The organism is Streptomyces sp. NPDC020192 (assembly GCF_044388685.1).
Taxonomy (GTDB): Bacteria; Actinomycetota; Actinomycetes; order Streptomycetales; family Streptomycetaceae; genus Streptomyces.
On record NZ_JBIRXG010000020.1, the window covers coordinates 1 to 110,271 of the forward strand.

General features: G+C 72.1%; 110 protein-coding genes and 6 pseudogenes (1 of these 116 only partly in view). 68 read left to right on the forward strand and 48 right to left on the reverse strand.

All coding sequences use genetic code 11. The features are described from left to right. Positions 1-420: ATP-binding cassette domain-containing protein (locus tag ACH47Z_RS32100; protein ID WP_399079966.1), on the forward strand; the 420-nt coding region annotated here is incomplete at its 5' end. 170 nt (positions 421-590) lie between these two features. Then, entirely contained in the window at positions 591-1,073 is a 483-nt protein-coding gene (locus tag ACH47Z_RS32105) for a carboxymuconolactone decarboxylase family protein (protein WP_399079968.1), read from the forward strand. Here ACH47Z_RS32105 and ACH47Z_RS32110 read toward each other — a convergent pair. Beyond that, positions 1,039-1,989, reverse strand: a complete 951-nt coding sequence (locus ACH47Z_RS32110; protein WP_399079970.1) for a LysR family transcriptional regulator — start codon at positions 1,987-1,989, stop codon at positions 1,039-1,041. The two genes, ACH47Z_RS32105 and ACH47Z_RS32110, sit on opposite strands and share 35 nt — an antisense overlap. Before the next feature lie 120 nt (positions 1,990-2,109). On the opposite strand from ACH47Z_RS32110, the gene ACH47Z_RS32115 reads away from it, so the two are divergent. Next, a complete protein-coding gene (locus ACH47Z_RS32115; protein ID WP_399079972.1) occupies positions 2,110-2,499 on the forward strand; it encodes a RidA family protein in 390 nt (129 codons plus the stop codon). Positions 2,500-2,520: 21 nt separating this feature from the next. Here the strand turns inward: ACH47Z_RS32115 and ACH47Z_RS32120 are convergent, their stop codons facing one another. From ACH47Z_RS32120 to ACH47Z_RS32170, 11 genes are all read right to left on the reverse strand, one after another. Beyond that, a complete protein-coding gene (locus ACH47Z_RS32120; protein WP_399079974.1) occupies positions 2,521-3,075 on the reverse strand; it encodes a universal stress protein in 555 nt (184 codons plus the stop codon). An 80-nt stretch (positions 3,076-3,155) separates the two neighbouring features. Further along, entirely contained in the window at positions 3,156-4,382 is a 1,227-nt protein-coding gene (locus tag ACH47Z_RS32125) for a hypothetical protein (RefSeq protein WP_399079976.1), read from the reverse strand. Positions 4,383-4,573: 191 nt separating this feature from the next. Continuing rightward, entirely contained in the window at positions 4,574-5,005 is a 432-nt protein-coding gene (locus ACH47Z_RS32130; protein WP_399079978.1) for a hypothetical protein, read from the reverse strand. Positions 5,006-5,175: 170 nt separating this feature from the next. Next, positions 5,176-6,057 (reverse strand): DMT family transporter, encoded by an 882-nt coding sequence (locus ACH47Z_RS32135; RefSeq protein ID WP_399079980.1) that lies wholly within the window; start codon positions 6,055-6,057, stop codon positions 5,176-5,178. Positions 6,058-6,193: 136 nt separating this feature from the next. Next, positions 6,194-7,945, reverse strand: coding sequence for a carbohydrate binding domain-containing protein (locus tag ACH47Z_RS32140; RefSeq protein ID WP_399079982.1), 1,752 nt, complete (start codon positions 7,943-7,945; stop codon positions 6,194-6,196). A 190-nt stretch (positions 7,946-8,135) separates the two neighbouring features. Next, the gene (locus tag ACH47Z_RS32145; RefSeq protein ID WP_399079984.1) at positions 8,136-8,417 is read right to left on the reverse strand and encodes a hypothetical protein; all 282 of its coding nucleotides are present in this window, start codon (positions 8,415-8,417) and stop codon (positions 8,136-8,138) included. A gap of 53 nt (positions 8,418-8,470) precedes the next feature. Then, the gene (locus tag ACH47Z_RS32150) at positions 8,471-9,136 is read right to left on the reverse strand and encodes a maleylpyruvate isomerase N-terminal domain-containing protein (protein ID WP_399079985.1); all 666 of its coding nucleotides are present in this window, start codon (positions 9,134-9,136) and stop codon (positions 8,471-8,473) included. Positions 9,137-9,176: 40 nt separating this feature from the next. Further along, positions 9,177-9,992 (reverse strand): ABC transporter permease, encoded by an 816-nt coding sequence (locus tag ACH47Z_RS32155; RefSeq protein ID WP_399079987.1) that lies wholly within the window; start codon positions 9,990-9,992, stop codon positions 9,177-9,179. Positions 9,993-10,004: 12 nt separating this feature from the next. Continuing rightward, positions 10,005-10,898 carry an ABC transporter permease gene (locus ACH47Z_RS32160; protein WP_399079989.1) on the reverse strand — a complete coding sequence of 298 codons (894 nt, stop codon included), beginning with the start codon at positions 10,896-10,898 and terminating at the stop codon, positions 10,005-10,007. A gap of 3 nt (positions 10,899-10,901) precedes the next feature. Then, a complete protein-coding gene (locus tag ACH47Z_RS32165) occupies positions 10,902-12,098 on the reverse strand; it encodes an ABC transporter substrate-binding protein (protein WP_399079991.1) in 1,197 nt (398 codons plus the stop codon). 31 nt (positions 12,099-12,129) lie between these two features. Continuing rightward, positions 12,130-13,161 (reverse strand): ABC transporter ATP-binding protein, encoded by a 1,032-nt coding sequence (locus ACH47Z_RS32170; protein WP_399079993.1) that lies wholly within the window; start codon positions 13,159-13,161, stop codon positions 12,130-12,132. A gap of 119 nt (positions 13,162-13,280) precedes the next feature. On the opposite strand from ACH47Z_RS32170, the gene ACH47Z_RS32175 reads away from it, so the two are divergent. Further along, positions 13,281-14,021, forward strand: coding sequence for a FadR/GntR family transcriptional regulator (locus ACH47Z_RS32175; protein ID WP_399079995.1), 741 nt, complete (start codon positions 13,281-13,283; stop codon positions 14,019-14,021). Between the two features lie 36 nt (positions 14,022-14,057). Next, positions 14,058-14,819 carry a cache domain-containing protein gene (locus ACH47Z_RS32180; RefSeq protein WP_399079997.1) on the forward strand — a complete coding sequence of 254 codons (762 nt, stop codon included), beginning with the start codon at positions 14,058-14,060 and terminating at the stop codon, positions 14,817-14,819. Between the two features lie 13 nt (positions 14,820-14,832). On the opposite strand, the gene ACH47Z_RS32185 is transcribed toward ACH47Z_RS32180, so the two are convergent. Together ACH47Z_RS32185 and ACH47Z_RS32190 are read right to left on the reverse strand one after the other, a co-directional pair. After that, positions 14,833-15,645, reverse strand: a complete 813-nt coding sequence (locus ACH47Z_RS32185; protein ID WP_399079999.1) for a thioesterase family protein — start codon at positions 15,643-15,645, stop codon at positions 14,833-14,835. Between the two features lie 181 nt (positions 15,646-15,826). After that, positions 15,827-16,477 (reverse strand): FMN-dependent NADH-azoreductase, encoded by a 651-nt coding sequence (locus ACH47Z_RS32190; RefSeq protein ID WP_399080001.1) that lies wholly within the window; start codon positions 16,475-16,477, stop codon positions 15,827-15,829. Between the two features lie 131 nt (positions 16,478-16,608). Between ACH47Z_RS32190 and ACH47Z_RS32195 the strand changes: the two genes are divergently transcribed. From ACH47Z_RS32195 to ACH47Z_RS32205, 3 genes are all read left to right on the forward strand, one after another. Further along, positions 16,609-17,001, forward strand: a complete 393-nt coding sequence (locus ACH47Z_RS32195) for a winged helix-turn-helix transcriptional regulator (protein ID WP_399080003.1) — start codon at positions 16,609-16,611, stop codon at positions 16,999-17,001. A 24-nt stretch (positions 17,002-17,025) separates the two neighbouring features. After that, complete coding sequence (locus ACH47Z_RS32200) at positions 17,026-17,442, forward strand: nuclear transport factor 2 family protein (protein WP_399080005.1); 417 nt, start codon at positions 17,026-17,028, stop codon at positions 17,440-17,442. A gap of 180 nt (positions 17,443-17,622) precedes the next feature. After that, positions 17,623-18,015 carry a S41 family peptidase gene (locus ACH47Z_RS32205; protein ID WP_399080007.1) on the forward strand — a complete coding sequence of 131 codons (393 nt, stop codon included), beginning with the start codon at positions 17,623-17,625 and terminating at the stop codon, positions 18,013-18,015. A 6-nt stretch (positions 18,016-18,021) separates the two neighbouring features. On the opposite strand, the gene ACH47Z_RS32210 is transcribed toward ACH47Z_RS32205, so the two are convergent. Both ACH47Z_RS32210 and ACH47Z_RS32215 read right to left on the reverse strand, forming a co-directional pair. After that, positions 18,022-19,500, reverse strand: coding sequence for a glutamate--cysteine ligase (locus ACH47Z_RS32210; RefSeq protein WP_399080010.1), 1,479 nt, complete (start codon positions 19,498-19,500; stop codon positions 18,022-18,024). A 329-nt stretch (positions 19,501-19,829) separates the two neighbouring features. Next, positions 19,830-20,630: an SAM-dependent methyltransferase gene (locus tag ACH47Z_RS32215; RefSeq protein WP_399080012.1), complete on the reverse strand. Its 801-nt coding sequence runs from the start codon at positions 20,628-20,630 to the stop codon at positions 19,830-19,832. Positions 20,631-21,046: 416 nt separating this feature from the next. Between ACH47Z_RS32215 and ACH47Z_RS32220 the strand changes: the two genes are divergently transcribed. The 7 genes from ACH47Z_RS32220 (at position 21,047) to ACH47Z_RS32250 (ending at position 26,034) form a co-directional block, all read left to right on the forward strand. Next, entirely contained in the window at positions 21,047-21,751 is a 705-nt protein-coding gene (locus tag ACH47Z_RS32220; RefSeq protein WP_399080014.1) for an SDR family oxidoreductase, read from the forward strand. Positions 21,752-21,880: 129 nt separating this feature from the next. Then, the gene (locus tag ACH47Z_RS32225; protein ID WP_399080016.1) at positions 21,881-22,120 is read left to right on the forward strand and encodes a hypothetical protein; all 240 of its coding nucleotides are present in this window, start codon (positions 21,881-21,883) and stop codon (positions 22,118-22,120) included. Between the two features lie 119 nt (positions 22,121-22,239). Next, complete coding sequence (locus ACH47Z_RS32230) at positions 22,240-23,226, forward strand: aldo/keto reductase (protein WP_399080018.1); 987 nt, start codon at positions 22,240-22,242, stop codon at positions 23,224-23,226. Between the two features lie 125 nt (positions 23,227-23,351). Further along, positions 23,352-23,993, forward strand: coding sequence for a transcriptional regulator (locus tag ACH47Z_RS32235; RefSeq protein WP_399080328.1), 642 nt, complete (start codon positions 23,352-23,354; stop codon positions 23,991-23,993). Between the two features lie 43 nt (positions 23,994-24,036). After that, positions 24,037-25,008, forward strand: a complete 972-nt coding sequence (locus ACH47Z_RS32240; RefSeq protein ID WP_399080020.1) for a threo-3-hydroxy-L-aspartate ammonia-lyase — start codon at positions 24,037-24,039, stop codon at positions 25,006-25,008. A gap of 55 nt (positions 25,009-25,063) precedes the next feature. Then, positions 25,064-25,753, forward strand: coding sequence for a DUF6882 domain-containing protein (locus ACH47Z_RS32245; protein ID WP_399080022.1), 690 nt, complete (start codon positions 25,064-25,066; stop codon positions 25,751-25,753). Between the two features lie 125 nt (positions 25,754-25,878). After that, positions 25,879-26,034 (forward strand): hypothetical protein, encoded by a 156-nt coding sequence (locus ACH47Z_RS32250; RefSeq protein WP_399080024.1) that lies wholly within the window; start codon positions 25,879-25,881, stop codon positions 26,032-26,034. Here the strand turns inward: ACH47Z_RS32250 and ACH47Z_RS32255 are convergent. Then, positions 26,025-26,810, reverse strand: a complete 786-nt coding sequence (locus tag ACH47Z_RS32255; protein ID WP_399080027.1) for an SDR family NAD(P)-dependent oxidoreductase — start codon at positions 26,808-26,810, stop codon at positions 26,025-26,027. The two genes, ACH47Z_RS32250 and ACH47Z_RS32255, sit on opposite strands and share 10 nt — an antisense overlap. Before the next feature lie 159 nt (positions 26,811-26,969). Here ACH47Z_RS32255 and ACH47Z_RS32260 point away from each other — a divergent pair, with 159 nt between their 5' ends. Both ACH47Z_RS32260 and ACH47Z_RS32265 read left to right on the forward strand, forming a co-directional pair. Further along, on the forward strand, positions 26,970-27,626 hold the full coding sequence (locus ACH47Z_RS32260; protein ID WP_399080029.1) for a TetR family transcriptional regulator: 657 nt from the start codon (positions 26,970-26,972) through the stop codon (positions 27,624-27,626). 120 nt (positions 27,627-27,746) lie between these two features. Further along, positions 27,747-29,198 carry a WGR domain-containing protein gene (locus ACH47Z_RS32265; RefSeq protein WP_399080032.1) on the forward strand — a complete coding sequence of 484 codons (1,452 nt, stop codon included), beginning with the start codon at positions 27,747-27,749 and terminating at the stop codon, positions 29,196-29,198. A gap of 116 nt (positions 29,199-29,314) precedes the next feature. Here ACH47Z_RS32265 and ACH47Z_RS32270 read toward each other — a convergent pair whose 3' ends face one another. Further along, complete coding sequence (locus ACH47Z_RS32270; protein WP_399080034.1) at positions 29,315-30,898, reverse strand: glycerol-3-phosphate dehydrogenase/oxidase; 1,584 nt, start codon at positions 30,896-30,898, stop codon at positions 29,315-29,317. Continuing rightward, complete coding sequence (locus ACH47Z_RS32275; protein ID WP_399080036.1) at positions 30,895-31,494, reverse strand: TetR/AcrR family transcriptional regulator; 600 nt, start codon at positions 31,492-31,494, stop codon at positions 30,895-30,897. Before ACH47Z_RS32275 ends, ACH47Z_RS32270 begins: the two co-directional genes overlap by 4 nt. Before the next feature lie 138 nt (positions 31,495-31,632). On the opposite strand from ACH47Z_RS32275, the gene ACH47Z_RS32280 reads away from it, so the two are divergent. The 3 genes from ACH47Z_RS32280 to ACH47Z_RS32290 all read left to right on the forward strand — a co-directional run bounded on the left by ACH47Z_RS32280 (position 31,633) and on the right by ACH47Z_RS32290 (position 34,598). Further along, positions 31,633-33,228, forward strand: coding sequence for an FAD-binding oxidoreductase (locus tag ACH47Z_RS32280; protein ID WP_399080039.1), 1,596 nt, complete (start codon positions 31,633-31,635; stop codon positions 33,226-33,228). Positions 33,229-33,261: 33 nt separating this feature from the next. Then, complete coding sequence (locus tag ACH47Z_RS32285) at positions 33,262-34,143, forward strand: diacylglycerol kinase family protein (protein WP_399080041.1); 882 nt, start codon at positions 33,262-33,264, stop codon at positions 34,141-34,143. Between the two features lie 92 nt (positions 34,144-34,235). Further along, positions 34,236-34,598 carry an NUDIX domain-containing protein gene (locus ACH47Z_RS32290; RefSeq protein ID WP_399080043.1) on the forward strand — a complete coding sequence of 121 codons (363 nt, stop codon included), beginning with the start codon at positions 34,236-34,238 and terminating at the stop codon, positions 34,596-34,598. A 10-nt stretch (positions 34,599-34,608) separates the two neighbouring features. Here the strand turns inward: ACH47Z_RS32290 and ACH47Z_RS32295 are convergent, their stop codons facing one another. Both ACH47Z_RS32295 and ACH47Z_RS32300 read right to left on the reverse strand, forming a co-directional pair. Beyond that, complete coding sequence (locus tag ACH47Z_RS32295; protein ID WP_399080046.1) at positions 34,609-34,980, reverse strand: thioesterase family protein; 372 nt, start codon at positions 34,978-34,980, stop codon at positions 34,609-34,611. Positions 34,981-35,009: 29 nt separating this feature from the next. Beyond that, on the reverse strand, positions 35,010-36,203 hold the full coding sequence (locus tag ACH47Z_RS32300) for a molybdopterin molybdotransferase MoeA (RefSeq protein WP_399080048.1): 1,194 nt from the start codon (positions 36,201-36,203) through the stop codon (positions 35,010-35,012). Positions 36,204-36,352: 149 nt separating this feature from the next. Here ACH47Z_RS32300 and ACH47Z_RS32305 point away from each other — a divergent pair, with 149 nt between their 5' ends. Continuing rightward, the gene (locus tag ACH47Z_RS32305) at positions 36,353-38,656 is read left to right on the forward strand and encodes an FdhF/YdeP family oxidoreductase (protein WP_399080050.1); all 2,304 of its coding nucleotides are present in this window, start codon (positions 36,353-36,355) and stop codon (positions 38,654-38,656) included. Continuing rightward, on the forward strand, positions 38,644-39,480 hold the full coding sequence (fdhD, locus tag ACH47Z_RS32310; RefSeq protein ID WP_399080052.1) for a formate dehydrogenase accessory sulfurtransferase FdhD: 837 nt from the start codon (positions 38,644-38,646) through the stop codon (positions 39,478-39,480). Before ACH47Z_RS32305 ends, fdhD begins: the two co-directional genes overlap by 13 nt. Before the next feature lie 16 nt (positions 39,481-39,496). On the opposite strand, the gene ACH47Z_RS32315 is transcribed toward fdhD, so the two are convergent. Beyond that, on the reverse strand, positions 39,497-40,423 hold the full coding sequence (locus tag ACH47Z_RS32315; protein ID WP_399080054.1) for a LysR family transcriptional regulator: 927 nt from the start codon (positions 40,421-40,423) through the stop codon (positions 39,497-39,499). A gap of 194 nt (positions 40,424-40,617) precedes the next feature. Here ACH47Z_RS32315 and ACH47Z_RS32320 point away from each other — a divergent pair, with 194 nt between their 5' ends. Both ACH47Z_RS32320 and ACH47Z_RS32325 read left to right on the forward strand, forming a co-directional pair. After that, positions 40,618-43,128, forward strand: coding sequence for an ATP-dependent Clp protease ATP-binding subunit (locus ACH47Z_RS32320; RefSeq protein WP_399080056.1), 2,511 nt, complete (start codon positions 40,618-40,620; stop codon positions 43,126-43,128). A 13-nt stretch (positions 43,129-43,141) separates the two neighbouring features. After that, positions 43,142-43,414: a hypothetical protein gene (locus ACH47Z_RS32325; RefSeq protein WP_399080058.1), complete on the forward strand. Its 273-nt coding sequence runs from the start codon at positions 43,142-43,144 to the stop codon at positions 43,412-43,414. Here ACH47Z_RS32325 and ACH47Z_RS32330 read toward each other — a convergent pair whose 3' ends face one another. Beyond that, positions 43,415-43,888 (reverse strand): GreA/GreB family elongation factor, encoded by a 474-nt coding sequence (locus ACH47Z_RS32330; protein ID WP_399080060.1) that lies wholly within the window; start codon positions 43,886-43,888, stop codon positions 43,415-43,417. 299 nt (positions 43,889-44,187) lie between these two features. On the opposite strand from ACH47Z_RS32330, the gene ACH47Z_RS32335 reads away from it, so the two are divergent. Continuing rightward, positions 44,188-45,480, forward strand: coding sequence for a phytoene desaturase family protein (locus ACH47Z_RS32335; protein ID WP_399080062.1), 1,293 nt, complete (start codon positions 44,188-44,190; stop codon positions 45,478-45,480). A 186-nt stretch (positions 45,481-45,666) separates the two neighbouring features. Here the strand turns inward: ACH47Z_RS32335 and ACH47Z_RS32340 are convergent. After that, a pseudogene (locus ACH47Z_RS32340) lies at positions 45,667-46,709 on the reverse strand (histidine kinase); the annotation flags it as partial. 29 nt (positions 46,710-46,738) lie between these two features. Between ACH47Z_RS32340 and ACH47Z_RS32345 the strand changes: the two are divergent. Beyond that, positions 46,739-47,104, forward strand: a complete 366-nt coding sequence (locus ACH47Z_RS32345; RefSeq protein WP_399080064.1) for a hypothetical protein — start codon at positions 46,739-46,741, stop codon at positions 47,102-47,104. A 17-nt stretch (positions 47,105-47,121) separates the two neighbouring features. On the opposite strand, the gene ACH47Z_RS32350 is transcribed toward ACH47Z_RS32345, so the two are convergent. The 3 genes from ACH47Z_RS32350 to ACH47Z_RS32360 all read right to left on the reverse strand — a co-directional run bounded on the left by ACH47Z_RS32350 (position 47,122) and on the right by ACH47Z_RS32360 (position 49,001). Next, positions 47,122-47,721, reverse strand: coding sequence for a YdeI family protein (locus tag ACH47Z_RS32350; protein WP_399080066.1), 600 nt, complete (start codon positions 47,719-47,721; stop codon positions 47,122-47,124). A 168-nt stretch (positions 47,722-47,889) separates the two neighbouring features. Next, positions 47,890-48,639, reverse strand: coding sequence for an SDR family oxidoreductase (locus tag ACH47Z_RS32355; RefSeq protein ID WP_399080069.1), 750 nt, complete (start codon positions 48,637-48,639; stop codon positions 47,890-47,892). 179 nt (positions 48,640-48,818) lie between these two features. Continuing rightward, complete coding sequence (locus ACH47Z_RS32360; protein ID WP_399080072.1) at positions 48,819-49,001, reverse strand: hypothetical protein; 183 nt, start codon at positions 48,999-49,001, stop codon at positions 48,819-48,821. A 145-nt stretch (positions 49,002-49,146) separates the two neighbouring features. Between ACH47Z_RS32360 and ACH47Z_RS32365 the strand changes: the two genes are divergently transcribed. Together ACH47Z_RS32365 and ACH47Z_RS32370 are read left to right on the forward strand one after the other, a co-directional pair. Further along, entirely contained in the window at positions 49,147-50,448 is a 1,302-nt protein-coding gene (locus tag ACH47Z_RS32365; RefSeq protein ID WP_399080075.1) for a hypothetical protein, read from the forward strand. Between the two features lie 119 nt (positions 50,449-50,567). Further along, a complete protein-coding gene (locus ACH47Z_RS32370) occupies positions 50,568-51,023 on the forward strand; it encodes a hypothetical protein (RefSeq protein ID WP_399080079.1) in 456 nt (151 codons plus the stop codon). Positions 51,024-51,317: 294 nt separating this feature from the next. Here ACH47Z_RS32370 and ACH47Z_RS32375 read toward each other — a convergent pair whose 3' ends face one another. Both ACH47Z_RS32375 and ACH47Z_RS32380 read right to left on the reverse strand, forming a co-directional pair. Then, positions 51,318-52,289 carry an alpha/beta hydrolase gene (locus ACH47Z_RS32375; RefSeq protein ID WP_399080081.1) on the reverse strand — a complete coding sequence of 324 codons (972 nt, stop codon included), beginning with the start codon at positions 52,287-52,289 and terminating at the stop codon, positions 51,318-51,320. Positions 52,290-52,958: 669 nt separating this feature from the next. Beyond that, positions 52,959-53,555 carry a CGNR zinc finger domain-containing protein gene (locus ACH47Z_RS32380; protein WP_399080083.1) on the reverse strand — a complete coding sequence of 199 codons (597 nt, stop codon included), beginning with the start codon at positions 53,553-53,555 and terminating at the stop codon, positions 52,959-52,961. Between the two features lie 38 nt (positions 53,556-53,593). Between ACH47Z_RS32380 and ACH47Z_RS32385 the strand changes: the two genes are divergently transcribed. After that, a complete protein-coding gene (locus ACH47Z_RS32385) occupies positions 53,594-54,802 on the forward strand; it encodes an MFS transporter (RefSeq protein ID WP_399080085.1) in 1,209 nt (402 codons plus the stop codon). A 177-nt stretch (positions 54,803-54,979) separates the two neighbouring features. Continuing rightward, positions 54,980-55,417, forward strand: a complete 438-nt coding sequence (locus ACH47Z_RS32390; protein WP_399080087.1) for an AraC family transcriptional regulator — start codon at positions 54,980-54,982, stop codon at positions 55,415-55,417. Here ACH47Z_RS32390 and ACH47Z_RS32395 read toward each other — a convergent pair. Then, positions 55,345-56,040 carry a hypothetical protein gene (locus ACH47Z_RS32395; RefSeq protein ID WP_399080089.1) on the reverse strand — a complete coding sequence of 232 codons (696 nt, stop codon included), beginning with the start codon at positions 56,038-56,040 and terminating at the stop codon, positions 55,345-55,347. The two genes, ACH47Z_RS32390 and ACH47Z_RS32395, sit on opposite strands and share 73 nt — an antisense overlap. Before the next feature lie 221 nt (positions 56,041-56,261). Here ACH47Z_RS32395 and ACH47Z_RS32400 point away from each other — a divergent pair, with 221 nt between their 5' ends. From ACH47Z_RS32400 to ACH47Z_RS32410, 3 genes and pseudogenes are all read left to right on the forward strand, one after another. Then, positions 56,262-57,104 (forward strand): alpha/beta fold hydrolase, encoded by an 843-nt coding sequence (locus ACH47Z_RS32400; protein ID WP_399080091.1) that lies wholly within the window; start codon positions 56,262-56,264, stop codon positions 57,102-57,104. A gap of 10 nt (positions 57,105-57,114) precedes the next feature. Continuing rightward, a pseudogene (locus ACH47Z_RS32405) lies at positions 57,115-57,575 on the forward strand (GNAT family N-acetyltransferase). Positions 57,576-57,745: 170 nt separating this feature from the next. Beyond that, positions 57,746-58,441 (forward strand): annotated as a pseudogene (locus ACH47Z_RS32410) (5-methyltetrahydropteroyltriglutamate--homocysteine methyltransferase); the annotation flags it as partial. A gap of 134 nt (positions 58,442-58,575) precedes the next feature. Here ACH47Z_RS32410 and ACH47Z_RS32415 read toward each other — a convergent pair. Further along, a complete protein-coding gene (locus ACH47Z_RS32415) occupies positions 58,576-59,265 on the reverse strand; it encodes a class I SAM-dependent methyltransferase (RefSeq protein WP_399080093.1) in 690 nt (229 codons plus the stop codon). A 66-nt stretch (positions 59,266-59,331) separates the two neighbouring features. Continuing rightward, positions 59,332-60,048, reverse strand: a complete 717-nt coding sequence (locus ACH47Z_RS32420; protein ID WP_399080095.1) for a DUF2993 domain-containing protein — start codon at positions 60,046-60,048, stop codon at positions 59,332-59,334. 351 nt (positions 60,049-60,399) lie between these two features. Here ACH47Z_RS32420 and ACH47Z_RS32425 point away from each other — a divergent pair, with 351 nt between their 5' ends. The 4 genes from ACH47Z_RS32425 to ACH47Z_RS32440 all read left to right on the forward strand — a co-directional run bounded on the left by ACH47Z_RS32425 (position 60,400) and on the right by ACH47Z_RS32440 (position 65,666). Beyond that, a complete protein-coding gene (locus ACH47Z_RS32425; RefSeq protein WP_399080097.1) occupies positions 60,400-61,284 on the forward strand; it encodes a thiopeptide-type bacteriocin biosynthesis protein in 885 nt (294 codons plus the stop codon). Position 61,285: 1 nt separating this feature from the next. Continuing rightward, positions 61,286-64,099: a lantibiotic dehydratase gene (locus ACH47Z_RS32430; protein ID WP_399080099.1), complete on the forward strand. Its 2,814-nt coding sequence runs from the start codon at positions 61,286-61,288 to the stop codon at positions 64,097-64,099. Beyond that, positions 64,053-64,223, forward strand: a complete 171-nt coding sequence (locus ACH47Z_RS32435; protein ID WP_399080101.1) for a hypothetical protein — start codon at positions 64,053-64,055, stop codon at positions 64,221-64,223. Before ACH47Z_RS32430 ends, ACH47Z_RS32435 begins: the two co-directional genes overlap by 47 nt. Positions 64,224-64,451: 228 nt before the next feature. Next, positions 64,452-65,666, forward strand: a complete 1,215-nt coding sequence (locus tag ACH47Z_RS32440; RefSeq protein ID WP_399080103.1) for a lanthionine synthetase LanC family protein — start codon at positions 64,452-64,454, stop codon at positions 65,664-65,666. 21 nt (positions 65,667-65,687) lie between these two features. On the opposite strand, the gene ACH47Z_RS32445 is transcribed toward ACH47Z_RS32440, so the two are convergent. Further along, on the reverse strand, positions 65,688-66,839 hold the full coding sequence (locus tag ACH47Z_RS32445; RefSeq protein WP_399080105.1) for an erythromycin esterase family protein: 1,152 nt from the start codon (positions 66,837-66,839) through the stop codon (positions 65,688-65,690). 93 nt (positions 66,840-66,932) lie between these two features. Between ACH47Z_RS32445 and ACH47Z_RS32450 the strand changes: the two genes are divergently transcribed. Further along, positions 66,933-67,652, forward strand: a complete 720-nt coding sequence (locus ACH47Z_RS32450) for a MerR family DNA-binding transcriptional regulator (RefSeq protein ID WP_399080107.1) — start codon at positions 66,933-66,935, stop codon at positions 67,650-67,652. A 54-nt stretch (positions 67,653-67,706) separates the two neighbouring features. Then, a complete protein-coding gene (locus ACH47Z_RS32455) occupies positions 67,707-68,726 on the forward strand; it encodes a hypothetical protein (RefSeq protein WP_399080110.1) in 1,020 nt (339 codons plus the stop codon). A gap of 68 nt (positions 68,727-68,794) precedes the next feature. On the opposite strand, the gene ACH47Z_RS32460 is transcribed toward ACH47Z_RS32455, so the two are convergent. The 3 genes from ACH47Z_RS32460 to ACH47Z_RS32470 form a co-directional block, all read right to left on the reverse strand. Then, on the reverse strand, positions 68,795-69,520 hold the full coding sequence (locus ACH47Z_RS32460; RefSeq protein ID WP_399080112.1) for a DUF4232 domain-containing protein: 726 nt from the start codon (positions 69,518-69,520) through the stop codon (positions 68,795-68,797). 105 nt (positions 69,521-69,625) lie between these two features. Then, positions 69,626-72,277 carry a BTAD domain-containing putative transcriptional regulator gene (locus tag ACH47Z_RS32465; protein ID WP_399080114.1) on the reverse strand — a complete coding sequence of 884 codons (2,652 nt, stop codon included), beginning with the start codon at positions 72,275-72,277 and terminating at the stop codon, positions 69,626-69,628. A 169-nt stretch (positions 72,278-72,446) separates the two neighbouring features. Next, positions 72,447-73,361, reverse strand: coding sequence for an SDR family oxidoreductase (locus tag ACH47Z_RS32470; protein WP_399080331.1), 915 nt, complete (start codon positions 73,359-73,361; stop codon positions 72,447-72,449). A gap of 84 nt (positions 73,362-73,445) precedes the next feature. Here ACH47Z_RS32470 and ACH47Z_RS32475 point away from each other — a divergent pair, with 84 nt between their 5' ends. The 7 genes from ACH47Z_RS32475 to gap all read left to right on the forward strand — a co-directional run bounded on the left by ACH47Z_RS32475 (position 73,446) and on the right by gap (position 80,902). Continuing rightward, positions 73,446-74,039: a TetR/AcrR family transcriptional regulator gene (locus ACH47Z_RS32475; protein ID WP_399080115.1), complete on the forward strand. Its 594-nt coding sequence runs from the start codon at positions 73,446-73,448 to the stop codon at positions 74,037-74,039. 213 nt (positions 74,040-74,252) lie between these two features. Beyond that, positions 74,253-75,911 carry a penicillin-binding transpeptidase domain-containing protein gene (locus tag ACH47Z_RS32480; RefSeq protein WP_399080117.1) on the forward strand — a complete coding sequence of 553 codons (1,659 nt, stop codon included), beginning with the start codon at positions 74,253-74,255 and terminating at the stop codon, positions 75,909-75,911. A gap of 71 nt (positions 75,912-75,982) precedes the next feature. Next, positions 75,983-76,120, forward strand: coding sequence for a hypothetical protein (locus tag ACH47Z_RS32485; protein WP_399080119.1), 138 nt, complete (start codon positions 75,983-75,985; stop codon positions 76,118-76,120). Between the two features lie 79 nt (positions 76,121-76,199). Beyond that, on the forward strand, positions 76,200-77,117 hold the full coding sequence (locus ACH47Z_RS32490; RefSeq protein ID WP_399080121.1) for a TIGR03564 family F420-dependent LLM class oxidoreductase: 918 nt from the start codon (positions 76,200-76,202) through the stop codon (positions 77,115-77,117). 52 nt (positions 77,118-77,169) lie between these two features. Beyond that, complete coding sequence (argG, locus tag ACH47Z_RS32495) at positions 77,170-78,621, forward strand: argininosuccinate synthase (RefSeq protein ID WP_399080123.1); 1,452 nt, start codon at positions 77,170-77,172, stop codon at positions 78,619-78,621. Positions 78,622-78,800: 179 nt separating this feature from the next. Continuing rightward, positions 78,801-79,757, forward strand: coding sequence for a GlxA family transcriptional regulator (locus tag ACH47Z_RS32500; RefSeq protein ID WP_399080125.1), 957 nt, complete (start codon positions 78,801-78,803; stop codon positions 79,755-79,757). 146 nt (positions 79,758-79,903) lie between these two features. Beyond that, the gene (gap, locus tag ACH47Z_RS32505; protein WP_399080127.1) at positions 79,904-80,902 is read left to right on the forward strand and encodes a type I glyceraldehyde-3-phosphate dehydrogenase; all 999 of its coding nucleotides are present in this window, start codon (positions 79,904-79,906) and stop codon (positions 80,900-80,902) included. An 18-nt stretch (positions 80,903-80,920) separates the two neighbouring features. On the opposite strand, the gene ACH47Z_RS32510 is transcribed toward gap, so the two are convergent. Further along, positions 80,921-81,715, reverse strand: a complete 795-nt coding sequence (locus ACH47Z_RS32510; RefSeq protein WP_399080130.1) for a TSUP family transporter — start codon at positions 81,713-81,715, stop codon at positions 80,921-80,923. Positions 81,716-81,809: 94 nt separating this feature from the next. Between ACH47Z_RS32510 and ACH47Z_RS32515 the strand changes: the two genes are divergently transcribed. Together ACH47Z_RS32515 and ACH47Z_RS32520 are read left to right on the forward strand one after the other, a co-directional pair. Next, positions 81,810-82,607 (forward strand): AraC family transcriptional regulator, encoded by a 798-nt coding sequence (locus tag ACH47Z_RS32515; protein WP_399080132.1) that lies wholly within the window; start codon positions 81,810-81,812, stop codon positions 82,605-82,607. A gap of 218 nt (positions 82,608-82,825) precedes the next feature. Further along, positions 82,826-82,951 carry a hypothetical protein gene (locus ACH47Z_RS32520; RefSeq protein ID WP_399080134.1) on the forward strand — a complete coding sequence of 42 codons (126 nt, stop codon included), beginning with the start codon at positions 82,826-82,828 and terminating at the stop codon, positions 82,949-82,951. A 149-nt stretch (positions 82,952-83,100) separates the two neighbouring features. On the opposite strand, the gene ACH47Z_RS32525 is transcribed toward ACH47Z_RS32520, so the two are convergent. From ACH47Z_RS32525 to ACH47Z_RS32535, 3 genes are all read right to left on the reverse strand, one after another. Next, the gene (locus tag ACH47Z_RS32525) at positions 83,101-84,177 is read right to left on the reverse strand and encodes a fatty acid desaturase family protein (RefSeq protein ID WP_399080136.1); all 1,077 of its coding nucleotides are present in this window, start codon (positions 84,175-84,177) and stop codon (positions 83,101-83,103) included. 106 nt (positions 84,178-84,283) lie between these two features. Beyond that, a complete protein-coding gene (locus ACH47Z_RS32530; protein ID WP_399080138.1) occupies positions 84,284-84,943 on the reverse strand; it encodes a response regulator in 660 nt (219 codons plus the stop codon). Further along, the gene (locus ACH47Z_RS32535; protein WP_399080140.1) at positions 84,940-86,172 is read right to left on the reverse strand and encodes a sensor histidine kinase; all 1,233 of its coding nucleotides are present in this window, start codon (positions 86,170-86,172) and stop codon (positions 84,940-84,942) included. Before ACH47Z_RS32535 ends, ACH47Z_RS32530 begins: the two co-directional genes overlap by 4 nt. Positions 86,173-86,303: 131 nt before the next feature. On the opposite strand from ACH47Z_RS32535, the gene ACH47Z_RS32540 reads away from it, so the two are divergent. Together ACH47Z_RS32540 and ACH47Z_RS32545 are read left to right on the forward strand one after the other, a co-directional pair. Continuing rightward, positions 86,304-87,224 carry an ABC transporter ATP-binding protein gene (locus ACH47Z_RS32540; RefSeq protein ID WP_399080142.1) on the forward strand — a complete coding sequence of 307 codons (921 nt, stop codon included), beginning with the start codon at positions 86,304-86,306 and terminating at the stop codon, positions 87,222-87,224. Further along, a complete protein-coding gene (locus ACH47Z_RS32545) occupies positions 87,221-88,066 on the forward strand; it encodes an ABC transporter permease (RefSeq protein WP_399080144.1) in 846 nt (281 codons plus the stop codon). Before ACH47Z_RS32540 ends, ACH47Z_RS32545 begins: the two co-directional genes overlap by 4 nt. 31 nt (positions 88,067-88,097) lie before the next feature. Here the strand turns inward: ACH47Z_RS32545 and ACH47Z_RS32550 are convergent, their stop codons facing one another. From ACH47Z_RS32550 to ACH47Z_RS32560, 3 genes are all read right to left on the reverse strand, one after another. After that, positions 88,098-88,754, reverse strand: coding sequence for a hypothetical protein (locus tag ACH47Z_RS32550; protein WP_399080146.1), 657 nt, complete (start codon positions 88,752-88,754; stop codon positions 88,098-88,100). A gap of 126 nt (positions 88,755-88,880) precedes the next feature. Further along, on the reverse strand, positions 88,881-89,438 hold the full coding sequence (locus ACH47Z_RS32555; protein ID WP_399080148.1) for a YciI family protein: 558 nt from the start codon (positions 89,436-89,438) through the stop codon (positions 88,881-88,883). A gap of 55 nt (positions 89,439-89,493) precedes the next feature. Further along, on the reverse strand, positions 89,494-90,696 hold the full coding sequence (locus tag ACH47Z_RS32560) for an SMI1/KNR4 family protein (RefSeq protein ID WP_399080150.1): 1,203 nt from the start codon (positions 90,694-90,696) through the stop codon (positions 89,494-89,496). 271 nt (positions 90,697-90,967) lie between these two features. Here ACH47Z_RS32560 and ACH47Z_RS32565 point away from each other — a divergent pair, with 271 nt between their 5' ends. From ACH47Z_RS32565 to ACH47Z_RS32580, 4 genes are all read left to right on the forward strand, one after another. Then, the gene (locus ACH47Z_RS32565) at positions 90,968-91,861 is read left to right on the forward strand and encodes a polysaccharide deacetylase family protein (RefSeq protein WP_399080152.1); all 894 of its coding nucleotides are present in this window, start codon (positions 90,968-90,970) and stop codon (positions 91,859-91,861) included. Positions 91,862-91,958: 97 nt separating this feature from the next. Continuing rightward, positions 91,959-93,410 (forward strand): purine-cytosine permease family protein, encoded by a 1,452-nt coding sequence (locus ACH47Z_RS32570; RefSeq protein WP_399080155.1) that lies wholly within the window; start codon positions 91,959-91,961, stop codon positions 93,408-93,410. Between the two features lie 313 nt (positions 93,411-93,723). Then, positions 93,724-94,395, forward strand: coding sequence for an acetate uptake transporter (locus tag ACH47Z_RS32575; protein WP_399080157.1), 672 nt, complete (start codon positions 93,724-93,726; stop codon positions 94,393-94,395). An 89-nt stretch (positions 94,396-94,484) separates the two neighbouring features. Beyond that, positions 94,485-95,222 carry a hypothetical protein gene (locus ACH47Z_RS32580; RefSeq protein WP_399080159.1) on the forward strand — a complete coding sequence of 246 codons (738 nt, stop codon included), beginning with the start codon at positions 94,485-94,487 and terminating at the stop codon, positions 95,220-95,222. A 156-nt stretch (positions 95,223-95,378) separates the two neighbouring features. Here ACH47Z_RS32580 and ACH47Z_RS32585 read toward each other — a convergent pair whose 3' ends face one another. Continuing rightward, positions 95,379-95,813, reverse strand: coding sequence for a nuclear transport factor 2 family protein (locus ACH47Z_RS32585; protein ID WP_399080160.1), 435 nt, complete (start codon positions 95,811-95,813; stop codon positions 95,379-95,381). Between the two features lie 87 nt (positions 95,814-95,900). Between ACH47Z_RS32585 and ACH47Z_RS32590 the strand changes: the two genes are divergently transcribed. Further along, entirely contained in the window at positions 95,901-96,482 is a 582-nt protein-coding gene (locus ACH47Z_RS32590; protein ID WP_399080162.1) for a TetR/AcrR family transcriptional regulator, read from the forward strand. A gap of 33 nt (positions 96,483-96,515) precedes the next feature. Here ACH47Z_RS32590 and ACH47Z_RS32595 read toward each other — a convergent pair whose 3' ends face one another. Next, positions 96,516-96,845, reverse strand: a complete 330-nt coding sequence (locus tag ACH47Z_RS32595) for a TfoX/Sxy family protein (RefSeq protein ID WP_399080164.1) — start codon at positions 96,843-96,845, stop codon at positions 96,516-96,518. A 99-nt stretch (positions 96,846-96,944) separates the two neighbouring features. After that, the gene (locus ACH47Z_RS32600) at positions 96,945-97,529 is read right to left on the reverse strand and encodes a TetR/AcrR family transcriptional regulator (RefSeq protein WP_399080166.1); all 585 of its coding nucleotides are present in this window, start codon (positions 97,527-97,529) and stop codon (positions 96,945-96,947) included. Between the two features lie 144 nt (positions 97,530-97,673). Here ACH47Z_RS32600 and ACH47Z_RS32605 point away from each other — a divergent pair, with 144 nt between their 5' ends. Genes ACH47Z_RS32605 through ACH47Z_RS32615 form a run of 3 tightly spaced genes read left to right on the forward strand, consistent with a single transcriptional unit; the run spans position 97,674 to position 99,889 of the window. Beyond that, entirely contained in the window at positions 97,674-98,105 is a 432-nt protein-coding gene (locus ACH47Z_RS32605) for a 4-oxalocrotonate tautomerase family protein (RefSeq protein WP_399080168.1), read from the forward strand. After that, entirely contained in the window at positions 98,098-99,135 is a 1,038-nt protein-coding gene (locus ACH47Z_RS32610) for a zinc-binding dehydrogenase (RefSeq protein ID WP_399080170.1), read from the forward strand. The genes ACH47Z_RS32605 and ACH47Z_RS32610 overlap by 8 nt, the downstream gene beginning before the upstream one ends. Positions 99,136-99,175: 40 nt before the next feature. Then, a complete protein-coding gene (locus ACH47Z_RS32615) occupies positions 99,176-99,889 on the forward strand; it encodes a PaaI family thioesterase (RefSeq protein ID WP_399080172.1) in 714 nt (237 codons plus the stop codon). Between the two features lie 143 nt (positions 99,890-100,032). Here the strand turns inward: ACH47Z_RS32615 and ACH47Z_RS32620 are convergent. Then, positions 100,033-100,386, reverse strand: a pseudogene (locus ACH47Z_RS32620) (ankyrin repeat domain-containing protein); the annotation flags it as partial. Between the two features lie 497 nt (positions 100,387-100,883). Next, a pseudogene (locus ACH47Z_RS32625) lies at positions 100,884-101,064 on the reverse strand (hypothetical protein); the annotation flags it as partial. Between the two features lie 172 nt (positions 101,065-101,236). On the opposite strand from ACH47Z_RS32625, the gene ACH47Z_RS32630 reads away from it, so the two are divergent. The 10 genes and pseudogenes from ACH47Z_RS32630 to ACH47Z_RS32675 all read left to right on the forward strand — a co-directional run. After that, positions 101,237-101,581: an ArsR/SmtB family transcription factor gene (locus ACH47Z_RS32630; protein ID WP_399080174.1), complete on the forward strand. Its 345-nt coding sequence runs from the start codon at positions 101,237-101,239 to the stop codon at positions 101,579-101,581. Positions 101,582-101,812: 231 nt separating this feature from the next. After that, positions 101,813-104,017 carry an MMPL family transporter gene (locus ACH47Z_RS32635; RefSeq protein WP_399080176.1) on the forward strand — a complete coding sequence of 735 codons (2,205 nt, stop codon included), beginning with the start codon at positions 101,813-101,815 and terminating at the stop codon, positions 104,015-104,017. An 81-nt stretch (positions 104,018-104,098) separates the two neighbouring features. Continuing rightward, on the forward strand, positions 104,099-105,322 hold the full coding sequence (locus ACH47Z_RS32640) for a sensor histidine kinase (RefSeq protein WP_399080333.1): 1,224 nt from the start codon (positions 104,099-104,101) through the stop codon (positions 105,320-105,322). Then, on the forward strand, positions 105,319-106,002 hold the full coding sequence (locus tag ACH47Z_RS32645; protein WP_399080177.1) for a response regulator: 684 nt from the start codon (positions 105,319-105,321) through the stop codon (positions 106,000-106,002). The genes ACH47Z_RS32640 and ACH47Z_RS32645 overlap by 4 nt, the downstream gene beginning before the upstream one ends. Before the next feature lie 98 nt (positions 106,003-106,100). Continuing rightward, positions 106,101-106,448, forward strand: a complete 348-nt coding sequence (locus ACH47Z_RS32650; RefSeq protein WP_399080179.1) for a DUF1330 domain-containing protein — start codon at positions 106,101-106,103, stop codon at positions 106,446-106,448. A gap of 262 nt (positions 106,449-106,710) precedes the next feature. Next, positions 106,711-106,917: pseudogene (locus ACH47Z_RS32655) on the forward strand (helix-turn-helix domain-containing protein); the annotation flags it as partial. A 56-nt stretch (positions 106,918-106,973) separates the two neighbouring features. Then, complete coding sequence (locus ACH47Z_RS32660; protein WP_399080335.1) at positions 106,974-107,384, forward strand: AlkA N-terminal domain-containing protein; 411 nt, start codon at positions 106,974-106,976, stop codon at positions 107,382-107,384. Next, positions 107,365-108,219 carry an isocitrate lyase/phosphoenolpyruvate mutase family protein gene (locus tag ACH47Z_RS32665; RefSeq protein ID WP_399080181.1) on the forward strand — a complete coding sequence of 285 codons (855 nt, stop codon included), beginning with the start codon at positions 107,365-107,367 and terminating at the stop codon, positions 108,217-108,219. Before ACH47Z_RS32660 ends, ACH47Z_RS32665 begins: the two co-directional genes overlap by 20 nt. A gap of 147 nt (positions 108,220-108,366) precedes the next feature. Further along, positions 108,367-110,031, forward strand: coding sequence for an alkaline phosphatase family protein (locus ACH47Z_RS32670; protein WP_399080183.1), 1,665 nt, complete (start codon positions 108,367-108,369; stop codon positions 110,029-110,031). 126 nt (positions 110,032-110,157) lie between these two features. Further along, positions 110,158-110,271: the start of a lamin tail domain-containing protein gene (locus ACH47Z_RS32675; protein ID WP_399080184.1), read on the forward strand. The gene runs 321 nt beyond the window's last position; only the first 114 of its 435 coding nucleotides appear in the window; its start codon is at positions 110,158-110,160; its stop codon lies beyond the right edge, outside the window.

The following is a 110,271-nucleotide window of genomic DNA, read 5'->3' on the forward strand; positions in this document are numbered from 1 at the left end:
ACCAAGGGGCCCTGGCCGCTGCGGCGGCTGGACATCGCGCAGATGAAGGAGACGGCCGACCAGGAGCTGCGGAACATGGGCATCGTCCTGGACGATCTCGAGCAGCCCATCGGGACCCTGTCCGGCGGTCAGCGCCAGTGCGTGGCCATCGCCCGTGCCGTCCACTTCGGCGCGCGTGTGCTGATCCTGGACGAGCCGACCGCCGCCCTGGGGGTCAAGCAGTCGGGTGTGGTGCTGAAGTACATCGCCGCCGCGCGTGACCGGGGTCTGGGCGTCATCTTCATCACCCACAACCCCCATCACGCCTACATGGCCGGCGGTGCCGAACTCGCCGCGCTCAAGCACGAACTGGCCCAGGTACGCGGCGTCGACACCGAGGGACTCCCCGAGGAGAGCGACCTCACCGTCTCGCCTTCCTGACGAGGGTGAACGCGCGGGCCGACCGACCCAGCCGGGCGAGGAGAACCGCTCCTCGCCCGGCTGTTCTCCATGATAGTTTAATAGGAAACAAGTGTGGTGTGAGTACAGCCCCAAGCCGGTTCCGCGCACTCCTGGCAAGATGTGGGCCACCGAACCCGGAGGAGTCCAGGTTGACCAGTGACGTCCAGGCCGGCGCCACCCGGCGGATCTTCATCGACAAGCAGAGCCCCAAGCCGTATCACGCGCTGGTGCAGACCTCCGAGGCGGTTCGGGCGGCGGCCGCCGACGCCGGCCTGGACCGCACCCTCGTGGAGCTGGTCAACCTCCGTGTCTCGCAGATCAACGGCTGCGCCTACTGCCTGCACGTGCACACCCGGGCCGCGCTGCGGGCGGGCGACACGCCGGAGCGCCTCGGTGTGCTCCCTGCCTGGCGGGAGACCGAGCTGTTCACGCCCGCCGAACGGGCCGCGCTGGCGCTCGCCGAGGCGACCACCGCCGCCGCCGACACCGGCGCGCAGGACGCGGCCTACGCGGCGGCGCGGGACGTGTTCACCGACGACCAGATCGCGGCGGTGATCTGGGTGGCCGTCACCATCAACGCCTTCAACCGGGTCTCGATCATGAGCGGTCATCCGGTGCGGCCGGAGCGCTGACCGGGCCCGGGAGGGGCCTGGGGGCGCCCTGATCGATCGTCGCCAGCAACTGGGTGACCAGGGGATTGGCGTCGCCCTCGCGCCATGCGACCGCGACCCGGGTGCGGGCGGTGCCGGGCTCGATCCGGCGGAACGCGACACCCTTGAGCCGGATACGGCGGATGCTCGCCGGCGCCACCGACACCCCCAGCCCGGTCTCCACCAGCGCGCACACCGTCTGCCACTCCACCGCGTGCTGTGCGATCCGGGGCGTGAACCCCGCCGTCTCGCACAGGCCGGTGATCCGGTCGTACAGCTGCGGGCCCACCGCTCGCGGCAGCAGTACGAACGGTTCGCCGGCCAACCGGCCGAGCGGCACGGTCCGTTGGGCGGCCAGCGGGTGCGCGGCCGGCAGGACGGCCACGAACGGCTCGCTGAGGACGGTCCGGAAGCCCAGCTCGGACGGGCCGGCCGGCGGTTCGCGCAGCAGGCCGATGTCGATCGTCCGGTCGCGCAGGGCGTCGAGCTGTGGTGCCGTCGTCATCTCGTGGATGTCGAGGTGCGCCTGAGGGAAGCGCTGCCGGAAGTCACGCAGCAGGCCCGGCAGCACGGTCAGCGCCAGGGAGGCGGCGAAACCGATCCGCAGCCGCCCGGCCCGCCCGCTGCCGACGGCCCGCGCCGTGGCCAGCCCGTCGGCGAGCCCGGCCAGCGCCCGCCGGGCGGCCGGCAGCAGGGCACGGCCGGCCGGGGTGAGCGCGACCCGGCCCGGGGCGCGGTCGAACAGCGGATACCCGACCTTCTCCTCCAGCCGGCGGATCTGCTGGCTCAACGGGGGTTGGGCGACGCCCAGGCGGGCGGCCGCGTGGCCGAAGTGCAGTTCCTCGGCGAGCACGACGAACGCGTGCAGCTGCGGCAGGGGCAGTTCGGGGCGGTCCATGTGTCCAGAGATATCAGGAGGTGTCAGCCGGTCCGTGTCTCCCGCGATATCGACCGCGATATCGACCCATGCCACTGACTGTATTAGACGTATCGGTCCTGGTCACCTAGCGTTCGGCGCATGACAGAGCGACGCGCGATCCTCAGCGGCTCGACCTTCGAGGAGCAGATCGGTTACGCCCGTGCCGTGGTCGACGGCGACTGGGTGCATGTGTCCGGGACCACCGGATTCGATTACACGACGATGACGATCCCGGACGACGTGGTGGCCCAGGCCGAGCAGTGCCTGCGCAACATCGAGGCCGCGCTCGCCGAGGCGCAGTGCACCTTCGCCGACGTGGTGCGCGTGCGCTATCTGCTGCCCGACCGCGCGGACTTCGAGCCCTGCTGGCCGGTGCTGCGGCGCTGCTTCGGCGAGATCCGGCCGGCCGCGACCATGCTGGAGTGCGGCCTCTCCGACCCCCGTATGAAGATCGAGATCGAGGTGTACGCCCGCCGCCGCACCGGCTGACCCCATGCGGCGGCCGGCCGGTCACCGGTGCGCGGGTGTACGGCGACGGCGCCGTTCCACGAGGTCACCGCGCCGCAGCAGCCGCGCCTCGTGCGGGAGCAGCCGGGGACCGGCCACCACCAGCACCTCGCACTCGGCCCGCGCCAGGATGTGCCGCTGTACCGGCCTGCGGTGCAGCAGCCGGGAGACGGGGCCCCGTGGCCGGGCCGCGCCGATGACCAGCAGGTCGTCCGGGCGGGACGCGATCGAGCACAGCACCGGTCCGGCCGGGCCCCGGACCACGCGCCGTACGATCCGCAGATCCGCCGGCGGCCCGCCGAGTGCCAGCTCGAAGGCACGGTCCAGCCGCTGCCGCGCCTCGTCCGCCCACATATGGGTCCAGGCCGGCTCGGGCCGGCGCCGGGCGAGCGCCTCGCCCTCCGGTGGTTCCCAGGCCCGGACGGCCACCAGCCTGCGGCCGCTTCTGCGGGCCCCCACGATGCCCCGGCGCAGCGCGGCCGGCCCGGCGAGCGAGTCGCTCACCCCGACGACGACGTCCGCGGTCCGCCCGCCATCTGTCGATCCGTGTGGTGCCATGCCGCCCACGCCAGGAAGGCCAATCCCGCCTGGGCAAAGTCCAATCAAGGGAAAGTGGCCTTGTCCGGAGGGGGCAGTGGTCACGCAGCGCCGGGGGAGCGCTCGGCCGGGCGCAGGAACGCGGTCCAGCCGCCGTCCGGCTTCTCGCCGACCTGGAGGCGGCGCAGCCGCGCGAGCAGCGCCGGGTCCTGGGCGTCGAGCCAGTCGACGAACTGCCGGAAGGAGACCAGCCGCACGTCCTCCCGGCCGGCGATCTGCTTGAGGGCCTCCTCGGCCGCGTCCATGTAGATGCCGCCGTTCCACACCTCGAAGTGGTTGCCGATGAACAACGGTGCCCGGTTGGTCTCGTACGCCCGCTGAAACCCGGCCAGGTACGCCTGGGTCGCCTGGGCGCGCCAGTAGGGGTAGTTGTACGACGGTGCCCTCGTCGTGTTCTTGGACTGGTTCGCGAGCATGTTGTAGTCCATGGACAGCACCTCGAACGTGCGGCCCGGGAAGGGGATGCTCTGCAGCGGCAGGTCCCAGACGCCGTTCCGTTTCCGCGGCCAGCGTTGCAGCCCGCCCGGTGAGGACGCGTCGTAGCGCCAGCCCAGTTCCCGCGCGACCGGCAGCAGGTTCGCCTGCCCGAGCAGGCACGGGGTGCGGCCGCCCACCAGCTCCTTGTCGTAGTCGAAGGGGAGCGGCGGAGCGCCGTGCCAACCGGTGTGCGTACGCCAGGACGTGACGAACGACCGGGCCTGCTCGATCTCCGAACGCCACTGCGCCGGGGTCCAGTTGGCGACCGAACCGGGCCCGGTGCAGAAGTGGCCGTTGAAGTGCGTGCCGATCTCGTGGCCGTCGAGCCAGGCCTGACGCACGTACGTCAGCGTCTCCTTGACATGGTGGTCGGTGAGGTAGCCGATGTCGGAGGCGCCGGCGGGGTTGTTCGGCGGGCGGTACAGCCGCTTCTTGTCCTCCGGCAGCAGATAGAGGCCGGACAGGAAGAACGTCATGTGTGCGCCGTGGTCCTGGGCGAGTTGCAGGAAGCGCGGGAACAGACCGGTGCCCACCTCGCCGGCGCCGTCCCAGGAGAACACCACGAACTGCGGCGGGGTCTCGCCGGGTTCCAGGGCTTCGGGCGGGGGCGGCTGATAGGGCTGCCGTCCGGTGTACGACGTCGAGCCGTCCCCGATCAGCCGGGCCGCCCCCGGCGCCGGTGCCCCCTCGTGCTCGCCCTTGCCCCCGCACCCGGCCAACGAGGCGGCGGCCACTCCGATCCCGGCACCGATCCCGAGACGCGCCACGTCCCGGCGGCTGATTCCACTCATCGCCATCCCAACCCGCGCCCTGCCCTGACGCGTTGTGCGCCCCCTCAGGTGAGACTCCGGACATCACGCACCCTAGGGCGGATAAGCGGATAAGCATGCCTATCGGATCGGCGTGGCGTGCAAAGGGGCCGCCGAGCGGGACGTGGCGTCACCTGGATGGTCCAGCAGATGGCCTTGTCCCGCCCGGCGGTTCAGATGCCCATCGAGGCGATCTCGATCTGTGTGCGGTAGTTGTTGGCGGCCGTGACGACACAGGCGCGGTAGGTGCGGTTGTCCCTCACGACGAGGAAGTAGTCGCGGAGGTTCTTCCAGTAGCTGAGCAGGTAGCCGATCCCGGGGAGGAACCCGGGCGGGCGCGGGACGAGCGCGAAGGCCTCGCTGCACTTGAGGATCTCTCCGGTGGCGGTCGACAGGACGTCGGCCACGTCGGAGTTCATGTTCCACCCGGCGGCCAGCTCCGGCGTCCAGATCGAACCGGCCACCTCCCTGAGGTGCTCCTGCTCCTCCGGGGTGGGATCGCTGAGCACGCCCGCGGCGACCGGTGTCGCGGTACCGGGCGCGTGCGTGCTCGCCGCGACTGCGGTGGGTCCGGCCGCGACCGCCGCGATCACCACCGTGGTCATCGTGACGGCTGCCCGCAGTCGCGTGCGTCTCCCGCGTAACGCCATCATGCGTCTCCCTCCAGAAGGCCTGCCCCGTCCGCTCGGCCGGGGCAGGCCGAACGTGTCATGGGCGGACCAACCTGGTCAACAGCGACATCCGGCCAGGCGGAACGCTCGTACCGGAAGTCTCGTCACGTCTCCGCGTGCCGCCGCTCCGCCGCGACCGGCACCGCGGTGATGTGCTGGACGGCCCGGCTGAGGACCACCACGCCCGCGACGATCAGCAGCGCGCCGGCGGCCTCCGGTACGAGCCACCAGCCCGTGCGGATGCGCTCCCCGAACAAGGTCATGCCGAGCGCGAGGCTCACCATCGCGTCGCCGATCGTGAGCGCCGGCTGGGCGGCGACCAGCGGACCGGCCTGGAGCGCGTTCTCCAGCAGGATCACCGCGGCGACTCCGGCGAGCGCGAAGCCGTACGTCTGCCAGGACCGCAGGAAGGCGCCGAAGCCGTGGTCGGCGAAGGTGCCGCTGGCCGACTTCAGCAGGGCGGCGGTCAGGGCGTTGCCGGTCGCGGAGGCGGCCGCGAGCAGCGCGGCACGCCGGGCCGGCGCGTGGCCCCGGCCGGACAGCAGGACGGCCGCGGCCATGCCGCCCAGGCACAGGCACAGGGCCGGGATCCAGCGGGTGAGCGGCGCCTGGTCGGTGGCGCCGTGCGGGGCGGCCGCCATGAGGAGGACCGCGAGGCCCGCCACGCAGCCGGCCACGCCCCACCAGCCCGAGCGCGGCATCCGCTTGTGCATCAGCGGGGCGGCGATGAGCAGTGCGAACGGCAGTTCCAGGATGAACAGGGGCTGGACCAGCGCGAGCGGGCCATTGACCAGGGCCAGGCTCTGGAACAGCGCGGCGCCGACCACACCGCACATGCCGATCATCCAGAAGGGCCGCCGCGCCAGCTCCGCGACCAGCCGGATCCCGCTGTGGCTGGACGTGGACGCCGCCTTGCGCTGGAAGGCGGTGCCCATGGCGTTGCTCGCCGCTCCCGTGACGGCGAACGCCGCGGCCAGTTCGATCACGACCGTCTCCTGCCTGCGGGACGTCTCCCGAAGGAGCCTCGCGTCCCTTCAGCGTACGGAAGGCACCGCCCGTGTGCCGGGCGCACCGCGGCCCCGCCCGGCGGGGACCGGGCGGGGCCTGTGGAGGAGCGGGTGGTCAGCCGAGGGTCAGGTCGTCGGCGTACACCGAGCCCTGTCCGTACCAGCCGTGGACGTACACCGTGACCGTGCCCGAGGAGCCGGTGGTGAACGGCACCGTCAGCTTCGACCACGACGTGGCCGAGGCCCAGGTGTCGGCCGTCGCGCCCCCGCTGACGCCCAGGTAGGCGTACGGTCCCTGCACCCAGCCGCTGAGCGTGTACGCGGTGTCGGGCTTCAGGGCCAGGGTCTGTGTGCACTGGCCGGTCCGGGAGGCCGACGGTGTGGTCTTCAGGGCGTGGGAGCCGCCGTGCACCGGCGAGGAGACCACCGTCGTCCCGCTGTCGCACGTCCATGGTGTGAGCGAGCCGGTCTCGAAGTCGCCGTTGGTGAGGACGGTCGTGCCGCCGCCGGATCCGTTCACCGTCAGGGTGAACGTGGAGCTGTGCCGGACCGGGCCGGCCGTGCCGGTGACGGTCAGGGGGTAGGTGCCGGGTGCCGTCGAGGCGCTGGTCCGCACGGTGAGGGTGGAGGTGCCGCCCGCGGTGACGGAGGTGGGGCTGAGGGAGGCGGTCACTCCGCTCGGCGCGCCGCTCACGGCCAGGTCGACGCTCTGGGCGCTGCCGGAGGTCACCGACGTCCTCACGGCCGCCGTCGTCGTGCCGCCGGGGGCGACCGCGGCGGTACCGGGGGACAGGGAGACGCTGAAGTCGTTGGCGGGCGGTGTCGTCGTACCGCCGGTGAAGGGCTCGAAGGTGTGGCTGAAGTACCAGGTGTCCTGGGCGATGCCGGAGCAGGTGTCGGAGGCGCTGCCGCCGGGGCAGCCGCCGTTGTCGCGCTGGAGGGCCCAGAAGGAGAGGGTGTTGATGCCCTTGGCGACCGCCCAGTCGTACACGCTCGTCGCGTCGGCGGTGGTGAAGGTCTCCGCCGGGCCGTAGTCGTCCACGCCGGGCATCTCGGTGACGCCGATCGTGTTCCAGAGTTGACTGTCCGACAGGTTCGGGTACAGCGAGGCGAGTTGGTCGTGCAGTCCGCTCGCGGCCGTCTGGGTGTCGGTCGCCATGTGGTGGGTGGCGCCGTCGTAGTAGTCGAACGTCATGATGTTGACGACGTCCACCTTGGCGCCCGCGTTCTTCGCGCTGCGCAGCACGGCGAGCCCGCTGTCGGCGAGTCCGGTCGTCGTGGTCGGGAGGGTGTACGAGAACGGCACCGAGCGCCGGTTCGCGGCCGCCCAGTCCTGCACCTTCTTGATGGCCTGGTTGCGGCGGTCGATGCCCGCGGTGTCGGTGAGCGAGTTGTCCTCGACGTCCATGTCGAGCCGCGAGACGTCGTACGTCGTGATGATCTTCTCGTAGGCGGCGGCTATGGAGTCGACGTTCGTGCAGCTGTCGGCGATCTCGGTGCCGCCGTTGTCGGCCGCGTAGCCGCCGAGGGAGGGGATCACGTCGCCGCCGCGCGAGCGGATGGTGGAGAAGTCGGAGCCGAAGACGGAGGAGTCGACCGGCCTGCCGGTGTCGCCGTTCCAGTACGGGGTGCAGGAGCCCTTCTTGTCGGCCTGGAGGAACGCCATGGTCAGGTACTTGGCGCCGGAGGCCTGGGAGAGTGCGGCGGGGCTGTCGCCGCTGTAGGCCTCGAAGTAGGGCGCGAAGACGTGTGCGGGCAGCGGAGTCGCCGCCTGGGCCGTGCCGGTGGCACTCAGGGCGAGCCCCGCGGACGCGGCCAAAGTGGCCACGCCGGTGAGCAGGGCGCGTATGGATCTCGGACGTGTCATCGGGTACTCCCGGATAGCGAACGACAGGCGATCGAGCGGGGTCGAGCAGCCCGGCCGGGCTATTGGTCTAGGCCATGATTGGTCTGGACCAAACCCCGGTCAAGGTGTGGGAGCCGCCTTTTGCGTGTTCATGAAGGAGTCAATCGTCCGGATCCGTACGAATATTGACGGGCTGTTACGTCAGCGGTTCTCAGCTGGCCCGGGTGCCGCCGCCGCGCCGGACGCGGCCCAGCAGATCCCGGTGATAGGCGGCGAGTTGCCCGGCGGGCACGGGGGCCGGGCTGCCGCTGAGGGTGTACCAGGTGTCGCTTCCGGGCTGCTGGACGGCGACCCGCGCACTGTGACCGTCGGACAGGAGGATCGTGGCGATGGTCAGCTCGCCGGTGACGACCCCGATCTCCTCGGTCAGCGCGCCGCCGGGGCCCGCGGTGACACGGTCGACGTAACTGTTGATGCTGGGTGGGTTGTTCATGCCCGCAGGTTTCCATCAACCCGCCCGGCCCGCCCCGCACCGCGCAGGTGGTGTCAGCCGAACAGCGGGAACCGGTCCGCCGCCGCGCCCAGGGCGGCGCGCTCGGCCTCGGTGAGCGGAGCCCGGCCGGTGCCGACGCGCGCGTAGTGCGCGTCGCTCCATGCCGGGAGCGCGGGCCGGCCGAGCAGAGCGTCCAGGGTGGCGCGCACCGCGGCCAGCCCCTCGGATGACGGTCCCGGGGCGAGCGGGAGGCCGGCCGTCATGTCCAGGTGGTGGACGGTCGCCTCCACCGCGAGGGTGGTCATCAGGTCCCCGGCCGTCAGCACATGTCCCTGGGTGGCGACAGGCCGGGCGGGATCGGTCGCCTCCGCCGCGTGCACGGCCGCCGCCAGCGTCTCCAGATACAGGCCGCGCAACTGGCCGAAGTCCAGGAACATGGTCGCGCTCACCCGCACCCAGCGCCGGCCGTTCGCCGCCCCGGTGGTGTTCGGCGCCCAGTCCTGCCAGTACGTCACCGCGTCCCGGTCCACCGGCTCGGACGCGGGCGTGTGCAGGGCGACCAGGGCGCGCTGGGCATCACCGAGGCAGTGGAAGACGAGATCGCGGACCGCCCAGCCGGTACAGCCGCTCGGCAGCCACGACTCCGCGTCGCCCAGGTCCGCGACCACCGTCGAGGCGGCCTCGTACGCCGCGCGCAGCACCCGTGCCGGTGTGTTCATGCGTCCCCCTGTTCATCCGCCGTACCGGCCGTCCAGGGTGTCACACCCGGCTCGACGTCGCCGTGTCCCCGGACAGGCGCTGGGCGACGTAGATCGGGATCACCGACAGCAGGACGAGCACGGCCGCCACCACGTTGACCACCGGGGCCTGCTGAGGCCGGGTCATGTTGTCGAAGATCCAGATGGGCAGGGTCTCGATGCCCGGCCCCGCCGTGAACGTGGTGACCACGATCTCGTCGAAGGACAGGGCGAAGGCGAGCAGGCCGCCCGCCAGCAGCGCGGAGCGGACCAACGGGAAGGTCACGTCGGCGAAGGCGCGGAACGTGGTCGCGCCGAGGTCCATGGCCGCCTCCTCGTACGACGCGGCCGTACGGCGCAGCCGGGCGACCACGTTGTTGAAGACCACCACGATGCAGAACGTGGCGTGGCCGATCACGACGGTGAACAGCCCGAGGCCCACGCCCAGCGGCAAAAGGACCGTGCCGAAGGCCGAGTTGAGGGCGATGCCCGTGACGATGCCGGGCAGCGCGATCGGCAGGACCACGATGAACGAGACCGTGTCACGGCCGAAGAAGCGGTGCCGCGCCACGGCGAACGCGATGAGCGTGCCCAGCACGAGCGCGATCGCCGTGGCACCCAGGCCCGCCTTCACCGAGACCCACAGCGCCTGCCGCGCACCGGAGTTGTGCGCGGCCACCGACCACCAGTGCCCGGTCAGCCCCGGCGGCGGCCAGCTCGCACTGCGGTCCGGGTTCAGGGAGTTGACGAGGACGAGCAGCAGCGGCACGTAGATCACCGCGAAACCGAGCCCGGCGCCGGCGCGCAGGCCGATGCGCGCGGTACGGCTGAGATGCATGGCGCTCCCCTCCTACAGGCTGTTCAGGGCGCCCGTACGGCGGATCGCCAGCAGGTACAGGACGATCACGACGACGGGGACCGTGCCGAGCGCGGCGGCCATGGGCAGGTTGAGTTCGATGTTGGAGTACACGAGATTGCCGATCAACTGCGTCTTGCCGCCGACGATCTGCACGGTGATGTAGTCGCCGAGGCTGAGCGAGAAGGTGAACACCGAGCCGGCCGCGACCGATGGCAGCACCATCGGCAGCACCACCGAGCGGAAGGTCCGCCCGGCCCGCGCCCCGAGGTCGGCCGAGGCGTCGAGCAGGCTCGCCGGAAGCTGTTCGAGAGCCGTGTGGATCGGCAGGATCATGTACGGCAGCCACAGGTACGTCAGTGTGAGGACCGTGGCGGGCAGGCCGAAGCCGGGACCGCTCAGGCCGAACGGCGCGAGCATCCAGTCGGCGAGACCGCCCTGGGACAGGATGAGCCGCCAGGCGTACACCTTGACCAGGTAACTCGCCCACAGCGGAGTGAGGATGGCCACCACGAGCAGCGGCCGCCACCGCGGCTTCGCCACCCGCGCGGTGTAGAAGGCGACCGGGAAGGCGATCAGTGCGCACAGCACGGTCACCGCGAGCGCCACGCCGACACTGCGCAGGATCACCTCGCGGAAGACGGGCGTGGTGAACAGCTCGTGGAAGTTGTCCGTCGACCAGACCTTCACGACCTGCGAGGTGAAGGAGTTCGTCGTCCAGAACGCGGAGGCGAACAGCACCGCCAGCGAGCCGAGGTACAGGACGGCCAGCCACAGCAGCGGGGCGGTGAGCAGCAGGGTCAGCCGCAGCCGGGGTCTGCGGTGCAGGCTCCCGGCGAGCCGCCGGACGGTGTCCCGGCCGGCGGCGGTCGTCGCGTCGCTCGCCATGGCTCAGCCCTTGATCTCGGTCCAGGCCTGCACCCACTTCGCGTACGGCACGCACGTCACGTCCTTGCGGCCGTCGAGGCACTGCTCGATGGGGGTGTTCCAGAAGGCGATCTTCTTCCAGTAGGTCTCGTCGGCGGCGTGGTAGACCGCGCAGAAGTTCTTGTCGCTGGTCTCGGCGCACGCCTTGGAGTTGGCCGGGGCCTCGCCGAAGTACTCGGCGACCTGGGCGTTCACCTTCGGCGAGACGATCCAGTCGAGCCACTTGTAGGCGCAGTCGGGGTGCTTGGCCTTGCTGTACACCATCCACGTGTCGGACCAGCCGGTCGAACCCTCCTTCGGCACCAGCGCCTTGACCTTCGCGCCCTCGGAGGCGGCGAGGTTCGCGATGACCTGCCAGGTGGTCCCGACCACCGAGTCACCGCTCTTGAAGGCGGAGACCTCCTTCAGATAGTCGCTCCAGTACTCGCCGACGTCCTTGTTCTGCTGCCTGAGCAGGGCCACGGCCGCGTCGAACTGCTTCTGGTCCAGCGCGTACGGGTCCTGGATCCTCAACTCGGGCTTGGTGGCCTTGAGATACAGGGCCGCGTCGGCGATGTAGATCGGCGAGTCGTACGCGGTGACGTGCCCCTTGTACCGCGCGGCGCCGTCGAAGACGGCCGACCACGAGGTGGGCGCCGGCCTGACCTTCTCGGTGTTGTACATCAGCAGGTTGGCACCCCGGCCGTGCGGGATGCCGTACATCTGCCCCTTCACCGAGTTCCAGGCGCCGTTCTTCAACCCGGGGAAGATGTCCTGGTAGTTGGGGACCAGGTCGGTGTTGACGGGGGCCGCGTCGCCCGAGGCGATCAGGCGCAGGGAGGCGTCGCCGGAGGCGGAGACGGCGTCGTACTCGCCGGTCTTCATCAGCTTGACCATCTCGTCCGAGCTGGCGGCGACCTTGGAGTGGACCTGGCAGCCGGTCCGCTTCTCGAAGGCGTGGACCCAGTCGGCCTTGGGGTCGTTGGAGCCGTCCTCGACGTAACCGGCCCAGGCGATCAGGTTCACCTGGCCCTCCGGAGCGCCGAGTTTCGTCGGGGCCTTCAGGGCGGGCGGGTTGAGTCCCGTGGCGGACGAGCCGCCGGAGCCGGAGGAGTCGCAGGCGGCGGCGAGCAGCAGCGCGGCGGCCACGGCGGCGGCCCGGGGGATGCGGTTGAGACGCACGGCGTTCTCCAGGGGGAGCGGCGGGCAGAGGTCAGGAAGGAAGGGGGACGGCGTGCCGGCGGTGCCAGGTCAGGCGCACCCGGGTGCCGCGGTAGGCGGCGACGTCCGCGGAGGAGGTCTCGAGGTTCTGCTGGAGCGCGGTGAGCCGGCCGCCGCCGTCGAGATCGACCGTGATGCGGGTGGCGTCGCCGAGATAGACGACGTCGGCGACGGTGCCGGTGGCGACGGCGTGGTCCGGCTCGTCGGCCTCGGCGGACTCCTTCAGCACGCGGATCTTCTCCGGCCGGATGTTGTACGTGCCCGGCGTGCCGGTGATCCGGTGCGCCGCCTCCCCGTCGAGCAGGTTCGAGGTGCCGACGAAGGAGGCCACGAAGGAAGTGGCCGGACGTTCGTAGATCTCGGCGGGGGTGCCGACCTGGGCGATGCGGCCCTGGTCGAACACGGCGATGCGGTCGCTCATGGTCAGGGCCTCCTCCTGGTCGTGGGTGACGAAGACGAAGGTGATGCCGACCTCCCGCTGGATCGCCTTGAGTTCGGTCTGCATCTGCTCGCGCAGCTTCAGGTCCAGGGCGCCCAGAGGTTCGTCCAGGAGCAGCACCCGGGGCCGGCCGACCAGCGCGCGGGCCAGGGCGACGCGCTGGCGCTGGCCGCCGGAGAGCTGGGCCGGGCGCCGCTGGCCGTAGCCCTCCAGGCGAACCTCGGCGAGGGCCTTGCGGGCGCGCACGAGGCGTTCGGCCTTGGGCACCTTGCGGACCTTCAGGCCGTAGGCGACGTTCTGCTCGACCGTCATGTGCGGGAACAGGGCGTAGTCCTGGAACACGGTGTGCACGTCCCGCTCGAACGGGGCGAGGCCGGTGACCTCCTGCCCGGCCAGTTCGATCCGGCCCCGGTCCGGGGTCTCGAACCCGGCGACGAGCCTGAGGACCGTCGTCTTGCCGGACCCGGAGGGGCCGAGCATGGAGAAGAACTCCCCGTCCCGGATCTCCAGGTCGACCCCGGCCACGGCGGTCGTCTCGCCGAACGACTTCCGCAGGTCCTGCAGCCGGATCGCAATTCCCTCCATACGGGAACCTTTCTGGCGCGCTGTACGTTGGCCGATGGAGCGTAAAGATATGAAGTCATAGTTCATCGCTCAAGAGCCCCTTAGGGTAAAGCTTGAGTCAGCGCACAAGGTGGGTGGCCGTGAAGCAGGACGAGATCGAGGGCGCCGCCCGCAAGGCCGTCCTCAGCCCGGTGGACAGCCGGGCCCGGGTCGACGCGGTCGTGCGCCGCATCGGCGACGCCATAGAGCTGGGCCTCTTCGCCGACGGCGAACAACTCCCCGGCGAGGTCGAGCTGGCCGGACAGCTCGGCGTCTCCACCGTCACCCTGCGCGAGGCCCTCATGGCCCTGCGGCAACGGGGGTTGGTCACCACCCGCCGGGGCCGTGGTGGCGGCAGCTTCGTCTCCGTGCCCGAAGTCCCCGCCGAGGACCGGCTGAGGGCACGGCTGCGCGGCTGGAGCACCGAGGAACTGCGCGACCTCGGCGACCACTGGGCCGCGCTCTCCGGTGCCGCCGCCCGCCTCGCCGCCCAGCGCACCGAACCCGACGAGCTGGGCCAACTGCTCCGTACCGCCAAGGAGTTGGCCCAGGCCGAGGACGCGGCGGCGCGCGGCAGGCTGTACGGCCGCTTCCATGTCGAACTCGCGGCCGCCGCCCAGTCCGCCCGGCTCACCCGCGAACAGGTCGCCCTCCAGAGCGAGATCGGCGCCCTGCTCTGCCTCGTCCTCGCCGACGACGCGTTTCGTGAAGAAGTTGCGGACCGCCATCGCGCCGTGATCTCCGCCGTGCAGGATGGGGCCCACGAAACGGCCGGCACGCTGGCCGAGCGGTGCGTCAGGGAGCCTGTGGCGCGGCTCGTCGCCGTACGCCTCGCCCTCTGACCGCGCCGCGTCCGGTTCCGTCCGCTGGAGGACACCATGGGCTGGAGCCCCCCGCTCGCCACCGTGGACACGGACCCGGAGACCTGGGTGGCCACACAGGCCGGCGGCGCGCTGGAGGCCGTCTTCGAGACGGTCACCGCGATCCGCGCCGAGGCGACGGCCCTGCTCCACCGGGTGGCCGCACAGGGCCGCCAGCCGGCCAGCGCGGACCTCGCCGCCCTGCGCCCCGGACTGCACCGGCACCTGACGAGCGAGGACCTGGTCTCCGGCGCCGGTTTCGTCGCGGCCCCCGGCCTGCTCGACGACGTACCCGCCTGGCTGGAGTGGTGGCAGTCGGGCGCCGATGGCGCGATACGGCCGCTGCTGCTCGACCTCGATCCGGCGCGGTCGCCGTACTCCGACTACACCCACTGGGACTGGTTCGCGCTGCCCCGCCACACCGGGCACCGGGCCGTGGCCGGACCGTACGTCGACTATCTCTGCTCCGACGAGTACAGCCTCACCCTGTCCGAACCCGTCCTGTTCCAGGGGCACTTCGCCGGAGTGGCCGCCGCCGACGTGTACCTACGGCACTTCGAGGCCGCCGTCCTGCCACTGCTGCGGCGCCTGCCGCGCCCCGCCCGTCTGGTCAACGCCCGCGGCCGCGTCGCCGCCTCCGCCGACCCCGGCCACCTGGCCGGCTCCCTCACCAGGGGCCCGGACTTCGGCGAACTCCTCACCGCGGGCCGGCCTGCCGCACACGAGGGCATGCGCCTGGTGCCGTGCGGGGGCGTGCCGCTGGTGCTGGTGATGGGCTGAGGAGGTCCCTTCGCTATGCCCCGGGCACCGTCCGCTGGGGCCCGTTCGGCAGTGGCCGTACCGTGAGGGTCTGCTGGGCCCGGCCGACCGGGCCGTGGAGGTCGTGCAGGACCGTGCTGGTGAGGCCCTGGCCGGTGGGGCCGAAGACGACCGTGGTGTCCATGCCGGCCCAGCGGCCCTCCGGCCGGCGGTGGAGGTGGACCGTCAGATCGACGTTGGGGAACATCCACTCGGTCGGCGGGCGGCGTACGGCGATGCCGTTGGCGGTGTCGATGAGGGCGGCGTAGGAAGCGAGCGGGCTGCTCGGCTCGTCGGCGACGAGGTCGAGGTGCGTGGAGATCCAGGCCGTGGTGCGGCCGGGTTGCGGAGGAGTGACCGGCCGGAAGTCGATGGACGCGCAGTGGCCGCCGGGCCAGACGGAGGTCAGCGACTGCGAGGCGATCTCGTCCGGCGGAGTGAGGGGCGCGCCCGCGCCGCCGGCCACCGCGCCGGTGTCGACCTCGGTGAGCAGCCAGGCGCGGGCCCGTACGGCCGTTCGGCCCGCGATGTCCACGACCGCTTCGAGAAGTTCGATGGTGCGGCCGGGCCGGACCGACTCCACGCGGATCTCGCACTCGTCCAGGGCGAGCCGTCCCAGGATGTCGAAGCTGATCCGGGACAGCAGCAGTCCGTCCCGCGGCCGCTCGGCGCGGTATCCGTCGATCGCGTGGACGACGAGTCCGGCGAGCGGGCTGAAGTGCATCTCGTCGGGATCCCAGGCGCCGCTCGCGTGCGCGGTGGGCTTGTAGCGGTGCCGGTCGATGCGTTCGAAGTAGCTGGCGGACAACGGGTGTTTCTCCTCGGCGTGGCCAGGGGCAGGTAGGTGCACCGTACATCCTGCTCGTGGCGGGTTCACGGGCCGGGCTTGATCGTCTCCATGCCTTCGAGAGGCCGGTACGGTCTTCGGGCACTGACCCACGCCGACCCGGGTGCTGCCCTGCGGCGGCACCCGGGTCGGTCGGGACGGCTCAGGCGGCCAGGCGTGCCGCGAGCTGCTTGGCCTTGGTGGCAGCCTGCTCCAGGGCGCGCTCGCGGGAGGCCTCGTACAGCGGGACCAGCTCGGCCATCGCCGGGTTCTGCGGGGCCATGGTCAGCTCCGGGACGATGAAGTCGACGTCCAGGCCGAGGCCGCCGCCGAGGACGGCCCCGAGGTAGTTGCGCACGTACTCGAAGGCCTCGCGCGGGGTGCCCGGCTCGTACGACCCGCCCCGGCTGGCGACGACGGTCACCGGGGTGCCCCCGGCGGACTTGGTCTCGCCCGAGGTGCGGCCCATGAGGATCACGCTGTCCAGCCAGGTCTTGAGGGTCGAGGGGATCGAGTAGTTGTACATGGGGGCGCCGATCAGCACCGCGTCCGCCTGCTCCAGCTCCTCGATCAGCCGGACGCGCTCGGCGAAGGCCTCGGCCTGCTCGGGCGTGTGCGTCGCCGGGTCGACGAAGCCGGCGATGTGCGCGGCGGCGGTGATGTGCGGGACGGGCTGTGCGTTCAGGTCGCGGTAGACGACCGTGCCGTCCGGGTGCTGCTCCTCCCAGTGCGCGCGGAAGGCGGCCGTCACGGCCCGCGAGGCCGAGGCCTCGGCCGGGAACACGGACGAGTCGATGTGCAGCAAGGTGGCCATGGGGACTCCGTAAGGCGGAAAGGGGCAGCCCGACGCCGCAGCAGCGCGGGCTGAAGTTTCGTACTTAACTATGGATAGCATAGGGGCTTACTTTTTTTCACCCCCCTACGTCGGGGTAGTACCCTGATCACATGGCGGTGGACCGGAATCACGACAGTGAGACGTGCAAGCGGGTGGACGACGGCATCACCCGTGTCTTCCAGTTGCTGGGCAAGCGCTGGAGCGGACCGATCGTGGCCGTCCTGGTGGCACAGCCCGCGCACTTCGCCGACCTGCGCCGGGCCGTGCCCGGCATCAGCGAACGCATGCTGTCCGACCGGCTCGCCGAACTCGGCGCGGCCGGTCTCGTCGTGCGCGAGGTCGACGAGGGCCCGCCGCTGCGCGTGTCCTACCGGCTGACCGAGGCCGGGGCCGCCCTGGAGCCCGCGCTCCGGGAGCTGGCGGAGTGGGCGAAGGTCCATCTCCCGGACGCGCCGGAGTGTCCCGGGGCGGAGCGGGAGCGAGCGGTCGGGACATCGGCGTAGCGACCGGCCGGAGAGGGGACGTACATGACGCTGACGCTTGAAGAGCGGCTCGCCATCGGCGAGTTGATCGCGCTGCACGGTCACTTCGTGGACGACGGTGAACTCGACCGTATGGACGAGCTGTTCACCCCGGACGTCGTCTACGACCTGACCGACTTCGGCCAGGACCCGCTCGTGGGGCTCACCGCCTTCCGGGAAGCGTCGCTGGCACTCGGGGACGGCAATCCCGTCGCCCATCACGTCACCAACGTCGTCGTGCACGAGACGGCGGACGGCCAGGTGCGCGCCCGTTCCAAGGGGCTGGGGATCAGGGCGGACGGCACCTGCGGCTCCGTCACCTACGACGACACCCTCGTCCGCACCCCCGACGGCTGGCGGATCAGCCACCGGACGCTGACCGCGCGACGCGTCCCCCTGAACGGCGTGCACCGCCCCGAGTGAGACGGGTGCGGGGCCTGTCACTGTGCCGACGCACCGGGACCCCGGATGGTGCGGGAGGGGACGGAACGGGGACGGTGGTGTCCTGCACGCCGGACGCGACCGGTACCGGTCGCTGGTCCACCGGGACCGAGATGCCGAGCCAGGAACTCGACGACAGGGTCGAGGAGTTCACCGTCGCCCGTGATCTCAGGGACTCGCCGGGAACGCGCCGCACACCGCCGAACAGGCGGAACTCGACCGGGCGTCGAACACCGTGCTCACCCCGGGGCGGACCGAGCGGCTCAAGGGCTCGTCATCGCCCTGCGTGTCAACGGCGGCGGATCCGACAGCCTCGACATCCGCATCGCCCAGCGGCTGACCGACACGCCGTACGTCGCCTACGCCGACCCCACCCGGCACACCCGCCCCGAGCCCGTGCCCGTCGTCCCCGCCGACGCGCCCCGCTACAGCGGCCCGGTCGCCGTCCTCACCGGCGGCTCCGGCGTCAGCGCGGGCCTGCCGAACGAGGAGTTCGCGAAGCACCGCGACTGGGCCTTCGACACGGCGGTCAACCTGCTCGGCGGCCACGACTGAAGGGGATCAGTCCACCGGCCAGGTGTGCGCCGGGGCGTTGAGATGCATGTAGTCGATGTACAGCTGGGTCATCCGGCGCAGCGCCTCATGGCGGCCGGTGCGCGTGGTGGCTTCGAGATGGTGGAACACCTCCTTCTGCCACACCGCGCCGTTGCGTGCCGTCACACAGCGCTGCTCGATGATGCCGAGCAGCGGCTCGCGCCACGCCTCGTCCATGCCGGAGAGCGAGAGGCCCCGGTGGGCGAGCGGCAGCAGCCGCCGCAACACCAGTTCCGGCACCGGGACTTCGCCCATGCCGGGCCAGTACAGCAGGGCCTCGATGCCGTGCCGGGCGGCGGTGTGCAGATTGTCCTCGGCCGCCGCGAACGACATCCGCGACCACACCGGCCGGTCCTCCTCGACCAGGGCCCGGGTGAGGCCGTAGTAGAAGGCGCCGTTGGCGAGCGTGTCGGCGACGGTCGGGCCGGCGGGCAGCACCCGGTTCTCCACGCGGATGTGCGGCACGTCGTGCGAGACGGCGTAGACGGGACGGTTCCAGCGGTAGATCGTGCCGTTGTGCAGGGTGAGTTCGCCGAGGTCGGGGATGTCACCGCGGTCCAGGGTGTCGGTCGGGTCCTGGTCGTCGCACAGCGGGAGGAGGGCCGGGAAGTAGCGCAGGTTCTCCTCGAACAGGTCGAAGACGCTGTTGATCCACCGCTCCCCGAACCACACCCGGGGCCGTACGCCCTGCACCTTGATCTCCTCCGGGCGGGTGTCGGTGGCCTGCTCGAACAGCGGGATGCGGGTCTCGTGCCACAGCTCCTTGCCGAACAGGAACGGTGAGTTCGCCGCCAGCCCGACCTGGACCCCGGCGATCGCCTGCGCCGCGTTCCAGTAGGGGGCGAACTCCTCCGGGGAGACCTGGAGATGGAACTGGGTGCTGGTGCACGCGGCCTCCGGGGTGATCGTGTCCGCGTACGTCCGCAGGCGGTCGACGCCGTCCACCTCGATACGCAGGTCCTCGCCGCGGGCCGCGAAGATCTGGTCGTTGAGCAGCCGGTAGCGGGGGTTCTCCGACAGGGACTCCTCGCCGATGTCCTTCTGCCGCAGCGTGGGCAGGATCCCGATCATGATCAGCCGGGCGCCGACGGACCGGGCCCGCTCGTCGGCGTGGTTCAGCGCGGCCCGGATCTCGCCCTCCCACGCGTCGGGACCGCCCGCCGTCAGCCGCCGGGGCGGGACGTTGATCTCCAGGTTGAACCGGCCCAGTTCGGTGGACCAGGCGGGGTCGGAGATGGCCTCCAGCACGTCGCTGTTGCGCATCGCGGGCTCGGCCTTGTCTCCGACGAGGTTCAGCTCTATCTCCAGGCCGACCTGGGGCCGCTCTGACTCGAACCGTTCCTCGCGCAGCATCTGCGCCAGCGCGTCGAGGCACGCGTGCATCTTGATCCGGTACCGGCGGCGGTCCTCGCGGGTGAAGACGAGCGCCGGGACATCGCGCCCCATCGGCCCTCCAGGAGTCCCCTCGTCGGACACCTCTCCACCCAGCGTCGCACCATCAGGGGAGGGCCACCAAGCGAGCGAAGCCCGCCGGTGCCGGCGGGCGTGCACAGTGTGTGATCGAGTCGGACGCGGTCGGTGAGTGGGGGAGTTGCCGTCGAAGGACGAGCCGCTGCGGTGTGGTTCCACCGGTGCCGGACCGTGATGGCGTCCCGGCTGCCGCCGGCGAACCACGGCTGACGCTCCCGGGCACGGGTGACGGGGAGCGTGGCCGGCGGCCTGGACGCCGGGATTCACGGCCGTGCGGCAGCACACGCACCCGTGCCTGCGCGGGCTCAGGCGGTCTTGCGGGCGACTGCGCCGTAGAAGCCGATCTCCTCGGAGCCGTCCGGCGGGGTGGTGTCCGGGCGCCAGAACGGGACCTGGGTCAGGCCGGGTTCGACCAGGTCGAACCCGGCGAAGAACCGTTCGACCCCGTCGCGGGAGCGCAGGTTCATGGTGGCGGTCGCGCTGTTGTACACGGCCTCGGCCTCGCTGCGGTCGTCGGCGAAGTCGCCCGTCGCGTGCGAGAGCACCAGGAAGCTGCCCGCCGGGAGCGCGTCGCGCAGGGTGGCCACGATCCGCTCGGGCTCGTCCGCGTCCCGGATGAAGTGGAGGATGGCGACGAGGAACAGGGCCACCGGCCGGCCGAAGTCGATGACCTTGCGGACCTCGGGATGATCCACGATGGACTGCGGATCGCGCAGGTCGGCGAGGACGATGCTGGTCGTGCCCGACCGGCTGAGCAGCGCGTCGCCGTGCGCCTTCACGATCGGATCGTTGTCGACGTAGGCGACGCGCACGTCCGGAGCCAGCTTCTGGGCGATCTCGTGCACGTTCGGCGAGGTGGGCAGCCCGGTGCCGATGTCGAGGATCTGGCGGACACCGCTGTCGATGACGTAGCGGACCGCACGCTGGAGAAAGGCGCGGTTGGCCCGTACGGAGATCCACACCTCGGGCGCGAGGGCGGCGAGTTGTTCGCCCGCCTGGCGGTCCACCTCGTAGTTGTCCTTGCCGCCCAGGAGGTAGTCGTAGATCCGCGCGGGATGGGGCTTGCTGGTGTCGATGTGCACGGCCCGGCCGCCGTCCTGAGTCACGCTGTGCTCCTCTCCATGACCGTCACGGCCTCGGTTCCGTCAACGGTTGGCCAAAGCTTGCCACATCAACTTCCGTGCCGGTGACCACAGTTCCCTTGCCCGGAACGCCGCCCACATCTGGCTGCGCGGCAAGGCGGCGGAGTCCGATGGGGCGGGGAACTACCCGAGCGCATGGATTCACCGCTCCCCGCCCCCCGGTGGGTCGGCCCGCCTTGTCACGGACACGGAGGGACGACTCGGAGACCGGCCGGACGAAGCATCGACTCACCGATCTTGTTCAGACCTTCCGCCGCCGGCCGCGCCGAGGCGAGCGGAGGCGGGCCGGCCGGGTGACGTGACCTGAGACCTCCGCTTGAACTTGGAAACCGATCGGTTTACCGTGAAGGAAACCGATCGGTTCCCCTCTGGAGATGAACATGACTGCGATCAAGGACTCCGTCGCCCTGGTCACCGGCGGCAGCCGCGGCCTGGGCAGGGCGCTGGTGGAGGAGCTGTACGCGCGCGGCGCGGCGAAGGTGTACGCCACGGCCCGCGACCCGCGTACCGTGACGCACCCGGACGCCGTGCCGCTCGCCCTGGAGGTCACCGACCCGGCATCCGTCGCGGCCGCGGCCGCGCAGGCGCAGGACGTCACCCTCCTGATCAACAACGCCGGTGTCTCGCTCGGCGCGCAATCCTTCCTCGATGCCGACATCGACGTCGTACGGCGGGAGTTCGAGGCCAACTTCTACGGCCCGCTGCAGGTCACCCGGGCCTTCGTGCCGGTGATCGAGCGCAACGGCGGCGGCCACCTCCTCAACGTCCACTCCGTGCTCTCCTGGCTCGGGGTGGCAGGCTCCTACAGTGCCACCAAGGCCGCGCTGTGGTCCCAGACCAACTCCCTGCGCCTGGAGCTGCGTTCACGCGGCATCGGGGTGACCGGACTGCACGTCGCCTACATCGACACCGACATGACCGCGGCCGTCGACGCCCCCAAGTCCACCCCGCAGGCCGTCGCCGCCCTCGCCCTCGACGGCGTCGAGTCCGGCGCGTACGAGGTGCTCGCTGACGACGTCACCCGGAACGTGAAGGCGGGGCTCTCCGGAGACCTGGCCGCGCTGTATCCGCAGCTGGCCGAGTAGCGAGCCGAGTAGCGAGCCGCGCGGCCGGTGCCGGTGCCCGCGCGGTACGCCGCCGCTCAGGACGCAGAGCACCTCCTCGGCGGCCGGGTGCGGCCGTCCGGACCGGGCTCTCCGACGAAGAGGCTGTCCATGTCCACCGGACCGTCTGGTACTGCACCGTCGGCGAGGTCGTCGTCCGCACCACGGCCGCACGGCGGCTGGGCGGCCGACGCCACGCCGATGCACCGCGACACCGTCTTCGACGCCCTCGACCCGCGGCAGTCGTCCGGCCTCGCCGCCCTGGCCGATCGGCCGACCCTCGCCGCGCAGGACACCTGCCGGCAGGGGCTGTGGGTGCTTGTCTCCGGGCTGCTCGCGGGAAACCGCTGATCCCGTCGCCGTACGCGCCCCGATACGATCATGATCGTGCTCACGGAGCAGGCCCGCCCCGTCCTCGGACACGCGCCCCGGCGCGCCGGCGGGACCACACCGACGAGGGGAAGCGAACCATGGAGTACGTCAAGCTCGGCACGAGCGGCCTGGAGGTCTCGCGTCTGGCGCTGGGCTGTATGAGCTACGGCGCCCCCGACCGGGGTCCGCACCCGTGGACCCTGCCCGAGGATGCGGCTCGCCCGCTCATCCGCCAGGCGCTGGACGCGGGGGTCACCTTCTTCGACACCGCCAACAGCTACTCCGCCGGCACCAGCGAGGAGATCGTCGGCAAGGCGCTCGGGGAGATGATCCGGCGCGAGGACGTCGTGATCGCCACCAAGGTGTTCTTCGCCGTGGCGGACGGCGCGGCGCGCAGCGAGCGCCCCAACCGGTCGGGGCTGTCCCGCAAGGCGATCATGACCGAGATCGACCACAGCCTGCGCCGCCTCGGCACCGACTACGTCGACCTCTACCAGATCCACCGCTTCGACCCCCACACCCCGGTCGAGGAGACGATGGAGGCGCTGCACGACGTCGTCAGGGCGGGCAAGGCCCGCTACATCGGGGCGAGTTCGATGTACACGTGGCAGTTCGCCAAGCTGCAGCACACCGCCGAGCTGGCGGGCTGGACGACGTTCGTCAGCATGCAGAACCACTACAACCTGCTCTACCGCGAGGAGGAGCGGGAGATGCTGCCGCTCTGCGCCGACCAGGGCGTCGGCGTGATCCCGTGGAGCCCGCTCGCCCGCGGCCGGCTCACCCGCGACTGGGACGAGAGCAGCGCGCGCGGCGAGACGGACGCCTACGGCCGCACCCTCTACCAGCCGGACGACAAGCGCATCGTCGACGCCGTCGCGGCGATCGCCGAGCGCCGCGGTGTCCCACGGGCCCAGGTGGCCCTGGCCTGGGTCGCCTCCCGCCCCGGTGTCACCGCCCCCATCGTCGGCGCCACCAAGCCGCACCACCTCCAGGACGCGCTCGCCGCGCTCGACCTCCGGCTCACCGACGAAGAGGTCCGAGAGCTGGAACAGCCGTACACACCCCGCGGCGTCAGCGGCCACTGAGTAATCCGGCCGCCCTGGCCGCCCTCGCACCGACGCCCGTCCGCCCGGTACCTGGACAGACGGGCGTCGTTGTTTTTAGACTACCTGTATAGGATTGGAAAAATAGTCCAAGTTCAGATGGGGAGCTGGTGAGCGAGGTGGAGACAGGCTCGGACGAGCATCTCATCCGGGAAGCCGAGAAGATCGCCCTCGCCCTGGGCCGGATGTTCCCGGGGCTGTGCGAGGTGGTGCTGCACGATCTGCGCGACCCCCGGCATGCGATCCGGGTGATCGAGAACAATCTGTCAGGACGTCAGATAGGCGACTCCACCACGGAGTTGGGGCTGGCCCGGATCGCCGACCCGGAGTACCCCGGCGTCATCCAGAACTACCCCAACCGCTTCCCGGACGGCCGCCCCGCGAAGAGCACCTCCATCGGTATCAAGAACGCCGCGGGGGAGTACGTCGCGGCCCTGTGTCTGAACCTCGACATCTCCGTCCTGTCACCCGTGACACTCGCCCTGTCCAACCTCGTCGCCACCGACACCACGCACGGCGACCGCCCGCTGGAGACCCTGCGCGACCGCACCGCCCGCGAACTCCGCGAGGCGGTGGAGACACTGTCCGCCCAGCGCGGCGCCACTCCGCGCTCCCTGAGCCGGGAGGACAAGAAGGCGCTCGTACGCCAGCTGTACCAGGACGGCTACTTCGACTCGCGCGATGCCGCGCAGACCATCGCGGATCTGCTCGGCGTCTCCCGGGCCACTGTCTACAACTACGCGAAATGAAGCACCGACCACGCGCGATGACACACCAGGAGAGGATCACTCCATGGCTGCCGTTCCGCCCGTCACCTTCGACGACGTCCGTGCCGCCGCCGCACGCCTCGAAGGCGTCGCCCGCCGCACCCCCGTCCTCACCTCGCGCACACTGAACTCCCTCGTCGGCGCCGAGCTGTTCATCAAGTGCGAGAACTTCCAGCGGGTCGGCGCCTTCAAGTTCCGCGGCGCCTACAACGCGGCCGCCCAGCTCTCCCCGGAGCAACTGGCCAAGGGCATCGCCGCCTACTCCTCCGGCAACCACGCCCAGGCCACCGCCCTCGCCGCCCGCGAACTCGGCACCAGCGCCGTGATCCTGATGCCCGAGGACGCCCCGCGCTCCAAGCGCGCGGCGACCGAAGGGTACGGCGCCGAGATCGTCACCTACGACCGCTACACCCAGGACCGCACCGCGCTCGGCGAGGCCCTGGCCGAGGACCGCGGGCTGGCCCTCATCCCGCCCTACGACCACCCCCACGTCATCGCCGGCCAGGGCACCGCGGCCCTCGAACTCCTGCAGGAGACCGGCCCGTTGGACGCCCTCGTCGTGCCCGTCGGGGGCGGCGGGCTCATCGCCGGCTGCGCCACCGCCGCCAAGGCGCTGTACCCCGGCATCCGGATCGTCGGTGTGGAGCCCGAGGCGGGGGACGACACCAAGCGTTCGCTGGAGAGCGGCACCCGCGTCACCCAACCCGTGCCCCTGACGATCGCCGACGGACAGGCTCTGCCCACACCCGGCGAGATCACGTTCGCCCTCAACCAGCGCCTGGTGGACGGCATTTCGCTGGTCAGCGACGCGGAGATCATCACCGCCATGCGGTTCGCCTTCGAACGCCTGAAGATCGTCCTCGAGCCCAGCGGCGCCTCCGGCCTGGCCGCACTCCTGGCGGGCCGTGTCGGGAAGCTCCCGCCCCGCATCGGCGTCATCGCCTCCGGCGGCAACATCGACACCGAGCGGTTCACCGAACTGCTCAGTGGTGCCTGACGGCTGCGGCGGACCTCACCGTAGCGTCGTCGCGGCCGTCTCCTAGGGTCGGGGCATGACGAGTGAGTTCAGTGACGCGTTCCTGCTGGAGGCCGAACGGCATGCGGCCTGGGGCGCGGCCCAGCTGGAGGCCCTGACCGCGTTCCTGCCCGAGGGGCCGTGGAGCGCCGATCTGCCGTCCTGCCGCTACCAGCAGGGGGAGTCGACCCTGCGGGTGGCGGTGCTGGGTACGTACGACATGGCCGAGCGGTCCTGGATGTGGGGCTGGGCGAACCCGGGGCTGCGGGGCACCGAGGTGGTGGCGGCGACCGGCGCGATCGAGGCGTACGGACGGGCGCACGGCATCCCCGAACTGACCGCGGAGGTTCTGGACCTGTCCGGTTTCGCCGACCCGCGGCGCGCGGCGGAGACGGTTGCCTTCACCGGCATGGGAGTGGCCGGCGCACCCGGCTACATCGGCGTTCCCGCGGGCGGCGACACCCAGGTCTACTTCCTCCCCGACGACCCGCGCGTCCCGCGCCCGGGAGTCGACCCGGTCACCCTGCCCCGGACCCTCCTCACCGGCGCCGGACTGATCGGCCGCTCCGCGAGGCATGTCGTTGCCGGGTACTTCGACCACCACGGCCTGCCCCGGCGCACCGAGACCGACCGGATCATCGCCACCCTGCCCGGCGGCAGCGAGGCCGAGATCGACTTCGACACGGCCGGCCGGATCGCGGGGGTCGCGGTCAAGGTGCGGCCCTGACAGCAGGTCCTCAAGCTGCTCGCCGCTGGTGCGATCACGCAGGCCCTGCCGGTCGGCTGTCTCGCCCGGGACTTCCGTGCCGCCGCCCCCGCCGACGCCCGGCTTCTGCGGCGTGTCCGGCCCGGATGGCGGCCGGGCCCGGGCTGCCCGAACGGGCGTCGGGCGAGCCGGCCTGCGCCGACGGCGCACTGCTGCTGCACGAGCCGACCAGCCATCTCGACCCGGCCTCCACGGCGAGGGCGCCCTCGCCTGACGCGTTGCCGGCCGCTGCTCAGAAGTGAGTGCCGCCGTCGATGCGGACCTCGGTGCCGGTGATGAACCTGCCGTCCTCCGAGGCGAGCATGGCGACGACGGAGGCCACCGTCTCCGGGCCGGCGAAGCCCTGGCCGAGCGCCGGGGAGAGCTTGGCGAACAGCATCAGGTCGGCGTCCGAGGGCAGCCCCGGCCCGGCGCTCTGCCCGCTGGCGCCGCTGCCGTCGGTCATGCCGGAGGAGATGGAGCCGGGCTGGACGGCGGTGAAGCGGATGCCCCGCTGCGCGTACTCGGCGGCGAGGGCGTGGGTCATGGCCTGGATCCCGCCCTTGCTCGCCGCGTACGCCGCCATGTAGGGGTGCGCGAACACGGCCGAGGTGGAGCTGAAGTTGACGACCGCCGCGTCCCGGCCCTCCAGCAGCGCCGGTATGGCCTCACGGATGACCAGAAAGGTGCCGACGAGGTTCACCTGCAGGATGCGGGTGAAGTCCGCAAGGCTCGTCTCGTGGGTGTGCGAGGAGCGCAGGATCCCGGCCGCGTTGACCAGCACGTCGAGGCCGCCGAGCGCCGAGACCGCGGCGGCGACGCCCTCGCGCACGGAGGTCTCGTCGGCGATGTCCACGACGAGCGTGGTCAGACGGTCCGCGTTCGCCCCCGCCTTCTCCACCGTGTCCTTCAGACCCCGCTCGCTCACGTCGGCGGCCACGACGGTGCCGCCCTCGGCGAGGAGGCGCAGCACGGTGGCCTGGCCGATGCCCGAGCCGCCCCCGGTGATCAGTGCGCGGCGGCCTTCGTAGCGGTTCATGTCTTCTCCTGCCCGTCCCGTCGGGGTACGGCGGGGCCTACGCGACGCCGGATCTCCTGCCCGCCGACGTCCCCATGCATTCACGTTACGCCTTCATGGCATGTTTTGCCATTACGTCACCGTGTGCCATCCAAGGGTGCCGAGCCGTACCCTTCTGGGGTGAGCACCAAGCCGTCCGGGGCGAGCAGCGCGCCGCCCACCTCCCTGACCGAGCGCCGCAAGGCGGCCACCCAGCTCGAGATCGCGCACGCGGCCGCCGAGCTCTTCGCCGTACAGGGCCCGCACGCGACGACGGCCGAGGAGATCGCCCGGCATGCGGGGGTCGCGCTGCGGACCTTCTACCGGTACTTCCGCTCCAAGCAGGACGCGGTGAGCCCGCTGCTCGCCGCCGGAGCCGACCGCTGGCGGGCCCTGCTGGAGGCGGCCGAGCCGGGCAGTGGGCTGTCCCGGGCCCTGGAGACGGCGGTGGAACAGTCGCTCGCGGCGCCGGACGAGAACGCCGCACAGGCGCTGCTGCGGACCCGGGGTCTGCTGCGGGCGGCCGCCGGCGATCCCGCGCTGCGCGCGGTGTGGTACCGCGTCAACCAGGAGTCCGAGGAACGCCTCGTACCGGTCGTCGCCCGCCTCGCCGACGGACGACTCGAAGCGGTGCGGGTACGCCTGATCGCGGCCGCCGCCACCGACGCCATCCGTATCGCCCTGGAGACCTGGGCCGAGACGGAGGCCGGCGTCACGGGCGAGGGTTCCCCGGCCGCCCTCGCGCTCGACTGTCTGCGCCAACTGCTCGGCGGAATGGGCGCGTTGGCCGGGGAGTAGGACCGGCTCCGTCAGCCGCAGCCGTCGGGTCCGGACCGTTGTCAGTGGTCGGCCTTACGGTGTGATCAGTGAGAGGACCTGCCGGAACGGCCGCGGGTCCGCCCTGGGGAGGGGTCTGCCATGTCCACGGCGTCCGCGGTGTCGACGACGTATCTGGAGCTGTCTCAGGAGGGCGGCGGCGCCCACAAGTTCTACGAGGTGACCGTCGACGCCCTGGTGGTGACGGTGCGGTACGGCAGGATCGGCGCGGCCGGGCAGATCCAGACGACGACGTTCCCGACCGCCGAGAAGGCGAAGGCGGCCGCCGCGAAGAAGGTGGGCGAGAAGGTCCGCAAGGGATACGCCCCGGCTGTCCAGGGACAGCGTGCCCCGCGCGCGGTGACCCGGCGTCAGGTCACCTCGGCCCCGTCGACCGCGCGGGCGGTGGCGCCCGTGCTGTGGCGCTTCCGCACCGGCTCCGCCGCCTTCGGCATCCACGTCGACGACGACCGCTGCTGGGTGGGCAACCAGGCCGGTGACGTCTACACCCTGGACCACGAGGGCGCCCTGCTGGCCCGGTGCAGCCTGCCGGACGGCGTGAAGTGCCTGGTCGCCGACGACTTCTGGATCTACGCCGGCTGCGACGACGGCAAGGTCTACGACCTGTCCTCCAAGCTCCCGTTCGCCGCGTACGACATCGCCGCCGACGTCGACATCTTCTGGCTGGACATCCACGAGGGCATCCTCAACGTGTCGGACCGCGCCGGCCGGCTCACCGTCATCGACCACGAGGACGAACACCAGTGGGCCCGCCGCAGCCGGGGCGAGCACGCCTGGATGGTCCGCGCCGACGACCGGGCCGTCTACCACGGCCACCACCGGGGCGTCACCGCCTACGCGCCCGACGGCGGCGGCGAGTTGTGGCACACGGACACCCGCGGCAGTGTGCTGTTCGGCTGGCAGGAGGACGACGCCGTCTACGCGGGCACCGGACACCGGGTGGTCCAGCGGCTGTCGAAGGCCACGGGCGCGATCGAGGCGACGTACGCCTGCGACAGCGCGGTGTACTCGTGCGCCACGTCCCCGGGCGGCCGGTTCGTCTTCGCCGGGGACTCCGCCTCGTCCGTGTACTGCTTCGACCAGGACGGCACGCGCCTGTGGAAGCTCGGCACGGGCGGCGGCTCGGCGCTGTCGATGCAGTACCGCGACGAGCGGCTGTACCTGGTGACGACCGACGGTTCGCTGGTCTGCGTCGACGCGAGCGAGGCGGCCATCTCCGCGGCCCAGCAGGGCACGGTGCCGGTGGCGCGGGACATCAAACTCGCCGCCGCCCTGCCGACGTACGCCCCCGCCACCGCCATGGCCGAGGTGACCACCGTGGCCCAGGCTCCCGCCGGAGCGATCGTGGTCGAGTGCGTCCAGCAGGGCGGCCGGATGCGGGTGCACGTGGTGTCCGCGGGCTACGACACCTCCTGGAACGTCCAGTTCCCGCGCGCGATACGCGAGCCGGGCGCCCGCTACGTCGTGGACGCCCTGCACCCGGCGGCCGGCGGCTTCTACCGCGTCCGCGGCGACATCCGCCGCCTGCTGTGACCCACCCCTGAACGGCCCGTTCACTGCCGTACAACTGTCTCCGGTGCCCACGGTGGGCACTTCGGGGCGGTCGTCCGTGACGTGAACCCCTGGCCCGCCCCGTACCGGCCGGCGGCTCAGGGTCGTACGGCCGCCTCCTGCGCCAGCACCTCCCGGGCCGCGGCGAGTGCCTCGGTGCGGTCCTCGGGAACCAGGCCGATGCGGGTGCGGCGGTCCAGGAGGTCGGACGCGTCCAGGGCGCCCTCGTGCCGGACCGCCCACAGCAGTTCGGCACGGGTGACCGGGTGGCCCGGGAGCACCGGTTCGGCCAGGGCGGGGTGCCCGGCCGCGAGGGCGTGGACGGCCTCGGCCTCGGTGCCGTAGCGGCGGACCAGCCGGGGCGGTGCGGAAAGGGCGCGCAGCCGGGCGGGGGCGGCGGCGCCGACCAGCGGCAGCGCGGCGGTGGGGGAGGGAGCGGCGGGCAGGCCCCGGGCTGCGGTCGCGGCGTCCACGGCGTCCTGCGCCATCCGCCGGTAGGTGGTGAGCTTGCCGCCGACGATCGTCGTGACACCGTCGGGGGACGTCAGCACCGCGTGCCGGCGGGAGATGTCGGAGGTGCGGGCCGGAGCGCCGTCGCGGCCGTCGTGCGCGGACGCGTCCAGCAGGGGGCGCAGGCCCGCGAAGGCGCCGACGACCTCGTCCCGGGTCACCGGGGTGTCCAGGACCGAGCCGAGGACGTCCAGCAGGAAGCCGATGTCGGTCTCGGGCACCTCGGGGACGTCGGGGATGCCGTCCTCGACCGGCTCGTCGGTGAGGCCGACGTACACCCGGCCGTCGCCCTGGGGCAGGACCAGCACGAAGCGGTTGGTCTCGCCGGGGATCGGGATGTGCAGGCCGGCCGGCAGGGCGCCGAGCCGCTCCGAGCGCAGGACCAGATGGGTGCCGCGGGAGGGCCGGATCCGGATGCCCTCGACGAGGTCGCCCGCCCACACCCCGCTCGCGTTGATGACGGCGCGGGCCCTGATCTCGCCTTCCTCGCCGGTGAGTTCGTCGCGGATCCGGGCGCCCGTTCCGGTCAGCTCCAGTGCCCGGACCCGGGTCAGCACCCGTGCGCCGTGCGCGGCGGCCGTCCGGGCCAGGGCGGTGACCAGCCGGGCGTCGTCGGTCACCTTGCCGTCCCAGGACAGCAGTCCGCCGCGCAGCCCGGCCGGGCGCACCGAGGGCGCCAGATGCCGGGCCTCCGTCGCCGTGAGCCGGTGCGGGGCGGGCAGGATCCGCCGCGGGGTCCGGGCGGCCAGCCGCAGCATGTCCCCGGCGCGGAACCCCGCCCACGCCAGCGAGGCCTGGGCCCGGGACACCAGCGGGGTCAGCGGCAGGACGAACGGCTGGGCGGCCACCAGGTGCGGGGCCGTACGGGTCATCAGCACCCCGCGCTCGACCGCGCTCTCGTGCGCGACGTCGAACTGCGCGGAGGCCAGATAACGCAGCCCGCCGTGGATGAGCTTCGAGCTCCAGCGCGAGGTGCCGAAGGCCAGGTCATGGGCGTCCACCGCGACCACGTCCAGCCCGCGGGCCGCCGCGTCCAGCGCGACTCCCGCACCCGTGGCGCCGAGCCCGACGACCAGGACGTCCACCACCCTGCCGTCCGTGGCCTCGGTCAGTTCCCGGGCCCGTCGTCCTGCGCTGAGCGACGAGCCGGTGTCGGTCCTGGTGCGGCTCATGGCGTGAGGATCCTCTCCAGGAGGGTGCGCAACTCGCCGAGGAAGGCGGCGGAGTCCAGCTCCGGATCGTCCTCGTCGGTCATCGTGCGCAGGGACAGGGTGAAGGACTGCACGGTCAACAGCACCGCGCGGGCCTGCCGTTCGACATGGCCGACACGCACGGAGCCGTCCGCGTGGCCCTCGCGCAGCGCGTCGGCCAGCAGCGCCAGCAGCGCCTCCTGGCTCGCTCCGCGCCGGTCGAGCACATACGGCAGCAGCAGCTCCGGATCGACATCGATGATCTTGCGGAAGAGGGGATGCGCCCGGAACGCCTCGACCCCCGCCACCAGTCCGTCCACGATCCGGGTGCGCGCGCCGGTGCCGTCGGCCGCCTCGGGGATCGCCCGGGTGGCCACGTCGATCCACTCGCGGGTCATCAGGTCGCCCACCAGGGTCCGCAGGTCGGGCCAGCGCCGGTACAGCGTCATCCGGGAGACCCCGGCGCGGCGGGCCACGTCGGCGAGGGTGGTGCGGCGGACTCCGACGGCCAGCACACAGTCGCGCACCGCGTCGAGCACGTGATCGTTGTCCGAACCGTTGTGACGAATAGGCGTCATGTGTCACAGTGTAACGCCCCGGGGGCCGGGCAGGAGAAGACCTCCCGGGCAACGGCCGCCGGGCCGTCGCGCGAACCGAGCACATCGAATACACCGAGCACCGAACCGAGCACACCGACCTGTGAGGACGACCGTTCAATGGACATGCTGTGGAACGGCTGGGGCGACCCGGCCAAGGCGGCACCCCTGCCCGACTCGGTGACCGGGCTGCTGCGCGACCTGCTCGGCGTCAAGCCCCGCAGCACCCCCGCCCTCTCCCTCGAGGACATCCGCCTGCCCGCCACCACGGCCTCCCCGGGCGCGCTCAAGGCGCTCGCCGAAGCGGTCGGCGGCGAGGAGCACGTCCGCACCGACGGCGAGAGCCGCATCCGGCACACCCGCGGCAAGTCCACCCCCGACCTGCTGCGCATCCGCGCCGGAGACGTCACCGACGTCCCGCAGGCCGTCGTACTGCCCGGCTCCCACGACGAGGTCCTCACCGTCCTGCGCGCCTGTGCCCAACACGGCCTCGCCGTCGTCCCCTTCGGCGGCGGCACGTCGGTCGTCGGCGGACTCGCCCCGCAGCGCACCGCGTTCATCGCCCTGGACCTGCGCCGTATGAACGGCCTGCTCGACCTGGACCCCGTCTCGCGCACCGCCGTCCTCCAGCCCGGCCTGCGCGCCCCCGAGGCCGAGGCCCTGCTCGCCGAACACGGCTTCACCCTCGGCCACTTCCCGCAGTCCTTCGAGTGGGCCACCATCGGCGGCTTCGCCGCGGCCCGCTCCAGCGGCCAGGCGTCCGCCGGGTACGGCCGCTTCGACGAGATGGTCCTCGGCCTGACCCTCGCCACGCCCGAGGGCACGATCGAGACCGGCCGCGCCCCGCGCTCCGCCGCCGGACCCGACCTGCGCCAGCTGATCCTCGGCTCCGAGGGCGCCTTCGGCGTCATCACCTCCGTCACCGTACGGATCCGCCCGCTGCCCCAGGTACGCGTCTACGAGGGCTGGCGGTTCGCCTCGTTCGAGGAGGGCGCCACCGCCCTGCGCCGACTCGCCCAGGACGGACCCCGGCCGACCGTGCTGCGCCTGTCCGACGAGACCGAGACCCTCATCGGCCTCGCCCAACCCGACGCCATCGGCGGCGACCTGAGCCAGAGCCAGGCCGGCTGCCTGGCCATCACCGGGTACGAGGGCACGGCCGAGGACACCGAGCGGCGCCGGCAGCAGGCCGCCGCCGTCCTCACCGCCTGCGGCGGCACCCTCGTCGGCGTCGAACCGGGCGAGCGCTGGGCCCACGGCCGCTTCTCGGCGCCTTACCTGCGCGACGCACTGCTCGACGTCGGTGCCTTCGCGGAGACCCTGGAGACCGCGGCCTTCTGGTCCCGCATCCCCGGCCTCCACAGCGCCGTGCGCGGCGCGCTGACCGACACCCTCACCGAGGCCGGCACCCCGCCGCTGGTGATGTGCCACATCTCCCATGTGTACGAGAACGGCGCCTCGCTGTACTTCACGGTCGTCAGTGCCCAGGGCGAGGACCCCGTGGCCCACTGGGAGCCCGCCAAGCACGCGGCCAACGAGGCCGTGCTCGCCGCCGGCGGCACCATCTCCCACCACCACGGCGTCGGCACCGACCACCGCGACTGGTACGTCCGTGAGGCCGGACCGCTCGGCATCTCGGCCCTGCGCGCCGTGAAACGCCGCCTGGACCCCGAGGGCCTCCTCAACCCGGGCGTCCTGCTGCCCCCCATCAACTGACCTGACCCGCCGACCGACCCCGGAGGCACACCGATGCGACAGTTCACCGCCGTCGTCAACCCCACCGCGGGCGGCTCCACCGCGGCGGCGACCCTGCTGCACCTGGCCCGGCTGCTGCGCGAGGCCGGGGCCGAGCTGGAGACGGAGTACAGCCACAGCCTCGCCCACGCCCAGGACATCGCCCGCCGGGCCGGCCAGCGTGGGCGGATCGTGCTGGCCGTCGGCGGCGACGGCATCGCCGGCGGTATCGGCGGCGCGCTGAGCGACACGGGAGCCGTCCTCGGCCTGGTGCCCGCGGGACGCGGCAACGACTTCGCCCGCGCCCTGAACCTGCCCTCCGACCCGTCCGCGCTCGCCGACCTCCTGCTGCACGCCGAGCCCCGGCCGGTCGACACCATCGAGGTGGAGTCGGCCGTCCACGAGCGCACCGTCGTGCTGGGCAGCGTCTACGCCGGGGTGGACGCCGTGGCCAACCGGCATGCCAACCACGCCCGGCTGCTGCGCGGAGCGGCCTCCTACTACGCGGGCGGTCTGCGCGCCGTCACCACCTGGCGCGCGGCCGACTACCGCCTCACCGTCGACGGTGAGGAACACACCCACCGCGGCTACACCGTCGTAGCCGCCAACTCCCCCTACTACGGCTCCGGTCGGCTCATCGCCCCCGACGCACGCGTCGACGACGGACTGCTGGACATCGTCCTGATCCGCGAGGCACCGCGCCGGCTGTTCTTCGCCCTCATGAACGAGCTGAAGACCGGCGGCCACGTCCACCGCCCCGAGGTGCGCGTCCTGCGCGGCAGGGAACTGCGCATCGAGGCGACCCGGCCCGTCTACTACGGCGCCGACGGCGAGGTCGAGGCCACCTTGCCGGTGACCGTGCGGGTGCGGCCGGGAGACCTGCCGGTGCTGTACTGACCTGAAATGACGCGGCGTCCGTGCATGACCGCACGGTCATGGGTAGGGGAGGAGAACCTGGCCGAACGCGCCGGGGGAGGGGTTGGTCGGCCATGACACTGGAGCCCGCGGAGGGCATGGTGCAGGCGCTGGTCCTGTACGACGGACGGCTGCTGCTGGCGGAGCAGGGCGACGGCTGGAGACTGCCGTCGGGAACCCCCCAACCCGCCGAGCCGGCCGAGGCCACCGCGGCACGCGTCGTCTACGAGCTCACGGGCTACCTCGTCGACGGCACCGAGAGCCTGGCCCCCGACGACGGGGCCACGGCGGTGGTCTGCCAACTGCTCAGCGAATCCCCCTCCGACGGGGCGAGTCTCGCGCCGGAGCGGCTGCGCTGGGCTTCCCTCGCCGAGACCGCCGACGCCGATCTGCCGGCGGTCGTACGCGCCTATGTCGCGGGCCACACGCCGGTGTGAAACGCGCCGGTCAGCGGTCCGCCGCCGGGTCGGGCGCCTGCGCCAGGAAGCGCCGCCGGTCCACGACCGCACGGTCGATCTCGCCCGTGGCGACCAGTCGGCCCGAGCCGTCCGTGGCCCGCACCAGGAAGGTCAGCCGCCGGTCGGTGGCCGAGGGCAGGGGCTGTGCGCTCACCTCCACCCGGCCGCCCACCCGCGTGGCCCGCAGGTGCCGCACCCGCACCTCGGTACCGACGGTGGTCTGACCGGCCCCGGTGAAGGGGGCGGCGGCCCGTACGGTGGCCGCCTCCAGCCACGCGATCAGCCGGGGCGTGGCGAGAACGGGCACGTCACCGCTGCCCATCACCGCCGCGGTGTCGTCATCGGTCACCTCATGGCGCATGACCTCACGCTACTTCCAGCGAGCCGGGCTCACCGGCCGGGCAGCTCCGCCACTTCCACGGTGCCGCCTGCCGGCACACCACCCGGTGGGACCACCGCGAGGGCGTCCGCCAGGGCGAGGCCGCGCAGCATCGCCGGACCGTCGAACGGCAGCGGTGTCACCTCGTGCCCGGCGGTGCACACGGGCAGCAGCCGGGTGTCGCGGGGGTGGCCCGGCAGTGCGGCGGCGGCCGTCAGCCGGACCGGGCCGGTGTCGCGGTGGCCGCCGAGGCGGCGCAGCAGGGGCTCGGCCAGCGTGACGAGGCCGGCCACCGCGGCCAGCGGATTGCCGGGCAGGCCGACCAGCCGGCGCGCCCGGCCGTCGGCGGTGGCCGGCAGCTCGGCGAGCAGCATGGGATGGCCGGGCCGTACCGCGACGGAGTCGACGAGCAGCCGGGCACCCAGCGCCCGGAGTGTGTCGTGCAGGAAGTCCACGGGTCCCGCGGCGGTGCTGCCCGTCGTGATCACGACGTCGGCGGGCGAGCGGCGTACGGCCTCCCGGAGCGGGCCGAGGTCGTCCGCGACCCGGTGATGGCCGATCAGCTCGGCACCGCTGCCGTGCAGCCACGGCGACAGCAGCGGGCCGAGCGCGTCCCGGACCCGTCCGCCGCGCGGCACGCCCTGCTCGAGCAACTCGTCGCCGAGGACGAGCAGTTCGACGCTCGGGCGGCGGTGCACGGTCAGCCGGTCGTACCCGGTTGCCGCCGCGAGGCCCAGGACGCGTGCGGTCACGGTGGTGCCGGCGGGCAGCAGCGGCTCGCCGGAGCGGCACTCCTGGCCGCGCGGCCGGATGTCCTGCCCCTCGCACACCGGCCCGGGGGAGCGGTCGTACAGCAGATCCTGCCGGGGGTCCGCCTCGCCGTGTTCGCGGCGCAGTACGGCGGTGGCGCCGGGCGGTACCGGGGCGCCGGTGGCGATGGGGACGGCCGTGTCCCGGCCGAGCGGTCCGCGCTTCCCGCCGGCGAGGACCGCGGCACCGCCCAGCCGCCACGGGCCCGGTCCGGCCACGGCCCAGCCGTCCATCGCGGCGGTGTCGAACGACGGCAGGTCGGTGAGCGCGACGAGCGGTTCGGCCAGCGCGTGGCCGAGTGCGTCGGCGAGGGTGCGGGGAACGGCGGGCAGCGGCTGCCCGGCGCAGGACCGGGCGATCGAGCGGGCCCGCTCCCAGCTCCGGGTTGCCGTCATGCGGATCATCGTCGATCAGGCATCCGGCGAAGTCAAAGAGGGGTTGTCTGTCGGCCCATAGGCGCCGCTCATCTGATAACCGCCGCTTATCGGCTCATCGAAAACACCTCTTTGACTTCTCTCCGTAACGGGGCGGATGCTGCCGGATCATGAGCGGCATCGAGGACCCCGTAGACGATCTGTCGGTCACCCGGCCCAAGCGCTGGGCCACCGGTGTGCCGGCGGTCACCCACGCGCTGACGTACTCCCTGGAGCAGACGTCCGTACGACGCACCGCGCTGACCCTGCTGAACATCAACCAGGCCAAGGGAATCGACTGCCCGGGCTGCGCCTGGCCCGAGCCCGCGGCGGGCAAGCGGCACCTCAACGAATACTGCGAGAACGGCGCCAAGCACATCAGCGACGAGGCCACCACGCGCCGCGTCACCGCCGACTTCTTCCGCCGGTACTCGATCGCGGAACTCGGTGCCACGTCGGACTACTGGCTCAACCAGCAGGGCCGGCTCACCGAGCCCATGATCAAGCGGCCCGGCGCCGAGCACTACGAACCCGTCGGCTGGGACGAGGCCCTCGGCGTGCTCGCCGACGAGCTGCGCCGGCTGGACTCCCCGGACGAGGCCCTCTTCTACACCTCCGGCCGGGTGGGCAACGAGGCCGCGTTCCTGCTCCAGCTCTTCGCCCGCGCCTACGGCACCAACAACCTGCCGGACTGCTCCAACATGTGCCACGAGTCGAGCGGGTCCGCGCTGATGGAGACGCTCGGCATCGGCAAGGGCAGCGTCTCGCTGGACGACATCCACACCTCCGACCTGGTCTTCGTCGTCGGACAGAACCCGGGTACCAACCATCCGCGCATGCTGTCCGCGCTGGAGGAGACCAAGCGCAACGGCGGCAAGGTCATCGCCGTCAACCCGCTGCCCGAGGCCGGTCTCCTCCGCTTCAAGCACCCGCAGAAGGCACGCGGGATCATCGGCCGGGGCACCGCGATCGCCGACCAGTTCCTCCAGATCCGGCCCGGCGGCGACCTCGCCCTGTTCCAGGCGCTGGGCCGGCTGCTGCTGGAGGCCGAGGACGAACGCCCGGGCACCGTCCTCGACCACGCCTTCATCAGCGCCCACACCACCGGCTTCGCCGACTTCGCCGACCAGGCCCGGAAGACCGCCTGGGAGGACATCCTCGCCGCGACCGGTCTCACCCGCGAGGAGATCGAGGCCGTCCACGACCGTGTCCTGCGCAGCAAGAAGATCATCGTCTGCTGGGCCATGGGCCTCACCCAGCACAAGCACGGCGTCCCCACCATCCGCGAGGTCGTCAACTTCCTTCTGCTGCGCGGCAACATCGGCCGGCCCGGCGCGGGCGTGTGCCCGGTTCGCGGTCACTCCAATGTGCAGGGCGACCGCACGATGGGCATCTGGGAGCGGATGCCCCAGCCGTTCCTCGACGCCCTGGAGCGCGAGTTCGGCTTCACCCCGCCCGCGCGGCACGGACTGGACTCGGTCGACAGCATCCGGGCCATGCGCGACGGCACCGCCAAGGTGTTCCTCGGCGTCGCCGGCAACTTCGTGCGGGCCACCCCGGACAGCCTGGTCACCGAGGAGGCGATGCGACGCTGCCGGCTCACCGCGCACATCTCCACCAAGCTCAACCGCTCCCACACGGTCTGCGGTGACATCGCCCTCATCCTGCCCACCCTCGGCCGCAGCGACCGGGACGTCCAGGCGGCCGGCGAGCAGTTCGTCACCGTCGAGGACTCCATGAGCGAGGTCCACGCCTCCCGCGGCAAGCTGGACCCGGCCTCCCCGCACCTGCTCAGCGAGGTCGCGATCATCAGCCGGCTGGCCCGCAGGACGCTGGGGGACACCCCGGCGATCCCCTGGGAGGAGTTCGAGGCGGACTACGGCACGGTCCGCGACCGCATCTCCCGCGTCGTCCCCGGCTTCGAGAACTTCAACGCCCGCGTGGCGCGGCCCGGCGGCTTCCGGCTGCCCAACCCGGTCAACGAGCGCGTCTTCCGCACCCCGAGCGGCAGGGCCGTCTTCACCCGCAACGACTTCACGATGCCGGACATCCCCGAGGGTCATCTGCTGCTCCAGACGCTGCGCTCGCACGACCAGTGGAACACCATCCCCTATGCGATGAACGACCGCTACCGCGGCATCCACAACGCCCGCCGGGTCGTGCTCGTCAATCCCGACGACCTTCAGGCGCTCGGGTTCGCCGACCGCGACCTGGTGGACCTGGTCGCCGTCTGGCACGACGGACGAGAACGCCGGGCGGAGGACTTCCGGGTCGTCGCCTACCCCACCAGTCGCGGCTCCGCCGCCTCCTACTACCCCGAGACCAATGTCCTGGTACCGCTGGACAGCGTCGCGGACATCAGCAACACGCCCACGTCCAAAGGGGTCCTGATCCGGCTGGAGCCCGCGAGCGGAGCGGCGTCATGGGACGCGTGACCGTACGACGGCGGGTGCTGCGCATCCGGGACGGTGTGCCCGCGCACCGGCCGGACACCCTGGCCGCCGAGGAACCGATGGAGATCCGGGTCGGCGGCCGCCCGCTCACCGTGACCATGCGCACCCCGGGCGACGACTTCGACCTCGCGGCCGGGTTCCTGGCCGGCGAGGGCGTCGTCCACGCCGCCGGTGACGTGACCGGGATCCGGTACTGCGCGGGCGCCACGGCGGACGGCGGCAACACCTACAACGTGGTCGACGTCGCCCTGGCCGCCGGGGTGAGCCTGCCCACCGCGTCGCTGGAGCGGAACTTCTACACCACCTCCTCGTGCGGTCTGTGCGGCAAGGCGAGCCTGGACGCGGTGCGCATGGCGCGGCGATGGTCCGTGGCCGAGGACCCGCTCAGCGTGGGCCCGGAGCTGCTCACCGCGCTGCCCGAGCGGCTGCGGGCGGCCCAGCGGGTGTTCGACAGCACCGGCGGACTGCACGCGGCCGGGCTGTTCACGGCCGACGGCGAGCTGCTGTGTCTGCGCGAGGACGTGGGCCGGCACAACGCCGTGGACAAGGTCGTCGGGCACGCTCTGCGGTCAGGTCTGCTGCCGCTGCGCGGGACAGTGCTGATGGTCAGCGGGCGCGCCTCGTTCGAGCTGGTGCAGAAGGCCGTACTGGCCGGGATCCCGTTGCTCGCGGCCGTCTCGGCGCCCTCCTCGCTGGCCGTGGACCTGGCCGCCGAGAGCGGGCTGACCCTGGTCGGCTTCCTGCGCGGCACGTCGATGAACGTCTACACCGGCGCCGGGCGCCTCACGCCCCAGCCGGCGGGCTGACCGCTCCCCGCGCAGGTCAGCGGCCCGAGTCCCCGGGCACGCGGTCCAGGGCCGAGGCCACGTCGGTGCTGCGGGCGATGTCCGTCAGGGCCCTGGCCATGACCGACTCCGGCTCCCGGGCGGCGATCACCAGGCCCACCGGCACCGAGGTGGCCGGCTCGACCAGCGGCACCGCCCGCATGCCGTGCGGCACACCGAACACGTGCAGCCACGCGTGCGCCACGATGCTCGCCCACCGGCCCGTCCTGACATGGGCGAACAGCGCCGCCACGGAGTCGGTCTCCAGCCGGGGCGAGGCCTGGGTCCCCGCCTCCGCGAACAGCTCGTCGAGCACCCGGCGCCCCTGCATCGCCTGGGTCAGCAGACACAGCGGCAGCCGCGCCGACTCCGCCCAGGTGGCGGTCGTACGCCGGGCCAGACTGTCGGCGGCCGGGAGCAACAGGACGTACCGCTCCTGGTACAGCGGAACGGTGTGGAACTGCTCCGACACATGCTCGCGCAGATACGTCACTCCCGCGTCGAGCTCGAAGTTCTGCAGCTGCCGCAGGATGTCCACCGACTGCATGTCCGCGATGACCTCCACCGTGACCAGCGGGTGGGCCGCGCAGAACGGGCCGGTCAAGTGGGCGACGGCCCCGGACGCGGTCGGCACCGAACCGATCCGTATCCGGCCGCTCAGGCCGCTGCGCAGCGCGTCGACCTCGTCCTTGAGGGCGTCGCGGTCGGCCAGGATCCGCTGCGCCCATACGACGATGCGCTCCCCCTCCGGAGTGAGGCCCTCGTACTTGCGGCCACGTCGCACCAGCGGCACGCCGAGTTCGTCCTCCAGTTTGCGCAGCGCCTCCGACAGCGCGGGCTGGGAGACGTAGCAGGCCTGGGCGGCACGGGCGAAATGCCGCTCCCGGGAGAGCGCGACGAGGTATTCGAGCTGACGAAAGAGCACGGCACGGGTGTACCCGACCGCTGACCGGAATGCCAGTCTCCGTCCGGCCCCCGAACCGCGGGCCTCCTCCGTTTGCGGTGCCGTGCGCAGCGGGGTTCAGTGATTACTGACCCCGGAACGAGTACCGGATCGAGTACTGCCCCCTGCGTTGCCGACCCCCGCGGATCACCGGTTCTCCGCGCCCAGGAGCTGTCATGTCGATGTCGTTCGGTGCACCCTTCGGTTCGTCGGATCCCTTCAGCGAGTTGTTCAACCGGTTCTTCGGGATGTCACCGGCGTCATCGCCCCCCGCGGTGCAGCGCGTGCCGATCGGACGGTTGCTGACGCAGTCGTCGCAGGAACTGCTCAACCTGGCCGCGCGGCGGGCCGTGGAGGACGGCACGTCCGACCTTGACACGGAACATCTGCTCTGGGCGTCCACCCAGGTCGACCCGTCCCGGCGGCTGCTCTCCCAGGTGGGTGTCGACCCCGACACGCTGGCGGCCGAGATCGCCAAGATCCTGCCGCGCGAGTCCGGTGAGCCGTCGGCGCAGCCGGGCCTGACCCCCGCGGCCAAGCGCACACTCGGGGCCGCCTACGCCCGGTCGCAGGCGGCCGGCGTGTCGTACATCGGCCCTGAGCACATCCTCGGCGCCCTGCTGAGCGACAGCGACACCGGTGCCGCCAGGCTGCTGCGGGCCGAAGGCATGGACACGGAGAAGCTGAACGGCCTCGCCGAACCGGCCGCCCGGGCCGAGGGCCTGCCCGCCGAACGCAAGCAGCCGGCCACGACCCTGGACGAGTACGGCCGGGACCTGACCGAAGAGGCCAGGGCGGGAAAGCTCGACCCGGTGGTGGGGCGCGCCGAGGAGATCGAGCAGACCGTCGAGATCCTCTCCCGGCGGTCCAAGAACAACCCTGTCCTCATCGGCGAACCGGGCGTCGGCAAGACCGCCATCGTGGAGGGGCTCGCGCAGCGCATCGTGGCGGGCGAGGTCCCGGACACCCTGAAGGACCAGCGGGTCGTCTCCCTGGACCTGTCGGGCATGGTGGCGGGCGCGCAGTACCGGGGACAGTTCGAGGAGCGGCTGAAGAAGGTCATCCAGGACGTCCAGGCCGCCAAAGGCCGGATCATCCTGTTCATCGACGAACTGCACACCGTCGTCGGCGCCGGCGCCACGGGTGAGGGCTCCATGGACGCGGGCAACATGCTCAAGCCCGCACTCGCGCGCGGCGAACTCCATGTGGTGGGCGCCACGACCATCGACGAGTACCGCAAGTACGTCGAGAAGGACGCGGCGTTGGAGCGCCGCTTCCAGCCGGTGATGGTCCCGGAGCCCACCGTCGAGGAGACCGTCCAGATCCTCGAAGGACTCCGCGACTCCTATGAGGCCCACCACCAAGTCCGCTTCGACGACGGGGCGTTGGCAGCCGCCGCCGAGATGTCCGACCGCTACATCACCGACCGCTTTCTGCCCGACAAGGCCATCGACGTGATGGACCAGGCCGGTGCCCGGGTACGGCTGCGCAGCGTGGGCCGCTCCACCGAGGTCGTCAGCCGTGAGGACCGTGTCGCCAGGCTGCGCCGGGAACTCGAACAGGCCGTATCCGCCGAGGACTTCGAGAAGGCCTCCGAGATCAAGCGGGAGATCTCCCAGGCGGAGGGCGAACTCGCCGGGATCGAGGAGCGCCGCGAGGGCGTCGTCTCCGTCACGGCCGCCGACATCGCGGATGTCGTCTCGCGCCGCACGGGCATCCCGGTCGCCCAGCTCACCGCCAGCGAGAAGGAGAAACTCCTCAGACTGGAGGAGGAGATGCACGCGCGGATCGTCGGCCAGGACGAGGCGGTCACCGCCGTGTCGCAGGCCGTGCGCCGCAACCGCGCGGGCATGGGCGACCCGAACCGGCCCGTGGGATCGTTCCTCTTCCTCGGCCCCACCGGTGTCGGCAAGACCGAACTCGCCAAGACCCTCGCGGCGTTGCTGTTCGGCGACGAGGACCGCATGATCCGCTTCGACATGAGCGAGTTCCAGGAGAAGCACACCGTCGCCCGGCTCGTCGGCGCTCCTCCCGGATACGTCGGTCACGAGGAGGCGGGCCAGCTGACCGAGAAGGTGCGCCGCCGGCCGTACAGCGTGGTGCTGTTCGACGAGGTGGAGAAGGCCCACCCCGATGTGTTCAACACCCTGCTGCAGATCCTCGACGACGGCCGGCTGACCGACGGCCAGGGCCGCACCGTCGACTTCCGGCACTGCGTCGTCATCATGACGTCCAACATCGGCGCGCGCCGCATCCTCGACCACAAGGGTGATGTGTCCGAGCTGAAGGACGAGTTGATGGAGGACCTGCGGGGCAGGTTCCTGCCGGAGTTCCTCAACCGCATCGACGACATCATCATCTTCCACGGCCTGACCGGGGACGACCTGAGCCGGATCGCGGACCATCTGCTGGACCAGAGCAAGCGTCGGGTGCATGCGCAGGGCATGCGGCTCGACGTCACCGAGTCCGCGAAGAAGCTGCTCATCGCGCACGGCCACCAGCCGGAGTTCGGCGCCCGGCCGCTGCGCCGCACGATCCAGGCGGAACTCGACAACCGCATCGCCACCCTTCTGCTGAGCGGCGATGCCGAGCCCGGGGACACGATCGTCGCCGATGTGCCGGACGACTCGCTGCACTGCTCGGTGCGGAAGAACACCGACGCCGGAGCCGCGGCGACCGAGAAGTGACCGAGGAGGACCCATGGCGCGCCACCACCACAAGTCCAACGAGCAGGTCGGGGGAGACCCGGCCACCGGTCACGGTCGCGGCATGCCGCGCCGGCCGAACGATCCCGAACTCGCCCTGCGCACACGGGAGGACCGACGGGCGGCGGGACTGCGGGCCGGGCGGTGGGACGACCCCGACGTCGCCTACGCCGAGGCGCAGGCCGAGGTCGACCTCGCAGTGCGCCAGGGCCGGATGAAGTCCGGCGCCACCCGCCGCAAGGGGCCGGGACCCGTACGCTCCGAGTGACTACTGCTCCTCTTGCTCACCGATCGACACCACGACCGCGCTGGTCGGACCGCCCGGTGTCCTGAAGTGGACGGTGTCGCCCGGCCGTTGGCCGAGCAGGGCGCGGCCGAGCGGGCTGTCGGCGGTGACCAGGTTCGTGTCGAGCGCCTCGGCGACCTCGCCGATCCGGAGCGTCTCCACCGAACCGTCCGAGAAGCGGACCCTGACCGTACTGCCCACGCCCACCGCGTCGGTGGGTGCGGGCCCGGCCTCGGCCGCCTCCCGCAGTCGTACTGTGATGTCCTCGATACGGCGGTCCAGGCGGTCGAGTTGACCGGCGCGCCGCAGCTTGTCGGCCTCGTCGCCGCGGTCGCCCACCTCGGTGGTGTCCCGCATGGTCCCGGCGACGAGCCGCCGCTCGTCGCGCAGGTCGGCCAGCTCCTGCTCCAGCGCGCGACGGGCCGCGGCACTGATCGGCTCCGGATCACCGGTCATTCCGGCTCCTCTGTTTCAGTGGTGAAATGATCTAATATGCGAGAAACAGTCACAAGGCGGATATTTTTCGTAGCGTATATCGAATCGTTCCCTCGTCAGGAGGTTGCCATGTCCTCGAAGCGACGCAGGAAGAAGAAGTCACGGCGCAACCACGCCGCCAACCACGGGAAACGGCCTCAGTCCTGAGCCGGACCGCCGTCCCGGTCCCCTGCACCCGGACGGCGGAAGGGGGGAATCGCACCCGGGTTACCATCGCTCCGGCCGCTTGGTTCCGGCACGGGACACCTCGGGGGCACGGCATGACATCCGCGGTCATGGTCGGCGCCGGGCCCAACGGGCTGGCCGCCGCTGCCTTTCTCGCCAGGGCCGGGCTCGAGGTGACGGTCCTGGAGGCGGCGGACGAGACCGGCGGAGGCACCCGCAGCTCCGAGGCGCTCCTGCCCGGCCTGCTGCACGACCACTGCTCGGCGATCCACCCCACCGCCGTCACCTCCCCGGCCCTGCGCGCACTCGGCCTCGAACAGCACGGCCTGCGCCGGCGGACGGCCGACGTCGACTGCGTCCACCCGCTGGACGACGGCAGCGCCGGAGTGCTGCCGCGCTCCGTGCCGGACACCGCCCGCCTCCTCGGTCCCGACGGCGACCGCTACCGGCCCCTCCTCGCCACCCCGGAACGGCACTGGGACGCCCTGGCGCACGATGTGCTGGGCCCGCTCCTGCGCGTCCCCTCCCACCCGCTGCTGCTCACCGTGGGCCACGCGGCCGGCTGGGCCGTGGCCGAAGGCGGTTCACAGTCCATCGCGCGCGCCATGGAGCGCGTCCTGCGCACACACGGAGGCACCGTTCATACCGGCGTCCGCGTCACCGACCCCCGGCAGTTGCCACCCGCCGACGTCACCCTCCTCGACCTCGACCCCGGCCAGGTCGCGGCCCTCTACGGCGACCGGCTGCCGGCCCCTGTGCGCGGTGCCTACCGTCGCTTCCGCCGCGCACCCGCCGTCTTCAAGCTCGACCTGGCCGTCGAGGGCGGCGTGCCCTGGACGAACGAGCACGCGCGCCGCGCCGCCACCGTGCACCTGGGCGGCCCGCTCGCCGAGGTGGCGCGGGCGGAACAGGACGTGGTGGCCGGGCACATGCCCGAACGCCCCTTCGTCCTGGTCGGCCGGCAGTACCTGGCCGACCCCTCCCGCTCGGCCGGCGACATCCACCCCGTGTACACCTACGCCCACGTCCCGTACGGCTACGACGCCGACGCCACCGAAGCGATACTCGGCCAGGTGGAGCGGTTCGCCCCCGGCGTCCGCGACCGCATCGTGGGCAGCCGGGCCATCCCGCCCGCCCGGTTCGCCACCGCCAACCCCAACTTCACCGGCGGCGACATCATCACCGGGGCCAAGACGACACCCCAGCTCCTCCTGGGTCCCCGCCCGGCCCTCGACCCGTACGCGACCGGCCTGCCCGGCGTGTTCCTCTGCTCGGCCGCCACCCCGCCGGGCCCCGGCGCCCACGGCATGTGCGGAGCCGGAGCAGCGGCGTCCGCACTGCGCCACCTGGGGATCCCCAGAAAGGTGATGGGCCATCAGATGACCTAGGTCCAGCAGGTGTTCCGCGGCGGCCCGGGCCGGCACTGCGGCGCCGTCCACGGCGGTCATGACGGGCGCCCCCCCGCCGAGCCGGACGGTGCGCCGAAGACCAGCACCGGGAGCCCGGAGGCCGGTCCGCAGCGGTGGTTCGCCGCCCGGGACCGGCTCGCGGGACGGAGTCCGTCCGGACGGCCGTCACCACACGCACGGAAACTCCACCTCGATCACGGTCGGACCCCCGGCGGGGCTGGTCACCCTCAGCTCGCCGTCCAGGGCCGCGACCCGGCGGCGGACGCCGAGCAGGCCCGTACCGTCCCGCTCGGCGGCGCCTCCGTGACCGTCGTCGCTGATCATGGTCCGCAGCCCGCCGCGCAGGCGTTCCAGCCGTACGTCCGCCCGCCGGCCGTCGCCGTGCTTGGCCGCGTTGGGCAGCGCCTCGGCCACGGCGAAGTACGCGGCGGCCTCGATCGCCGCCGGGGGCCGCGGTCCCTCCTCGAGGCCGCCCGTCACGCTGACCGTCACCTCGAGCCCGCTGCCGCCCGCGAGTGCCTGTACGGCCCCGACGAGGCCGCGGTCGGTGAGGATCGGCGGGCGGATGCCGCGCACCACGTGCCGCAGCTCGGTCAGCGCCTCCTGCGCGTGGCGGTGGGCGTCGACGAGGAGTGCGCGAGCGGTCTCGGGGTCCCGGTCGTAGGCGCGCAGGGCGAGTCCGAGCCGCATCGAGAGGGCCATCAGGCCTGGGCGCCGTTGTGTAGATCGCGTTCGATGCGGCGCAGTTCGGCCTCGTGGGCGGTGATGGCGTCGGCACGGGTGGCCGCCAGTCGCTCGACCCGGGCGGCCAGGAGTGCCTGCGGAGCGGGCCTGAGCAGGGCCTGCGACCAGCGGGCCTCCAGGTCGGCGAGCCGGGTGATCAGCGGCAGGACGACAGGGGCGCGGCGCAGCAGCCCGCACCACAGCCCGTCGACCACCAGGCCGAGCGGCCACTGCGGCAGCGCGAGCAGGCCGAGGGCGCCGTAGCCGTACGAGGCGATCATCCAGCGCAGATCGGTGCGCGTGCCGGGGTCGTGGACGGCGGTGCGCAGCCGCTGCCGCAGCGGGCCGGTGATCGGCTGGTACGCCTCCGGGATCTCCCGGCCCGTCCACGCGGCCGTCATGGCGCGCTTCGCCCCGGCGATGCGCCGGATCAGCAGCACGGTCTCGGGCAGCAGCCAGGCCCCGCCCACCGCGAGCGTGCCGACGACACCCCTCCTCGGAAGGCAGTCCCCTCATGAAGTCGCTGCTCACCTCGGCCGCTCTCTGGATCACGTTCGTCGTCGGCCTTTCGGCCGCAGCGGCCTCCGGCGCCGTCCTCGACGGCACGGCGAAGAACCTGGCGACCTACGGCGGCATCGCCCTCTCCCTCGTGGCGGGCTCCCGGATCGCCCGCAAGGAACCGGTCAAGTCGTTCCTGTCGAGCCGGCCGGTGCTGTGGTTCCTGTTCCTGCTCAACGGCGCCGTCGCCGCGTTCTGCGCGGTCGCGGTGGACGGCACGCAGGGGCTCATGGCCGCGGTGGGGATGGGTTCGGTCTCGCTGGGGGCGGGGTTCGGTCTGCTCCCGATGCGGCGCGGAAAGCCGCAGCCGGAGCGCGTCTGAGCCCTCGGTCAGCTCGGTCAGGGATGGATCTTGCGCTGCTCGGCGAGCATGGCGACGAACTTCTCGATGCGCGCCGCCCGGGTCTGAGGCCTCTTCGCGTCCTGGACCCGGTACAGGATCGCGTACCGATTGTGGCTGTCCAGGGTCGCGAAGAAGGCGCGCGCCTCCGGGACGGCGTCCAGGGCAGCCTGGAGGTCGTCGGGCACCGTTGCCGTGCTCTGCGCGGTGTACGCCGCCTCCCAGCGGCCGTCCGCCTTGGCCTGCTCCACCTCCCGCAGTCCGGCCGGCCGCATCCGGCCCTGCTCGGTCAACTCGATGGCCTTCCGCCGGTTCACCTGCGACCACTTGCTGCCGCGCCGGCGCGGGGTGAAGCGCTGCAACCAGTGCTGCTCGTCCAGCTTCTTCTTCTGCCCGTCGATCCAGCCGAAGCAGAGCGCCGACTCCAGCGCCCGCGCGTAGTCGACGCCGTCGATTCCCGAGCCCTTCTTCGGGATCTTCAGCCAGACACCCGTGATGTCCGTGTGGTTCTCCTCCAGCCACCTCTCCCACGCGTCCTGCGTGGCGAAGGCGAGAAGCGGTTCCGCCCCGGCCTGTGCTCCACCCGACATGGCCCACATCCAAGCTGACCCCGGTGGCGCGGTCAATCAGGACTCGGAAACACCAGCCCATCGGTCTGCCCGAGCCGAGGCGGGCGCCGGACGTACCACCGGGCTGAAGCGGGTGCCGGGCACGCTGCCCGGCCGAGGCGGGGCGCGCCGCACCGGAGCCCGATGCGCCCCGCCCGCTCACGCCGCGTGCCCGCCGTCCACCGACAGCTCCGTGCCCGTCATGTACAACGCCTCCGGGCCGGCGAGATAGGCCACCGCGGACGCAACCTCCTCCGCCGTGCCGTAGCGGCCCAGCGCGGTCATGGCCGCCTGGCCGGCCGCGAACGGTCCGTCGGCGGGGTTCATGTCGGTGTCGGTCGGCCCCGGGTGGACGACGTTCGCGGTGATCCCGCGCCCACCCAGCTCCCTGGCCAGCGCCTTCGTCAGCCCCACGACGGCCGACTTGCTCATCGCGTACAGGGTGCCCCCGGGGCCGGGTACACGCTGGGTGATACAGCTGCCGACGGTGATGATCCGTCCGCCGGGTGCCATGAGCGCGGCAGCGGCCTGGGAGGTGAGGAACACCCCGCGGACGTTCACGGCGATGAGCCGGTCCACGTCGGCGAGCGCCATGTCCTCCAGCGGCTGCATCAGTCCGAGGGCCGCGTTGTTCACCAGCACGTCCAGGCCTCCGAGTGCCTCCGCCGCGTGGTGCACCGCGCCGGTCGCCTCCTCCGCGTCCGCCGCGTCGGCCCGCAGGGCGACCGCCCGCCGCCCGAGCCCCTCGATGTCCCGTACCACCTCCTCCGCCGCCTCTTTGCCGTGCACATAGGTCACGGCCACGTCGGCGCCCTCCTGCGCCAGTCGTCGTGCCGTCGCCGCGCCGATCCCCCGGCTGCCGCCGGTGACCAGTGCCTTCTTCCCGTTCAGGGGTGCTCGTGAAGTCATGACTCCATTTCACGACCGGGGCGTGACACACGCTGGCGGTGAACGGACCTCGACCTGACGGCGAGCATCGGCCGACAGTCCCAGGCCGACGACACCCCGTCGGAACCGTCTGAAGAGGAACGGCACCAGACGCTTCGTCCGCCCGCGATGGTCCACGTACGCCGATGCGAGGGCCGCCGTCAGCAGCCGCTGCTCCGCGCTGATGTGCCACAGGTGCAGACGATCAGCAGCCGGGTCGAACCCCGGTCCCGGTCGTCGGCCTCCCACGCGTCGGCCGCCGCGTCCTCCCGTCGGCGCAGCACCACCTCGTACCCGATCCAGCACGCGATGCCCAGCAAGGCCAACAGACTGAGGAGAGCCATCGCGCACGCTCCTCACCTTCGGCGATGTCACCACGGCCACCGGAACCTGAGTATCAGCATCAATGTCAGTGCCCGGCCGTAGTGTGCGGAGCACGGCCCCGCTCGGGGAAGTGCGGCCGGATTCCGCGAGCGACAGGGGGCAGTGGTGCGCAGGCCGGTCGAGGGAGAGGTGTTCGTCCACTACGGTCAGATCTACGTCGAGAGCGATCCGGACAGTTTTGGCCCGGACCTCGCGGAGGCGTTCACCGGTCAGTCAGCCGGGCTGTGCGGGGCGGCGGTTCCCGGCGCGCTGTGGCTGACCACGGGACTGCACACGGGCGACGTCGGCTTCACGGTGGAAGTGCACGACGAGGCACCGCCGTTGGACGGGGGCTGGGAGGACGTCGTGGAGGTGTCCTTCCGCCCCGTTTCCGGCGAGACGAGGCTCGTGCAGTGGGCATGGGAGGACACCTGGGAACTGGACCTGGACGCGACCGACTACCGGGTGCGGTACTGCGCCAAGGGCATGGACGCTGCCCGCCGGGAGGACACCCGGCTGGAGAAGGAGCCCCAACTGGACTGCTACCTCCTGCAGTTCTGGCCCGCTCCGCCCGCGCCGGACCGAGTCGTGCGGCAGACCTCGCAGAGCGCCGCGTACTGGCACGGCTACGCCCGCGAGCTGCCCCCGCCGCCCACACCGGCCGAGCGCGCCGAAGTCGAACACCAGGCCCGCCTCGCGCGGGAACAGGCGGAAAGGGAAAGCGAGTTGGCCTATGAACGCTGGGTGTGGGGCGGGCGGTTGCCGAGCCAGGCGCTGCGCGAGGTCGGCGGCAATGTACGTGGTCTGATCGACTTCGACGCGGCCCTCGTGCACGCCATCGACGCGGCCGGTCCCGCGATACAGCGTGTGGTGGCCCTGCTGGCCGCGCGTCGCGCCTGCGAGGCCGCCGGGCTGGTGGACCGGGACTGGATCGCCACCGGGCTCACCGCCGTGGCCGAGGGACGGCCGTTGCCGCCGCCCCTCGACGGCTCGGAGCGGGCGTGGCAGGCCTTCTACGCCGACCCGCGGGTCCCGCACCGGACCGTCGGCCGGGCTGTCCCGCCCGAGCGTCCGCCCTTCCGGGCGCCCGCCGGTGACGAGGCGTGCCTGCCGATTCCGGCGCCCGGTCCGGCCCCAGGGATCCTCGGCCCCGCGGACAACTGGGCAGAGGAGCCGGTGTCTGCCGAGGAACCCGCGCCGAAACTCGTTGAGGCGAGGGGGTACACACAGCGGGTCACGATCGGCGCGCCGGACCTGTCCCTGCCCGTCTCGCAGCCGCACATGGCCCTGCCCGCACTGCTGGGGGCCGGCGAGCCCGCCCCGTTGCAGGCGGCCCTCGACGCGGTGTTCGCGGCCGTCGCAACCTATGGCGAGGACTACCCGACGTTGTTGCGGGAAGTCTGGTCGGTGTGTGAAAGCTGTTCGTAATTCTATCTGAAATACGGCGGCGGAATCATTTCTTCACGGCGGCCGCAGTTAATTGTCGCGGGCGAGGGTACGTCACGGGAGACCGAATTACTCGCACACCCGCTGGGGGAAGGGCGCACATGACCGAAGGGGTGGACACCGGGCAGACCAACGGAACCGGAGAGGCGGGTTGTTGCGGATCGTCAATCCTGTTCCGTGCCGAACTCTTCACACTGACCGGAGATTCGGACAACAAGGATCCGGACACCGGAATTTACGTCACCGTGAAAACCAGTGACGAGAAATCCCTGCTGGCCTCGATCAACAACGCGGACAGCTCGGGCAAGGACATGACCACGTACAACGACGACTCCCACCACATCGTGCCGCTCGTCGTCGAGGCCCCCGGCGCGACCAAGTCGGACTGCGGTGGCTTCAAGGTCCGGATGTGGATCAAGACGAACGGCAGCGACAACTGGTCCATCGACGACGCCCGCGTCACGCTCTACTTCAGCGACGGCACAACCCTCGTCGCCGAGAGGCTGAACTTCAACCTCGACGGAGACGGGGCCGGCGCCGAGTTCGCCTCGCTGTAGCGCGTCGTGGAGCGGTCGGCTCGAAGCAGCCGGCGGCGGTCTCAGGGGGAGCGGACCGCCGCCGGCACATCCCCGCCACGGCTCGCCCCGTCGGCCCGGAACAGCTTGTCCAGCGAGCGCACCGACAGTTCGCCACGAGTGCGGCGCAACACCTGGGAGCAGTCGGAGAGCGAGAACAGGAACGAGGAGCGGTGCCCCTGGCGAGAACGTGGGACACCAGGGCACACGGCAACCCGGACATCGCCCTTCCCAGCGGCGGAAGGGCGATGTGCCGAGGGCGCGGGATCTCCCGGCTCAGTCGGTGTGCAGAGCGGAGCGCAGCGTGCGGAGGGCCAGGTCGATGGCCGCCGCGGCCGCCTGGGTGCCGCGCAGGGCGTTGAGCATCACGAAGTCGTGGATGATGCCCTGGAAGCGGACCGCGGTGACGGGCACCCCCGCCTCGCGGAGCTTGTTGGCGTAGGCCTCGCCCTCGTCGCGCAGCACATCGGCCTCGCCGGTGACGACCAGCGCCGGGGGCAGGCCGGTGAGCTGCTCGACGGTGGCGCGCAGCGGGGAGGCGGTGATCCGGGCGCGCTCGGCCTCGTCGGTCGTGTACTGGTCCCAGAACCACTGCATGCCGTCGCGGCGCAGGAAGTAGCCGGTGGCGAACTGGTGATACGACGGCGTGTCGAAGCGCGCGTCGGTGACCGGGTAGAACAGCACCTGGTGGACCAGCGCGGGACCGCCCCGCTCCTTGGCCATCAGGGTGAGCGCGGCGGCCATGTTGCCGCCGACGGAGTCACCTGCCACGGCCAGCCGGGACCCGTCCAGGCCCTTCGCGGCGCCCTGCTCGACGACCCACTGGGCGACCGCGTAGTTCTGCTCGATGGCGACCGGGTAACGGGCCTCGGGGGAGAGGTCGTACTCGGGGAAGACGACCGCCGCGTCCGCGCCGACCGCCAGCTCGCGCACCAGCCGGTCATGGGTGTGGGCGTTGCCGAAGACCCAGCCCGCGCCGTGGATGTACAGGATCACCGGCAACGTGCCCTCGGCCCCGGCGGGCTTGACGATGCGGGCCCGGACGCTGCCCGTGGGACCGCCCGAGACGGTGATCCATTCCTCGTCGACGGCCGGCTTCTCGATGTCGCCGGACTGCACCTCGTCGACCGCCTTACGGCCTTCCGCCGGCGGCAGGTCGAACAGATACGGCGGATTGGCGGTCGCCCTGGCGAACTCCGCCGCCGCGGGTTCCAGGACCGGTTCGACCGGCGCTACGGCCTCGGACATCGCATCTCCTCGATTTTCACAGGGGCCGGAGGGTCCGGCGATCGTGCCGGACTGACGCTCGCGTGCTCCGGCGCCACGGAACGCCACCGTAGATCCGCCTGGCGCAGGGCAATTGCCCGTGAGCGTACGGCCGATGTACCCACAGTGCACGGATTCGCCCGACTTCGCACGCGGTGCGCTCCGGGATACGGCCCGGTGTGGGGAGAGGAAACAGGGGAAGACCACCGGACCTGGCGTGACGGCACGGCGGCCGCGGTCGGCCCGCGCAGGAACCGCCGTCCCCCCTGGAAGGGGTCCGCACTCGTGTCATCCGTGCCTTGCCGCGGATGGCTGCTTCGGTGCCCGATGCGGCAGGCCGCCTCGCCGTCAGGCTGCGCTCATGCCCGCCTGTCGGGCCATACCGCTCCACCTCGAGACGTCCCGGCTCAGCCTGCGCCTGTGGACGATGTCCGACGCCGAGGCGCATCGCGCGCTCGTCGCCCATATCCCTGCCCGTGGGCACGGCGGAACAAGTCGTAGGCGATCTGGGGCTCGTCGAGGCCGGTACGGCCGACGGTGAGGCCGCAACACCCGATGACGTCCGCTTCCGCACGCCGTTCGACGACCAGCAGGGATCGCGGCGCGTTGGTGTGGCTCACCCGTGCCCTGCCGTGTGGAACCGGCTCCCGGTCACTCGGCGGAGCGGGCGCGGCGGTGGGCCGCGACCCGCTCCCGGGTGGCGCAACGGCGGGAGCAGTAGCGGCGTTCCGGGCCGGGACCCCGGGTGATGAAGACGTTGCCGCAGGCGGCCGACGCGCAGACCTTGCCTGGCGGCAGCTGACGGTCCCAGACGAGGACGGTCAGCGCCAGACAGGACGAGGCGAGGAACCACTCGTCCCAGGGGGAGTCGTCGTCGCGGTCGAGATGGGGATGCCAGGGAGTGGTGCCGCCGTGTGAGGTCAGACGGAGTGGCCCGGTGTGTGCGTGCAGCAGGCGGTTGAGGGCTGCGGCGGCCTCGTCGGCGTACCCGGCGGCGAACACCTCCCGCAGCAGGGCGGCCGCGGCGCGCATCCGCGTGAGGTCGGCGGAGGTGAGGTCCACGGAACCCGTCTCGCCGTAAGCGCGCAGCACCTCGGCGACTTCGCCCGGGTCGGGGCGGTCCCCGGAGAGCGCGTTGACGAGGGCGGCGGTGCGGCGGGCCATGGTCAGCACGGAGTGCCGGGTGGACCAGTCGGCCTGGGCGTCAGTGCTGCCGTTGCTGAGGGACACCCGTGCAATGTAACGCATATTGCTGAGGTTTGAGTTACTTGCGTAACGTCCCATGCGTGATAAAGCGTTACTCATTGGTCTCCTATTTCGCAGGGGCGACGGCGGCCCGCGCCGGGGACGAGATGGCGGGACCGGCGCTGATGCTGGCGGGTTTCGCCCTCGCCGGTTCGGCCGGTCAGGCGTCGGCGCTGCTCGCGGCCATCACGGCGGCATCCGCGGTGGGCGGCCCGGTGCTCGGGGCCGTACTCGACCGACAGCGACGGCCGGGGCGGCTGCTGGCGGGAGCGCTCGTGCTGTACGCGACCGGGCTGACCGCGATCCTCGTGGGCCTCGGCCGGCTTCCCTTCGCCGTCACCGTGCTGATCGCGGTGCCGACGGGACTGCTGGGGCCGGCCCTGTCGGGCGGCTGGACGGGCCAGCTGCCCCGGGTGGCGCCGGACGACCGGCTGCCCCGGGCGAAGGCGCTCGACGCCATGACCTTCGGCCTGGCGAGCCTCGCCGGCCCGGTCCTCGCCGGCGGCCTCGCCGAGGCGCTGGGCGCGTCTACGGCTGTCGCGGTCGCCGTGGCGCTCATCGCCTCGGCGGCGCCCGCCGCGTGGACACTGCCTGTACGTCCGGTCTGGGAGCGGGACCCACGGCGCGGTTCGCTGGCCGGCGACCTGGCCGCCGGACTGCGGGTCATCGTCGCAAGGCCCCGGCTGGCCCGGGCGACGCTGGCCTCGGTCCTGTGCTGCGCCGCTCAGGGCATGCTGACGGCCTGCGCCCCCGTGCTGGGCGAGCATGTCCTCGGCGGCGCAGGCCGCGGCGCGGTGCTGCTCTCCTGCGCGGCGGTCTCCGCGCTCACCGCCAACGCCGTACTGGCGCGGTTTCCGTACGTCCTCGCCCCGGACACGATCATCTGGGCCGCCGCCCTGCTCCAGGCCGGCGCCCTGGCCCTCGCGGCGCCGGGCCGGCCGGCCGTGCTCGTCCTGGCCCTGCTGCTGGCCGGACTCGGTGAAGGGCCCCAGCTGACCGCCCTGTTCGCGGTACGCCACCGGGAGGCTCCGGAGCGGCTGCGCGGCCAGATCTTCACCACCGGCGCCAGCCTGAAGATCACCGGGTTCGCGGCAGGGGCGGCGCTCGCCGGGCCGCTCGCGACCCGGTCCCTGTCCGGAACGCTGACCGTGGCGGCGGGGCTGGCGGCTCTCGCGGCGCCGGCGTTCTTCGTCGTCACGGCGTTGACCAACCGCGAGCCTTCCAAGAAGGGGCATGTGGCGGTGAGCTGACCCGAAGCTGCCGTCGCCCGTTCACCCTCCCGTGGCGCGCCCTGGCCGGGGCGGTCTCGCGCGGTGGCGGGCTCGGACTGCTGGGCGGTGCGTTCGGCGATCTGGACCGGGTGGCCCGCGAAGTGCCCGTCCTGGCCTCCGAAGGCGCGGGCAAGCCTGGGGCGTGGGCTTCCTGGCATGGGCGATCGATGCCGGCGTGATCGAACGGACGCTGGAGTACGGCCCCTCGGCGGTGCTGCTGTCCTTCGGCGACCCCGAACCGCCCGGGAACTGGTACGCGGCGGTGCCAGGGTGCCCACCGTGGCAGCGGTGGCCCAGCGCTGGTGTTTCGTCAACCCCGACCACTTCAGACGGGTGTTCCGCGGGGCGTACGGTCATTCGCCCCGCGAGTGGCGCCGGTTGCGCACGTGTGTGCCGGCCCCGCACCCGGAGCACGGCACCGCCGCACCGGACTGCGCCCGGGACACGGCGACACGCGCCGACGCCCGCCACGACCGGCCGGAGACACCTCTTCGCCGCCCGGCCGGCGCCGCGGCCACGGCCTACGCGGAGGCGTCGGACCCGGACTCCGCCTCGCTCGCCGCAGCGGGTTCCGCGGCAGCGGCCAGGGTGTAGAAGACGGACGTGCCCTGCTTGGTGCGCTGGGCGCCGTTCCGGGCCACGAGGTTCTCCAGCGTGGTGCGGATGACCTTGGTCTGGATCGCCCGGTCGGGAAGTGCCTTGGTGAGCGCCTCGGAGACCTCGGCCGCGGAACGGGGCTCCTTCTGGTCCGCGAGGTGGCGCCGGACGAGTTCGACGAGCGTGGGCTCAGCCGTCTGCGGGGCCGCCTTCTTCGCTGCTGCCTTCTTTGCCACGGCCTTCTTTGCCACGGCCTTCTTCGCCGCGGGCTGCTTGGCCGGCTGCTGCTTGGCCGGCTGCTCCTTGGCCTCGGGCTCCTGCGCGCTCGCCTTCTTCGGCGCCCTGGCCGCGCCGGTCGCGGTGGTGGACTTCTTGCGCGGGGCGGGCACCACGGCGCCGTCGGTGGTGGCAGGCGTGCCGGCCGGGGCCGGGAAACCGAGCGCCTGCCGCATGCTCACCAGCACACCGTGATCGTGCTGCAGAGCGGCCAACTGCTCCTGCAGAGCGGCGATTTCGCCCGTGATGCGTTCCTGCTCCTTGACGTTGTGTTCGAGGTCGTTGGACACCTGGCTGACGTACTGCGAGGTCAACTCGGTGACGGGTGCGGTGCTTTCAGACATCTGTTCCTCCGTGTGCGACGGCGATGTGCCGCTCCCTCGAGACCGATGACGACAGGCCGGGAGCGGGAGTTGTGCCACGAGGCTGCACAACACAGGGATGATACGGGTGGGTCAGCCTGTTTTCTGCTGAGTGAAGCCTGTGCGTTGCCCGCTGGCAAGATGTGCGGCAGGGGTCGTATATGTGTCGTGCCGCTCCCGTCCGGCGGTGCACCATGCCTGTCATGGGATCCTTCACCTCCTACGACGGCACCGAGCTGGCCTACCGTGTCTCCGGCGACGGCGAGCCCCTGGTGTGCCTGCCCGGCGGTCCCCAGCAGTCGACCTACCTCGGTGACCTGGGCGGACTGCCGGCACACCGCACACTGATCCGGCTGGACCTGCGGGGCACCGGCCGGTCCGCGACGCCCCGGGACATGGCCTCCTGCCGGTGCGACCGCCTCGTCGCCGACGTGGAAGCCCTGCGCGCCCACCTGGGACTGGACCGGATGGACCTGCTCGCACACAGCGCCGGCGCGAACATCGCCGTTCAGTACCTGGACCGCCACCCCGAACGCATCGGCAGCCTCGCGCTCGTCACCCCGAGCGTCCGGGCCGTCGGTCTGCCGATCAGCGACGAGCTACGGCGCGAGACCGTACGGCCCCGCCGGGACGAACCCTGGTTCCCGGCGGCCTTCGCAGCCCTGGAGGCCATCGGCACGGGCGCCGCCACGGCCGAGAACTTCCAGGCCATCGCGCCCTTCTCCTACGGCCGCTGGGACGAGACGGCCCGGGCGCACAAGGCCGCCGAGAACGAGCAGCTGAACCGGGAGATCGTGGCGGCCTTCGGTGCGCAGGGCGCCTTCGACCCCGACACCACCCGCGCGGCACTCGCCCGCTTCGAGGCACCCGTACTGCTGCTCGCCGGGGAGGTCGACCCGGGCGCCCCGCCGCCCGCGGTGGCCGACTTCGCCGCACTGTTCCCGCGCGCCGAACTCGTCGTACAGCCCGGAGCCGGGCACTTCCCGTGGCTGGACGACGCGGAGCGGTTCCGGTCTGCCGTCATGGCCTTCCTGGGCGGCCGCTAGCATCGCCACCGTGACGGACTGGGAGATACGGCGGGCGTCAGCGGCGGACGTCGAGGCGGTGGCCGAGCTGCGTGCCGTGGTGCTGAGGGCGGATCTGGAGCGCCTGGGCCGCTACGACGAGCACCGCGTACGGCAGCGGCTGCGCGACGGGTTCTCCCCCCCCACACACCTGGGTGATCGAGGTGGCCGCCGGCGGGGTGCGTGGCGCTGCGGCCGGCGCCGGACGCCCGGTGGCTGGAGCACTTCTACCTGGACCCGGACCTCCAGGGCAGAGGCATCGGCTCGGCCGTGCTGAGGATGCTGCTGGAGCGCTGCGACCGTGACCGTGCCGTCGTCCGGCTGAACATGCTGCGGGGGAGCCGGGCCCGGGAGCTGTACGAGCGGCACGGTTTCACGGTCGAGTCCGCGGACGCGGTGGACATGTACATGGTGCGCGAGCCGGCTCCGGCCGGTCAGGGCGTGTCGGCGTAGCGGCTGTGCGCGCGCACGACCATGATGGCCACGGCGTCGTCGCCCCGGAGGTGAGTGGGCCGTTCGGTCAGTCGGAGTACCGCACTGCCTGCCCGGTTCCGGGCGCACGCCGACTGCCGAGGTCAACGTGATGCGGTGGTCATGCCCTGGGCACGCACGACAGCTGCCCGCAGGCCGTCGTCGCGCCGTCGGCGCTGAGCCTGCTCTACCCGCACAGCGGCATCGTGGGGTACCCGCGTGAGGAGTTCCTCCACCAGCTGGCCGACGAGTCGGAGGTGGAGATCCGCGCCTGTCTGGACGCGGGCGCGCATGTCGTCCAACCCGACTTCGACGAGGCCCGCCTCTCCCTCGAGCTCGACCCCGGCGGAGGGCTGCTGGACAGCTTCGTCGACCTGAACAACCAGGTGCTGGCCCGCTTCTCCGAGAGCGAGCGGACCCGGATCGGGGTCTACAGCGGGCCCGGCGCCGACCATGACTCCACGCACAGCCTCGACGTCGACTACCTCGAGCTGCTGCCCCGGCTCTTCCGGCTCACGGCGGGCAACGTCTACCTCCAGCCGGCCGGCGAGGCCGACCCGGACCGCGTCCTGAGAGCCATCGCCGACCAACTCCGCCCCGGCATCAGGGTCTTCCTCGGCGTGACCGACCCGAACGACCCGCGCGTCGAGACCGCCGAAAAGGTGCGCGACCGGGTACTGCGGGCCGCCAGGCACATCCCGGTCGACCAGCTGGGCACCTGCGACGACGCGGGTTTCGCCCCCTTCGCCGACGACACCTCCACATCACGCGACACCGTGTTCGCCAAGATCCGCGCCCGCGTCGAGGGAACCGCACTCGCCGCAAGGGCCCTCGGAGGCCACGGCTAGACAATCCATCTCTCTGCCTCGACGACGGGCCCGGATGACGGCGGCCGCGGGGCAGTGAGGTCAGCACGGCCGTGCGGGTCGGTGTGTCACCGGCGTGCACGGCCGTCCCTGCGATCCGTCGGCGGCCGGGCCTCTCAGCGACGCCGGGCCTGGACCAGCTGGACGATCACCGGGTTGTCCGCGTCAGGGGCGGCGAGGAGTTCGGACGCCTCCACGTCGAAGCCGTGGGCAACCAGCAGTTCCTCCCACAGTTCCGGGGACAGCACCCACGTCCGCACCGCGATGGGCTCCTCGTCACGCAGCCGGATGAAGCCCTGACGCGAGACCACCGCACGGGATGGCCCCTGTCCGTCGGCGTCGGTGTGCAGGGCCGAGAAGACCAGCGGCGCGCCCCGCACCAGTCCGTCGCGCAGCGCCGGCAGCAGGTGATGCGGATCGGCGCAGCCGAAGGTGCGCAGGGCGTACGCGGCCTCGTACGGCTGCCGGGTACGGCAGAGATGCTCGGTGACGTCCGCGCACAGGAAACGGACACCAGGCTCGGCGCCGTGATCGTTCAGTGCGCGCCGGTGCTGGGTGGGGGACAGGTCGACACCGTCCACGAGCGCACCGCAGGCGCGGGCCAGATGGACGGCGTGGTGGCCGGGACCCGAACCGATGTCCAGCACCCGCTTGCCCCGGATGTCCCCGAGGAGCTCCGCGCCCGGGCCCACGCCCGGCCAGAAGCCCCAGTCGATGCGCTCCGGGACGGGTGGCGAGTAACCGCGGTCCAGTTGGCGTTGGCCGTAGACGGTCCACGCCTGTTCCTCTGCGGAGTGGGGCGTCACAGGTGTCTCCTCTCCGATCGGCGAGTCGGCACGGAGTCGGTGTCCGGAGGGGGCCGAGCGTGGTGCTCATCTCTGGAAGCGTGATCTGCCCAGAGTGACCTGGTGGCCGACCATGCTGATCTCGACGCCGTCCGAGGTCGAGCGTGCCGCGGTGAAGCCGACGCCGTCCGGGAGCACGACACGCCATGCCGGCGCGCTCTGCTGGGCGGTTCCGGGAATGGTCAGGGCGAGCTCGTTTCCCTGGGCGAGGAGCGTGCCCGTGCCGTCCACGCCCCTTCCGCCGGCCGTGCCCGTGATCCTGACCTTCGCCGCCTGCTCCGACGAGCCCGGAGCCTGGGACACACGTATGGGTCCGCCGGTGCCGGCCAACCGCGTCACCACGTCGGACAGTTCGTCGTACGACAGTGTCAGTGTGCCGGTGGCGAGGTTCGCCTCGGCGCTGCTGGCCGTCAGTGATGTCACGGTCACGTCGTGCAGGTCGAGCCGGAACCGCTTGATGTGCAGATAGCCGCCCTGGGTGTTGGAGGTTGTGTCGATGGTGAACTGCCCTGCCGTGAGCTTGACATGGCCGAAGCTCTCACTGAACGCCTGCGTCAGGAACGGGAAGCCCTCGATCGACACGTCCACGTGGCTGTCGGTGGTGTTGGCGTAGCCGTACTTCTCCTTGACGAGGCGCGCGGCCTCCTTGTTCGCGAAGTGCACGGCCACCCGGTCGGCGACCGTTAAGAGCACGGCCAGCACGACGACAGTGATCGCCAGGACTTTGACCCATCGACGTTGCATACCGACCCCACCCGTTGTCTCGGCCTCGTGCCGCACATGATCAGTGCCAGAACCGATCATGCACGGTCCGCGGCTCGGACAACAGGCCTGTGGATAACGGTCTGTGGACAACCGCATGGCTCCCCATGCACCCGATGTGGCGCGCGGAGTGCGCCTTCGGCGCGCCATGCGCTTCCCGTGCACCGGGCGTAACCCCGTTGATCATATGAAGAATTCCCGTCCGTTTTTCGCGTGGGAGTAATTGCGGAATTCCCAGGACAGGAGCGGGTCACCAGAGGAAGGACGAAGGTGGAGGTCGAACACTTGCTGGCCGATTGTCTCCGGGATGCGCGTGACATTTCCCTGGGTACGGTGCCTGTCGTCCCCGAGGGGCCCGCCTACGCGGCAGCCCGCCGTGCCTTTCTGACGGCGGGCCTGTCAGCGGTGCGCGTGGGGGTGCCGGAGTCGGGCTGGGTTCAGGTCAATCTCGCACCCCGCCCCTCGGCCTGGCACCGGACGTACCGCTTCCTCGCCGACACGGCCCGCGACCTGATCGCCTCGGGCACGGTGGATTCCTTCTTCTTCATGCACAAACCGCCAGGCTTGCGCGTCCGGTTCGAGGCCCGCAAACCCGAACACAGCCTCCTGCGAGCAGTGTTGGCGCGCCGACTGCGCGAACTCGACGGGCAGGCCGCTCCGCCCGTCTTCGGGGTGTACGAGCCGGAGACATATCTCTTCGGCGGCCCGCGGTCGATGCGGCTCGTGCACGAGCTGTTCACGGTGGACTCCCTCGCCTGGCTCGACCACCACACCGACGACGGTCAAGCAGCGCTCGCGGACTGGCGGTTGTCCCTGGTGCTGCTCGGTGAACTCCTGGGCGGGCTCGGTGTCGTCGGCTGGGAGCACCGAGGGGTGTGGGAGGTGGTGCGCGACGACACCGGGCGCAGGCTGGGCACCGGGCTGGACGGAGACACCCGCCGCGCCGCGGCCGGAATCCTGGACGCGTGGCGCACCGGCCCCCGCGCGCTGCTGGACCCCCTACCCGACAAGCGCCGCGCAGCGGTCGAGGCCCACGCGGACGCGGTGCGCCGGGGTGCCGAGCGCTGGCGCACCGGGTACTTCGAGTCCGGTGACGCGACCGTCGGCCCTCGCCGCGCCGCGGCCTACTACGTGATCTTTCACTGGAACCGCGGACGACTGTCCCTCGCCCGGCAGAGCCTGCTGACGCACGCCCTCGCCGGCGACGGGAGGTGCTGACATGAGCGAGGACCTGATGCTGGGCGGCACCGCACTGCTGAGAGTGGCCGGGATGCCCTTGGCGGCCTGGGCGGCGGCGGGCAGCCCGGACTTGTTCGCCCGCCTCACCGAGCACGCCCGCGCCGGCGAACGACGCGCTGAACGCGCCCGCGCACTGGCCGAAGGGCTCGGCGTCACCGTCGTACCCCACCCCGAACTGACCGCCGCCGACCGGCGCGCCGTACTCGCCCTGCGCCGACGGCTGCACTCCGGCGCCGCACCGCGCCCGGCGGACTGCCGGCTGCTGGAGGGCTTACCCGCCGCCCGGGACCTCGCGCGGGACGCCGCCCGGCTGCGCCGGGACACCGAGACGGCCGACGAGATCCTGCGCGAGCTGGAGCGGACGGTGACCGCCGATCGCGTGCGGGTGGGGGAGCTGGGCTGGTCGCTGGTGGGTGCCACCCCGGTCATGCGGGCGTTCCTCCGCGAGGCGGCGCCGGGGGTGTCCGCGGACATCGTCCGGCGGCTGGCCGAGGGCGAGTCCTGGAACGGGCAGCGGCTGCGCAAACGCGGGGCATACCTGTGGCGGGCCCTGGGACGGGCCGCGGCGAAGACGACCCCGCGCGGATGGGCCGGCCAGGTCGTCCCGCTGCCGGTCGCCACGGCGGCCGCGGGTGGCGAAACCGGCGACGGCCCCGCGCCACCGCTCATCCCGCCCGGGACGGCGCTCGGCGCGCTGGCCGCCGAGGCCGTGGAGAACGTCCATCTGCTGCGTGGCCGGCTCGGCACCCTGGACCTCAGGGCAGCCGGCCCCGCGACCGTCCTCGCCCCCGCGCCGCTGCACTTCCTCGACCCGGCAGGCATCGGCACGGACACCGGCACCGGGGTGGTGCGCTGCTGGGTGATCGACCCGTGCGAGCACGGCAGGATGCGCCAGGTCGTCCTCCGGCGCACCCGGCCGCTGGACGCCGTACTCGCCCAACTGGCTGAGGGGCCACGCCAGTTGGGAGATGTCGAGGCGGCCCTGCTCGGCACGGCGGCGATCCGGGCGGCCGACCCCGGCCCCGCCGTGCTGCGCGGCTTCCTCGCCCACCTGGTCGAACTCGGCGTACTCCAGGTCTGCGCGGCCCCACGCCGCCGCAGCACGGCATGGGCCCCCGCGGAGCGGGTGCGCGAGCGCGACGCCCTCCCTCGTCCGGTCCCCACACCGGCCGCCGACCACGAGACCGTCCGCCGTGCCTGCCCGCCCGCCGCCGACGCCGCATCGATGAGCGAGGCCCCGACCGCCCCATCCGCCCGACCCGCCGGTCCCGCGTCCGCGCCCGTCGGCGATGCCGACGCCTGGTTCATCGACTCGTACCGCACCGTCTCGGCCGCGGTCCCCGCAGAGGCGGTCGAGCGCGCGCAGCGCGGGCTGCGGATCGCCGCCCGTGTGGCCTGGCTGCGGGACGCGGACCGGTTCCCCGCCCCGAATGCCGGCCCCCTGCCCCCGGAACTGGCCGCGCTCGACGAACGGCCGCGGCCCCTCGGCGAGATCCTCGCCCGCAATCTGCCGGACGGCGCCTGCCCGCCACCCCCGCCGCAGACCATGCGCCGGTACACCGGCTGGCACCCCGCCGAGACCGAAGGCTCCGGCTACGCCCGGCTGCTGGCCCACCTGGCCGCCCACAACGGCGAGGAACAGGTCGACCTGGACGACGTCCTGCTGGACGCCCTCGGTGCGCCACCGGCCGGCACGGCGCTGCCGCCCTGGCCCCTGGACTGCCTGTTACGTCCGCTGCCACGCCCCGGTCCGGTCGCGGTGCTGGAGACGGCCTCACCCGCGGGCATTCTGGACGCCCGGTTCGCCGACGCGCTGCACACCCTGTACGGCGGCTACGGGAGCCCGAGCGGCTACCGGGCCTTCCTCGCCGGTGTGGAGCGGCTGACGGGCGCGCGGTTCGTCGAGCTGCTGGTGCCCCCGCTGGCCGAGCGTGCCGCCAACGCCGTACGACGTCCCGTCGTCACCGGGTGGTGGACCGGCGATCCGGACCCGGCGCCGTACCAGGGACCGGCCGGTTCGGCCGCCCGCTATCTGCCGCTGGACCGGATCACGCTCCACCGCGCCGGCCCGCAGGTGATCGCCGAGGCCGACGGGCGGCGCATCCTGCCTGTGCATCACGCCACCCGTTCGCCTCTGCCTCCCTACGACGTCCTGGTACGACTGCTGATGGCAGCCGGCCACCCCGCCGCCTCGCGGGTGATCCGGCTGGACAGCCTGGCCGAGGCGTTTCCCGGCGCCGAACGACTGCCCCGGGTGACCGTCGGCGGGGAGCTGGTCGTCAGCCCGGCCCTGTGGCGGGTGCCACGAGCCCGTCTGTGGCGGCCCGGCGACAGTGACCTGGACAAGGTGCGCGCCCTCGCCGCCCTCAGGCACTCGGCCGGCCTGCCCCGCTTCGCGTTCGTACGCGCCGTACCGCAGGCGAAACCGGTACCGGTCGACTTCGAGGCGCTGACCGCCCTGCATCTGCTGGACCGGATCGGCGCGCACCAGCCCGGACCGGAACTCCTGGTCGAGGAGATGCTCCCCGCGCCCGGCCAACTGCTGCTCCACGACCCTCTGCACGGGGGCGCGGCCGTGGCCGCCCAACTGCTGCTGAGACTTCCCTACGACCGCAGCGCCGGAGAACTCGCGGCACTCGCCGCCACCGCACTGCGCGGCACATCAGATCTCCCCGGAGTGCTCGCCCCCGGCGGGCGGACCGTCTCCGGGGCGGCCAACACCCATCCCGTCCTGAAGGAGGACAGCAATGCCCACGACCATGGAACTCTCCGACCTCGACACCCTCATCGGTGACCTGGACGCCCGGATCACCGAGAGCACCCTGCCGACGGCGGAGGCCAGCAGCAATGGCTGTAGCGGTGTCTGCACGGTCATCGTCTGCGACACGGTGGTGATCTGCAGCGGCTTCGTCTGCTGACGGCCCGCCAGCACACCTCTCCCGAGTGACGGCCTCAGGGCGCGGCAAGGGTGCCCCGAGGCCTGCCCGAGATGGTCTCATGCCGCGAGCGATCGTGGCGTGAGACCGCGGTACCGGCGTCCCGCCCGGCCCCTTCCGATCCCACCCGGGCGGGGCGCCGGTCGGCTCTCGGGCCGTGGCTCCGGGCGCGCTCGAGAGTCGTAACTCCGCACCTCCCGAGGAGATGCCATGTCGCAGGGCACCCACCACGCCCCGTACACCGGCACCGCCGTCACGGCACTCGCCGGCCGGCTCCTGGCCGCCTGGGCCGCCGGTCCGGGCGACGGTGCCGCACCTGCCGAGCATCCGTCCGATCCCGGAATCCCCGTCCTGGCGGCCCTGTTGCACGACGTGGGGGAGCGGGGCAGCGGCGGGACGGCGGCCCGCGCGGTGGCCGTGTGGGCCCGCACTGCCGGGCAGGGGCCAGGCCATTTCGGCCTGTACGACGGCGGACTGGCCGGAACCCTCGTGGGCCTGCGCCTCGGCGCCCGGCTGCACCCCCCACTGCACCCGGTTGCCGACCGGTTGCGCGACCAGCTCGTCCGCACCGCGCCGACCCGGGGCCGGCGGCGCGACCATGTCTCCTTCCCCGACTACGACTTGATCGTCGGACCCTCCGGCATACTGCTCGCGCTGTGCGCCGGAGCCCGGCCGGAACCGGCCGAACTCGAGCCGTTCGCCGACCATCTGGCAGGACTGTGCGACGCGGACGACCTGCCACGACTGCGGACGGCGGGCTATGCCGGACATCCGCATCTGGACTGGTTGGACGGACGGATCAACACCGGCATGGGGCACGGCACGGCCGGGGTCGTCGCCGCGCTCACCGCCGCCGTCCGCCACCTGGGACCGCGCCCCGACCTGACCCGCGCCCTCCGCCACGCCACCCGATGGCTGATGCGGCAGTCCTACGACGACGCCCGCTCCATCCGCACCTGGGACGGTGCCGGGCTCGAGGGACCGCCGCCCACCGAGCCCCGCGCCCGCCAGGCCTGGTGCTACGGCACGCCGGGCGTGTCCTGGGCGCTGTGGGACGCGGCGGACGCGCTGGGCGACCGGGAGGCGGCCGCCTGGGCCGCCGGGGCCTTCACCACGCTCGCCGAACACTACGACGAGAGCTTCCACCTCTTCGGCGACCGCCCCGCCGACCTCCTGGCCCTGTGCCACGGCGCGGCGGGCGTGCTGGCCGTGGCCGACGCCTTCGACCACCACGCCCGCCTCCCGGCCGCGGCCGAGTTGAAGGCCCGCCTGCTCGGCCACCTGCTGACGCGCTTGTCCGAGCTGCACGGCCTCGGCCAGGAGACCAGGGGACTCCTCGGCGGTGCGGCGGGCGCGCTGTGTGCCCTGCTCACCGCGGCACAGGGCGCCTCGCGGACCTGGCTGCCCTGTCTCGGGCTGCGCTGAGCAGCGGCATCTGAAGGAACGTCATGGGCGTGCGGCAGCCGTGCCGTCGCCGATGTGCAGGACCGCGTCGGCCGTGTCGAGCGTGGCCTGGTCGAGCGGGAAGTAGCCCTGCCGCGGGGTGGTGTCGGTCCGGGTGCGGGCGGGGGTGAGTGTGGTGGGTGAGGTCAGGCCCCATACGGGGACGCGGGCCTGGAGCAGACCCTCGTAGGTGCCCGGTTCGGGATCGCCGAGGCCGATGGCTTCGCTGCGGCCCAGGCTGCCCGCGACGAAGCGATACCGCTGGCCGAGCAGGCGCGCCGCGACAGAACCGGCGCCCCACCAGTCGGCCCCCACGTCGCCCATGCGCCAGCCGCTCAGGTTGCGCTGTAGATGGACGTTGTGCGCGAAGACCAGGGTGGCGCCCCGCTCCGCCTCGATCTCCCGGATGTCCAGCAGGTTCTGGGCCATGAGGGCGTCCCGGGTGGCCAGCAGCGCGGTGATCCGGGGGCTGGTGTCGAGGGGTTGTCGTGCCGACTCCTGGTGGTAGCGCAGCAGGCCGAGGCCGGCGGTGAGGTGGGTCCTGGCCCTGAGCCACCGCTCGCGTGAGGTGGCCTCGATCAGTTCGGGCGCGCGGGTGTAGAGCGAGGTGAGCATGTCGTCCGCGATCAGGCGCAGCTTGTCGGCCTCCGCCGTGGCCCCGGGTGACATGGCCGGGTCCAGGACCGCCTCCGCGCGGCTCCACCGTTCGTCGTCGCCGGCGAGGCCGGTGAGGTCGAGGTCGAGGTCCAGATAGGCGCGGGCGTGTTCGAGGTAGGTGCGCGGGCTGGGTGCGCTGTAGTTCTCGGTCGGGGCGTCGAAGCCGTGGAAGGCCAGCCGTTCCTCCGGCGGCCGGTTCCGGTTGTGCTCCCGCATCCAGGTGATCAGCCGCCTGTTGGGGTCCAGTGTGCCGAAGTCGTGGGAGAAGCCGTCGCTCAGCACCGTGTCCAGGCTGCCGGTTCCCTCCTGGACGTAGTCGTTCACGGCGAGGGCGGCCACGCGGTCGGTCTCGAGGGCGATGGACCGGAAGCCGCGCTCGACCAGCTCGGCGAACAGATGGTTGCGGACCCGGCCGAAGGCGGGCTCCTGGTGTGTCGGCTCGCCCAGCGCCAGGAGCTCGCACGAGGGGGTGATGAAGTCTCGGATGTCCTGAGTCATGAGCCTCAAGCGTATCCCTGAAAGATCGGTTGAGACTTTGGGGAAGTTCTACGCTCGTCTCTTCCACAGACCGGTGCTGTAAAGTCTCAACCGGTGAGCAGCTTCCGACCGACCGACCTCGCGCGCGAGCACGGCATCTCGACCCAGGCGGTCCGCAACTACGAGCGGGACGGGTTCATCCCTCCCGCCGAGCGCACACAGAGCGGCTACCGGATCTACACCGAGGTGCACGTGGCCGCGCTCCGCGCCTTCCTCGCGCTCGTCCCGGCGTACGGGCACGCGACCGCCGGCCAGATCATGAACGCGCTCCACCGGGACGGGCTCGACGACGCCCTGACGATCATCGACCGGGGGCACAGCCAGTTGCTGCGCGACCGGGACACCCTCGACGCGGTGCGGACAGCGGCGCCGCATCTGACCGCCGAGTCCGGCGCGGCTCCGGCACCGTCCCCGGCCCTCGGCCCCCGAACCGTCGGCGAACTCGCGCACCGGCTCGGCATCACCCCGGCGACCGTGCGCAACTGGGAGGAGGCCGGCATCCTCCACCCCACCCGGGACCCGGTCACCGGATACCGCGTCTTCGACCCCGCCGACATCCGCGACGCCGAGCTGGCACACCTCCTGCGGCGCGGGGGCCATCCGCTGGACCACATCGCCATGGTCGTCCAGCAGATCCGGACAGCGGGCGGCACGGACGCCCTGGCCGCCTCACTGGAGTCCTGGCAACGCAAACTCACCGCACAGGGCCTGGCCATGCTGCGGGCGGCCACACAACTCGACGTCTACATGGGCTTTCTCAACCTCGACAAGTGAATTCCCGGACGGTTGAGCTAAGTTGACATCTGTCATTGTCTGGGGGAGAACGGCGTGACGGACGGGGAACACGGCGAGAGTGCGGAAGTGCGTGAGGCGCGGCGGCTGCTTGCCACCGAGTGGCGTACCGACGCCGACGCGATACTGGAAGGGGCGCGGCGACTGATCGCGCTGGGTCCGCGGTATGCCGAGGAGGCGGTCACGCGGCTCGGACTCGTCTTCTCGAGCAACCAGCATGTCGGGTCCGCTCGGCGTATCGAGGCCGCTCGTATCCGCGCGTCCCTCGGCGGCGACCACGTCAAAGGCGCCGCCGGCTCCCTGCGGCTCGTCGCCCATGAGTACCGCGGTTACGTCGAGCAGTGGGAGAACATCGACGGCGCGTACGCGCTGGCCCGGCTTGCACCGCAGTACGTCGCCCAGGGCGCCTGGCTGCTGCGGGACATGCTCTGCTCCTCCGTCCAACACCTGGACGACTGGGACCGGGCCTACGCCCTGCCGCGTCTGGCCGCGCTGAGAGGGGCCGGCTTCCCGCCCGAACTGCCGTATGAGGGACGGGAGTTCCCCGTGCACGGTCTCGCGCACGGGGCCGAGGAGCGCTGGCTCGAAGGGTGGGGCACGGTGAAGGGCGACCCTGAACAGCCCTTGTGGTACGTCAGCCACGGGTACCGTACGGCCGCGGGAGCCACCGTCGTCGTGTCGACCTGGCGGCCCGTCGACATCAACCGGTATGGCTTTCACGGGCTCCAGCAGGCTCTCGCCCAGGCTCGCGTCGACAGCCTCGCGGGCGCCCTGCACCTTGCGTTTCCAACGGACCCCGGCCAATTCGCGTTCCCGGCCGGTCCCGACGGGAACCCTGAGGCCGAGGCGGCCTTCCGCGAGGCGGGGCTGGTCAGGCCGGGATACACGTGGCCGACGACGCTCGGCATCGAAGTGGACGGGCGACGGGCCGAGTTCGAGATCCAGTGGGCCGGCGACGCCTGGGCCGCCGCCGCGGAGGTCGGCCCGCTCGTGATCGGTGTCTACGGCCGGGGCGGTGAACCCGGCACGGAGCCGCTCGTCCGCGTCCTGCCCTAGGCACACCTACGGCGGTCCCGTCCCGCCTCAGACCCGGCGCGGGCCGGACGGGACCGCCGTGTCCGGGGTCAGAACTCGTCGGCGCCGTTGCGCAGTTCGTAGGTCCAGTAACCGGTCTTCGCGGCGGCCTCGTCGACCGCGACACCGCCAGCCGGAGCGGACACGACGACGCTGCCCTCGGCCGGGCCGTCGGCGGCGAAGAGGTTCACGTTGAACTGGCTGACGACCTTGGCGTCCTCGTGCGCACCGCCCAGGGCGATGCGCACGTTCGCGTAGGCCGGGGCGCCCGGGGTGAGGACGACCGGGGTGCCCGGGTCGCTCTTCGGGACCGCGGGGATGTCCTTGGACGTGTGGATGTCACCGAAGGCGATCAGCGGGTACCGGTACAGGCGGCAGGAGTGGCCGGAGGTGTTCCTGGCGGTCAGCACCAGGTGCGCGGTCGGCGTCTCGTCCGCCTTCGCCGCGGTGATCCGTACGTCACCGGCGGTGCAGGCGGGGGCCTGAGCGGCAGACTTCCCCGTTCCGGCCGTCGTACCGCCGCCGGTGCCGGAGCCGGAGTTCTTCCGGTCCTTGGCGGCGTTCTCGGCCGTCGTCCCCTTGTCCCCCGATCCAGCCGAGCCGGCCGCGCCGGTGCCGTCCGGGTGCGTCTGCCGCGCGGAGGGCTGTGGCGCGGTGCCGCTGCCCTCGTCCTTGGTGCCGGTGCCGTTGCCGTTGCCGGAACAGGCGGTCAGGCCGAGCGAGAGGGCCGCGGCGGCGGCGACGACCAGGGTGGTGGTCGTGCGGTGGTTGCGCATGGTGGTACTCCCCGTAGCGGTGCTGTGATGGTGACGGTCGCGGTCGACGACCGCATGTGGTGCCCCAAGCTTCCAGGCCCGCGCTGTCGCCCCGCTCACGCACCGCTAACGTCCCGCTGCCAGCCGCGACAGCAGCTCCGCCGCCCGTTCCGAGCCCTCGGTGAACCCGGCCGCGTCCGCCGCCCGGGTCGCTCCGCGCAACTGGTCGGCGGCCTCCTCGACGCGGCCGAGCCCGGCCAGCGCCTCGCCCTGGACGATCTGCAACTGGGCCCGGCCGACGACGGCGTACGGCGAGACGAGTCCGGCCGCTTGCCGGGCGTGGGTGAGCGCCGCCTCGTACCGGCCCGTGCGCAGACAGTGCCGGGCCAGGTGCTGAAGGGTCAGCACCTGGGTGGAGGGGTGGCCGGTGCGGGCCGCGAGCGCGGCGGCCCGGGAGATGAGCCGTCCGGCACGCTCCCGCTCGCCCGTGGCGTCCAGGACGGCTCCGAGATTGACGTACGCGATCGCCTCGCTGATCTCGTCGCCCGCCCGGGCGGCCAGCGCCGGCGCCTGCTCCAGGTGGACGAGGGCCTCGGCGCTGCGGCCCTCCTCGTGCAGGATCCAGCCGAGCAGCGCCCGGGTGCGCGACTGCGCGTCGAGATCGCCCGCGCGCTCGGCCGAGTCCAGCCCGGCCTGGAGCAGCGGGGTCCAGCCGTCCCGGATCCGCCACAGCATCAGCGGCCACTGCACGAGGGCGAGCCGCCAGGCCCGGTCGTGCAGGCCGAGGCCGGCCGCGGCGGCCACCGCCCCCTCCAGTGCCTGCCGTTCGGCGACGTACCAGGCGAGGGCGGCGGCCCGGTCCTCGAACTCCCGGACGGCCGCCGGGCGGTGGGCGTCGGAGGGCAGGGTGTAGCAGGGCTGCGAGCCGGGTTCGGCCGCGGCGTCGGCGGCGAGCCCGGTGTAGAGGTAGTGGTCGATGAGGCGGCGCAGGCCCTCGGGTTCGGCCTGCGAGGCGAGTTGACGGGCGTAGAGACGGACCAGGTCGTGCGGTGCCCAGCGGCCGGGCACGGACTCGGTGAGCAGATGGGCGGCGGCCAGCCGGTCCAGGTCGGCCGACGCCTGCGCGGGGGTGGTTCCGGTGAGCGCGCTCGCCGCGAACCGGTCCAGGTCCGAGCCGGTGTGCAGGCCGAGGGCGCGGAACATTCGGGCGGCCGCCTCGGGCAGTTGCTGCACGGTGAGGCGCAGGGCGGCCGCGACCCCGGTGTCCTCGACGTTCAGCAGCCCCAACCGGCCCTGTTCGTCCGCCAGTTCGTGGACCATGGCGGCCAGTGTCCAGCCAGGGCGCTCCGCCAGCCTGGCCGCCGTCACCCGCAGCGCCAGCGGGAGACCGTCGCACAGCCCGGTCAGCCGTAGGGCCGCGTCGGGTTCGGCGGCGATCCGCTCCTCGCCGAGGACACTGGCGAGCAGCGCCGCCGCGTCGGCCGGCGGCAGGTGGCCGAGCAGGACGGGGCGGGCGGCGTCGGTGGCGATCAGGCCGGTGAGCCGGTCCCGGCTGGTGACCAGCGTCGCGCAGTGGTCGCCCCCGGGCAGCAGCGGCCGTACCTGCTCGGAGGAGCGCGCGTTGTCGAGTACGACGAGCAGCCGACGCCCGGCGGTCAGCGAGCGGAACAGCGCGCCGCAGGCTACGGCGGTCTCCGGGACTTCCTCCGGTGGAACACCCAGCGCCGGCAGGAACTCCCGCAGTACGGCGGCCGTGTCGGGCGCCGGGGTGTCGCTGAAACCGCGCAGGTCGGCGAAGAGCCGGCCGTCGGGGAAGGCGGCCCGTCGCCGGTGGGCCCAGTGGAGGGCGAACGCGGTCTTGCCGACCCCGGCGGGCCCCGTGATCAGGCAGACGGGCGCGTCCCCGTCGGCCACGGCCCGGTCGAGTCCGGTCAGTTCGGCCTCCCGGCCGGTGAACCCGCGTGGCGGCCGGGGCAGCAGCTCGGGGACCTGCACGTCGGTGGTCGGCGTGGGACGGGCGGCGGGTACGGGGGCGGGCTCGGCGGCACGCAGCAGGGTGGCGTACGCCTCGGCGAGCGCCTCGCCGGGGTCGACACCGAGTTCCTCGGCGAGCAACCGCCGGGTGCGGTAGTACCAGTTGATCGCGTCGGACTGCCGGCCGGAGCGGCCGAGCGCCAGCATCAGCGCGGCGGCCAGGGACTCGCGCAGCGGGTGCGCGACGGCCTCCGTGCGCAGGACGGCGGCCGCCTTGCCGTGCTCGCCGAGCCTGCCGTACGCCTCGGCCAGCGCCTCCACCGAGGCCAGCCGCAGGTCCTCCAGGGCACCGGCCGCCGCCTCCAGCGGTCCGCTGCGCACGGTGCCGGTGAGCGCGGGCCCCTGCCAGCAGGCCAGGGCGTCCCGCAACATCCGTACGGTGTCGGCGGGTTGGCGCTGGGCGCGGGAGAGCGCGACCAGTTCCTCGAAGCGGTGGGCGTCCACCAGGGACTCGGGTATCCGCAGCTCGTAGGCCGTGCCCTGGGTGGCGAGTTCGATGCCGTAGTCCCGCGCAGCGTGCTCGGCGAGCAGGGCACGCAGGCGGGACACGTGCCCTTGGAGGACCGTCTTGAAGTGGGTGGGCGGCTCGTCCTCCCACAGGGCGGCGGTCAACTGGTCCACGCTCACCGCGGTGTTGGGTCTGAGCAGCAGCATGGCCAGGAGGCTGGAGCGCTTCGCCGGACCCGGGGCCAGATCACCGCTCCCGGTGATCACAGCCACGGATCCGAGCAGCCGGAACTCCATCTGAATGCCTCCCCCGAGTCGCTCCCCGCCAGGAGGTGAGGATACGTGGGCGGGGCACTCACTCCTGGTGGAGGATCCCGGGAATGGCCTGATCGGAGGGGTGGGCCGGTGGGCCCTCGGGGTGACGCGGGCGTCCGTCCTCCCGTGCCGCCCGCGCCGGGGCGGCGGCTCAGCTCGCGGTGTGGAAGTAGTGCCCCTTGTCGAGGTCGTCCAGGAGGCCGGGGTGGGTCGGCTGCCAGTCGAGGAGGTCACGGGTGAGGGCGCTGGACACCGGGACGTCCAGGCCGACGAAGCCGCCCATCCAGCCGAAGTGCTCCGTCGCGGCCTCGGGGGCCACCGAGGTCACCGGTACACCGAGGTGGCGCCCGATCACCTCGGCGACCTCGCTGAGGGCGACGCCCTCCTCGGCGACGCCGTGCAGGACGGAGCCTGCGGGCGCCTTCTCGACGGCCAGGCGGAACAGCCGGGCGGCGTCGAGTCGGTGGACGGCCGGCCAGCGGTTGGTGCCGTCGCCGAGGTAACCGGAGGCGCCCCTGGCGCGGGCGGTGGCGATCAGCGTCGCCATGAATCCGTTGTCCCCTTCGCCGTGGCAGGTCGGGGAGAGCCGCACCACGGACGAGCGGACGCCGCGCGAGGCGAGATCGAGCACCGCCAGGGAGGTGGCGGCCCGGACCGACATGGGCGAGGCGTCGAGCGTCGGCAGGTCCCGTTCCGTCGTCAGCCGGCCGGGTGCCAGACCGGCCACGCCGGAGGCCAGGACGAAGGGGCGGTCCGTGCCGGCGAGCGCCTCGCCGAAGGCGTCGACGGCACGACGGTCGGCTTCGGCCGCGCCCCGGAAGTCGCCGGAGAAGGCGATGTCGTGCTTGAAGGCGAGGTGGATGACCCCGTCCGAGGCGGCGGCCGCCTCCCGCAGGACGCCGAGGTCGTCGACGGTGCCCCGTGCGACCTCGGCGCCGGCCTCGGTGAGCGCGGCGGCGGAGGCGTCGGAGCGGGCGAGGCCGACGACCCGGTGTCCGGCGTCGAGAAGTTCGGGAACGACGGCGGATCCGATCCAGCCGGAGGCGCCGGTCACGAAGATGCGCATGGGAAACCCCAAAGAGTCGATGTCAGTGACTGTCATAGACGGTACACCTCGATGTCAGTCCCTGTCATCACGTAAGATCGGCGCATGGGTAGATGGGAGCCGGACGCGCGCGGGCGCCTCGCGAAGGCCGCACTGGAGCTCTACGGCGAGCGCGGGTACGAGCAGACCACCGTGGCGGAGATCGCCAAGCGGGCCGGGCTCACCGAGCGGACCTTCTTCCGGCACTACGCCGACAAGCGCGAGGTGCTGTTCGCCGGCTCCGGTGAGCTGGAGGACCTGTTCGTGCGCGCGGTCACGGGCGCTCCGGAATCCGCGCCGCCGCTCGACGCGTTGTCGCTCGGGCTGTACGCCGCTGCCGAGTTGTTCACCGACCGGCGCGACTTCGCCCGCGCACGGCACGCGGTGATCACGGCCAACGCGGAACTGCAGGAGCGTGAGCTGATCAAGCTCGCCTCACTCACGTCGTCCCTCGCCGCCACCCTGCGCCGCCGCGGCGCGCCGGAAACGACCGCGAGCCTGGCCGCCGAGGCGGGGGTCGCCGTCTTCAAGGTCGCCTTCGAACGCTGGATCGCGCCCGGCGAGGAACGCCTGATGGCGGAGCTGACGCGGGAGTCGCTGGACGAACTGAAGGCGGTGGCCTCCGGCGGTCAGGCGGTTCCTGTCGAGCCGGCTGACTGACCTCGGGTGGTCGGCCGGGGGCTTGCTGCCAAGGCTCCGCCGAACTCACCGATGACGGGCTTGAGTTGCCGACCGAGGCGGCTCCGGGGCATGTCGCCGCCGCCGAACTCCCCTGCCTGTGCGGTGATATGGAGAAGCCGCAGCTGGACCGTAAGATAACGATCTGCTGACGGCTCGCGCACATCTCCATGGAATGTACATACGATCCGGCACATGAACAGAGCTGTGAAGATCGGCCTCGCCGGTACCTGCACCGCGCTGCTCGCTCTGGGGGGAATCGGTACGTACAACCTCGTCCACGGCCTGACCTCCGGTGACGCGGGCGACGCCAAGCCCAAGGAGGGGAGCACCTTCGACGCGTCGGAGCTGTCGAGCACGCCACCGACAGGCGCCGAGGCGGTGAAGCTGACCCGTGCGTTCCTGGACAGCTGGTCCCGGCAGCACCTCGACGGCGCGGCGAGAGACACCGACGTACCGGACACCGCGTCTCAGGCACTGCGGGACTACACGGGCGGCCTGCGGCTGAAGAAGCTGTCGTTCGACCACATCGTCGCCGTCGGGCCCTCGCAGGTGACGCCCGGCGCCACCAAGGTCACCTTCGACGTCACCGCCCAGGTGGCGGGCGGCACGTGGAACTACTCCAGCGCGGTCGCCGTGGTGAAGAGCACCCACGGTCAGACGGCGGTGCACTGGAACAACTCGGTGCTCTATCCAGGCATGAAAGACGGCCAGTCGCTGATCGCCGGCAAGCTGCCCGCCGACCCGAACGCCAGCAAGGTCGTCGCCGGCGACGGCAGGACGGACCTGTCCGGCTTCCCGTCCCTGCGGGACATCACGGCCACGATCCGCAAGAACGCCAAGCCCACCGGAGGCAGCGCCGGGACGGGCGTCGCCGTGGTCGACGGGGACGGCGGGGCCGTGGAGACGGTGAAGGTCTTCACCAAGGGGCGCACCCCGGTGATCAGGACGACCATCGACGCGGGCCTTCAGAAGGTGGCCGAGGAGGCGGTGAAGGACGCCCACCTCCAGGGCAAGCCCGCCGGGACCGTGGCGCTCGACTGGCGCGACGGGCACATCCTCGCCGTCGCGCACACGGGCGAGGACGGGGACATCGCCATCAACGGCATCAAGTCACCCGGCTCCACGATGAAGATCATCACCGCGGCGGCCCTCTTCGACCAGGCGGGTCTCACGCCGAACAGCCCGGCGCCGTGCGCGGACTCGCTGGTGGCCAACAGCCAGCTGTTCCACAACGACCCCGGTGTACGGGCCGATCCGGGTTCCTCGCTCGCCCAGGCGTTCACGGTGTCGTGCAACACCTCGTTCATCAAGGACGGGTTCCGCCACCTCGTCCGCGACGGCGACGCCTCCGCCCTGCACGACGAGGCCGTGAACGTCTTCGGCATGGGCAGCTGGTCCATCGGCGGTGGGGTCGCCACCACCGACCCGAGCATCCCGGCGGACGTCCAGGGCGGCGACCAGGCGGCCCAGTTCATCGGCCAGGGCAAGGTCACGGCCACTCCGCTGTTCATGGCGTCGGTGGTGGCGACCGTCCGCAACGCCGGCTTCGAGCAGCCGGTCATCCTGCCCGGCCAGCACCAGGACGCCGCGCCCCGGCCCATCTCGCCCCGCACGGCCGGCTACCTCCAGTCGATGATGCGCACCGTCGCCACCAGCGGCACGGCGGCCCCGCGCCTCGGCGGCCTGGTGGGCGTCGGCGCCAAGACCGGCACCGCCGAGGAAGGCGACCACACCAACGGCTGGCTGACCGCCTACAACTCCCGTATCTCGGTCGCGGCCCTCGTCGAAGGGGGCAGCTCGGGCGTGGACTCGGCCGGGTACGTCGTACGGCAGCTGCTGACGGGAGGCTGAGCGACGGGGCCCGCCCCGGTGCCGACGGGACGGGCGGTACGCCGGGCCGCCGCGTACCGGTGCACCGGGGCATGAGCAGGGCCGGACCGGACGACCACAGCGGGCAGTTCGCGGTCGGCGTGCGCCCGCCCGCGCCCCTCCGCCTGGCGGCTGGTGCTGCGCTGCGTGAGGCGCTCGGGCCGGAGTGCGGGACGCCGATCACCGGCTGAGGGTGCTGTCACACGGTCGCCATGAGCTTGTCATGCGGGAGCCGGAATGCCCGTGGCCCGTACGCCGGTTGCCCCGGGTATGACCATCGGAGCAGCGCTCTTCCTCCAGCACCCCATCGACACCGTGGTACGGCACGCCCGGGAGGCCCGTGAGGCCGGACTGCACTCGGCGTGGTTCGGGCAGACCTTCTCGTACGACTCTCCGGCGCTCGCCGCGATCGTCGGACGCGACGTGCCCGGCCTCCAGGTCGGCACCGCCGCGATCCCCGTCTTCGGCCGCCATCCGCTGATCGTCGCCGGCCAGGCGCAGACGGCCCAGGCGGCCACCGGCGGCCGCTACCACCTCGGCCTCGCGCTCGGCACCCAGCACCTGACCGAGACCGGCTTCGGCATCCCGTACGAGCGTCCCGTCGCCCGGCTCCGCGAGTTCCTCACCGCCCTGCGTCCGCTGCTGGAGACGGGCAGCGCCGACTTCCACGGCGAGCTGCTGACCGCGGCCACACCGCTGCCGGCGACGGTCCCGGGTGCCGAACCGCCGGTGCCGATCCTGGTCGCCGCCATGGGGCCACAGGCCCTGCGGGTCTCCGGCGCGCTCGCCGACGGCATCCTTCCGTACCTGGCCGGCCCGCGCGCCCTGGCCGAGCACCTCGTTCCCGCCGTCACCGCCGCGGCCGAGGCGGCGGGCCGGCCGGCGCCCCGGATCGTGGCCTTCGTGCCCGGCGTGGTCACCGCCGACGTCGAGGCGGTACGGGAGCGGGCGACCGAGGCGCTCTCCTTCTACGAGAGGTTTCCGTCGTACCAGCGCGTCATCGGGCTGTCCGGCGGCACCCGGGCCGTCGACCTGGCCGCCATCGGTGACGAGGAGACCGTCGCCGCGGAGGTGCGCCGCTACCGCGAGGCAGGAGCGACGGAGGTGGTGTTCACGGCGACCGATCTGGGCGGCGATGCGGACCGCCGCCGTACCTGGCAGCTGCTCGGTGAACTGGCGAAAGACTGAATCACGCCACCCGGACTATGCATGGCCATACGGAATAGTGCATACTCTTCCTATGTCCAAGGTCCTCACCTCCCTTCCGGTCGGCGAGCGCGTCGGCATCGCCTTCTCCGGCGGCCTCGACACGTCGGTCGCCGTCGCGTGGATGCGCGACAAGGGTGCCGTCCCGTGCACCTACACCGCCGACATCGGCCAGTACGACGAGCCCGACATCGCCTCGGTACCGGGCCGTGCGGCGACCTACGGTGCCGAGATCGCGCGCCTGGTCGACTGCCGCGCGGCCCTGGTCGAGGAGGGGCTGGCCGCGCTCGCGTGCGGCGCGTTCCACATCCGCTCCGGCGGGCGTGCCTACTTCAACACCACGCCCCTCGGCCGCGCCGTCACCGGCACCCTGCTGGTGCGGGCGATGCTCGAGGACGACGTGCAGATCTGGGGCGACGGCTCCACCTTCAAGGGCAACGACATCGAGCGGTTCTACCGCTACGGCCTGCTCGCCAACCCGCACCTCAGGATCTACAAGCCCTGGCTGGACGCGGACTTCGTGACCGAGCTGGGCGGCCGCAAGGAGATGTCCGAGTGGCTGCTCGCGCACGGGCTGCCGTACCGCGACAGCACCGAGAAGGCGTACTCGACCGACGCCAACATCTGGGGCGCCACCCACGAGGCGAAGACCCTGGAGCACCTGGACACCGGCGTGGAGACCGTCGAGCCGATCATGGGCGTGCGGTTCTGGGACCCCACGGTCGAGATCCCCGCCGAGGACGTGACGATCGGCTTCGACCAGGGCCGCCCGGTCACGATCAACGGCAAGGAGTTCGCCTCGCCGGTCGAGCTGGTCATGGAGGCCAACGCCATCGGCGGCCGGCACGGCCTCGGCATGTCGGACCAGATCGAGAACCGGATCATCGAGGCCAAGAGCCGCGGCATCTACGAGGCGCCCGGCATGGCGCTGCTGCACGCGGCCTACGAGCGCCTGGTCAACGCGATCCACAACGAGGACACCCTCGCCCAGTACCACGCCGAGGGCCGCAAGCTCGGCCGCCTGATGTACGAGGGCCGCTGGCTGGACCCGCAGGCGCTCATGATCCGTGAGTCGCTGCAGCGCTGGGTCGGCGTGGCGGTCACCGGCGAGGTGACACTGCGGCTGCGGCGCGGTGAGGACTACTCGATCCTCGACACCACGGGCCCGGCGTTCAGCTACCACCCCGACAAGCTGTCCATGGAGCGCACCGAGGACTCCGCGTTCGGCCCGTCCGACCGCATCGGCCAGCTCACCATGCGCAACCTCGACATCGCCGACTCCCGCGCGCGCCTCGAGCAGTACGCGGGCCTGGGCATGGTCGGCACCGAGCACCCGGCGCTGATCGGCGCCGCGCAGGCGGCCTCGACCGGTCTGATCGGCGCGATGGCCCACGGCGGCGCCGAGGCGATCGCCTCGCGCGGCGAGGCCCCGGAGGAAGAGGACGAGCTGCTCGACCGCGCCGCGATGGAGTCCGGCACGGACTGAGCGCGCCCACCCGGTCGTACACACCCGAACAGCGGGCCCCGTCGGTTCACCTCCGGCGGGGCCCGCTGTCGTGTCGGGGCGGCGACGGACGCACACGCCACACCGGTCGCCGAAACGGCGGTACCGACCCCACCCTCACCCCGTGATCACCGCCCCGCACCTCTCGTACCCTGGTCGCCGTGCCCCCTTCCCGTCTGCGCCGTGTCGCCGTCCTGGTGCTCGACGGCGCGAAACCGCTCGATGTCGGCATCCCCGCGCAGGTGTTCACGACCCGGGCGAGCATGCCGTACGAGGTGCGGGTGTGCGGCGCGGCGCCCGGGCTCGTCACCGGCGGCGACGGGCTGTCGTACCACGTCGCCCACGGCCTCGACGCGCTCGCGTGGGCCGACATCGTCTTCATCCCCGGCTACCGGTTCCCGGACCGCGAGGACCCGCCGCGGACCGTCATCGACGCGCTGCTCGCCGCCCATACGCGGGGAGCGCGACTCGCCGCGATCTCCACGGGCGCCTTCGCCCTCGCCGCCACCGGCCTGCTCGACGGCAGACGCGCGACGACCCACTGGCACTACTCCCGGGCCCTCGCGGCGAAGCATCCGCTCGTCCAGGTCGACGAGAACGTGCTGTTCGTCGACGAGGGCACCGTGCTGACCTCGGCCGGCGCCGCCTCCGGCATCGACCTGTGCCTGCACATCCTCCGCGGCGACCTCGGCGTCGCCGCCTCGAACCACGCCGCCCGCCGCCTGGTCGCCGCCCCCTACCGCAGCGGCGGCCAGGCCCAGTACGTGCCGCGCAGCGTGCCCGAGCCGCTCGGCGAACGGTTCGCCGCGACCCGCGAATGGGCTCTGCACCGGCTCGGCGAGCCCCTCAGCCTCACGGCGCTCGCCCGGCACGCGGCGGTCTCGCCGCGCACGTTCTCCCGGCGCTTCGTGGAGGACACCGGCTACACACCGATGCAGTGGGTGATGCGCGCCCGCGTCGACCTGGCGCGCGAACTGCTGGAGCGTTCCGAGCGCAGCGTCGAACAGATCGCCGTCGACGTCGGTCTCGGCACCGGCGCGAATCTGCGGATGCACTTCCAGCAGATCCTCGGGACCACCCCGAGCGAGTACCGGCGCACCTTCACCCAGGGCGAGTAGCACCGCGGGCCCAAGGCGAGGCGCACCGCGAGAGCCCGCCTGGCGCGATCCTTGCGAACCATGGCGCTCCGGACACGGCCACGACCGGACGCGGCACGCGACGCTGGTGGCGAACCCGCAGTGAACAACCGAAGGGGACACCACCCGTGACGCGCATCGCCATCAACGGATTCGGCCGCATCGGACGCAACGTGCTGCGCGCGCTGCTGGAACGCGACAGCACACTCGAGGTCGTCGCCGTCAACGACCTCACGGAACCCACCGCCCTGGCACGGCTCCTCGCCTACGACAGCACGTCCGGCCGGCTCGGCCGACCGGTGGCCGCCGACGGGGACGACCTCGTCGTGGACGGCCGCCGTATCAAGGTGCTCGCCGAGCGCGAACCGGCGAACCTGCCGTGGGCCGACCTCGGCGTGGACATCGTGCTGGAGTCGACCGGCCGCTTCACCTCGGCCAAGGCCGCGCGCGCCCACCTCGACGCGGGCGCCAGGAAGGTGCTCGTCAGCGCACCGTCGGACGGCGCCGACGTCACGCTCGCCTACGGGGTCAACACCGACGCCTACGACCCGGCCCTGCACACCATCGTGTCGAACGCCTCGTGCACCACCAACGCGCTCGCGCCGCTCGCCGCCGTGCTGGACCAACTCGCCGGCATCGAGCACGGGTTCATGACGACCGTGCACGCCTACACCCAGGAGCAGAACCTCCAGGACGGCCCGCACCGCGACGCCCGCCGCGCCCGCGCCGCCGCGGTGAACATCGTGCCGACCACGACGGGCGCCGCCAAGGCGATCGGCCTCGTGCTGCCGAACCTCGACGGCAAGCTGTCCGGCGACTCCATCCGCGTACCCGTCCCGGTGGGTTCGATCGTGGAACTCAACACCACCGTCAGCCGCGACGTGACCCGCGACGACGTACTGGAGGCCTACCGCACCGCGGCACAGGGCCCGCTGGCCGGCATCCTCGAGTACTCCGACGACCCGCTCGTCTCGTCCGACATCACCGGCAACCCGGCGTCCTCGATCTTCGACTCGGCCCTCACCCGCGTCGACGGCCGGCACATCAAGGTCGTCGCCTGGTACGACAACGAGTGGGGCTTCTCGAACCGCGTGATCGACACCCTCGAACTCCTCGCCGCCCGCTGACCGAAGGCGACAACGGGCTCAGCCCGCCAGCAGCATCGCGGCCTCGACCACGCCGAGGAGCCCCAGGTACGCCCAGGCGTGGGCGCGGTCGGGGATGCGCGGCGGGCGCCGGCGCAGCACCGCGATGACGGGCAGGGCACCGAGGAGCAGCGCCGCCGCGGCCCGCAGGTCGACCAGGCCGACGAGGTGCGGGTGCGTTCCCGCGGCGGCGATGCCCGAACCGCCGTACAGGGCAAGCGCGGTGGCCGGGAGCGCGATGGCGAGGGTGAGCGGGTTGGCCAGCGCGGTCGCCACCCGCATCGGATGTCCCGCCCGGCGCAGCGCGGGCACGGTCATGACGCTGCCGCCGACACCGAGAAAGGCGGCCACCGCGCCGATCGGTGCCCCGAGGACGGCCGGCAGGGGACGCGGCGCCCCGCCGGCCGCCTCCGACTGCCCGCGCGGACGCAGGAAACCGGGCCGTAGCAGCAGATCGGCGATGGTGAGGGCGACGTACGCGACGAACCCCCAGCGGGTCTGCCCCGCCGGGGCGAGCCGCGTGGCCAGCGCACCGCCTGCCGCGCCGGCCGCCAGCAGGACGAGCAGCACCCCACTGCCCCGCAGCGCCGACAGGACCCGGCGCGGAGTGACGGCCGTGGCGAACCCCGCGCTCACCAGCATGACCAGCGCCGAGGTGGCCGTGGCCACCCGTATCGCGTCCGCGCCCAGGGCGGCGTTCGCCCATACGACGACCGGGACCGCGACGAACCCGCCGCCGAACCCGAACAACACAGTCGTGACTCCGGTGAGGAGCCCGATGCCGAGAAGTGCCATGACGTTCACGGCACCCACCCCACCAGCCGGGACAGGTGTCCCGCATGCGATGGTCAGCACCATTCCTTCGAGACTCGGCCATAGGGTGAGCCGGGTGAAGAACGTCTCCCTGGCCGACTACGACCACGTCGACCGGGCCGTGCTGCCCATCGGCACCGACTACGCGCCCGGCCATGTGCTCGACTGGCACGAGCACCGGCGCGCCCAGTTCCTCTACGGCGCCACCGGCGTCATGGTCGTCGACACCCCCGAGGGCACCTGGACCGTGCCGCCCGAGCGGGCCGTCCTGATCCCGGCCACCACCCGGCACCGGGTCCGCATGGTGGGGGTGAGCACCCGGAGCCTGTACATCGAGGCGGACGCCGTGCCCTGGTGGCCGGCCACCTGTACGGTCGTGGACGTACCGCCGCTGTTGCGCGAACTGCTCCTGGCCGCCGTGGAGTTCGAGGCCGACTACCGCCTCTCCGGCCGCGAGGGATGCGTCGTCGCCCTCCTGCTGCACGAGATCGCCGCGCGCGCGCCGCTCCCGTTCCACGTGGCGATCCCCACCGCCCGCGACCTCGCGGAGATCTGCCGCGCCTACCTGGCGGCTCCGGACGCAGGCGTCACCAATGCCGACTGGGCCGCGCGGACAGCCATGAGCGAGCGGGCCTTCACCCGCCGCTTCCGCGCCGAGACCGGCGAGAGCCCGGCGGTCTGGCGGACCCGGGCGCGCCTGCTCACCGCCGTACCGCTGCTGCGTACGGCATCGGTCACCGAGGTCTCCGGCCGCCTCGGCTACGCCTCACCGGCCGCGCTGACAGCGGCCTTCACCCGCGCCTTCGGCATGCCACCGTCCCGCTTCGCCACGAGCCACGGCACCGGCGGGCCCTCCTCCGACCGCCCGGCCTGAGCGCCGTATCGGCCGGAGAAGGGCGGGGGCCCCTCGGCCTGGGAGCAGGCGGCGTCCGGGGTTGACGACCCAGGAGGGGTACATGGCGTCGGGGTCGGATCCGGGCGTACCGGCTGACCACCATCAGCCAGGGGGCGCGGGAACAGGCCCGGTACGGTGCCGGCGGCACCACGGCCAGACCTGCCTGACGAGCCCGCCGCCGTACCGGGCGCGTCACCGTGCGCCGGTTCCAGCGAGGCCTCGTCCTGCCCACCGGCGTGCCTGGTTCGGCGTTCCTGGCCCTGTCGGCGACCGCGTCCGCGCTCGGGGTCCCCGTCGTGGCCTTCGCCCTTCTGCTGGGCTGAGTGGCGAGGCCGCCCTCGTAGCGGAGGAGCCCGAGGGTACGGCCGTGGCGAACTCCGGTCATGTGGCGGCGGAGCCGGATTCAGGCCTCTCGGTGCGGACCGACTGACCTCTCCCGCAGCCCCGACCGCCTCGGTGCCCCGGGTCGTCGTCAGGACGCCTTGCGCCGCCGGCGGATCGGTTCGCCCACCCGGTGCAGATGGGTGAGAGCCTCGCGGTAGGACCGGATGAGTCCGGTCTCGTGGTACGGCACTCCGATCTCGGCGCAGTACTGGCGGACGATGACCTGGGCCCGGCGCAGATGGGGCGTGGGCATGCTCGGGAACAGGTGGTGCTCGATCTGGTAGTTGAGCCCGCCGAGCAGCACGTCGGTGAGCAGACCGCCGCGTACGTTACGGGAGGTGAGCACCTGGCGGCGCAGGAAGTCGGGCCGCTCGTCACCGGTGAACGTGGGCATGCCCTTGTGGTTCGGCGCGAAGGTGCAGCCGAGGTAGACACCGAAGAGACACTGGTGGACAGCGAGGAACGCCACCGCCTTGCCGGGGGAGAGCACCAGGAACAGCGCGGACACATAGGCCGCGATGTGCAGGAAGAGCAGGGAACCCTCCAGCAGCCGCTTCTTCATCGAGGGTGAGCGCAGTGCCCGGACACTGGAGACATGCAGGTTGAACCCCTCGAGCGTCAGCAGCGGGAAGAACAGCAACGCCTGGTGGCCGCCGATCAGCCGGGCCACTCCTCGGCTGTTGCGGGCCTGCTCGGTCGACCACACCAATATGTCCGGGGCGACATCGGGGTCGAGTTCCTCGTGGTTGGGGTTGGCGTGGTGGCGGGTGTGCTTGTTCATCCACCAGCCGTAGCTCATACCTATGCCCAGATTGCCGAAGAGCCGGCCCCAGATCTCACTTCGCCGGGCACTGCCGAAGACCTGACGGTGGGCCAAGTCATGGGAGACCAGAGCCACTTGGCCGAACATCAGCGCCAGGAACGCGGCCACCGCCAGCTGCCACCAGGTGTCGCCGAGCGCGACGAAGGTCCCCCAGCCCGCCGCCAGCAGCGCGATCACCAGACCGAGCCGTGCCGTGTAGTAACCGCGGCGCCGCTCCAGCAGGCCCGCGTCGGCGATACGACGGGACAGCCGGGCGAAGTCGCTGCCGGCTCCGGAGCCGGACGTACGGGAGCGGGCGGCGGGTGTTGCGGCCGCGATGGAGGTGTCGGTGGAAATCGTCATGCTGACGAGTCTCGGTGCGACGGCCCGGCCGAAACAGCCTGCCAGTCACCGGACCGAACCGGGTGCTTTCCCTACGCCGCCCAGGGTGTTGTCACCACTACGAAGCTCAGTGCGGCTTGACCAGCCCCGCCTCGTACGCGGTGATCACCAGCTGCACCCGGTCCCGGGCGCCCAGTTTGGTGAACAGGCGGGAGACATGGGACTTGGCGGTGGCGACCGTGATGAAGAGGTCCTCCGCGATCTCGGTGTTCGAGCGGCCGCGTCCGACCAGGGTCAGCACTTCGCGTTCCCGCTCGGTGATGCCGTCGAGGGCCCGCGCGGGGCGCTCCGGGGCGGCCGTGGGGCGGTCGGCGAAGTCCGCGATCAGACGGCGGGTCACACCCGGCGCGATCAGGGCGTCCCCGGCGGCGACGACACGGATCGCGGCGAGGATGTCGTCCAGCGCCATGTCCTTGACGACGAACCCGCTGGCGCCGGCCCGCAGCGCGCCGTACACATGGTCGTCCTCGTCGAAGGTGGTCAGGATGAGGACGCGGGCCGTGGCCGGGCCGGCCGTGATGCGGCGGGTGGCCTCGATGCCGTCCGTGCCGGGCATCCTGATGTCCATCACCACGACGTCGGGGTCGACCTCCTCGACCAGCCGGACGGCCTCGTCACCGGTCGCGGCCTCGCCGACGACCTGGAGGTCCGGGTGATCGGCCATGAGGACGCGCAGTCCGGAGCGCACCAGCGGCTGGTCGTCGGCGAGTACGACCCGGATGCTCATCGGGCCTCGGCCCCGGCTGCGAGGGCCTCCGGCAGTGGCAACCGCGCCATCACCCGGAAGCCGCCCTCGGGACGCGGCCCGGCACTGAGCCGGCCCCGCAGCAGACCCGCCCGCTCCCGCATCCCGATGAGGCCGAAGCCATGGCCCGGGGCCGGCTCGGTGGCGCCCCGCCCGTCGTCGACGACCTCCACCGTCAGCTCCTCGTCCCCGTAGTCGACGGCCACCCGGCAGTGCCCGGTGCCCGCGTGGCGGACCACGTTGGTCAGCGCCTCCTGCACGATACGGTAGGCGGCCAGATCGAGGTCGGCCGGCACGGTCCGCTGGTCCCCGCTGACGCGCACCTCGACCCGCACTCCCGCGTCGGCGGTCGTCGCCGCCAGCCGTTCGAGGTCCGCGAGGCCCGGCGCGGGCGCGAGCGAGTCCCGCTCTCCGGCCGTCTTGCCGGGGTCGGCCTGACGCAGTGCCACCAGCGTGCGCCGTAGCCCGGACAGGGTCTGTCTGCTCGTCGTCTCGATGGCCCGCAGCGCCGCGCGCGCCTCCTCCGGCTGGGTGTCGATGACCCGGCCGGCCACCCCGGCCTGGATGGTGACGATGCCGATGCTGTGGGCGATCATGTCGTGCAACTCCCGTGCGATCCGCAGCCGTTCGGCCGTGACGGCCTCCGCCACCTCCTGGGCGCGCAGCGCCACCGCGTGCTCACGGCGCTCGCGGAGCAGCAGCCCGACCATGCAGGCCGCGGCCAGCGCCAGAAGCCCGATCATGCCGTTGAGGACCAGGTAGTCCCCGTGGGAGAAGGCGGCGATCACCAGCAGTTGCACGGTGGATGCCAGAGCCACGGCGCCCAGGGAGACCCGCCGCGTCCGGGTGGCCACGATGTACCCCAGGACGAGGTCCACCGCGAGGAACGACAGGAACGGAGCTTGATACGGCAACGTCAGCGCCGTGGTGGTGGGGCGGTGCGGGATGACCACCACGGCGGTGGCCACGACCAGTGTCAGCGCGAGAGCGGCGAGCGGCCGGCGCCGCACCACACCGGCCAGCACACTCAGCGCGAGCAGCGACCCGGCGGCGTGCAGGACGCCCGCGGCCCGGGGTGCGCCCGTCAGCAGGACCAGCACCAGGAGGACGTACAGCACGCCGCACGCCCAGTCGGTGACCGTCGTTCTCCTCATCACCGGCGTGTCCTTCCGAGTGAGGTCGCCGAGTGGGGCGGTCGGTGTGGTGATCATGGCGTGAGAGTAGCCAGCCGCCCGGCGTGCGGCATCGGCCCGGGGATGTACACCCGCGGGCGAACCAGGCGGCCCGCATTGCCATCCGCGGCCCCATGCCCGGACGGGGGGCCGCCCGGCACGGTGGTCCCGTGATCGAAGTCAGCGAACTCACCAAGCGGTACGGCGGCAGGACGGCCGTCGACCATCTGTCCTTCACCGTGCGGCCGGGCCAGGTCACCGGCTTCCTCGGCCCCAACGGAGCCGGCAAGACGACCACCTTGCGGATGATCCTCGGTCTGGACACCCCCACGGGCGGCACCGCCACCGTCAGCAAGGTCCCTTTCCACGGCCACCGGCGCGGACTGCGGCATGTGGGCGCCCTCCTGGACGCCAACCACGTCCACGGCGGACGCACCGCGACGGCCCATCTGTCCGCCCTGGCCCGCAGCAACGGCATCCCGCAGCGCCGGGTGCGGGAGGTGCTCGAGGAGGTCGGGCTGGCCGACGCGGCCCGGCGCCGTATCGGCGGCTTCTCGCTCGGCATGAAGCAGCGGCTCGGCATCGCCACCGCCCTGCTCGGCGACCCGCCCGTGCTGCTGTTCGACGAGCCGATCAACGGCATGGATCCGGAAGGCGTGCTGTGGGTACGACTTCTGTTCCGGCGCCTGGCCGCCGAGGGCCGTACCGTCTTCCTCTCCAGCCACCTGATGTCGGAGATGGAGAACACCGCCGACCAGCTCGTCGTCATCGGCCGGGGCCGGCTGATCGCTGCCGAGTCGCTGGCCGACTTCGCGGCGCGCGGCACGCGGCTGCACGTGGTCGCCGGTAGTCCGCGAGCCGGCGAGCTGGCGGCTGTACTCACCGCGGCCGGCGGGTCGGTCGAGCCGCAGGCCGGGGCCGACACCGGAAGAATCGTCGTCGCCGGGCTGCCCGCGGACCGGATCGGAGCGCTCGCCCTGGAGCACCGGATCCAGCTGACCGAGCTGACCACACAGACCGCCTCACTGGAAGAGGCGTTCATGGAACTGACCGCCGACAGCGTCGAATACCTGGCAGGACAACGCCGATGAATACCCTCACCTCCGTTCCCACGCCCCGGGCCGCCGTCGAACCCCCCGCCCGCTTCGGTGACTTGATCGCTTCGGAGTGGATCAAGCTGCGGTCCCTGCGCTCGACCTGGTGGACGATCGCCCTCGGCGCCCTCTTCGCCATCGGATCCGCTGCGGTGGCCGGGCTGGCGGACTATCGCAACCTGGCGGGCTCCGCCACACACGGGCAACAGCCGCCGGACTTCCTGCCGTTCGACGCCTTTCCGCCGTCCGGCTACATGACGTTGATGCTCGTCGCCGGCAGCGCCGGCGCCATCAGCGTCGTGAGCGAGTACAGCAGCGGCCTGATCCGCACCACCACCGTGGCTGTTCCCGCCCGCGGCTCGGTCGTGCTGGCCAAGGCAACCGTCACCGCCGCGCTGTGGACGGCCGTCGGTACGGCGGTCTCCTTCGCCTCCTTCTTCGTCGTGCAGGCCATCCTGAACGGCCGGCACGCCGGAGTCGGGCTCACCCACCCCGGAGTGCCGCGCGCCCTCGTGGCATCCGTCCTGGTGACCCCCATCTGCGCCCTGATCGGCCTGGGGCTGGGCGTGCTGATCCGGCACAGTGCAGCGACCATCGCCGTCTGCGCCTTCACACTGCTGATGCTGCCCACGGTCTTCTCGGCGAGGAGGCGGTGGTCCGCAGACATCCAGCACGCCATGGTCCTCACCGCCTGGCGGCGCCTGATCCAGAACTGGCAACCGCAGCCCGGCTCCCTCATGCTGAGCGCCACCGTGCCCGGTTCATGGGTCGTGTACGCGCTGTGGCCGCTGATCGCGGTGGCACTCGCCGTGCTGGTCGTCCGGCGCCGGGACGTCTGAGCTCTGCGCGGCCGGCGCGGACACCCGAGCCCTACGTCCGGGGTGTGCCGTCCCAGCGCCAGGTCGTCAGGCGCGGGCGGCCGGGCAGTTCACCGCGTCCGGTCGCCCACAACAGGGTGCGCCAGGGATCCATGGAGTCGGGGGCGTCGGGAAAGAGCCTGGTGAGCACCCGTGCGCACAGATCGGCGGGCGGGCGCCAGGCCAGCCGGAGTCCCTGGGCCAGATCGTAGGTGTGCACCAGGGTCTCCACGATCCCCATCGCGGCGAAGCCCTCGGGGTCGGAGATGCCGAAGACGTGGTGGGCGCGGGTCTGCGCAGGCGTCGTACGCACCATGGCGACCAGCAGCGCGCCGCTCGCCTCCAGCACCTGCAACAGGCCCGCCGGACCGGCCTCACGGTTCACATGGACGACGTTCGCCGGGCCGCCCGGCCGGCGCCTCGCCCACACGAAGGGCACCTCTCCGTCCAACGGTGGTGTCCTGGGGCCCAGTTGAGCGGCGTAGGAGAACAGGTCGTCGCTGAGATGCTCGGCGGTCTCCCAGCAGTCCCACTCCAGCGAACCGGCCGTGCCGTCCCACCCGTCCGGGGGCGCCTCCCGGAGGACCGTCACAGCGAGTCGTACGGCGAGGTCGAGATCGTCCGCGGTGACGGAGGACGGGGAGAAGCCGGTCTTCGCTGATCGGGACATGACGGGACGGTACCGCGCCGGGACCGGGCCACGCCCACGCTTTTGATCACGAGACCGTCGCCTGTGCCGGGCTGCCGCCTCCGGCCCGGTGCCTGCCGTCCGCAGGACCGGGCCGTCGGTCCGTCCTCACGTCCGTCGTCCGCCGAACTGCCAGTCGTGGACCTCGATCTCGGCGTACGGGCCCGCGGACAGGACAGCTCGTGCCGTGTCCGGGTCCGGCGCTCTGACCAGGGCCGCCGTGCCCAGCCAGGCCGTGCCGTCGTCGGACAGCAGTGGCCCGTACGCGATCAGTTCGTCCCGGTCGGTCGGCGCGGGCGGCTCGGCGGTGTGCTCCGAGCCGAGGCCCAGCACCAGATACCGGTTGCCGCCGGTCCGGCCGCCGGGGAAGTCCCACATGGTGCGGCCCAGCACATTGCGCCAGCGGCGCAGCAGCACGTCCCGGTACACACCCGCCTGGTAGCCGGGCTCGTCGAAGGCGAACGCGCGAGCGGCGGCCGGATCCGGCAGATCGAGGATGTGCACGCTGCCGGTGGGCGTCTCGCCGTCGCCGGAGCCGGAGAAGGTCGGGCCGCGGGCGATCATCTCCTTCGCGTACCGGTCCATGTAGGACCAGTGCTCCTCCAGCAACTCCCTGCGCAGCGGCGAGGAGCCGGGCCGGTCACGGTGGTAGCAGAAGAACTCCATGCCCTCAGACCCTTCCGCATCGCGGGGCGGCGGTTCAACCGGCTTTCGCCGGTGGTCAGCACGGGCTCGCGGCGTAACGGCGGGCGTAGTGGCGGGAGTCGATGTCGGGATTGCGCAAGGTCCCCCAGAAGCGGTCGTCCGGCATCGGTGGAACGGGCGGGTCGCCGAGGTCGGTGAGGAGTTCCGTCCGCCAGTCGGCGCTCAGCCGGCTGCGTGTGGTCGCGATCTTGCTCACCGCCCGGTGCGGAGACGCGGACCATACCGTCTCGGCCATCCGCTCCGCGGCCCATCTGCGCAGGGCGTCCCGGTGGGCGTCCGCCTGCGCGAGCACCGAGCGCAGCCGCAGGCCGAGGGGGCCGGTCGGGTCGGGTGGCAGAGGCTCGCCCCGCTCCAGCGCGTCCAGCGCCGCACTGGTCTCGGGGTACTTGGCCAGCCCGGTCTCGGTGGCCAGCCTGCGCAGCTGTCTGCGCGCCGCCTCGGCCACGCGCTCGCGCGGCAGCACGGCGACCAGCGCGCCGAGTTCCTCCAGACCGAGCAGGTAGCCCACCGGGAGCGGATCCGTGCGACGTCCCGGCAGGTCGAGCGGCGGAAGCGGCTCCTCAGGCCCGGGAAGGGGGTCGTCGGCACTGCCGCGGTCCGGCCCGGGCGGCACGGCGAGGGACTCCCATATGAGCCGCCCGTTGAACGCCACCGCTCCGGCACCCGTGCCGCACTCCAGCCGATCCGCCACCCCGGCGAGGTAGGCGCCCAGCGAGTCGGCGTGACCGAAGTCGGTGCCGGTCTCGTCGAAGAAGCGGCCGATCGCGCCGTAGGAGTCCCGTCCCGGGCGGCAGTCGACGGTGAGCCCGTCGGCGGTGACCCCGTACGAACCGATCTTGAGATAGCCGTGGTGCCAGTAGGCCGCGGCCTCCTCCTCATCGAGGCCGTCATCGAGGCCGTCATCGAGGCCGTCATCGAGGCCGTCATCGAGGCCGGCGGCGAGCTCGCGCAGGCCGGCGGTCATGCCGGCGATCTCCCGCAGACCGAGCAGCCGGTCGTGTGTCGGGAACCGGAACGCCTCCGGGCCGGCCGGGGCCCCGTCGTGCCGGCGCAGTGACGCGCGCAGGTCCGGAGGGAAGGCGAGGCCCAGCTCGGCCTCGGCCGCCCGTATGTCCTCGTCCGTCGCGGGGGCGCCCAGCGAGGCGAGCGTCCGAGGGGCGTGCCGCTCCAGCCAACTGTCGATGCGGTCCCATGAGTTCTCGACCAGCCCGGTGTTCATACGACCGACAGTAGAGGCAGGCACTGACATCAACGGGCCTGCGGTCGCCTTCCCACCGTGAGCCGGTACACGCCGGACGACCGCGCAGCGACGTCCTAGTGATTCTGGGTGATCTCTTACCCGCGCTTACCGGCGTCTTCACAGTCGTGGCCGCCGGGGTGCGTACGGTTGCCGATGTGGGCGGCCGTCGGCTGTGTCGGCCCGCCACCAGGTATGTTGCGCCAGGTGTGTCCCACCCGGTGTTGTCGATCGGTTGAGGAGGAGCGGACGGATGACTGCCGGTCGTCGCGCGGTGCTCGCTGCCATGGCGGGAGGCCTGCTCGCCGGTTGCGCGGGCCACAACAGGGGCACTGACGACTCCGCCTCGTCCTCCGGCTCGCCGCACACCGGCCCGGCGCCGGCCCCGCAGGGCTCCGGCGCCACCCCCTCGACGACGACGGCCGCGACCCGACCCACCGTCACCCGCGCCCAGATCGTGGCCCGCTACGGGCACAGCGCGCCGCACACGTGGGGCTTCGACGCCCCCGGAGTGGTGCACTCCCTGCCGAACGCGAAGAACGAGATCGCGCTGACCTTCGACGCCTGCGGCGGCCCGGGCGGCAGCGGCTTCGACCGCGCGCTGATCGACTTCCTCCGCACCCGGCACATCCCGGCGACGCTGTTCCTCAACTCCCGCTGGATCGACGCCAACCCGGCCGAGTTCCACCGTCTGGCCGCCGAGCCGCAGTTCGAGATCGCCAACCACGGCACCCGGCACCGCCCGTTGTCGGTCACCGGCCGCTCCGCGTACGGCATCCCCGGCACCCGCAGCGCCGGTGAGGTGTACGACGAGATCGCCGGGAACCGGGCCAAGCTGACCGGGTTGCTGGGCGCCCCGCCCCGCTACTTCCGGTCCGGCACCGCGTACTGCGACGACGTGGCGGCACGCATCGTCCAGGACCTCGGGGAACGCTTCGTCAGCTTCTCCGTCAACGGCGACGGCGGCGCCACCTTCACCCACGAGCAGGTCCACGAGACCGTCGCGGCCGCGCCGGGCGGTTCCATCGTCATCTGCCACATGAACCACCCCGGCGGCGGCACGGCCCAGGGCATCGCGAGCGCCGTACCGCATCTGCTGGCCACCGGCCACCGTTTCGTCCGCCTGTCGGACGCTCTCCACGGCTGAGCAGGCCACGGAATCGTAAATCCGCACCTCAGCACTCGTCACCGCGCCCCCGCAGGATCACAATGTCTCCCAAGGCGGACCGGGCACGGGAGGCGTCATGAGCACTTCAGCAGAGCCGAGGGTGTCAGGCCTCGAGATCCGTTCCATCGACTACGTCCCCCTGGACGAGCGGCACGGCAAGCTCTGGCATCTGGGCCCGCTGTGGTTCATGTCCAACGCCCAGATAGCCACCCTCGCCGTGGGGCTGATCAGCATCACCGAGGGCGGCAACCTGATCTGGTCGCTGCTGGCCATCGTCGCCGGCACCGTCATCGGCACGTTCTTCATGGCCTTCCACTCGGCACAGGGCCCGCAGCTGGGCCTGCCGCAGATGATCCAGTCACGCCCCCAGTTCGGCTACGTCGGCGCCCTGCTCGTCTGGCTCTTCGCCTATGTGCAGTACGCGGGGTTCAACGTCTTCAACAGCATCCTCGCCGCCGACTCCCTGCACACCACGCTGCACGGCAGTGTGAAGCTGTGGGTCGTCGTGGTCACCGTGATCGCGCTCGTCATCGCCCTGGTCGGCTACGACATCATCCACAAGGCCGAGCGGATCCTGACGTACACCTTCCTGGTGATCTTCGGGATCTTCACCGTGGGCGTCCTCGTCACCCTGCACTACCCGGCAGGCTCCTTCGACCTCGGCGCCTTCAAGTGGACGCCGTTCCTGGCGCAGTTCGGCGTGGTCGCCGGCTACCAGATCAGCTGGGCCATCTACGTCTCCGACTACTCGCGCTACCTCCCGCCGGACGTCACGGTCCGCAAGACCTTCTACTGGACGTACTTCGGCTCCGCGCTCGGCGGCATCTGGCTGATGGTGCTCGGAGCGCTGCTGGCCGCCTGGGCGGGCAAGGACTTCGACACGATCAAGTCGATCAACTCCGCGGGCGACAAGGTGTTCAACGGCTTCGGCGCGATCGTCCTGCTCTTCGCCGCGCTGGGCCTGGTGTCCGTCACCGCCCTGAACATGTACGGCGGTTCGCTGACCCTGATCAGCGGCATCGACTCGTTCAAACGCGTACGGCCGACGCTGGGCGTGCGCCTCGTGACCATCGGTCTGACCGCGGCCCTCTCCCTGGTCGGCGCCCTGGCCGCGACCGCCAACTTCCTCGAGAACTTCAACAACTTCCTGCTGCTCGTCCTCTACCTCTTCATCCCGTGGACCGCCGTGAACCTCATGGACTACTACGTCGTCCGCCGCGGCCACTACGCCATCGCCGAGATCTTCAACCCCCGTGGTATCTACGGCCGTTGGGGCTGGCACGGCATCATCGCCTACGCGGTCGGCTTCGCCGCCATGATCCCGTTCTTCTCCGTGGGCACCCTGTATGTCGGCCCCGCCGCGAAGGCCCTGGACGGCGCCGACATCTCCCTGTTCATCGGCCTGCCGGTCTCCGCGCTGCTGTACTGGTGGCTGACCCGTTCCATCGACGTGGCGGCCGAGACGCGCGTCGCCCAGGCGGAGGCGGCGGCACTGGAACAGGCGGCCCACGAACACCGCGAGCCCTGACCGGCACATCGGCGGGTGTCGCCGGACAGCGATGCCCGTCAGCACGTAGGCAGCGAGCCGCCGTCGTCCTGGTCACGGTGGCCGCCACCGCCCTGCCCACGACGAGTCCCGAACCCGTGGTGTGCCAGATCCGCCGCCGGCAGCGGCTTGGAATACCCCCTGCCTGTGCGAACCGGCCGCGTAACTCCTCAGGCATCCCTCGTCGCCCTTCGTAGCCGGCAGCCGCGCATTCACCTGGCCGGAACATGCCTAACAAATACGACAAATGGGTACCTTCCGTAAAGGTGGACAGCTGCTCGAAGGGATGCCGGTCATGAACGAGGACATGAGGAGCCCGCGCCCGGAGCAGCCACCAGCGGAAACCCCGCGCCCGGCGGTGCGGGGCGACCCGGCCCCGCTGGGCCTGGCCGGCTTCGCCTTCACCACCCTGCTGCTCTCGATCGCCAACACCAACCTGCTGAAGGAGCCCGGCGCGATCGTGCCGATCCTGGGACTGGCCCTGTTCTACGGCGGCCTCGCGCAGTTCGCCGCCGGCCTGTTCGAGTTCCGCCGTGGCAACACGTTCGGCGCGACGGCGTTCGTCTCGTACGGCGCTTTCTGGCTGTCCTACTGGTGGATCGCGCCGCGCCTGGCCCTCGCCGGTGACGTGCACAACGCGCTCGGCCTGTTCCTGCTCGGGTGGGGCATCTTCACCGCCTACATGGCCGTCGCCGCGCTCCGGGTCAGTCTCGCCGTGCTGATGGTGTTCGTCCTGCTCGCACCGACCTTCGTCTTCCTGGCCATCGGAGCGTTCCAGACCGGGGCGGAGCCGCACGCCATGACCCAGGTGGGCGGGTGGTTCGGTATCGCCACGGGGCTCGTCGCCTGGTACGCGTCGGCGGCGACCGTCATCAACGACACACACGGCCGTACGGTCCTGCCCGTGGGCCCGCGCCAGTCCGGCCCGGCCCCGGCGCGCGTGTCGAGCGTCCCGCCCGAGGCATGACTGACCGGAGGCCACCTCGGCGCGGCATGCTCGCGACGGCGGGCGGCCCGGTTCCCGCCGGGAGGGCTTCGCCCGCCACAATCCTCATCATGAACGACGACATGGATGACGCCGAGAGCCGGCTGGCCAGGATCGAGCGGTTGCTGGAGAGCGGGGAGCGCGAGCTCGTCCCCGCCTGGCGCCGGGCGACCCGTGGTGAGCCGCGCTGGACGGTGACGGCCGTGATCCTCGCGGCCGTCGCCCTGCAGCTGACCCTGCCGCACCGGCTCACCCTCCTCCACCCGGCGTGGGCCATGCCCGCGCTGGAGCTGGCCCTGCTGGCCGGCCTGGTCGCCGCCAACCCCCGCCGGGTGGAGCCCCGTACGCGATGGCTGAGAGGGCTGGGCCTGACGTTGATCTGTGTCATCAGCCTGGCCAACGGCTGGTCGGCGGTCCGGCTCGTCCGGGACCTGGTGAACGGCACCGGCGGCGATCAAGCGGTGCCGCTGCTGCTCACCGGCGGCGTCATCTGGGTCACGAACGTCATCGTGTTCGCCCTGTGGTACTGGGAATGGGACCGGGGCGGCCCGATGGCCCGGGTCCAGGGGCGGCACCAGTACGCCGACTTCCTCTTCGTACAGATGCAGAATCCGGAACTCGCGCCACCGGACTGGGAACCGGAGTTCCAGGACTATCTGTACCTGTCCTTCACCAACGCCACCGCGTTCAGCCCGACCGACGTCATGCCGCTGTCCCGCTGGGCGAAGACACTGATGATGCTGCAGTCGTCGGTGTCCCTGGTGACCGTGGTCCTCGTGGTCGCCCGCGCCGTCAACATCCTGAAGTAGGACGCGAACCTGCCCGGTCGGTCGGTCGAGATGGGCGTACTCGAACAGGGCCCAGCCTTGCTGCGGTCGGCGACGCGGCAGATTCGTAGGGCCTACGTAAGCACGGCCACCGCCGGTGTGCGCACCGGCGCCCTCTGAGCACCGAGTGTGCCCCGGTCAGTCGGCCTGGGGGCGTACGCCGGCGACGGCCGGGCTGTCCATGTAGTCCCGGACCCGGGTGAGCAGTCCGTCACGGACGTGGAGGATCAGGAGCCCGGGGACAGTGAAAGCGGCTTCCCGGTCCGGCAGCGTGCCGACCACGACGTGCTCGGCGACGAGCACGTCCGGATCGGCGGTCTCGTACGCCGCCACCTGCCTGATCTCCGCCACCTGGGCGGGGCTGGCGCCCCAGGCCGCCCGGTATCCGGCGCGTACGGCCTCGCGCCCCTCGAAGCGCGGGGGAAAGCCGGGGGCGGTGAACGGGAACTCGTGCACCCCGTCCACGGCGTACAGGTCGGCGAGGTCGTCCGCGGACTTGTCGAGCATGGCCTGGTAGTAGCGGGCGAGTATGGCACGGGTCGTGCGGACAGCGGGCGTCTCCAGGTCCGGCACAGGGATCACCTCATTCGCTCAACGCTTGTTGACCCACTCACCGTAAGGCCCGGGCGGAAGTTCGGTCAACGGTTGTAGAGTGAATCGGTGTCCACGTCTCACCAGCCCCGGCCCCACCAGTCCCGTGCCGACCGCCGCCGAGCCACCGAGGCGCGCATCCTCGAGTGCGCCCGGGAGCTGTTCGCCGAGAAGGGATTCGATCGCACCACCATCCGCGCCGTGGCGAGCGCGGCGGGCGTCGACCCGGCGCTGGTGATGCAGTACTTCGGCTCCAAGCGCGAGCTGTTCACCCAGGCCGTCCAGGCGATCCCTGCGGTGCCGACGGCCACCCACGCCGAGGCGCTCGTCGACGAACTGCTGGCCACCCTCGGCCTCAAGCTCGGCGGTCTACCCGAGGGCGCGCTGGCGATGATGCGCTCCATGCTCACCGACCCGGCGGCGGCCGATCAGGTCCGTGCCACCCTGGGCCGGCAGATCGACGGCATCGCCGCGGCCATGCCCGCGACGGAGGATCCCGAGCTGCGCGCCGCACTGGTCGTCACGACCTTGCTGGGCATCACCATCGGCCACCAGCTCCTCGGCCTGGCCCCACTGCGCGACACGCCGGCCGATCGCGTCGCGGACATCCTCCGGCCCGCCATCAAGGCCCTGACGGGACCGGCGGACTGACGCTGCCGACGCGCTGCACGCGGAACCGGCCGGTCACTTGGGCGGCAGACTCGCGGCGAACGCCCGGCCCTCCTCGATCCATCCGGCCAGTTCGGTGTCCTCCGTGACGGCGTCGCCCGCGACCACGACCCAGCCGCGCATCGGACGGCCGGTCATGTCGAAGAGCCGCGCCCCCGGCCGGGCGAGTGCCGCGTCGGTGGCGTCCGGGCCGACACGGACCATGAGGTCGTCGCCGGTCACGCCAACGGCCATGTTGCCGTGGTGCAGGAAGGCGATGCCGCCGAACATCCGCTTCTCGGTGATGCCGGGATCCCCGCCGAGCCGCTCGCGGATCCGTTCGGCGAGCCCTTCGTCGTACGCCATCGAACGCCTCCGTACGGTCATGGCCCTGCTGCATCCAGGATGACCGTGATCGACGGCTGACGCCCGCCCGGAGTGCGGCCCGGGACGGCGTGGTGCCGGTCAGTGCTCGATCGTGGCGAGGATGAGCGCCTGGAGCTGCTCCGCCGTGTGGTCCAAGGGCTGGGTGCTGCGTTTGGCGCGGCACATGGCCACGGTTCCCTCGACGGCCGCGACGGTGAGCGTCGCGAGCCGCTCCGCCTGCTCGGGCTCGGCGCCGTGCTCGCGCAGGGAGCCGGCCAGCAGGTTCTCCCAGACGGTGAAGACGTCGGCGGCGGCCAGCAGGGCCGCGGGTGTCTCGTCGCCGAGGGGTTCCTCGATGGAGACGGCGAGGACCGGGCAGCCGGCCCGGAAGTCGCTGTCCACGACGATCTTGCGCCACAGGCCGAGGAAGGCCCGCAGCCCGGCGACCGGCCCCGCCTCCAACTCCCTGCGCAGGACACGGGCGACCCACTCGCCCGTGTACCGGACGGCCTCGGTGGCCAACTGCTGCTTGCCGTCGGGGAAGTAGTGGTACGTCGAGCCGAGCGGCGCCCGAGCGTGCTTGGCCATCTCGCGGATGCTGGTCGCGTTCAGACCGCGCCGACTGATCATGTCGGCCGCGCCGGCCACGATCCGCTCGCGTGGCGTCGGGGTGGGCTTGCTCACGTACAGGATCCCTTCTGACCCACTGGCTATAACGACCGTCATAGTCTAGCCTGACCCAGGCCTATAACGACTGTCATAGACCTGTCGTTCGTACGGACCCGTCGCATGAACTGTCGTACGGACCGAAGAGAGAGGTGTGCCCCCATGCCGATGATCCGGCTCACAGCCCCTGCCGGTGCCCTGACCGAAGACGGCCGCCAGAGCGTTCAGCGGGACCTCGCCGCGGTGCTGCTGAAGTGGGAAGGCGCCCCCGACACGCCCTTCTTCCGCGCCCAGGCCTGGAGCTACCTCCTCGAACTGCCCGAGGGCGCCCAGACCACCGCCGAGGACGACCGGCCGCGCTTCCTGGTGGAGGTCACCGTCCCCGCCGGGGCCCTGTCCGAGCGCCGCAAGGCGGGCCTGGTCGAGGAGGCGACCACGACCGTGCTGGCCGCCGCCGGTCTCGGACAGGCCGAGGCGCTGCGGGTCTGGGTGCTGGTGCACGAACAGCCCGACGGCACCTGGGGCGCGGGCGGCTCCGTCATCCGCTACGCCGACCTGGTGGCCCTGGCGAAGGGGCAGCATGCCGATGCGTGAACTGACCTACGTCGCACGGCGCACCGTCGAGTGGCGCGAGGCACCCGACCCCAAGCTCCAGGGTGACGGAGAGGCGATCGTGGCACCGGTGGCCGCGACCCCGTGCGACGTCGACTCCGCGATCCTGGCGGGACACGCCACGCGGCGGCAGCCGCATATCGAATACAGCGTCCACCCGCCGTTCGCCCTCGGCCACGAATGTGTGGCCCGGGTCGTCGAGACCGGGGACGCCGTCACCTCGGTCGCCCCCGGTGACCTCGTCGTCGTCCCCTGGTCCATCAACTGCGGCAGCTGCGACCGCTGCCGGGCCGGGCTGACCGCGCACTGCGAGGCCGTCCCCTACATGGCGATGTACGGCGCACCCGTCGGCGGCAGTTGGGGCGGGCTCTTCTCCGAACTGCTCCGGGTGCCGTACGCCGACGCCATGCTGGTCGCGCTGCCCACCGGACTGGACCCGGTCGCCATGGCCTCGGCCAGCGACAACTGGTCGCTGGCCTGGCGTCTGGTCGCCCCCCACCTCAAGGCCCGCCCCGGAGCACGGGTGCTGGTCGTCGCCCGCGGCAGCATCGGTCTGTACGTGTGCGACATCGCCCGCGCGCTCGGCGCCTCCGACGTGCTCTACGTCGACCCCGAGCCCGAACACCGCGACCTGGCCCGTGCCTTCGGCGCCGCCACCGCCGAAACCCTGGAACCGCCACCCCGGGGCTTCGACATCGCCGTGGAGGCCACCGGACGCGTCGACCAGCTCGCCCTGGCCGTCAAGTCCCTTGCGCCCGAAGGGATCTGCGAATCGGCGGGCAACCACTTCCGCCCGGGTGAACTGCCCCTGCTCGACATGTACCTCACCGGGGTCACCCTGCGCATCGCCCGCGACAACGTCCGCGCCCACATCCCCGACGCCCTCGCGCTCGCCGCCTCCGGCAAGGTCAGCCCCGGGACAGTGGTCTCCCACGTCATCGACTGGGAGGACCTGCCCGCCGCGCTGCCGGAGAAGTACCTCAAGCCCGTCTTCGTCCGCAGCGATGCCTGACCGCACCACGGCCGCACACCACCCCGCACCGAGAAACCCGATGCACACCTCCTTCACCGACCCGCCGGCCACCGGCACCGACCGCAGCGCCGGACTCACGCCCACGAGCGCCAGGCAACGGGAACACCACAGGGCGGCCATCGACCGCCTCGGCCGCGAACTGCGCGCCCTGGTCGAAGCCACCGTCCGCACCGCCGCCTCCCCGGACACCCTGCACCGGGTGGCGGACGGCGTCCGGCACGTCACCGGACAGCTCACGGGCCGACGGCGGGCCCGCGCGGAGATCCCGGAACTCGACGAATTTCCGGGCGGGACACGGATGTTCAGTCCGGTCACCGGAACCGGCAGTCCACTGGCCCCGCCCATGACCGTCACACCCGCCGACGACGGCCTCGTGGGCCGCTGCACCCTCGGCATCGCCCACGAGGGCCCGCCCGGCTACGGCCACAGTGGCATGAGCGCCATGCTCCTCGACGAACTCATGGGCCACGCCTGCGCGGCAGCCGGAATCCCCGGGCTGACCGTCTCCCTCCAACTGCGCTACCACCGCCCCGTCCCGCTGGAGACACCGCTGTGCGTCCTCGCCCGCGTGACCGGCACGGACGACCGCAAGATCTACGTCACCGGATCGATCACGCCCGAGGCGGACCCCGCCACCCAACTGGTCACAGCCGACGGCGTTTTCATCGCCCCGGACCCCGAGCGCGCCGAGGCTCTGTTCCCCGGGCTGCGGGGTCACCGCCGGTGTAGTTGAACTCGGCCGACTCCCAGGAACCGGTGTTGGTGCTCCGGGCCCGCAGCATTCCGCTCTGGGCGCCGCTGCCACTACGGGACGTGCGCTGCTCTCGCGGAGGTGAGCAGGGCGGCGGTCTCGGGATGGCCGCAGCCGAGCGCTCACTCCAAGGCGGTGCGGCCGGTGCCGTTGTCCTCACGCAGGTGGGCATCGGCACCGTGCGCCAACAGCTCACGCACCGTCTGGATGTGCCCCCAGCACGCGGCCGCGCACAACGGCGTGCCCTCCGAGCCTAGTCCGCCGCTCTCGCTGTCGGGCGAGGCCCCGGCCGCGAGGAGCAGCCGTACGATCTCGGCCTGCCCGTGCACGGACGCGCGATAGAGAGGGGTGGCCCCTTCGTTGTCACCCCGCTCTGGATCGGCCCCCTGGCGCAGGAGGGCCTTCACCCGAGAGATGTCCTCCGCCAGGATCGCCGCGAACAGGTGGCGGGAGAGTTTCTTGCGTCGCCTGTGATTCATGTGGGTGAGGTGAGCGACGGGCTTCACCAGCGGGCTGCTCCACAGCGGCAACGCCGTCGATCTCGACGCGCACGCCGTCGCGTACGAGTTGTGCGACGGCCGTCGTCCGGGCCGGTAGCAGCGGACAGTCCGTTGTGCACGACCTGCCGGACCTGGGCGCTCCGACCGGTTGAGACGATCCATGCCGAAGTCGTTCTGCCCGTGTAGCCGCGCCAGAGGTTGCGCAGCGAGTGCTCGGCGGCCTTGTGCCGACGGGCGATCGTGATGACATCCTCCCTGGCGGGGCTGACCGGGCCGCGGCTCCCGTCGCCGTACCGGCCCTCGACGTCGGTACGACGCCGGGCACGGCGAGAGCGGCGCGGTCCGGATCGACACCGACGAGACGCCCGTCGCGGCCCAGCTCACGCGACCGGTGCAGCAGCGCGCCGGTGCCGCGGCCCACGTCCAGGACCGCGGCCGCCCGCATGGCCAGATCCGCGTACCGCAGTGAGCTGGGGTCAGGCGTACGGGGCGAAGGGGATGCCGGACGGCATGGAGTGCGCCGGCGCGTACGCGAAGTCGCCGCGGGTAGAACCAGCCGCCGGTCACGCTTTCCGGAGGCTCGGCGTTGTTGTCGGCGAAGCGGAAGTCGTGGGTGGAGATGCCGTCCTTGTGGTAGACGATCTTCGGGTGGGTGCCGCAGGACCTCGGCACTGGCCTGGGTGGGGAGCGTCAGTTTCGTCAAGAGGTGAAGTAAGCTGCGTGGAAAAGGAGTTAGGGTCGCCGCTCTGATGTTCGATGGAAAGCGAACACCGGGATGTAAGATATCCGTCGAACACCGGCAAACAGCCGCGCAGGCGAGGAGAGGGGCATGTCGAACCAGGCCGCGGGCGCGAGTCACCGAGCCGCGCCGGTCCACACGGATCCCGAGGACGTCTCCGTCCTGACCGCGCTGTCCGCGGTCGCCGATCCCGTGCGCATCCAGCTGATCCGCGAGCTGGCGGGCTCCACCGACTGGACGCGCAGCTGCGGCAGCTTCGACGTGCCCGTCGGCAAGGCCGCGCTCAGCCACCATTTCTCGGTGCTGCGCGGCGCCGGTCTGGTCGAGCAGCGCGACGAGGGGCCGAGGCGGGTCAACCGGCTGCGCCGCGAGGAGTTCGAGGCGCGCTTCCCCGGGCTGCTCGATCTCCTGCTGCGCGACGACGCCACGCAGTGAGCGACTGAGCTGCGCGCACTGAGCGGCTCCCGTGAGCGGCGTGCCGCGTCCGCGGGCGTCGTGCACGTCCTCCCGGCGCAGTAGGCGGTACTCCTCCCTGAGGTGGAGAGGAGCGCGTCGGCTCGTGCCCTGCCACCAAGCGGTATTGCCAGCACCGGCACGACGCCCCGGCACCCCCTTTCCGGCCAGGCTGGTCAGGTCCCCGACCCCAGACCTGGAGATCCGTTTCCCGTGGCTACCCTGCTCTATCGATGGGGCCGTACCGCCTTCCGGCGGCGCTGGCTCGTGACGTTGTTGTGGGCCGTGATCCTCGGCGCCGTGGGAGTCGGCGCCGCCAAGGCTCCGGCCTCCTCCGACGGCGGCACGTCGTTCATGCCCGGCATCGAGGCACAGAAGGCCTTCGACCTGATCGGACAGCGTTTCCCCGGCTCCGACGCCAATGGCGCCACCGCGCGGATCGTGTTCGTCGCGCCCCAGGGGGAGAAGGTGACCGCGTCCGGTCACCGCACCGCCATCGACACGCTCGTGACGGAAGCCGCCGCCGAGCCGAAGGTCGCCGGCGCGGTGAATCCGTTCACCGCGGGCGCGGTGAGCAAGGACGGCTCCACCGCCTACGCCACCGTGAACTACAGGGTGAAGGCCGACGATCTCGCCCAGAGCGACAAGGACGCCCTGGATAAGGCCATAGGCCAGGCCCGTGCCTCCGGCCTCACGGTCGAGGCCGGAGGCACCGCGATCGCCACGAAACCCGCCGCGGGCGGCTCGTCCGAGGCCATCGGCATCGCCCTCGCCGCGGTCGTCCTGCTGATCACCTTCGGTTCCCTCGCGGCCGCCGGCCTCCCGCTGCTCACCGCCGTCGTCGGCGTCGGGGTCAGCATGGTCGCCATCCTGGCCCTCGGCAGCGTCTTCGGCCTGTCCCTGACCTCCGGGACCCTCGCCTCGATGATCGGTCTCGCGGTCGGCATCGACTACGCCCTCTTCGTCGTCTCCCGCTACCGCGAGGAACGGGCCGCCGGCCACGCACCGCGCGAGGCGGCCGGTCTCGCCGTCGGCACGGCCGGCGCCGCCGTGGTCTTCGCGGGCCTCACCGTGGTCATCGCGCTGGCCGGCCTGGCCGTGGTCGACGTACCGATGCTCACCAAGATGGGCCTGTGCGCCGCGGGCGCCGTGGCCGTCGCCGTCCTGGTCGCCCTCACCCTCGTCCCCGCCCTGCTCGGCATGTGGCCGAACGCCGTACTCGCCCGGGCCGTACGCAAGCGCGGCCGCGTGGCCCGGACGGCCGACAACGCCGGTGCCCGGTGGGCGCGCTTCGTCCTGCGCCGTCCGGTGGCCGTGCTGCTGGCGTGCGTCGCGGGACTGGGCGCCCTGGCACTGCCCGCCACCCACCTGGAGATGGGCATGCCGGGAGACGAGTCCAAGCCCGTCTCCACGACGGAACGACGCGCCTACGACGCCCTCGCGCACGGTTTCGGGGCGGGGTTCAACGGGCCGCTGACGATCGTGGTCGACGCCAAGGGCGCGGCCGACCCCAAGGCCGCCGTCACCACCATCACCCAGGAGATCCGCGCGACCCACGGAGTCGTCTCCGTCTCACCCGCGCGGTTCGACAAGGCCGGCGACACCGCGCTCGTCTCGGCCGTGCCCTCCACCGGCCCGAACACCGAGGACACCAAGACCCTCGTCAAGACCATCCGCGCGCAGCGCACCGCACTGGAGCGACGGACGGGGGCGACCTTCGAGGTCACCGGAACGACGGCGATGAACATCGACGTCGCGCAGGCCCTGCAGGACGCGCTCGTGCCGTACCTGGCGGTCATCGTCGGCCTGGCGATGGTCCTCCTGCTGGTGGTGTTCCGGTCCGTGCTCGTGCCTGTCAAGGCCGCCTTCGGGTTCCTGCTGTCGGTGCTGGCCGCCCTCGGCGCGGTCGTGGCGGTCTTCCAGTGGGGCTGGGGCGCCGGGCTGCTGGGCGTGGAACAGACCGGTCCGATCATGAGCCTGATGCCGATCTTCCTGGTGGGCATCGTCTTCGGCCTGGCGATGGACTACGAGGTGTTCCTCGTGGCCCGGATGCGGGAGGCGTACGTCCACGGGGACCGAGCCGCGCAGGCGGTCGAAACCGGCTTCCGGCACAGCGCGCGGGTGGTCGTCGCCGCGGCGGTGATCATGATCGCGGTCTTCTCGGCGTTCATCGGTTCCGGCGAGTCGATGATCAAGACGATCGGTTTCGGCCTCGCCGTCGCGGTGCTGCTGGACGCCTTCGTCGTCCGCATGGCGCTCGTACCCGCGGTGCTGGCGCTGCTCGGCGACAAGGCATGGTGGATCCCGCGGTGGCTCGACCGGCTGCTGCCCCGCGTCGACGTCGAGGGCGCCGGGCTCACCGCGGCGCCGGCCCCCGTGGACGGCGTAACGGCGCCGCAGGAACCGGCCCGCACCTGACCCGGGCCCCACCCGGCAGGCCGCGCCATGCCGGTCTGCCGGGTGGGAGTATGTCTACGTCCGGTCCTCACTCGGAGCATGATGAACACAAGCTGGCAGCGTCGGGCGGCAGCCCGGCCGAAGGCCGTCGAGGCAGCCATGCTGGTGCTGCTCTTCGTGTGCACCGTCACCGGTGTCTTCGTCACCCGGGCGGTGATGCACCCGCCGCCGGCCGGGTGGGCCGGCGTCGCGCTGTCCGCCCCGGCCTGCGCCGCGCTGTACTGGCGACGCGCCCGCCCCCTGCACGTCCTCGCGGTGACCACGCTGTGCACGATGGCCGAGGGCGCGCTCGGCTACCTCATGACTCCGTTCCTGATGGGCCCGCTGCTGGTCGCGCAGTACGCCACGAACCTGCGCACACCCCGGCGCACCGCCTGGAACAGCGCGCTGGCGGCCGCTGCCGGCATGCTCGTCACCGGCGTGTTCCTCAGCACCCTGCACAACTCCGTGATCCTCGCCGTCGTCAACCCGGTGGCCTGGGTCCTGCTGAGCGCGGCCCTCGGCAGCTACATCCAGGTGCGCCGCGAGTACGCGGCGGCCCGCGCCGAGCACGCCGACCAGCAGCGGGAGGAGGAGGCACGCCATCGCGTGATCCAGGAACGCATGCGCATCGCACGCGAACTGCACGACGTCGTCGCCCATCACCTCACCCTCGCCGACGCCCAGGCGGGCACCGCGGCCCACCTCGCCCGCACCCACCCGGACCAGGCCCTCGCGATCATCGCGAAACTGCCTGAGACCACAGCCGCGGCCCTGCGCGAACTCAAGGCCACCGTGGGGCTCCTGCGCCAGGACACCGACCCCGCGGACGACCTGGCCCCGGCGCCGGGCCTGCGGCACCTGCCCGACCTCGTCGACGCCTGCGCGGCGGCCGGACTGGACGTCTCGGTCACCGTCGAGGGCCGGCCGCGCCGGCTCACCCCCGTACTCGACCTGACTGCCTACCGGATCATCCAGGAAGCCCTCACCAACGCCACCAAGCACGCGGCCACCCGCACCGCCCAGGTACGGCTCAGCTACACCCCCCGCTTCCTGACCCTGACCATCGCCAACGACACCGCCCCCGGCCGCCCGGCCGCGCCGGCCGGCCCCGGCGGCGGCTTCGGCCTGCTCAGCATGCGCGAGCGCGCCACCTCCGCCGGCGGCACGTTCCACGCGGGCCACCGTCCGCACGGCGGCTTCGAGGTCGCCTGCTCCCTCCCGCTCGACAGCCCCGACGAACTCGACAGCCCCGACGAAAGTCCCGAGGAAAGCCCCGCCCCATGACGATCCGCGTCCTGCTCGCCGACGACCAGGCCCTGCTCCGGGCGACCTTCCGCATCCTCATCGACTCGGTCCCGGACCTGACCGTGGTCGCGGAGGCCGCCGACGGGCAGGAGGCCATCGACCTCACCGCTACCCACCGGCCCGACGTCGTCCTCATGGACATCCGCATGCCCCAGGTCGACGGCGTGACCGCGACCGCCGCCATCTGCTCCCGCCCGGAACTGACGGGCACGCACATCCTGATCCTCACCACCTTCGAGAACGACGAGAACGTCGCCAAGGCCCTGCGCGCCGGCGCCAGCGGCTTCCTCGGCAAGGGCGTCAGCCCCGACGACCTCCTGTCCGGCATCCGCACCGTCGCGGCCGGCGACGCCCTCCTCTCACCCACCGCCACCCGCACCCTCATCACCCGCTTCCTGGCGGCCCCGGCCACCGACGACTTCCAGACCCTCCCCGACGCCGTCAGAACCCTGACCGACCGCGAACGCGAAGTCACCGCCCTCGCCGCCCACGGCAAGTCCAACGCGGACATCGCCGACCAACTCGTCCTGAGCCCCCTGACCGTACGCAGCCACATCCAGCGCGCCATGACCAAGCTCGACGCCCGCGACCGCGCCCAACTCGTGGTCATCGCCTACCAGAGCGGGCTGGTGAAACCGCATACGCGACACGACGGATGAGCGGGCGATACACCGGATTACGTGCCGGGTAATCGACCGCCACCCGCCGCGGTGGCAGGATCGTGGGCGTCAACAGCCGAGCGGCCGGAAGGGATGCCATGTCCGCCTACGCGATAGCCCACCTGCAGGAATCCGCCCCGCACCCGGAGATCGCCGAGTACATCGCGCGGGTCACCGCCACCTTCGAACCGTACGGCGGCCGGTTCCTCGTCCACGCCGGCGCGCACGAGGTGAAGGAGGGCTCCTGGCCCGGTCATGTCGTCGTCATCGGTTTCCCGTCGCTCGCGCAGGCGCGGGCCTGGTGGGACTCCGAGGCGTATCAGGAGATCGCTCCGCTGCGCTCACGTCACATCGAGGGAGACATCATCCTGGTGCCGGGCGTGCCCGAAGGCTACGACGCGGCCACGACCGCGCAGTCGATGAGGGAGGCACTCGCCGCCCGTTGAGGTGAGCCGCCTGCTCGGCTCCGACGGACCGGAGCCGGGGTGCCCGCCGTCATGTCCGAATCCGGCCAGCATCCCGGCCGGTGATCGCCTAGAACTGGGGGCATGACGACCTACTCGGCCGAAGCCGCTCGCGGAGAACATGCGCACCTTCGAGCTGCCGGCGGCGGCCAAGGAGAACGGTTTCCGGGCGTGTCTGCGTTTCCGGCCGTACCGGGTGGCCGGGCCGATCGCCGCCGACGTACCCGAACTGCTGTGCAGGGCCATGCAGTTGATCATCGCCGGGGCGCTGGACACGGGGACCGAGGCCGCGCTCGGCGCCCGGCTCGCCCGCTCGCGGCGCGCCCACTTCGCGCGCCGGCTGCTGGACGACACGGACCTGACGGTGACCGATGTGGCATTCGCGTCCGGCTTCGGCAGCGTACGGCAGTTCAACCGGGACATGCGGCTGGTCTTCCGGGCCGCACCGGTGGAGCTGCGCAGGCTGGAGACGCGGTTGCCTTCGCACCGCCGCTGCACTGGCCCGCCCTGCCGGCGTTCCTCGCCGAACGGGCCGTACCGGGCGTGGAGTCGGTGGAGGCGGACGTGTACCGGCGCACGATCAGCCTGGACGGCGAGGCCGGCCTGCTGGAGGTGCGCGCCGGCCGGATCTTCGGCGTGGACGCGGACACCGCCCCGGCGGAGACCGCCCTGGCCGCCGTACTCCGCCAGTGCGCCGACCAGCCGCAGGCGCGAGCAGTTGGCCGCCCTGCGCCTGAGCCACGCCGACGCCTTTCCGGCCACAGAAGCCCGGGACGGGACCGGCGCCGCATGGCACCCCTGGCGCGCCTTCGCCGCGACCCACCTGGCCCTGGCGGAACTCCCCACGCCCACGCCCTGACCACGTCATCACCCCAACCCACACCGAAGGAACCGACAGATGAACACCGCCCAGCGTGAACTGGCCGCCGTCCTGCGCGCGTTGCACGCGCCTGCCGACGGGCGTGCACTGGTGCTGCCCAACGCCTGGGACGCCGCGAGTGCCGCGCTGATCGTGCGGGCGGGTGCCCGGGCGGTCGCGACGACCAGTGGGGGTGTCGCCTGGTCGGCCGGACGGCCCGACGGCCATGGCCTCAGCCGGGATGAGATGGCCGAGGCCGTGCGGCGGATCGCCGCTGTGGTCGACGTGCCGGTGAGCGCGGACGTCGAAGGCGGTTACGGCCCCGGCGCCGAGGATGTCGCGGCCACCGTCCGCGCGGTGATCGAGGCCGGCGCGGTCGGTGTCAACCTCGAGGACTCGCTCGCTCCGGGCGGCCCGCTGCACGACGTGCCCGCTCACGCCGTACGACTGCGCGCGGCCCGGTCCGCCGCCGAGGAAGCGGGGCTGCCCGGCCTGTGGATCAACGCGCGCACGGATGTCTTCCTGTTCGGCATCGGCGCTCCGGAGGACCGCCTGGTGGACGTGCTCTCCCGGGCCAAGGCCTACGCCGACGCGGGCGCCGACAGCCTGTTCGTGCCCGGCCTCGTGGACCTGGACACCGTCGCCGAGCTGGTCCGCCGCAGCCCGCTGCCGGTCAACGTGCTGGCGGGGCCGGGCGCACCGTCGGTCACCGGGTTCGAAGCGGTCGGCGTGCGCCGGATCAGCGTGGGCACCGCGCTCGCCCAGACCGCGTACGGGGCCGTCCAGCGCGCGGCGACCGAGTTGCTGGGCGCGGGCACCTACGACGCGATGGCCGGCGCGGTGGACTTCGGCACCGTCAACAGCGCGGTAGGCACGGCGCGCACGGTCCGGTGACCACACCATGGGGTGTCTTTGCCCGCGCTGATGGGTTTCTTGGGCTGAACACGGCATTCCGGCCCGCTGCCGTACACGTTCCTCCCCTCGGATGTCGGTGCACGGTTCGCGTGCTCTCGCTTGCACTGCACAGCCCGAGGAGAACCCTTGTCCCGACGCCCGGTTCACTCCGTACGTTCCGTCACGGCGGCGGCCGCCGCGCTGGCCGCCGTCGGCGCGCTCACCGCGGCGGCCGTGCCCGCTTCGGCGCACGTCCCCGCGCACCCGCGCGCGGCCGCCCGGCATGTCCTGCTGCTGTCCGTCGACGGACTGCACCAGTCCGACCTGGCCTGGTACGTCGCCCGCCACCCGCACTCGGCCCTCGCGCGGCTCGCGGGCGGCGGCGTGGAGTACACCCACGCGGCCACCACCAACCCCTCCGACTCCTTCCCGGGCATGGTCGGTCAGCTCACGGGCGGCAACCCGGGCACCACGGGCGTCTACTACGACGACACCTACAGCTCCGCTCTCCTGCCGGCCGGTACGACGAAGTGCGCCGGCGCCAAGCCCGGCGCCGAGGTCGACCTCACCGAGGACCTCGACAAGAACCAGGACTCCCTCGACGCGGGCCAGGGCCTGACCGGACTGCCCGGCAGCATCCTCCAGATGACCGGCGCCCCCGCCCGGCTCCTCGCCCCCTCGAAGCTGCCGGTCGACCCGAAGACCTGCAGACCGGTCTACCCGCACTCCTACCTGCGCGTGAACACCGTCTTCGAGGTGGCCCGGCAGGCCGGCCTGCGCACCGCCTGGTCCGACAAGCACGCCGCCTACGACATCCTCAACGGGCCCTCCGGCAAGGGCATCCAGGACCTGTTCACGCCCGAGATCAACAGCAAGGCCATCGGCTACTCCGCCGGTGACTGGACCAAGGACAACGCCGCGACCGAGCAGTACGACGGCTACAAGGCGCGGGCCGTCCTCAACGAGATCGACGGCTACGACCACAGCCGCACCCACAAGGTGGGCACCCCGGCCGTCTTCGGGATGAACTTCCAGTCCGTCTCGACCGCCCAGAAGCTGCCCGCCTCCGACGGGCTGACCGGCGGTTACCAGGCGAAGGGCGTGCCCGGTCCGCTGCTGGCGAAGAACCTCGACTTCGTGGACCAGCAGGTCGGCGCCCTCCTCACCGAACTCGGCAAGCGGCACCTCGCCGACAGCACCACGGTGATCCTCTCCTCCAAGCACGGCCAGTCGCCCACCGACCCCACGGCGCTGACCCGTATCGACGACGGCCCCCTGCTCGACGGTCTCAACGCCGCCTGGAAGGCCGCCCACCCGGGCGCCGGCGATCTCGTCGCCCACGCGGTGGACGACGACGCCATGCTGATCTGGCTCACCGACCGGTCCCAGGCCGCCGCCGACTTCGCCAAGGCCTATCTGCTCGCCCGGTCCGGCACGGGCAACGGCATCGACGGCAAGGCCCGGCCCTTCACCGCGAGCGGTCTGGAGACCCTGTACGCGGGCGCGGCCGCCGCACGGTACTTCCACGCGCGCCCGGGTGACTCCCGAGTGCCCGACCTGGTCGGCGTCACCCAGTACGGCGTCGTCTACACCGGCGGCAAGGGCAAGATCGCCGAGCACGGCGGTGCCCACGCCGACGACCTCGACGTCCCGCTCGTCGTCTCCGGCGCCGCCACCCCGCACGGCGTGCGCGTCGCCGGCCCGGTGCACACCACGCAGATCGCCCCGACGATCCTGCGGCTGCTGGGACTCGACCCGCGGAGCCTGGACGCCGTACGCGTCGAGCACACCCGGGTCCTTCCCGCGAGCTGACCCTCGCAGGACTGCTCCGGTCGGCCCACACGCGCGTTACTCACTTTCGGGTGGCCGCATGGTCGGTCACCCGGCGTGTGGGCCCGCCAGGCCGTGAGAGAACGGCATTCAGGACATAAATGGTCATTGCATCCGAGGGTCGGCCGGCTGCACCACGGGGTGGTGTACATCAGCGGCGTCCGGCACGACGGACAGGGCCGGGCCGACCGCTCCAACCGCACCTTGAACAGGCGGTGGGTG

Excerpts from the sequence above, each read along its gene's own strand:
- ACH47Z_RS32530 (WP_399080138.1), bottom strand. The coding sequence starts at position 84,943 with ATGAGCATCCGGGTCGTACTCGCCGACGACCAGCCGCTGGTGCGCTCC.
- ACH47Z_RS32160 (WP_399079989.1), bottom strand. The coding sequence starts at position 10,898 with ATGGCGAGCGACGCGACGACCGCCGCCGGCCGGGACACCGTCCGGCGG.
- ACH47Z_RS32510 (WP_399080130.1), bottom strand. The coding sequence starts at position 81,715 with ATGGCACTTCTCGGCATCGGGCTCCTCACCGGAGTCACGACTGTGTTG.
- ACH47Z_RS32305 (WP_399080050.1), top strand. The coding sequence starts at position 36,353 with ATGAGCGGCATCGAGGACCCCGTAGACGATCTGTCGGTCACCCGGCCC.
- ACH47Z_RS32370 (WP_399080079.1), top strand. The coding sequence starts at position 50,568 with ATGACCGAAGGGGTGGACACCGGGCAGACCAACGGAACCGGAGAGGCG.
- fdhD (WP_399080052.1), top strand. The coding sequence starts at position 38,644 with ATGGGACGCGTGACCGTACGACGGCGGGTGCTGCGCATCCGGGACGGT.
- ACH47Z_RS32440 (WP_399080103.1), top strand. The coding sequence starts at position 64,452 with ATGTCGCAGGGCACCCACCACGCCCCGTACACCGGCACCGCCGTCACG.
- ACH47Z_RS32115 (WP_399079972.1), top strand. The coding sequence starts at position 2,110 with ATGACAGAGCGACGCGCGATCCTCAGCGGCTCGACCTTCGAGGAGCAG.
- ACH47Z_RS32220 (WP_399080014.1), top strand. The coding sequence starts at position 21,047 with ATGACTGCGATCAAGGACTCCGTCGCCCTGGTCACCGGCGGCAGCCGC.
- ACH47Z_RS32465 (WP_399080114.1), bottom strand. The coding sequence starts at position 72,277 with ATGGAGTTCCGGCTGCTCGGATCCGTGGCTGTGATCACCGGGAGCGGT.
- ACH47Z_RS32645 (WP_399080177.1), top strand. The coding sequence starts at position 105,319 with ATGACGATCCGCGTCCTGCTCGCCGACGACCAGGCCCTGCTCCGGGCG.
- ACH47Z_RS32170 (WP_399079993.1), bottom strand. The coding sequence starts at position 13,161 with ATGGAGGGAATTGCGATCCGGCTGCAGGACCTGCGGAAGTCGTTCGGC.
- ACH47Z_RS32270 (WP_399080034.1), bottom strand. The coding sequence starts at position 30,898 with ATGAGCCGCACCAGGACCGACACCGGCTCGTCGCTCAGCGCAGGACGA.
- ACH47Z_RS32300 (WP_399080048.1), bottom strand. The coding sequence starts at position 36,203 with ATGACGGCAACCCGGAGCTGGGAGCGGGCCCGCTCGATCGCCCGGTCC.
- ACH47Z_RS32230 (WP_399080018.1), top strand. The coding sequence starts at position 22,240 with ATGGAGTACGTCAAGCTCGGCACGAGCGGCCTGGAGGTCTCGCGTCTG.
- ACH47Z_RS32275 (WP_399080036.1), bottom strand. The coding sequence starts at position 31,494 with ATGACGCCTATTCGTCACAACGGTTCGGACAACGATCACGTGCTCGAC.
- ACH47Z_RS32560 (WP_399080150.1), bottom strand. The coding sequence starts at position 90,696 with ATGAACACCGGGCTGGTCGAGAACTCATGGGACCGCATCGACAGTTGG.
- ACH47Z_RS32435 (WP_399080101.1), top strand. The coding sequence starts at position 64,053 with ATGCCCACGACCATGGAACTCTCCGACCTCGACACCCTCATCGGTGAC.
- ACH47Z_RS32445 (WP_399080105.1), bottom strand. The coding sequence starts at position 66,839 with ATGACTCAGGACATCCGAGACTTCATCACCCCCTCGTGCGAGCTCCTG.
- ACH47Z_RS32245 (WP_399080022.1), top strand. The coding sequence starts at position 25,064 with ATGACGAGTGAGTTCAGTGACGCGTTCCTGCTGGAGGCCGAACGGCAT.
- ACH47Z_RS32125 (WP_399079976.1), bottom strand. The coding sequence starts at position 4,382 with ATGAGTGGAATCAGCCGCCGGGACGTGGCGCGTCTCGGGATCGGTGCC.
- ACH47Z_RS32390 (WP_399080087.1), top strand. The coding sequence starts at position 54,980 with ATGGGCGATCGATGCCGGCGTGATCGAACGGACGCTGGAGTACGGCCC.
- ACH47Z_RS32255 (WP_399080027.1), bottom strand. The coding sequence starts at position 26,810 with ATGAACCGCTACGAAGGCCGCCGCGCACTGATCACCGGGGGCGGCTCG.
- ACH47Z_RS32430 (WP_399080099.1), top strand. The coding sequence starts at position 61,286 with ATGAGCGAGGACCTGATGCTGGGCGGCACCGCACTGCTGAGAGTGGCC.
- ACH47Z_RS32570 (WP_399080155.1), top strand. The coding sequence starts at position 91,959 with ATGAGCACTTCAGCAGAGCCGAGGGTGTCAGGCCTCGAGATCCGTTCC.
- ACH47Z_RS32630 (WP_399080174.1), top strand. The coding sequence starts at position 101,237 with ATGTCGAACCAGGCCGCGGGCGCGAGTCACCGAGCCGCGCCGGTCCAC.
- ACH47Z_RS32140 (WP_399079982.1), bottom strand. The coding sequence starts at position 7,945 with ATGACACGTCCGAGATCCATACGCGCCCTGCTCACCGGCGTGGCCACT.
- ACH47Z_RS32480 (WP_399080117.1), top strand. The coding sequence starts at position 74,253 with ATGAACAGAGCTGTGAAGATCGGCCTCGCCGGTACCTGCACCGCGCTG.
- ACH47Z_RS32325 (WP_399080058.1), top strand. The coding sequence starts at position 43,142 with ATGGCGCGCCACCACCACAAGTCCAACGAGCAGGTCGGGGGAGACCCG.
- ACH47Z_RS32555 (WP_399080148.1), bottom strand. The coding sequence starts at position 89,438 with ATGGAGTTCTTCTGCTACCACCGTGACCGGCCCGGCTCCTCGCCGCTG.
- ACH47Z_RS32120 (WP_399079974.1), bottom strand. The coding sequence starts at position 3,075 with ATGGCACCACACGGATCGACAGATGGCGGGCGGACCGCGGACGTCGTC.
- ACH47Z_RS32350 (WP_399080066.1), bottom strand. The coding sequence starts at position 47,721 with ATGTGGGCCATGTCGGGTGGAGCACAGGCCGGGGCGGAACCGCTTCTC.
- ACH47Z_RS32195 (WP_399080003.1), top strand. The coding sequence starts at position 16,609 with ATGGCGGTGGACCGGAATCACGACAGTGAGACGTGCAAGCGGGTGGAC.
- ACH47Z_RS32485 (WP_399080119.1), top strand. The coding sequence starts at position 75,983 with ATGAGCAGGGCCGGACCGGACGACCACAGCGGGCAGTTCGCGGTCGGC.
- ACH47Z_RS32145 (WP_399079984.1), bottom strand. The coding sequence starts at position 8,417 with ATGAACAACCCACCCAGCATCAACAGTTACGTCGACCGTGTCACCGCG.
- ACH47Z_RS32320 (WP_399080056.1), top strand. The coding sequence starts at position 40,618 with ATGTCGATGTCGTTCGGTGCACCCTTCGGTTCGTCGGATCCCTTCAGC.
- ACH47Z_RS32335 (WP_399080062.1), top strand. The coding sequence starts at position 44,188 with ATGACATCCGCGGTCATGGTCGGCGCCGGGCCCAACGGGCTGGCCGCC.
- ACH47Z_RS32545 (WP_399080144.1), top strand. The coding sequence starts at position 87,221 with ATGAATACCCTCACCTCCGTTCCCACGCCCCGGGCCGCCGTCGAACCC.
- ACH47Z_RS32210 (WP_399080010.1), bottom strand. The coding sequence starts at position 19,500 with ATGGGGCGCGATGTCCCGGCGCTCGTCTTCACCCGCGAGGACCGCCGC.
- ACH47Z_RS32375 (WP_399080081.1), bottom strand. The coding sequence starts at position 52,289 with ATGTCCGAGGCCGTAGCGCCGGTCGAACCGGTCCTGGAACCCGCGGCG.
- ACH47Z_RS32355 (WP_399080069.1), bottom strand. The coding sequence starts at position 48,639 with ATGACTTCACGAGCACCCCTGAACGGGAAGAAGGCACTGGTCACCGGC.
- ACH47Z_RS32180 (WP_399079997.1), top strand. The coding sequence starts at position 14,058 with ATGGGCTGGAGCCCCCCGCTCGCCACCGTGGACACGGACCCGGAGACC.
- ACH47Z_RS32665 (WP_399080181.1), top strand. The coding sequence starts at position 107,365 with ATGAACACCGCCCAGCGTGAACTGGCCGCCGTCCTGCGCGCGTTGCAC.
- ACH47Z_RS32650 (WP_399080179.1), top strand. The coding sequence starts at position 106,101 with ATGTCCGCCTACGCGATAGCCCACCTGCAGGAATCCGCCCCGCACCCG.
- ACH47Z_RS32345 (WP_399080064.1), top strand. The coding sequence starts at position 46,739 with ATGAAGTCGCTGCTCACCTCGGCCGCTCTCTGGATCACGTTCGTCGTC.
- ACH47Z_RS32240 (WP_399080020.1), top strand. The coding sequence starts at position 24,037 with ATGGCTGCCGTTCCGCCCGTCACCTTCGACGACGTCCGTGCCGCCGCC.
- ACH47Z_RS32130 (WP_399079978.1), bottom strand. The coding sequence starts at position 5,005 with ATGACCACGGTGGTGATCGCGGCGGTCGCGGCCGGACCCACCGCAGTC.
- ACH47Z_RS32150 (WP_399079985.1), bottom strand. The coding sequence starts at position 9,136 with ATGAACACACCGGCACGGGTGCTGCGCGCGGCGTACGAGGCCGCCTCG.
- ACH47Z_RS32475 (WP_399080115.1), top strand. The coding sequence starts at position 73,446 with ATGGGTAGATGGGAGCCGGACGCGCGCGGGCGCCTCGCGAAGGCCGCA.
- ACH47Z_RS32110 (WP_399079970.1), bottom strand. The coding sequence starts at position 1,989 with ATGGACCGCCCCGAACTGCCCCTGCCGCAGCTGCACGCGTTCGTCGTG.
- argG (WP_399080123.1), top strand. The coding sequence starts at position 77,170 with ATGTCCAAGGTCCTCACCTCCCTTCCGGTCGGCGAGCGCGTCGGCATC.
- ACH47Z_RS32550 (WP_399080146.1), bottom strand. The coding sequence starts at position 88,754 with ATGTCCCGATCAGCGAAGACCGGCTTCTCCCCGTCCTCCGTCACCGCG.
- ACH47Z_RS32605 (WP_399080168.1), top strand. The coding sequence starts at position 97,674 with ATGCCGATGATCCGGCTCACAGCCCCTGCCGGTGCCCTGACCGAAGAC.
- ACH47Z_RS32640 (WP_399080333.1), top strand. The coding sequence starts at position 104,099 with ATGAACACAAGCTGGCAGCGTCGGGCGGCAGCCCGGCCGAAGGCCGTC.
- ACH47Z_RS32285 (WP_399080041.1), top strand. The coding sequence starts at position 33,262 with ATGCGACAGTTCACCGCCGTCGTCAACCCCACCGCGGGCGGCTCCACC.
- ACH47Z_RS32525 (WP_399080136.1), bottom strand. The coding sequence starts at position 84,177 with ATGACGATTTCCACCGACACCTCCATCGCGGCCGCAACACCCGCCGCC.
- ACH47Z_RS32610 (WP_399080170.1), top strand. The coding sequence starts at position 98,098 with ATGCGTGAACTGACCTACGTCGCACGGCGCACCGTCGAGTGGCGCGAG.
- ACH47Z_RS32595 (WP_399080164.1), bottom strand. The coding sequence starts at position 96,845 with ATGGCGTACGACGAAGGGCTCGCCGAACGGATCCGCGAGCGGCTCGGC.
- ACH47Z_RS32265 (WP_399080032.1), top strand. The coding sequence starts at position 27,747 with ATGTCCACGGCGTCCGCGGTGTCGACGACGTATCTGGAGCTGTCTCAG.
- ACH47Z_RS32580 (WP_399080159.1), top strand. The coding sequence starts at position 94,485 with ATGAACGACGACATGGATGACGCCGAGAGCCGGCTGGCCAGGATCGAG.
- ACH47Z_RS32225 (WP_399080016.1), top strand. The coding sequence starts at position 21,881 with ATGTCCACCGGACCGTCTGGTACTGCACCGTCGGCGAGGTCGTCGTCC.
- ACH47Z_RS32295 (WP_399080046.1), bottom strand. The coding sequence starts at position 34,980 with ATGCGCCATGAGGTGACCGATGACGACACCGCGGCGGTGATGGGCAGC.
- ACH47Z_RS32395 (WP_399080089.1), bottom strand. The coding sequence starts at position 56,040 with ATGTCTGAAAGCACCGCACCCGTCACCGAGTTGACCTCGCAGTACGTC.
- ACH47Z_RS32470 (WP_399080331.1), bottom strand. The coding sequence starts at position 73,361 with ATGCGCATCTTCGTGACCGGCGCCTCCGGCTGGATCGGATCCGCCGTC.
- ACH47Z_RS32490 (WP_399080121.1), top strand. The coding sequence starts at position 76,200 with ATGACCATCGGAGCAGCGCTCTTCCTCCAGCACCCCATCGACACCGTG.
- ACH47Z_RS32360 (WP_399080072.1), bottom strand. The coding sequence starts at position 49,001 with ATGGCTCTCCTCAGTCTGTTGGCCTTGCTGGGCATCGCGTGCTGGATC.
- ACH47Z_RS32290 (WP_399080043.1), top strand. The coding sequence starts at position 34,236 with ATGACACTGGAGCCCGCGGAGGGCATGGTGCAGGCGCTGGTCCTGTAC.
- ACH47Z_RS32380 (WP_399080083.1), bottom strand. The coding sequence starts at position 53,555 with ATGCGTTACATTGCACGGGTGTCCCTCAGCAACGGCAGCACTGACGCC.
- ACH47Z_RS32330 (WP_399080060.1), bottom strand. The coding sequence starts at position 43,888 with ATGACCGGTGATCCGGAGCCGATCAGTGCCGCGGCCCGTCGCGCGCTG.
- ACH47Z_RS32535 (WP_399080140.1), bottom strand. The coding sequence starts at position 86,172 with ATGATCACCACACCGACCGCCCCACTCGGCGACCTCACTCGGAAGGAC.
- ACH47Z_RS32155 (WP_399079987.1), bottom strand. The coding sequence starts at position 9,992 with ATGCATCTCAGCCGTACCGCGCGCATCGGCCTGCGCGCCGGCGCCGGG.
- ACH47Z_RS32190 (WP_399080001.1), bottom strand. The coding sequence starts at position 16,477 with ATGGCCACCTTGCTGCACATCGACTCGTCCGTGTTCCCGGCCGAGGCC.
- ACH47Z_RS32200 (WP_399080005.1), top strand. The coding sequence starts at position 17,026 with ATGACGCTGACGCTTGAAGAGCGGCTCGCCATCGGCGAGTTGATCGCG.
- ACH47Z_RS32565 (WP_399080152.1), top strand. The coding sequence starts at position 90,968 with ATGACTGCCGGTCGTCGCGCGGTGCTCGCTGCCATGGCGGGAGGCCTG.
- ACH47Z_RS32250 (WP_399080024.1), top strand. The coding sequence starts at position 25,879 with ATGGCGGCCGGGCCCGGGCTGCCCGAACGGGCGTCGGGCGAGCCGGCC.
- ACH47Z_RS32420 (WP_399080095.1), bottom strand. The coding sequence starts at position 60,048 with ATGCAACGTCGATGGGTCAAAGTCCTGGCGATCACTGTCGTCGTGCTG.
- ACH47Z_RS32575 (WP_399080157.1), top strand. The coding sequence starts at position 93,724 with ATGAACGAGGACATGAGGAGCCCGCGCCCGGAGCAGCCACCAGCGGAA.
- ACH47Z_RS32615 (WP_399080172.1), top strand. The coding sequence starts at position 99,176 with ATGCACACCTCCTTCACCGACCCGCCGGCCACCGGCACCGACCGCAGC.
- ACH47Z_RS32280 (WP_399080039.1), top strand. The coding sequence starts at position 31,633 with ATGGACATGCTGTGGAACGGCTGGGGCGACCCGGCCAAGGCGGCACCC.
- ACH47Z_RS32400 (WP_399080091.1), top strand. The coding sequence starts at position 56,262 with ATGGGATCCTTCACCTCCTACGACGGCACCGAGCTGGCCTACCGTGTC.
- ACH47Z_RS32460 (WP_399080112.1), bottom strand. The coding sequence starts at position 69,520 with ATGCGCAACCACCGCACGACCACCACCCTGGTCGTCGCCGCCGCCGCG.